Annotated in this window: 46 protein-coding genes and 2 pseudogenes (1 of these 48 only partly in view); 19 read left to right on the top strand and 29 right to left on the bottom strand. The window is 62.5% G+C overall.

The window, feature by feature from the left end; genetic code table 11:
• Positions 1-234: pseudogene (locus M5G18_RS05865) on the top strand (hypothetical protein); the annotation flags it as partial.
• A gap of 208 nt (positions 235-442) precedes the next feature.
• Here M5G18_RS05865 and M5G18_RS05860 read toward each other — a convergent pair.
• Positions 443-1399, bottom strand: coding sequence for a threonine dehydratase (locus M5G18_RS05860; protein WP_273897262.1), 957 nt, complete (start codon positions 1397-1399; stop codon positions 443-445).
• Between the two features lie 106 nt (positions 1400-1505).
• On the opposite strand from M5G18_RS05860, the gene M5G18_RS05855 reads away from it, so the two are divergent.
• Positions 1506-2342 carry a helix-turn-helix transcriptional regulator gene (locus M5G18_RS05855; RefSeq protein ID WP_273897261.1) on the top strand — a complete coding sequence of 279 codons (837 nt, stop codon included), beginning with the start codon at positions 1506-1508 and terminating at the stop codon, positions 2340-2342.
• 55 nt (positions 2343-2397) lie between these two features.
• Positions 2398-3237 (top strand): glutathione-dependent disulfide-bond oxidoreductase, encoded by an 840-nt coding sequence (gene yghU / locus M5G18_RS05850; RefSeq protein WP_273897260.1) that lies wholly within the window; start codon positions 2398-2400, stop codon positions 3235-3237.
• Between the two features lie 54 nt (positions 3238-3291).
• On the opposite strand, the gene M5G18_RS05845 is transcribed toward yghU, so the two are convergent.
• The 3 genes and pseudogenes from M5G18_RS05845 to M5G18_RS05835 form a co-directional block, all read right to left on the bottom strand.
• Positions 3292-3783, bottom strand: a complete 492-nt coding sequence (locus M5G18_RS05845; RefSeq protein WP_273897259.1) for a DUF2269 family protein — start codon at positions 3781-3783, stop codon at positions 3292-3294.
• Between the two features lie 2 nt (positions 3784-3785).
• Positions 3786-4913 (bottom strand): saccharopine dehydrogenase family protein, encoded by a 1128-nt coding sequence (locus tag M5G18_RS05840; protein WP_273897258.1) that lies wholly within the window; start codon positions 4911-4913, stop codon positions 3786-3788.
• Positions 4914-4962: 49 nt separating this feature from the next.
• Positions 4963-5055, bottom strand: a pseudogene (locus tag M5G18_RS05835) (LysE family translocator); the annotation flags it as partial.
• A gap of 139 nt (positions 5056-5194) precedes the next feature.
• On the opposite strand from M5G18_RS05835, the gene glcD reads away from it, so the two are divergent.
• The 4 genes from glcD (at position 5195) to M5G18_RS05815 (ending at position 10720) form a co-directional block, all read left to right on the top strand.
• Positions 5195-6694 carry a glycolate oxidase subunit GlcD gene (gene glcD / locus M5G18_RS05830; RefSeq protein WP_273897257.1) on the top strand — a complete coding sequence of 500 codons (1500 nt, stop codon included), beginning with the start codon at positions 5195-5197 and terminating at the stop codon, positions 6692-6694.
• Complete coding sequence (gene glcE, locus M5G18_RS05825) at positions 6694-7758, top strand: glycolate oxidase subunit GlcE (protein WP_273897256.1); 1065 nt, start codon at positions 6694-6696, stop codon at positions 7756-7758. The genes glcD and glcE overlap by 1 nt, the downstream gene beginning before the upstream one ends.
• A gap of 3 nt (positions 7759-7761) precedes the next feature.
• Complete coding sequence (gene glcF, locus M5G18_RS05820) at positions 7762-8994, top strand: glycolate oxidase subunit GlcF (protein ID WP_273897255.1); 1233 nt, start codon at positions 7762-7764, stop codon at positions 8992-8994.
• 955 nt (positions 8995-9949) lie between these two features.
• Positions 9950-10720: a helix-turn-helix transcriptional regulator gene (locus M5G18_RS05815; protein ID WP_273897254.1), complete on the top strand. Its 771-nt coding sequence runs from the start codon at positions 9950-9952 to the stop codon at positions 10718-10720.
• Positions 10721-10785: 65 nt separating this feature from the next.
• Here the strand turns inward: M5G18_RS05815 and M5G18_RS05810 are convergent, their stop codons facing one another.
• The 5 genes from M5G18_RS05810 to M5G18_RS05790 form a co-directional block, all read right to left on the bottom strand.
• A complete protein-coding gene (locus M5G18_RS05810) occupies positions 10786-12741 on the bottom strand; it encodes a MacB family efflux pump subunit (RefSeq protein WP_273897253.1) in 1956 nt (651 codons plus the stop codon).
• A 2-nt stretch (positions 12742-12743) separates the two neighbouring features.
• Positions 12744-13892: a macrolide transporter subunit MacA gene (gene macA / locus M5G18_RS05805; protein ID WP_207985827.1), complete on the bottom strand. Its 1149-nt coding sequence runs from the start codon at positions 13890-13892 to the stop codon at positions 12744-12746.
• 66 nt (positions 13893-13958) lie between these two features.
• Entirely contained in the window at positions 13959-28607 is a 14649-nt protein-coding gene (locus M5G18_RS05800) for a non-ribosomal peptide synthetase (protein WP_273897252.1), read from the bottom strand.
• On the bottom strand, positions 28604-44872 hold the full coding sequence (locus tag M5G18_RS05795; protein ID WP_273897251.1) for a non-ribosomal peptide synthetase: 16269 nt from the start codon (positions 44870-44872) through the stop codon (positions 28604-28606). The genes M5G18_RS05800 and M5G18_RS05795 overlap by 4 nt, the downstream gene beginning before the upstream one ends.
• Positions 44873-45057: 185 nt before the next feature.
• Positions 45058-51468 (bottom strand): non-ribosomal peptide synthetase, encoded by a 6411-nt coding sequence (locus M5G18_RS05790; protein ID WP_273897250.1) that lies wholly within the window; start codon positions 51466-51468, stop codon positions 45058-45060.
• Positions 51469-51960: 492 nt separating this feature from the next.
• Here M5G18_RS05790 and M5G18_RS05785 point away from each other — a divergent pair, with 492 nt between their 5' ends.
• The 4 genes from M5G18_RS05785 to M5G18_RS05770 all read left to right on the top strand — a co-directional run bounded on the left by M5G18_RS05785 (position 51961) and on the right by M5G18_RS05770 (position 55469).
• The gene (locus tag M5G18_RS05785) at positions 51961-52755 is read left to right on the top strand and encodes a helix-turn-helix transcriptional regulator (protein ID WP_273897249.1); all 795 of its coding nucleotides are present in this window, start codon (positions 51961-51963) and stop codon (positions 52753-52755) included.
• Positions 52756-52817: 62 nt separating this feature from the next.
• Positions 52818-54236, top strand: coding sequence for an AdeC/AdeK/OprM family multidrug efflux complex outer membrane factor (adeC, locus tag M5G18_RS05780; protein WP_273897248.1), 1419 nt, complete (start codon positions 52818-52820; stop codon positions 54234-54236).
• Between the two features lie 151 nt (positions 54237-54387).
• Positions 54388-54993, top strand: a complete 606-nt coding sequence (locus M5G18_RS05775; protein ID WP_007956879.1) for an SCO family protein — start codon at positions 54388-54390, stop codon at positions 54991-54993.
• Complete coding sequence (locus tag M5G18_RS05770; protein ID WP_007956880.1) at positions 54993-55469, top strand: copper chaperone PCu(A)C; 477 nt, start codon at positions 54993-54995, stop codon at positions 55467-55469. The genes M5G18_RS05775 and M5G18_RS05770 overlap by 1 nt, the downstream gene beginning before the upstream one ends.
• Positions 55470-55552: 83 nt before the next feature.
• Here M5G18_RS05770 and M5G18_RS05765 read toward each other — a convergent pair whose 3' ends face one another.
• A complete protein-coding gene (locus tag M5G18_RS05765; protein ID WP_007956881.1) occupies positions 55553-55969 on the bottom strand; it encodes an organic hydroperoxide resistance protein in 417 nt (138 codons plus the stop codon).
• A gap of 274 nt (positions 55970-56243) precedes the next feature.
• Here M5G18_RS05765 and M5G18_RS05760 point away from each other — a divergent pair, with 274 nt between their 5' ends.
• Together M5G18_RS05760 and M5G18_RS05755 are read left to right on the top strand one after the other, a co-directional pair.
• On the top strand, positions 56244-56618 hold the full coding sequence (locus M5G18_RS05760; RefSeq protein ID WP_273897247.1) for a hypothetical protein: 375 nt from the start codon (positions 56244-56246) through the stop codon (positions 56616-56618).
• Positions 56615-56812: a helix-turn-helix transcriptional regulator gene (locus M5G18_RS05755; protein WP_273897246.1), complete on the top strand. Its 198-nt coding sequence runs from the start codon at positions 56615-56617 to the stop codon at positions 56810-56812. Before M5G18_RS05760 ends, M5G18_RS05755 begins: the two co-directional genes overlap by 4 nt.
• A gap of 60 nt (positions 56813-56872) precedes the next feature.
• On the opposite strand, the gene M5G18_RS05750 is transcribed toward M5G18_RS05755, so the two are convergent.
• The gene (locus tag M5G18_RS05750) at positions 56873-57886 is read right to left on the bottom strand and encodes an ABC transporter substrate-binding protein (protein ID WP_273897245.1); all 1014 of its coding nucleotides are present in this window, start codon (positions 57884-57886) and stop codon (positions 56873-56875) included.
• 103 nt (positions 57887-57989) lie between these two features.
• Positions 57990-58880, bottom strand: a complete 891-nt coding sequence (locus M5G18_RS05745; protein ID WP_273897243.1) for a LysR family transcriptional regulator — start codon at positions 58878-58880, stop codon at positions 57990-57992.
• Between the two features lie 127 nt (positions 58881-59007).
• On the opposite strand from M5G18_RS05745, the gene M5G18_RS05740 reads away from it, so the two are divergent.
• A complete protein-coding gene (locus tag M5G18_RS05740; RefSeq protein WP_273897242.1) occupies positions 59008-59451 on the top strand; it encodes a GFA family protein in 444 nt (147 codons plus the stop codon).
• Here the strand turns inward: M5G18_RS05740 and M5G18_RS05735 are convergent.
• Positions 59432-60463: a sterol desaturase family protein gene (locus M5G18_RS05735; RefSeq protein ID WP_273897241.1), complete on the bottom strand. Its 1032-nt coding sequence runs from the start codon at positions 60461-60463 to the stop codon at positions 59432-59434. The two genes, M5G18_RS05740 and M5G18_RS05735, sit on opposite strands and share 20 nt — an antisense overlap.
• Positions 60464-60749: 286 nt before the next feature.
• On the opposite strand from M5G18_RS05735, the gene M5G18_RS05730 reads away from it, so the two are divergent.
• Complete coding sequence (locus tag M5G18_RS05730; protein ID WP_273897240.1) at positions 60750-62960, top strand: LTA synthase family protein; 2211 nt, start codon at positions 60750-60752, stop codon at positions 62958-62960.
• 50 nt (positions 62961-63010) lie between these two features.
• On the opposite strand, the gene M5G18_RS05725 is transcribed toward M5G18_RS05730, so the two are convergent.
• Positions 63011-65047 (bottom strand): TonB-dependent receptor, encoded by a 2037-nt coding sequence (locus tag M5G18_RS05725; protein WP_273897239.1) that lies wholly within the window; start codon positions 65045-65047, stop codon positions 63011-63013.
• 325 nt (positions 65048-65372) lie between these two features.
• On the opposite strand from M5G18_RS05725, the gene katG reads away from it, so the two are divergent.
• Positions 65373-67640, top strand: coding sequence for a catalase/peroxidase HPI (gene katG, locus M5G18_RS05720; protein WP_273897238.1), 2268 nt, complete (start codon positions 65373-65375; stop codon positions 67638-67640).
• Between the two features lie 303 nt (positions 67641-67943).
• Here the strand turns inward: katG and pepN are convergent, their stop codons facing one another.
• The 8 genes from pepN to M5G18_RS05680 all read right to left on the bottom strand — a co-directional run bounded on the left by pepN (position 67944) and on the right by M5G18_RS05680 (position 76482).
• Positions 67944-70601, bottom strand: a complete 2658-nt coding sequence (gene pepN / locus M5G18_RS05715) for an aminopeptidase N (RefSeq protein ID WP_273897237.1) — start codon at positions 70599-70601, stop codon at positions 67944-67946.
• 10 nt (positions 70602-70611) lie between these two features.
• Positions 70612-71442: a DUF2797 domain-containing protein gene (locus M5G18_RS05710; protein WP_273897236.1), complete on the bottom strand. Its 831-nt coding sequence runs from the start codon at positions 71440-71442 to the stop codon at positions 70612-70614.
• Entirely contained in the window at positions 71439-71699 is a 261-nt protein-coding gene (locus M5G18_RS05705) for a YeaC family protein (RefSeq protein WP_273897235.1), read from the bottom strand. Before M5G18_RS05705 ends, M5G18_RS05710 begins: the two co-directional genes overlap by 4 nt.
• Positions 71700-71805: 106 nt before the next feature.
• On the bottom strand, positions 71806-72729 hold the full coding sequence (locus M5G18_RS05700) for a tetratricopeptide repeat protein (protein ID WP_273897234.1): 924 nt from the start codon (positions 72727-72729) through the stop codon (positions 71806-71808).
• The gene (locus M5G18_RS05695; RefSeq protein ID WP_114882296.1) at positions 72729-73214 is read right to left on the bottom strand and encodes a hypothetical protein; all 486 of its coding nucleotides are present in this window, start codon (positions 73212-73214) and stop codon (positions 72729-72731) included. Before M5G18_RS05695 ends, M5G18_RS05700 begins: the two co-directional genes overlap by 1 nt.
• Positions 73214-74563, bottom strand: coding sequence for an AAA family ATPase (locus M5G18_RS05690; RefSeq protein WP_273897233.1), 1350 nt, complete (start codon positions 74561-74563; stop codon positions 73214-73216). The genes M5G18_RS05695 and M5G18_RS05690 overlap by 1 nt, the downstream gene beginning before the upstream one ends.
• 57 nt (positions 74564-74620) lie before the next feature.
• Entirely contained in the window at positions 74621-75595 is a 975-nt protein-coding gene (locus M5G18_RS05685; protein WP_420793306.1) for a metallophosphoesterase, read from the bottom strand.
• Positions 75592-76482 (bottom strand): NAD(+) kinase, encoded by an 891-nt coding sequence (locus M5G18_RS05680; protein ID WP_007956919.1) that lies wholly within the window; start codon positions 76480-76482, stop codon positions 75592-75594. Before M5G18_RS05680 ends, M5G18_RS05685 begins: the two co-directional genes overlap by 4 nt.
• A gap of 115 nt (positions 76483-76597) precedes the next feature.
• Here M5G18_RS05680 and M5G18_RS05675 point away from each other — a divergent pair, with 115 nt between their 5' ends.
• Positions 76598-77548 carry a DUF1853 family protein gene (locus M5G18_RS05675; RefSeq protein ID WP_273897231.1) on the top strand — a complete coding sequence of 317 codons (951 nt, stop codon included), beginning with the start codon at positions 76598-76600 and terminating at the stop codon, positions 77546-77548.
• Here M5G18_RS05675 and M5G18_RS05670 read toward each other — a convergent pair.
• Together M5G18_RS05670 and M5G18_RS05665 are read right to left on the bottom strand one after the other, a co-directional pair.
• On the bottom strand, positions 77545-78828 hold the full coding sequence (locus tag M5G18_RS05670) for an arsenic transporter (RefSeq protein ID WP_273897230.1): 1284 nt from the start codon (positions 78826-78828) through the stop codon (positions 77545-77547). The genes M5G18_RS05675 and M5G18_RS05670 overlap by 4 nt on opposite strands.
• A gap of 102 nt (positions 78829-78930) precedes the next feature.
• Positions 78931-79488, bottom strand: coding sequence for an NADPH-dependent FMN reductase (locus tag M5G18_RS05665; protein ID WP_007956924.1), 558 nt, complete (start codon positions 79486-79488; stop codon positions 78931-78933).
• Positions 79489-79673: 185 nt separating this feature from the next.
• On the opposite strand from M5G18_RS05665, the gene M5G18_RS05660 reads away from it, so the two are divergent.
• A complete protein-coding gene (locus tag M5G18_RS05660) occupies positions 79674-79910 on the top strand; it encodes a hypothetical protein (protein ID WP_007956926.1) in 237 nt (78 codons plus the stop codon).
• Between the two features lie 85 nt (positions 79911-79995).
• Positions 79996-80889, top strand: a complete 894-nt coding sequence (locus M5G18_RS05655; RefSeq protein ID WP_273897229.1) for a LysR family transcriptional regulator — start codon at positions 79996-79998, stop codon at positions 80887-80889.
• Here the strand turns inward: M5G18_RS05655 and M5G18_RS05650 are convergent.
• From M5G18_RS05650 to M5G18_RS05630, 5 genes are all read right to left on the bottom strand, one after another.
• On the bottom strand, positions 80855-81469 hold the full coding sequence (locus M5G18_RS05650) for a GNAT family N-acetyltransferase (protein WP_273897228.1): 615 nt from the start codon (positions 81467-81469) through the stop codon (positions 80855-80857). The two genes, M5G18_RS05655 and M5G18_RS05650, sit on opposite strands and share 35 nt — an antisense overlap.
• A 14-nt stretch (positions 81470-81483) precedes the next feature.
• Complete coding sequence (locus M5G18_RS05645) at positions 81484-83739, bottom strand: Orn/Lys/Arg family decarboxylase (protein ID WP_273897227.1); 2256 nt, start codon at positions 83737-83739, stop codon at positions 81484-81486.
• A gap of 154 nt (positions 83740-83893) precedes the next feature.
• Entirely contained in the window at positions 83894-84652 is a 759-nt protein-coding gene (gene dnaQ, locus M5G18_RS05640; RefSeq protein WP_115077416.1) for a DNA polymerase III subunit epsilon, read from the bottom strand.
• Between the two features lie 83 nt (positions 84653-84735).
• Positions 84736-85197, bottom strand: coding sequence for a ribonuclease HI (gene rnhA, locus M5G18_RS05635; RefSeq protein ID WP_003224162.1), 462 nt, complete (start codon positions 85195-85197; stop codon positions 84736-84738).
• 91 nt (positions 85198-85288) lie between these two features.
• Positions 85289-85439 carry the final stretch of a methyltransferase domain-containing protein gene (locus M5G18_RS05630; RefSeq protein WP_007956935.1) on the bottom strand. Its footprint extends 608 nt past the window's final position, so 151 of the gene's 759 nt are visible here — the last part of the coding sequence; the start codon falls outside the window, past its right edge; the stop codon is at positions 85289-85291.

The following is an 85439-nucleotide window of genomic DNA, read 5'->3' as shown; positions in this document are numbered from 1 at the left end:
ATTCTACAGCAGCCTCATTTGCTGTCAAGTGATTATTTTCAGAAGTTTTCGAAGATTTCTTCAACAACTTCAACCACTTGCGCTTCCGATCTCTCGTTAGCGGGAGGCGAATTCTACAGCGTTACACGCTGCTGTCAACACCTCTTTTTCTCCGCTTTCGACCGAGAAGATCGAACCGTTGAAAGCGCCAGACAAACCGGCATTTCCAACCCCTTCCAGGCTTCGATGAACTGAAGCGACCCGCCTTCGAAACCTACTTAACTCATTGAATCTCAAGGAGTTTTCCGTTTCGACTGCGCCGGAAGTGGGGCGAATTATAGAGACTCAGAATCTGCCGTCAACCCTTAATTTGCGTTTTCTATCAAGAGAGGGAAAAAGGCAGCTTCTATATAGACGCGAACCTATCACTGTCACTGAATGCCCCCCGCCAACACAGCCGCAATCAACCAATCACCTTCGCATACACCGACCGGTCAATATTCCCCCCGGACAAAATCACCCCGACCTTCTTCCCCTCCATCCTTCCACGCTCCTGCATCAACGCCGCCAGCGCTGACGCACCCGCGCCTTCCGCAAGGTTGTGGGTATCGGTGTAATACACACGCATGGCTTCGGCAATCTCGCCTTCGCTGACAGAGACGATCCTCGCTGCCCCTTCCTTATAGATGTCGAACGCCTGCGCAATCGGCTTGCGTACGGCCAAGCCATCGGCAAAGGTATTCGCCGACGCGGTTTCGCAGATTGTGTTTGCGTCGAACGACAGCTTGGCAGCCGCGGCCTCCGTCGACACCACCCCCACCACTTCAGTATTCAGTCCTAGTGCGTCGCGAGCAGCGATCACCCCACAGATCCCCGATCCGCAGCCGATGGGCACGTAAACCGTATCCAGATCCGGCGCCGCATCGAACAGCTCCAGCGCATAGGTCGCCACGCCCTTGACCAGTTCAACGTGAAACGGCGGCACCAGAAAAAGGTCATGCTCCTGCGCCAGGCGCGCCGCCTCTTCACGCGCCTCGTCAAAATCGCGCCCGTACTCGACCACTTCACCACCAAAGCCACGCATGGCGTTGTTCTTTTCCAGCGAATTGCCCTGCGGCACCACGATCGATGCTTTCAGCCCTACCGCCCGCGCTGCGAGCGCCAGACTTTGACCGTGATTGCCACGCGTCGCGGAGACGATGCCTTTGACAGCCGGATGTTCACGACGCAGCCAGTGCATGAAGGTAATACCGCCACGCACCTTGAAGGCGCCGGTCGGTGTGTGGTTTTCATGCTTGACCCAAACGGTGCAGCCCAACCGCTCGGCCAGCAACGGCCAACGGTACTGGGCGGTGGCTGGCATCACCTGGTAAACCTGGCGGGCAGCGTTTTCGATATCGTCGCGAGTGAATGCGTGCATATAAGTGGCTCCTTGGACGTTAGCCCAGTCTAGGGACGCGAGCGTCACGTCGGCTTTCAAAAAACTGACCTGACTTTTACCCGCCCCTTTCACTACTATTGCGTGCATGAGCCATCGAAACCGTCGCCATCCCATAACCGTTGATGAACCGATACGTCGTATCGAAGCCGGCCCATGGGCGATCGAGTTGCTGCCAGGCGCAGCCTACTCGGCACGGTACGTGGCGACCCAGTCAGCGATCGGCTTTGCCTTCGACAGCCAGCGCGGCGTGCACGCCATCGGCAGTGACCGGATACGCCCCTTCGATGCGATGCCCAATGGCCTGGCGTTTGTTCCGGCTGGATGTGACGTACTGTCCGAGTCGCCCATGGGCGGCGAGTATCTGCGGGTGATACGCACCGACGGCAAGACATTGGCCGGTGACCATGCGTTCAACAATCGCATCGACCCTCAGGCCATTCACCTCGCGTCGCGAATGCGCAGTGCACTGCTGCAAGCCTCTCTGGAGGATGACTGGGAAAGCTGGGCGCTTGGTCTGGCGGAACGGGTGGAAGGTCATGAAGCCTTCACTCATCAAGGCTCGATCACCGGCAGCAGAATGCGCCTGCTGGATGAATTCATCGACGCAGGCCTTGATAGCCCCCTCGGTGTCCCGGCGATGGCCCAACTGCTGGGTTTGTCCGAGGGTTACTTCATGCGTGCCTTCAAGCTGGCAACCGGCAAGAGCCCCCACAGTTACCTGATCGACAGACGACTGGCCAAAGCCCGAGCGTCAATGCGCGATACAACGGACAGTCTTTCGCAGATCGCCCTCGCCTGTGGCTTCAACTCACAGGCGCATATGACCACAGCCTTCAAACAGCGCCTCGGCGTGAGCCCGGCACAACTGCGCACAGATTCGCGCCATAGCTCTGCTACCGACAAACAACATTCTTCTATATAGAAGAAGCGACCACTTGCCCCCGTCATTCCGGCAAACAACCGATGAGGTCCGTTTAATGAGCAAGGCGCCCTACGCTCCACCCAAGGTCTGGAAACACATCGCTCCGTCCGGCGGCCAGTTCGCCAGCATCAATCGCCCGATTGCCGGGCCGACGCACGACAAGACGCTGCCGATCGGCAAACATCCGTTGCAGCTGTACTCGCTGGCCACGCCGAACGGCGTAAAAGTGACCATCCTGCTTGAGGAGTTGCTGGCGCTCGGATACACCGGTGCCGAGTACGATGCCTGGCTGATCCGCATCAACGAGGGCGACCAGTTCTCCAGCGGCTTTGTCGAGATCAACCCCAATTCGAAAATTCCGGCGTTGCTGGATCGCAGCGTAGAACCGGCCATTCGCGTATTCGAATCCGGCTCGATCCTGCTTTATCTGGCGGAAAAATTCGGCGCCTTCCTGCCCGCCGATCTGGCGGGGCGCACCGAAACCCTGAACTGGCTGTTCTGGCAGATGGGCTCGGCACCTTACCTGGGCGGTGGTTTCGGGCATTTCTATGCGTATGCGCCGGAAAAGCTCGAATACCCGATCAACCGGTTCACCATGGAAACCAAGCGGCAGCTGGACGTGCTCGATCGCCGCCTGAGCGAAAGCCCCTACCTTGCCGGCAACGACTACACCATCGCCGACATCGCGGTCTGGCCTTGGTACGGGCAATTGGTGCGCAACAACGTCTACTCCGCCGCCGAGTTCCTTTCCGCTCACGAATACACCCACGTGCAACGCTGGGCGCAAGAGATTGCCGAACGGCCTGCGGTGATTCGTGGCCAGCGCGTCAACCGGACGTGGGGCGATGAGAACAGCCAGGTTCCGGAGCGGCATCAGGCGAGCGATCTGGATTGAGCTTCGCCTGATACAACGCGACGTCCGGTGCGGGTGTATCGGGCGTTGCGTTCACTACACCAACAGGTCGGCCCACTGCCCCGGCGTCATCTTCGTCACCATCAGCAGCACGATCACGAACATCCCCAGAAAACCGGCAATACCCATCCAGAACCATTTTCGGTACACGCAGCTGTACTCATCAGGGAGCCCTGCCCCGGTCTCGACTGCGCTCGAAGCCATCACGTGCAAACGCTTCTGAAGCACCAGTACCGGCAACCAGAGCGAGCCGACGCACAGGAAAATGATCAAGGAAGTCAGCACCCATTCCGTGGTCAGGGGCAGTCCGGCAAGCCTGGTCAACCCGTAACCCGTCGCGATCTGGATAAAGCCCGCCGGCGTGGTGATCCAGGCGTCGAACCGTACGACCATTCTCGCTACATGCGCGATCACCAGAGGGTTGGCCGTACGGCTCGCGGCAATAAGGTAGAGGTAGGAGCCCATGCCGAATCCGAACAGGAAAACCGCGGCGATGATGTGAATGTATTTGAGGCACAGATAAAGCACGGTCAGTTCTGCCCGTCAGAGAAATGCATCGACAGGCTCAGATTCTGCGGATCGTTGATGGCCGCCATGTATTCGGCGACGGTTATCTCGCCCACGCAGGGACGCGCGCCAGCCTCGGGCTGATATCCCCGGGCGATTTTCGCAGCCAGGGCAACGGCTGCGCAGCTTGGAATTTCCGGCCCCTTGTCATTCCGAGCGGTGAGCTGCACCGTCATGGCCAGCGGTTTTCTGTCGATACCGAGTCCTGTCACGTCGATATACATCGCGCTTTTGCCATCACCGAATCGCTCGAACCAGGTACCCCAACGGTGAAGCCGCGCCGCCCAGGGAACATGATCACGAAACGCACCAAACCTGCGGGCCAGCGCGAACAGACCGTTGGCCACGCCACCCAGCTTGAGGCCCGCGCCGGCCTTGAAGCTCAAGGTTCGCGCGCCATAGCGGCTGGCAAAGATGTCCATGTCCGGCACGTCGACATTCGCCAACACCCGAACGCCCAGGTGAGGCATCTTGCGCAACGTCAGGTCCAGCCAGCCTGCCACCTCATGAACCTGGCCATTCCTGAGTTGCCTGATCGGCTTGCCAGCGTAGGCCAGAACACCTTCAACCGTCGACAGGCCCGGCATTTTCGCCGAAGAGGAAATGCCATGTTCGATCGAATCGATACGGGAGAAGCGATGCCGCTGTTCATCGATAAGGGCCGATGAAAGTGTCGGCACCGAACTGCAACCGCTGAGAATCGCCACGCCGACCTGTTTCGCGCGGGCATCGAGGGCTTCGATACCGTTGACGAAAGTTCTGCAGTCGGACAAGTCGCAATAATGCACACCCGCGTCGATGCAGCGCTCGGCGACCGCATAGGATTGCCCTTGAAACGGGCCGCCGGTGTGGATGACCAGTTGAATGCCCATCGATTTCAGAGCCGCTTCAAACCCGTCCCCCATCGCGTTGCCGCACCAACTCTCGCAGACAACGCCCGACCGGGCTTTCAGCTCGTCGACTTTGTGCGCCAATTTCTGCGGGTCGCGGCCGGAGATCACCAGCTCGATGTCAGGCATCTCAATCAAATGCCGGCTGACAATGCTGCCAAAATTTCCATAGCCGCCGACCACTAAAACCCTGAGTGCCACGCAATGCTTCCTTGAAATGGATGACTGGTTTCAGTCGGACAGCTTTTACTTACGCGGACTGCCGACGCATCGTCAGAATCGCAGCCCCGAGACCGATAAACGTAGTCCCCACTACGCGACTGACCCAACGGGACACCGTTGGGGTGAAGTGGTCGCATATTACAGGAGCACGCGGGACAACGCGCCACCGGCCGTTACGCTTTACTTCTCGGGGTCAGCGGCCCAATGATGGGAAACGGCACCGACCTCGAATAACGACAACGGAGGGTCGTCCAGCGATCATGAACATTCTTTACGACGAACAGGTCGACGGTGCTTTGCCCGACGTCGACAAAGCCGCGTTGTTGCAAGCCCTGCATCGCCAGTGGCCGGATCTTGAAGTCCTGCATCAGCTTGAAGAACTCAAGCCGTATGAATGCGATGGCCTCTCCGCCTATCGCACCACGCCGCTGCTGGTGGTACTGCCACGGCACATCGATGAAGTTCAAGGTGTGTTGCGGATTTGCCACGAACGGCGGGTACCGGTGGTGGCCCGGGGCGCCGGAACCGGTTTGTCCGGCGGTGCCCTGCCGCTGGAAAAAGGCGTGTTGCTGGTAATGTCACGCTTCAACAATATCCTGCAGATCGATCCTGAAGCTCGCACCGCACGGGTTCAACCCGGTGTGCGCAACCTGGCGATTTCCCAGGCTGCTGCGCCGTTCGGGCTGTATTACGCGCCTGATCCTTCCTCGCAAATCGCCTGCTCCATCGGCGGCAACGTGGCGGAAAACGCCGGCGGCGTGCACTGCCTCAAGTACGGTCTGACCGTGCACAATCTGCTCAAGGTCGAGATTCTTACAGTCGATGGCGAACGCCTTACGCTGGGTTCGGAGGCACTGGACTCTCCCGGCTTCGACCTGTTGGCACTGTTCACCGGCTCCGAAGGCCTGCTCGGCGTCATCACCGAAGTCACGGTCAAACTCTTGCCCAAACCCCAGACTGCCAAAGTGCTGCTGGCAGCATTCGACTCCGTGGAAAAGGCCGGCCGCGCCGTGGCCGACATCATCGCGGCCGGCATCATTCCCGGTGGCCTGGAGATGATGGACAACCTGGCGATCCGCGCTGCCGAAGACTTCATCCACGCCGGTTATCCGGTGGATGCCGAAGCCATTCTGCTTTGCGAACTCGATGGCGTTGAAGCTGATGTCCACGATGACTGCGCGCGGGTCCGACAGGTGCTCGAACACGCCGGCGCCACCGAACTGCGTCAGGCCCGGGACGAAGCCGAGCGCGTGCGATTCTGGGCCGGACGCAAGAATGCCTTCCCCGCCGTAGGACGGTTATCTCCGGACTATTACTGCATGGACGGCACCATCCCCCGCCGCGAGTTGCCCGGCGTACTGCACGCGATTGCGCAGCTTTCAGCCGAATATGGCTTGCGGGTCGCCAACGTATTCCATGCCGGCGACGGCAACATGCATCCACTGATTCTGTTCGATGCCAACCAGCCCGGTGAACTGGAACGTGCCGAAGCGCTGGGCGGCAAGATCCTCGAATTGTGCGTAAAGGTTGGCGGCAGCATCACCGGCGAACACGGCGTGGGCCGGGAAAAAATCAACCAGATGTGCGCGCAGTTCAATCGTGACGAGCTGACCCTGTTCCACGCCGTAAAAGCAGCCTTCGACCCCGGCGGCCTGCTCAATCCCGGCAAAAACATTCCGACCCTGCATCGCTGCGCCGAATTCGGTGCCCTGCACGTACACCACGGGCAATTGCCCTTCCCTGAACTGGAGCGGTTCTGATGGGTGACACCAAGGATTTCGATGACAGCGCCGCGCTGCTCGAACAGGTCAATCGGGCACTGGAAAACGCTACGCCGTTACGCATCCAGGGGGCTAACAGCAAGGCGTTTCTCGGACGCATCGTCGGTGGCGAGATTCTCGACACCCGCGCCCATCGCGGCATCGTCAGCTACGACCCGACCGAACTGGTGATCACCGCACGCTGCGGTACTCCGCTAACAGAATTGCTGACCGTGCTGGACGCCTCGCAACAGATGCTGGCATGCGAACCACCCGCCTTCGCCGACGACGCCACGGTCGGCGGCATGATCGCCACGGGCCTGTCCGGGCCGCGTCGACCGTGGTCGGGATCGGTGCGCGATTTCGTGTTGGGCACGCGGATCATCACGGGACATGGCAAGCATCTGCGCTTCGGCGGCGAAGTCATGAAAAACGTCGCCGGCTACGACCTGTCGCGCCTGATGACCGGCAGTTACGGCTCGCTGGGGGTTATCACGGAAGTCTCGCTCAAGGTGCTGCCCAAACCGCGAGCGTGCTTGAGCATCAGTCTGGAAATGAGCAGCGAACAAGCTTTGCTGCGTCTGGCGGAATGGGGCCAGCAGCCGTTGCCGATCAGCGCCGCGTGTCACGACGGCCGGCAATTGCGCTTGCGTCTGGAGGGTGGCGAAGGTTCAGTGGCGGCCGCCCATGATCGCCTTGGTGGCGAGTTGATCGACAGTTCGTTCTGGGCCGACCTCAACGAACAACGCCTGAGCTTCTTCGATGAAGACCAACCGCTCTGGCGCCTGTCCGTGCCGCTCAACACGCCGCCGCTGAACCTGCCCGGCGAGCAGTGGCTCGACTGGGGCGGCGCGCAACGCTGGCTCAAATCCACGGCCGAAGCGGCGATCATTCGCAAAGTGGTCGGCGACGTCGGCGGGCATGCGACCTGCTACAGCCACGGTCTGATCGATGAACCATTCCATCCTCTGACGCCCGCCCTGCTGCACTATCATCGCCAACTCAAACGACAACTCGACCCCCGGGGCATTTTCAATCCCGGGCGTCAGTACGCGGAGCTTTGAGCCATGCAGACCACCCTCAGCCCGCAAGCCCGACAACTGCCCCGCGCCGAAGAGGCCGAAAGCATCCTGCGCACCTGCGTTCATTGCGGATTCTGCAACGCGACCTGCCCGACTTATCAATTGCTAGGCGATGAACTGGACGGCCCGCGCGGGCGCATTTACTTGATCAAGCAAGTGCTCGAAGGCAACGAAGTCACGGCGAAAACCCAGCAACACCTGGATCGCTGCCTGTCGTGCCGTAACTGTGAAACTACCTGCCCTTCCGGCGTGGATTATCACAACCTGCTCGACATCGGTCGGGCAGTGGTCGACGCCGCCGTCCCGCGGCCGCTCGGGCAACGCCTGTTGCGTGAAGGGTTGCGACACATCGTGCCCAATCCACGGTTGTTCAAAGGGTTGGTCAACGGTGGGCAGATGTTCCGGGCGCTACTGCCCGATGCCCTGCAAGACAAACTGCCACGCAACGCGGTGATGCCTGCAACACGTCCCGTCATCCGCCATGCACGGCAAGTGCTGATGCTGGAGGGTTGCGTGCAGCCGGGTTTGTCACCCAATACCAATGCAGCAGCGGCACGGGTGCTGGATCGTCTGGGCATCAGCGTGATCCCGGCCCGCGAGGCTGGTTGTTGCGGCGCGGTGGATTATCACCTCGACGCCCAGGCCACCGGCCTTGACCGCGCCCGTCACAATATTGATGCGTGGTGGCCGGCCATCGAGCGGGGTGCCGAGGCGATCGTGCAGACCGCCAGCGGTTGCGGTGCGTTCATCAAGGATTACGGGCATTTGCTCGGCGCCGATCCGGTCTACGCCGAGAAGGCAAGACGTGTCAGCACGCTGGCCCGGGATCTGGTGGAAGTGCTAAGAGACGAACCGCTCGAATCCCTCGGCATCCACGCTGATCAGCGCCTGGCCTTTCACTGTCCCTGTACTTTGCAGCACGCGCAGAAACTTGGCGGTGCGGTGGAGTCGGTGCTGACTCGACTGGGCTTCAACCTCACGGCTGTGCCGGACGCACATCTGTGCTGTGGCTCGGCGGGCACCTACTCGCTGACCCAGCCAACACTGGCCCGGCAGTTACGCGAGCAAAAACTCAACGCTCTGGAAAGCGGCCATCCGGAAGTCATCGTCACCGCCAATATCGGCTGCCAGGCGCACCTCGACGGTGCGGGGCGCACGCCGGTCCGGCACTGGATCGAGTTGGTGGATGCCGCGTTGCCGTCAATGACCGAGGCGTAGGATCGCTGGCGAGGGCAAAACGATGGGCGAAAAAAAACCGCCTTTGCGGGGCGGTTTTTTCGACAAGCCTCAGTTTGCGGCTGGGGCTTGATGGCTCACGGACAACACTGACGTGCGGGAATACTATTAATCTTTGGTTTTCGTTGCAACGTTATTTTGCGTGTATTTAACGACGATCTGCTCATACAAGGGCAGACCTGTCGGGCCTTTAACACACCAGATCATGCTGACAGAAATAACGAATTACAAAACACACGGAGTCTTTTTCCAGGAACCTCAGAATCACGCCATGAGACGGGTTAATATGCCCGCGCTCACTCGACAGTGCATCTGTGAGGTTTGGCTGGAACCATAACGGTTTCATGCCCTTCGACACGGTTTTGCACCCGTGCCGGAATGATGGCTCGGAGGGATCACAACCGGCCGCCTCATGGATAACACTGACGTGCTTGTCCGAAGGCACACATGATCCGGTAAGTGCGCTGGAGGTTTGGCCCCCGACCTGGAGGCCAAAACGTATGAAGCTGTTGCTGCGTACGCTGAGCCTCGTATGGAGATCGTTTCAAGCGTTCCGCTTCTACGAATTCCTGCGAGACCATTTCAACGACCTGAAATAACCGGTCGTTGATGCGGGAAAAGCCCGTTTCAGTTTCGGCTGAAACGGGCTTTTTTATGCGCGCTAATAGCTGTCATAAGTAGGACTTCTCTGAAAGTCTCTGTAGGACATTTCATTAATCACTTCGAAGACCTACGAACTTATTACCGCGACACGGGCAGCACCCTTCGCGCCACGCCACTCAGGCTGGTTATGAGCTAATAGCCCCTTCATTAAACCGTCGCTCAAACGTTGTACTAGGATAGGATCCAATTTCCCGATTTGTAGTTGCCGGCCAAGGACATCCGCCGGTAAGTCGGGAAAGCGCAATTCCCCCATTGCTACTCATGGATGAAACACATGAACTCACATCTGTTCCCTCACATCGGCAAGGTCATTGCCAGCACCGGCAGCCGGCATTTTCCGCGGATGCTGCATGACCTGATCCTCACCCAACTGGCCGTGGATGCCACGCATATCCGGCAGATGCGCGTGGAGCCGGTCGGACGTGCGCAGCCACGCACCGAGCCTGAATGCCCCAAAGAGGCGGCACTGACGGCCGAGACGGTGTATTCCGAACTGAGCACCGATCCCGGCAGCAGCGACATGCCCGCCCCCGAACCCTCCACGGGCACCGATGCTTCGCAGTTGCACCTGACCCGGCGCAAGGACGGTTACCGTTATGTGATTTCCGTGTACCGCTGCGGCCCGTCGAAGCGGTTTTCCGCCCGGGAGCGCAGTCTGTTGCAGGACATCTCCCCGGTATTGCTGCCGATGGTGGAAAAGCACATCCACGCCCTGCAACCGGCGAATGCGGATCCCGAGGCGCAAGCCGCAGCGACCGAAGCCTCGCTGCTAGGCCTGGAAACCCTGCGATTGCGTTTTTGCGAGCGCGTGCAGCAACTGGGCCTGAGCCTGTCGAACCGTGAAATGGAAGTGTGCGTCGGCCTCCTCGCCGGCCGCACCGCGCCTGAACTGGCCGAGCAGTTGCAACTGAAGGTCAATACCGTCGAGAGCTACCTCAAACGTGCCGCCATCAAACTGGGGATCAGCGGTCGTCATTCGCTGATGCGCTGGATGTATTCACCTGAAGACTGCCCGGCCGCCTGCGATCCGTCCAACGCGGCCTGAGCGTTCGCACGCCTGTAAAAAAACCGCCGCCCTGCCAGGGACGGCGGTTTTTTCATGCCCGCCTTTCAGTCCCGCGCCAACGCCTCGATCGGGTCGAGCCGCGACGCATTGCGTGCCGGCACAAAGCCGAACACGATGCCGATCAGCGTCGAGCAGATCACCGCCGTGAGCACCGAGGTCAGCGAGAACACCATTTCCCACTCCTTGATGAACAACGAGAACAGATGGCCGATGGCGTAACTCAGCGAAATACCGATGGCCCCGCCGAGCAGACAGACCATCACCGCCTCCACCAGAAACTGCTGACGGATGTCCGACTGCCGCGCCCCCACCGCCATGCGAATGCCGATTTCACGGGTACGCTCGGTGACCGACACCAGCATGATGTTCATCACCCCGATGCCACCCACTACCAGCGAAATCACCGCAATCAGCGACAGCAACAGCGCCAGTGAGCGACTGGTTTTCTGCACGGTCTGCATCACGCTGTCGAGGTTGTTGGTGAAGAAGTCCTTGGTACCGTGGCGCTGCAGCATCAGTTTGTTGACGTTGTCTTCCACCACTTTGCTCGGCTGGCCGTCCTTGATCCGCACACTGATACTGTCCAGATAACGCTGGCCCAACAGCCGTCCGGCTGCGGTTTCATAAGGCACCCATACGTTCAGCGACTTGCTCGACGAGAAGATGTTCTTGTTCTCCGCCGCCACGCCAATCACGGTGCACGGCAGGTTGCCGATCAGGATCACCTGCCCCAGCGGATCGACGCCTTCGCCGAACAATCGATGGCGGGTGTTGTGATCGATCACCACCACCTGCGCCTGGCGCCGGGCATCGCTTTCGCTGAATGCAATGCCCGATTCCATCTTGATTCCGCGCACCTGAAAGTACAGATCGCTGACGCCGTTGACCTGCGCATCGAGGTCGATGTTGCGATAGCGCAGCAACAGATTGCGCCCGACCACCGGCGTGGCACTGTCGACGTAGTAGAGCTGATTGAGCGCCGTCACGTCCGCCGGCACCAGGGTTTCGATGGCCGCCGAACGGCTGTCGCCGAAACTGGTGCCGGAATAGATATCGATGGTGTTGCTGCCGATGGCTTGAATATCTTTGAGCACATAGCGCTTGGCCCCTTCGCCGATGGCGGAGATCGACACCACCGAGGTGATGCCGATAACGATCCCTAGCATGGTCAGCAAGGTGCGCATCCGATGGGAAATCAGCGCGATCCAGGCCATGTTGAAGGCCTCCTTGAACAACCCGAGGCTTGCCACCAGACGCCGCGCCGCCGTGGACTTGGGCACCGCGTCCTCATTGCTCAATGCCGTGGTGTCGCGCTCGTTGCGCCGATCGCTGAGGATTTCGCCGTCGCTGACTTCGATGATGCGCTCGGCGTTGGCCGCGACCTTGGGGTCGTGAGTCACCAGAATCACCGTGTGCCCGGCCGCGTGCAGCTCCAGCAGGATCCGCATCACCTCCTTGCCGCTGGTGGTGTCGAGGGCGCCGGTCGGCTCATCCGCGAGGATCACTTCGCCGCCGTTCATCAGCGCACGGGCGATACTCACCCGCTGCTGCTGACCGCCCGATAGCTGGCTCGGGCGATGGGTCAGGTGCCCTTCCAGCCCAAGGCGAGCCAACAACTCACGGGCCCGCGCATGCCGTTGTGGCTCCGGCGTGCCGGCGTAGATCGCCGGCATCTCGACGTTGTGCATCGCGCTCAGATGCGGCAGCAAGTGATAGCGCTGGAAGATGAAGCCGAAATAGTCACGACGCAGTTCGGCCAGCGCCTGATTGTCCAGATCCCGGGTTTCCCGGCCATTGATCTTGTAGCTGCCGGCCGTGGCGTAATCGAGGCAGCCGAGGATGTTCATCAAGGTCGATTTGCCGGAGCCCGAGGCGCCGATGATCGCCACCATTTCCCCGGCATGGATCGTCAGGTTGATGTTCTTCAGCGCGAGAAATTCACGGTCGCCGGCAGTGAAACTGCGGCTGATGCCGGTCAGTTGCAGCAGAGGTTCGCTCATGCTCATGCCCCTGCCACTTTCGTCACCGGATCACCGATCACCACCCGGTCACCTTCGGCCAGACCGTCGTTGACCTGCACCTTGACGTTGTTGTTGATCCCGGTCTGCACATTGCGCGATTGCGCCTGGCCCTTGGCGTCCAGCACCCGCACCGGGAAACTGCCGTCGTTGTTGCGTGGACCCAGCGCCGCCACCGGAATCGTCAGCACCGATTTGGCGGTATCGAGCACCACCCTCACCTGAGCCGTCATGGAAATGCGCAAACGGTGATCGGGGTTGGGCACCTCGAACAGCGCGTTGTAGAACACCGCCGTGTTCTGCTTCGGCGTGCCGGCGGGCGGGGTTTCGAGGAAGTTTTGCGGTGCAGGCTCGGTGCCGCGCAGCTTGCCGTAATAACGCTTGTCCTCGCCGAGAATGGTGAAGTACACCTCCTGCCCCGGCGCGATGTGAATGACGTCGGCCTCCGACACTTGAGCCTTGACGGTCATGGTGTCCAGGTCCGCCAGTTTGAGCAGGATCGGCGCCAGCTGGTTGGCGATCACGGTCTGGCCTTCCTGAGTGACGATGCCCACTACGTCGCCGTCGATGGGCGCGACGATCCGCGTGTAGGCCAGGTTGACCTTGGCCGTGTCGATCTGGATATGTGCGCTCTTGATCTGCGCATCCAGCGACAACAGGTTGGCCTGCTGAACTTCGTAGTTCGATTGCGCGGTTTCGAAATCCTGCCGCGAGATCGATGCGTCCTCCTGCAGGTTCTGATAGCGCTCGTAGATCGCCTTGGTCTGCCTGACCTGAGCCTGAGTCGCCCGGCGCTGGGCTTGCAGATTCTCCTCATCGACCTGTGCCTGACGCAGGGTGTTCTGCAGCACCAGAGGGTCGATTTCCGCCAGCCACTGGCCCTTCTTGACCTTGTCGCCAACCTTGACCTTGAGCGACTTCAACTGCCCCGAGACCTGGGCACCGACGTCCACCTGCTTGATGCCCTCCAGCAAACCGGTGGCCAGCACTGCGTTTTCAATGTCACCACGTTCGACCGTGGCGGTCAGGTATTGCGGTGCCTCGGCGGGCGCCTGCACCGTGTAGAACACCAACCCGGCCACCAGCGTCAACGCGATACCCAGACCGACTTTGCGCAACTTCGACTGTTCCATAAATGACCACAATTCCGTTCAGGGTTGAGCCCGGCCAGCGGCCGGGTTCCAGGATAAAAACTTCAATCAGGACAACACTTGGCCCGCCGCCACCGTCAGCCCGTCATGCCACCACGCCGCGAGACTGAAGACGTTGGGTGCCTTGAGAATCGTGAAGTGGTTGCCGGGGCCGTACCACACCGCCAGATCCCTGGCCTCGCGCTGCCAGCCTTCGAGCATTGCAACCTGTTCGCGCTGGTTGCCTGATGCGTCCAGCGTCGGGTCGTCCACCAACGCCAGGCGCACCGGTCCGGTGTAGGCCAGAGCCGGTCGATAGACCGTGCGCAGCGCGGTGGCAAACGTGCGCACCGGGCCCTGCATCGCATCGGTTGACACACGTTCAGACAGCACACCCGCGTGCATCATCCCGTCATGCAGCAGGCGCATTTGCGTGGTGTCGTCGGCTTCGGCGAAGGCCAGCGCATCGATGCCCAGAGACTTGCCGCTGGACAGCTGCAGCGACTCGATCAGTCGCAACAACGCCGCCGTCGTGGTGTAAGGCTTGCCCACGACGCTGTTGCCGCCCGGTGATTCACTGTCGATCAGGGTCAAGGACGCCACCTCGCGCCCCGCTGCCTGCAACTGCGCCGCCATGGCATAAGCCACCCAGCCACCGAACGAATGCCCGATCAGATGCACCGGCCCTTGCGGATACAACTGCTCAAGTGCCCGCAGGTAGAACGTGGCTGCGCTTTCGACCCGGCTGTGCGGCACCGTCGCGCCGTCGAGGCCCCGGGGTTGCAGCCCGTAAATCGGCCACTCCGGCCCTAGCGCCTCGGTCAGATGGATGAACCCGGTAACACTGTCCCCGGCCCCAGGCACGCAGAAAATCGGCGCATGCCCGGCGTGACCGGTCTGGATCGTCAGCAGTGGCTGATAGGCTCGGGATTCGATGGCTGTTGAAGCCTGCAATGCCTGGCTGAGCGCCTGACCGAGCACGTGCACATGCGGCGCCTGCATCATGCTCTGGTGATCGCCCGGCACATCGATGCAGCGCAGCAGCGTGGCCGGAATCTCGTCCGACCAGCCCAGAGTCGGGTGACGACGAGACAACTCCGTCGGATGCTCCTGCGCCCGGAACAGGTGCAGCGGCAAGCCCAATGGATTGATCCGGTAGTGCGCCAGCGCATGCCCGTGGGCGACCTCGCGGTCAAGGTAATGCCACAGATCCTCCGGTGTTGCGGCCGCCATGTCCGGGTGCAGCAGTTGTTCTTCCCGGCAACGGCTCAACAACGGCTGGAAGTCGATCTGTTCCAGCTCGGTCTGCAACAGCGCCAGATGCGCCAGTTCGGCTTGCCCCGCGTCGCCAAGAGAGGCCTGGTACATCGTGCAGTGCTGCAACAACTGGCGCTTGTGCGCATGCTCGTCGCTCCAGCGCGCCTTGCCCTGATCGGTCAGGCGCGGCACGAAACTGTCGATCAGACCGACGAACGCCACCGTCTCATCCATGCCGAGCAACTGCATCGCCACTTCATAGGCCAGCACCCCGCCGAACGACCAGCCGGCAAGGCGATAAGGCCCTTGCGGCTGCACCGAACGAATGATTTCCACCATGCGTGCGGCGAGACATTCCATGGTGCGCAGCGGTGCCTTGCCGAACGGAATGCCCGGCAGGCCGTAGATCGGGAAATCGCCGTCGATGTGCAAACCCAGCGCCGGGAAGTAGGCGTCCAGCCCGCTGAATTCATGGACCAGGAACAACGGCACACCGGTGCCACCTGCACGCACCACGACCAGCCCGTCATCCTGTTGCTCTGCGCCTGTGCGCTGGCTGAGCAAGGTGCCGAGCGACTCGATGCTGGCGTACTGGAACAGCTCGGCCAACGTCACTTCCAGCCCGTTCTGCTGCATCAGATTGACCAGACGAATTGCCAGCAGCGAGTGCCCGCCCAATTCGAAGAAGTTGTCGTGACGACCGACCTGTTCGACCTGCAATACCTCGGCCCACAGCTGCGCCAGGGTTTCCTCCAGCGGATTGGCCGGGGCTTCGTAGACGCGGCTGAGCAGTGCGTCTTGCGCCGGGATCGGCAAGGCTTTGCGGTCGACCTTGCCGTTGTTGTTCAGCGGCAAGACGTCGAGCTGCACCCAGGCCGAGGGCACCATGTATTCCGGCAGGCGTGCTTGCAACTGACTGCGCAGGCTCGCGCTGTCGACGCCCTCTTCGGCCGTGAAATACGCCACGAGGCGCAGCGGCTCCTGGCCGTCCTGACGGGCCAGCACGATGGCTTCCCTGACCCCTTCGCAGTTCAGCAGACGGTTTTCGATTTCTCCGAGTTCGATGCGGAAACCGCGGATTTTCACCTGATCGTCGTTGCGGCCGATGCATTCCAGTTGGCCCGGTGCGAGCCAGCGGGCCAAGTCGCCGGTGCGGTACAGCAGCGCACCCGGTTGGTCACTGAAAGGATCTTGCAGGAATTTTTCGGCGGTCAGATCCGGGCGATTCAGATAACCCAGTGCAACACCTTGCCCGCCAATGTACAGCTCGCCGGTCACCCCCATCGGCACCGGTTGCTGACGGGCGTCGAGCACGTAGACCTGGGTGTTGGAGATTGGCCCGCCAATCGGCACGCTGTCGGCATCGTCCGCCACTTCGCGCACTTCAAACGTCGTGGCGTAGGTGGTGGTTTCGGTCGGGCCGTAGCAGTGGACGATGCGCAGGTCTGGCGCCTCGGCCAGCAAGCGGCGGAAGGCGGCCGGATCGGCGCGTTCGCCGCCGCAGAGCACGATGCGCAGGCCCTTCAGCGCTTCGGGAATCAGCTGCACGTACTGGTTGAACAGCGCGGTGGTGACGAACAGGATTGTGGCGCCGGTGTTGGCCAGTTCACGTCCGAAGGCCTGCGGATCAAGCAAGGTCGCATGATCGATCACTACCACTCGCCCTCCGTTGAGCAGCGGCCCCCAGACATCCATGGTGCTCGCGTCGAACGCCGGGTTAGAGGCAAACGCCACGCGATCCTGCGAGTTGAAATCCGCATAGCCGTTGTTGATCACCAGCCGGCTGATCGCCCGGTGCGGCACCATCACGCCCTTAGGCGTGCCAGTGGAACCGGAGGTGTACATGATGTAGGCGAGGGATTCGGAAGACTGCGGCAGATCCGGGTTGTGGACCGGTTGTGCGTCCAACGACAGCAAATCCAGATCAATCCGGCGCACCGCGTAATCAACCGCTTCAGTGCTCAAGGTCAGCAGCGCTCTCGCCCCGCAATCCTCAACCATGAACGCCTGCCGCTCGGCCGGCGCGTTGATGTCCAGCGGCACATAAGCCGCCGCGCACTTGCTGATGGCCAGTTGCGCGATCAACAGATCCAGCGAACGCGGCAACAGGATCGCCACATGTTCGCCCGGCTGTACGCCCTGCCCGATCAGATAGTGGGCCAGTCGGTTGGCCCGTTGATTCAGCTCGTCAAAGGTCAACGTCGCGCGGCCATGCACCGCCGCCAGATGTTGCGGATGCAGTTTCACTTGCTGTTCAAACAGTCCATGAACCGTCGACCCCGACGGGTATTCGCGCTGGGTGGCATTGAACCCGACCAGCAACTTCTGACGTTCATCCGGCGGCAAAATCGACAACTGATCGACGCCCAATTGCGGCGTCTGTTCCATAGCCTGCAACAGGTTGCCAACCGCTAGGTGCATGTAGTCACAGATTCGCCCGGCATCAATCCCGGCCGTGGTCAACGCGGTCAGGCTGAAGTCTTCGCCCAGGTCATCGACACTCAGGCTCAGGCGGTAGTTGCTGCGTTCTTCGGCATCGAGCAACTGCATGCCCTGCCATGCAGCCAGGACCTCAGCGGATGGCGTGCCTCCGCCGCCACTGTGGCGGTAGTTGAACAACGCATTGAACAGCAACGCCCCCGGCGCCATGGCGCTGCAACGCTGCACCAGCGCCAGCGGCGCGTGTTCGTGATGCAACAAACGGTTCAAGCGCTGATGGGTCGCCAGCACGGCCTCCCTCACCGATTGCCCGCCCAGATCGATGCGCAGCGGCAAGGTGTTGATGAACACCCCCAGCGCCCGTTCGGCCCCTTCACCGCCGTGCAAGCGGCCAAGCAGCACCGTGCCGAACACCACGTTTTCACGCCCCGACAGTTGCCCCAGCACGTTGGCCCAGGCCAGGTGCATCAGGCTCGCGGCGCTGACGCCCAGACGTCTGGCCTTGGCCCTGACCCGCTGGCTCAACGTGGTGTCCAGCAACCGCTGCGCATGCCCGTTGCCGCTGTCCGCGACAGAGCCCTGGCCATACGGCAGGGTCGGTTCGTCGATATCGCCGAGCATGTCGCGGAAGAACGTTTCATGTTCCTCTTCACTCAGCCCCGAGCGCGTGCGGGCAACGTAAGTGCGATACGGCACCGGTTCGGCCAGTTGCCGAACCTGACCTAGCAGGACTGCCTGCATCTCGTGGCGCAGCACTTCCAGCGCAATGTGATCCATGACCAGGTGATGGAACAGCAGCAGCGCCACCACGCGCCGATTGACCGCATCCCAGCCGTGCACCACGCGCATCAGCGGCGCCTGCGTGACAGCCATGCGGTACTGCCGGGCATCGAAGCGGCTGCGCAATTGGCTCAGCGCATCCACATCAGCGGTGTCCAGTTCGACCGTTTCACACACCAGCGATGCCTGGCGCCAGACCACTTGCACCGGCTCTTGCAGACCGTCCCAGAACAGCGACGTACGCAGGATGTCATGGCGTTCGATCACGGCCTGCAAGGCCTCGGCGAACACCCGCAGACGTGATTCATCGGCAAACGCGAACTGCGCTTGCAAAACATACGGATCGCCCTGGGGTGCCGACAAGTGATGGAACAGAATGCCGGCCTGCAACGGCGCCAACGGATAAATGTCCTGCACGTTCGCTGCGCCGCCGGGAATGCTGGCGACGATGCGGTCGATGGCGGGCTGGTCCAGCGCAACCAGTGGCAGCATGTCCGGGGTGATGTGTTTGCAGTCCGGCGCGATGCGGTTGGCCGGGACTTCGGTCTCCGTCTCATCGCCGACCGCGGCGGCCAGTGCGGCGAGCGTCGGTTGATTGAAAAGCACGCGCACGTCGGCGGCCAGACCGACATGGCGCATCCGCGCTACCAGGTTGACGGCCATCAGCGAATGCCCGCCCAACTCGAAGAAGTTGTCGTGACGCCCTACCCGTTCCACGTTGAGCAATTCGGCCCAGAGTCCGGCGAGGAGGATTTCCACCTCGCCGACTGGTGCTTCGTATTCGCGGGTGATGACCGAGGCCTGATCCGGTGCTGGCAGGGCCTTGCGGTCGAGCTTGCCGTTGGGGCTCAGCGGCAGTGCATCGAGATGCACGAACACTGCGGGCACCATGTAATCCGGCAGGTGTTCCAGCAGATGGCTGCGCAGTACGTCGATTTCCAGTTGGGCGCCGGTGTAATAGGCGACCAGACGCTTGTCTCCCGGCACATCTTCGCGAGCCAGCACGGCCGCTTCCTGCACGCCTCCGATGTCGGTAAGGCGGGACTGGATTTCACCGAGTTCGATACGCAGGCCTCGGATCTTCACCTGATCGTCGTTGCGGCCCAGGTATTCGATGTTGCCGTCGGCTAGATAGCGGGCGACGTCGCCGGTGCGGTACATGCGGCCATTGGACTGGAATGAATCCTGAAGGAAACGCTCGGCGCTCAGTTCTGGACGATTCAGGTAACCTCGCGCCACTTGCACACCGCCGATGTACAGCTCGCCGACCACGCCTTGCGGTACCGGTTGCTGCTGGGCGTCGAGGATGTACATGCGGGTGTTGGCGATCGGTTTGCCGATCGGTGTGTTGTCCGGGGTGGTGTCGATTGGCCCTGCGCAATCCCACGCCGTTACGTCCACTGCCGCTTCGGTCGGGCCATAGAGATTGTGCAATCCGCTGCCCGGCAATTGCTGCTTGAAGCGCCGCACCAGACTGCCCGGCAACGCTTCGCCGCTGCACATCACTTGGCGCAAACCGTTGCAACGCGCGGTGTCGCCATGGGCAAGGAAGACGTCGAGCATCGATGGTACGAAGTGCAGCGTGGTGATGCGTTCTTGCTCGATCACTTCGCTCAAATACAGCGGATCCTTGTGACCGCCCGGACGGGCCATCACCAGTCTCGCGCCGGTCATCAACGGCCAGAAGAATTCCCACACCGAAACGTCGAAGCTGAACGGCGTCTTTTGCAGCACTGAATCTTCAGAAGTCAGGCGATAAGCGTCCTGCATCCACAGCAAGCGGTTGACGACCCCGGAGTGCTCGTTGATCACGCCCTTCGGCTGGCCAGTGGAGCCCGAGGTATAGATCACGTAAGCCGTGTGCTGCGGAGTCAATCCATCGACCGACGGGTTGTCGACCGACAACGATTGCCAGGTGTCGCGATCCAGATCGACCACCGGCACCGAAACCTCACCCAACAAACCGCGAGTCGAACCCTGCACCAGCACCGCCGACGGCGCGCTGTCCTCCAGCATGTACGCCAGACGCTCCAGCGGATACGCCGGATCCAGCGGCACATAACCACCGCCGGCCTTCAAAATGGCCAGCAACCCGACCACCATCTCCAGCCCCCGCTCGACGCAAATCGCCACTCGCGCATCCGGGCCAACGCCCAAGCCGCGCAAGTGATGAGCCAAACGGTTGGCCCGAACGTTCAGCTCGGCATAGCTCAGCCGCTGTTCGCCTGAGAGCACCGCCACAGCCTGCGGCGTGCGCAAGACCCGCGCCTCGAACAGACCGTGGATGCTCTGCTGAAGGTCGTAATCAACGTCAGTGGCATTGAAGCCATGCAACAAGTGCCGACGCTCATCCTCCGCCAGCACATCCACCTGTTCCAGCAGCGCCTGATCGTTGCCGACCATGGCCTGCAACAGCTGCTGCAAGTAACCGGCATAACGCTGAACCGTCGATTCATCGAACAGCGCCGTGGCGTATTCCAGCGAACCCCGGATCACGCCTTGCGCCTCGCCCAACGTCAGCGACAGATCGAACTTGGCGAAATGGCTCGGCTCGGCCACCCCTTCCAGCGTCAGGTCACCGAGGGCCAGCGTCGCACCGCTGCCGCTGTCCCAGCTCAGCAGCGTCTGGAACAACGGGCTGTGGGACAGGCTGCGCACCGGCCGGGTGATTTCCACCACCTGCTCGAACGGCAGATCCTGATGGGCCTGCGCTTCCAGCGTGCACGCCTTGACCCGCGCCAGCAGCGCCTCGACGCTCAGCGCGCCCGAGGTGTCGATGCGAACAGCGAGCGTATTGACGAACAGCCCGATCAGCCCTTCGATTTCCGCCCGGTTACGGTTGGCGACCGGCGAGCCGATCACCACATCCGACTGCCCGGACAAGCGACCGAGCAACATCGCCCAGGCACTCATCACCGCCATGTACGGCGTCACGCCGTGCCGCTGACACAGCGCCTTGAGGCCTGCGCTCAAACGTTCATCCAGCCGGATGTCGACACTGCTGCCCGCATAATCCTGCTGGGCCGGGCGTGGACGGTCGGTGGGCAACATCAACAGTGCCGGCGCACCGGCCAGGGTCTGCTGCCAGTAATCGCTCTGACGCTGCAAGACTTCGCCGCTCAGCCAGCGGCGCTGCCACACGGCGTAATCGGTGTACTGCAACGTCAGCGGCGGCAGCGGATCGGCCGCGCCATGGCTGAACGCCTGATACAGCGCCATCAGCTCGCGGGTCAGCACACCCATCGACCAGCCATCGGAGACGATGTGGTGCAGGGTCAGCAACAGCACATGGTGATCATCGGCGAGTCGCACCAGACGCCCGCGAATCAGCGGATCGTCCTGCAAGTCGAACGGCCCCGACGCTTCGCCCTGAATCAGCGCCTGCAAGGCTTCGTCGGCCTGCGGGTGCTGGCGCAAGTCTTCGACCCGCAACAGCACACCACTGTCGAGCGGTGCGATCAGCACTTGGGCTTCCTCGTTGAACTGGGCAAAACGGCTGCGCAGGGTTTCGTGACGCTCGACGATCCGCGCCAGCGCCCGTTGCAGGGCCGCTTCATCGAGGCGACCGCGCAGGCGCAGGCCGAGGGGAATGTTGTAAGCGGTGTTGGCGCCTTCCAGCTGGGACATGAACCACAGGCGTTGCTGGGCGAACGACAACGGCAGCGCGCCCTTGCGTGGCGCCGGCCTGATCGCCGGTTGCGTGCAGCGCCCGGCCTCGGCCAGCACCTCGGCCACAGCGGCAAGTTCGGCGTTGGCGAACAGCTCGGCGAGGGTCAGTTCCACCCCCAGTCGCTGACGCACCTGAGACAGCATGCGCATCGCCAGCAACGAGTGGCCGCCCAGTTCGAAAAAGTGGTCCTGACGTCCGACCTGCTCGACCTGCAGCACCTCGGCCCAGATCTGCGCCAGGGTGGTTTCCAGTTCACCTTGCGGCGCCTGATAGTCGCGGGTGAACAAGGCGCTGCGATCCGGCGCCGGCAGTGCCTTGCGATCGACCTTGCCGTTGGCGGTCAGCGGCAGCGCGTCGAGTCTGACGAAGGCTGCCGGCACCATGTATTCAGGCAACTGAGTCAGCAGGTGCGCCCGCAACTCGGCCACAGCCAACGGCTCGACCTGTACCTGCTCGGTGAAGTACGCCACCAGTCGCACCTGACCGGGTTCGTCTTCGCGAGCCACCAGCACCGCTTCCTGGATGCCGAGCAACTGATTGAGGCGAGTTTCGATTTCGCCGAGTTCGATACGCACGCCACGGATCTTCACCTGATCGTCGTTGCGCCCCAGGTACTCGATGGAACCGTCGGCGCGCCAGCGGGCCAGGTCACCTGTGCGGTACATCCGGCCGTGGTTGAACGGGTCGTTTACGAAACGTTCTTCAGTCAGGTCCGGACGATTCAGGTAACCCCGGGCCACACCGGCGCCGCCCACATAAAGCTCCCCGGCCACGCCGACCGGCACCGGGCAGAGCTGTTCATCGAGCAGGTACACCGTCGCGTTGGCAATCGGTTTGCCGATGTGCAGCGCCTGCCCCGCCTCGACAATGCCCGAGGTGGCAACCACCGTGGCCTCGGTCGGACCGTAGTTGTTGACCACATCGAACGACTGCTGACGGTTGAACTGACGCAGACGGTCGCCGCCAATCAGCAGCGTGCGCAAGGTCGGGTGTTCGAGGTTCTGGCTGAAGGCGTATTCGGCCACCGGTGTCGGCAGGAAGCTCACGTCCAGTGGTTGCACGCTCCACCAGCCGAGCAGCGCGTCTACGTCTTCGCTGCCGTCACGGGCCGGGGCCAGATGCAGGGTCGCGCCGGCGCACAGGGCCGGCCAGACTTCCCAGGCCATGGCGTCGAAACCGAAACCGGCAAGGCTTGAAGTGTGGCGACCGGCGCACAGATCAAACGCCTTGCAGTGCCAGTCGACGAGGTTGCTCAAGGTGTGGTGTTCGACCATCACGCCCTTGGGCAAACCGGTGGAGCCCGAGGTGTAGATGACATAGGCCAGTTGTTCGCTGGTCATGTCAGGCACTTGCGGATTGCCGGTCTCGGAGTCCGGCCAGCCCTGCAAATCGAGGTCGATCACCGGTACATCAAGCGCCGGCAGTCGTTCACGCAAATCACTCAGGCACAGCACCGCCACGGGAGCACTGTCGCTCAGCAGATAGTGCAAACGCTCCGCCGGGTGCGCCGGATCCACCGGCACATAACCGGCGCCGGCCTTGAGAATGGCCACCAGCCCGACCAACGTGTCGAGCCCGCGCCGGGCAACGATGGCCACCCGATCATCGGGACGAACACCCAGCCCGATCAGATGATGGGCCAAGGTGTTGGCCTGTCGGTTCAATTCGGCAAAGGTCAACGCCTGCCCCTGGCAGACCGCCGCAACCGCCTCGGGCCGCTCGATCACTTGCGCCTCGAATCGCTGCGCAATCGTCAGCCCCGACACAAACTCAGCGTGCGTGTCGTTGAACGCAACCAGCAATTGTTCACGCTCGTGGGCCTGAACCATGTCGAGCTGTTCCAACGCGGCCTGATCGTTGGCAACCATCCCTCGCAGCAACTGCTCGAAGTAGCCGGCGTAACGCTGGATGGTCGACTCATCGAACAACGCCGTGGCGTATTCCAGCACGCCGCGCAAGCCCTCGCGGGTTTCGCCCAGGGTCAGCGACAGGTCGAACTTGGCGAAACGGGTCGGGCCGGCCACGCTTTCCAGCGCCAGCTCACCCAGTTCCAGCGCCGGTCCGACGCTGTTTTCCCAGCTCAAGGTGTTCTGGAACAACGGACTGTGGGAAAGACTGCGCGCCGGCCGGGTGGCTTCCACCACCTGCTCGAAGGGCAGGTCCTGATGGGCCTGAGCCTGTAACGTCAGCGCTTTGACCCGAGCCAACAGCGCTTCGACGCTGAGCTCGCCGGAGATGTCGATGCGCAGGGCCAGGGTATTGATGAACAACCCGATCAACCCTTCGATTTCCGCTCGGCCACGGTTGGCAATCGGCGAACCCACCACCACGTCGGACTGCCCGGACAAGCGACCGAGCAACAGCGCCCAGGCGCTCACCATCGTCATGTACATCGTCACGCCATGGCGCTGGCTCAGGGCCTTGAGCCCGGCGCTCAGCGGTTCATCGAGCCGGAACTCGACGCTGCTGCCGGTGTAATCCTGTTGCGCCGGACGCGGACGATCGGTCGGCAGCACCAGCAAGGTCGGGGCCCCGGCCAGATTCTGCTGCCAGTAATCGCTCTGCCGTTGCAGCACTTCACCGCTCAACCAGCGCCGTTGCCAGATCGCGTAGTCGGCGTATTGCAGCGCCAGTGGCGGCAGCGGATCAGCTTCGCCCTGGCTGAACGCCTGATACAGCGCCATCAGTTCACGGGTCAGCACGCCCATCGACCAGCCATCGGAGATGATGTGGTGCAGGGTCAGCAGCAAAACATGGTGGTCGTCAGCCAACCGGACCAGTCGCCCGCGAATCAACGGATCGCTCTGCAAATCGAACGGGGTCGAAGCCTGTTCACGGATCAACGCCTGCAAGGCTTCGTCGGCGTGTGGATGCTGACGCAGATCTTCGACCCGCAGCAGCACCGCGTCGTCGAGCGCCGCGATCGTCACCTGCACGTCGTCGTTGTGCGGGATAAAACGGCTGCGCAGGGTTTCGTGACGCTCGACGATCCGCGCCAATGCCTGTTGCAACGCCGACTCGTCGAGATGACCGCGCAGGCGCAGGCCCAGCGGAATGTTGTAGGCGGTGTTGACCCCTTCCATCCGCGCCAGAAACCACAGCCGTTGCTGGGAGAACGACAGTGGCAGCGCGCCGTCGCGAGGCACCGGCACCATCGCCGGTTGCGAGCTGCGCCCGGCCTGGGCCAGCACCTCGGCGACCGCCGCCAGTTCGGCATTGGCGAACAGCTCACTGAGGGCCAGCTCGACGCCCAGGCGTTGGCGAACCTGGGACACCATGCGCATCGCCAGCAGCGAATGCCCCCCCAGTTCGAAAAAGTGATCCCGGCGCCCGACTCGCTCGACTTGCAGCACTTCGCCCCAGATCCGCGCCAGCGCGGTTTCCAGTTCGCCTTGCGGTGCTTCGTACTCGCGAGTGAACAGCGCCGCGCGATCCGGCGCCGGCAGGGCCTTGCGGTCGACCTTGCCGTTGGCGGTCAGCGGCAACGCGTCCAGTCGCACGAACGCCGTCGGCACCATGTACTCGGGCAACTGCGCCAGCAGGCAGGCGCGCAGCTCGGCCACCGGTTGCGGTTCGACCTGAGCCTGTTCGGTGTAATAGGCGACGAGGCGCGGCTGGCCGGGTTCGTCTTCACGGGCCAGCAATACCGCTTCCTGAATGCCGGGGAGCTGGTTGAGCCGGGTTTCAATCTCGCCCAACTCGATGCGCACGCCGCGAATCTTCACCTGATCGTCGTTGCGTCCCAGGTATTCGAGGGTGCCGTCGCTTTGCCAACGTGCGAGGTCACCGGTGCGGTACATGCGCCCGCTGTTGAACGGATCGTCGAGAAACCGTTCGGCCGTCAGCTCGGGACGGTTCAGATAACCCCGGGCAACCCCGGCACCACCGACATACAACTCCCCCGCCACCCCGATGGGCACCGGATGTTGCTGCTCATCCAGCAAATAGACCGTGGCATTGCTCACCGGCCGACCGATGTGCAGCACCTGCCCGGCGTCGACCTTGCCCGAGGTCGCCACCACCGTGGCTTCGGTCGGGCCGTAGTTGTTGATCACATCGAAATGCTGGTGACGGCTGAACTGCCGCAGGCGATCCCCGCCGATCAGCAGCGTGCGCAAGGTCGGGTGTTCGAGGTTCTGACTGAAGGCGTATTCGGCCACCGGCGTGGGCAGGAAGCTCACGTCCAGCGGCTGCGCGCGCCACCAGTCGAGCAAGGCGTCGATGTCTTCGTTGCCGTCGCGGGTCGGCGCCAGGTGCAGGGTCGCACCGGCACACAGGGCCGGCCAGACTTCCCAGGCCATGGCGTCGAAGCCGAAGCCGGCAAGGCTTGAAGTGTGACGGCCGGCGCACAGGTCGAACGCGCCACAGTGCCAGTCGACGAGGTTGGACAGGGTGCGGTGTTCGACCATCACGCCCTTGGGCAGACCGGTCGAGCCCGAGGTGTAGATCACGTAGGCCAGATGCTCGTTGGTCAGCCCCGGCACCTGCGGGTCAAGGGCCGGGCTCAGTGGCCAGGTGCGGCGGTCGAGGTCGATGACCGGGACGTCCAGCGTCGGCAACCGATCACGCAGATCGCTCTGGGTCAGCACCACTACCGGGGCGCTGTCGCTGAGCAGGTAGCTCAAACGCTCGGCCGGATGCGCCGGGTCGACCGGCACGTAACCGGCCCCGGCCTTGAGAATCGCCAGCAGCCCCGCCAGCGTATCCAGCCCTCGGCGGGCGACGATGGCCACGCGATCATCGGGACGAACGCCCAGGCTGATCAGATGATGGGCCAGGGCGTTGGCGTGCAGGTTCAGTTCGGCGTAGGTGACCTGTTCACCGAGGAACACCGCCGCCACCGCTTCCGGCCGTTCGATGACTTGCGCCTCGAAACGCTGATGGATTGTCAGCCCTTGCGGGTAGTCGGCCTGGGTCGCATTGAAGCCGCACAGGATCTGCTCGCGCTCCGCGTCCGGCAGGATCGGCACCTGGCTGATTGGCGAATCCGGCGCCTGTTCCAGCGCGGACACCAGACCGCTCAGGGCACCGAGCATGTAATCGCACACCCGCTGCGGATCGACGTCGGTGGTGGCGAGCAAGGTCAGGCTGAAGGCATCGCCCAGGTCATCGATACTCAGGGTCAGCGGATAATTGGTGCGTTCTTCCGAATGCAGGGTGGTGATGCCTTCCCACGCGGAGAGGGTTTGTGCGCTGGCCGACCCGGCGCCATGGCTGTGACGATAATTGAGCAAAGCACTGAACAGCGGCGTCGGTGCAGCCACGCTGCTGCAGCGCTGGGCCAGCGCCAGCGGCGCGTGTTCATGGCGCATCAAGGTGGTCAGGCGCGCGTGGGTCGCCTGCACGGCGCTGCGCACACTCTGGATGTCGACATCCACCCGCACAGGCAAGGTGTTGATGAAGATACCCAGCGCCCGGTCAGTCGCTTCGGCACCTTGCAGACGCCCCATCAGAACCGTGCCGAAAACCACACGCTGCTTGCCGGAAAGCGTGGCCAGCACCTGTGCCCAGGCCAGGTGGAACAGACTGGCCGCGCTCACCCCGAGCTGCCGTGCCTGCCCCCGCAGGCGTTGGCCCAATGCGGCTTCCACTGGCACGCTCAGTTCGGTGATGCCGTGCCCGTCACCTTGCACATCCTGCAAGCCGAACGGCAAGGTCGGCTCGTCGATATCGCCGAGCATGTCGCGGAAGAACGCCTCGTGCTCGCTCTCGCTGACACCCGACCGCGCCTGCGCCACGTAATCACGAAACGCGACCGGCCGGCCCAGCAGATTGCCCTGCCCTGTAAGGAACGCGCGCATCTCATGGCGCACCACATCGAGCGCCGAGTGATCCAGCGCCATGTGATGGAACAGCAGCGTCGCGACGACTCGTTGCCCGGCTTCGTCCCAGGCATGGGCCAGACGCATCATCGGCGCCCGACCCACGTCCATGCGGAATTCCCGGGCATCGAAACGTTCATGCAAATACGCCAGCGCATCGCCTTCGGCATCGATCTCTTCCACCGGCAATTCGGCCTCACGCCAGACCACTTGCTGAGGCGTATCCAGCCCATCCCACACCACCGCCGTACGGAGGATGTCGTGGCGATCGATCACGGCCTGCAAAGCCTGAACGAAGTCGTTCAAGCGCCCGCGATCGGCAAAGGCGAAATGCGCCTGCATCACGTACGGATCACCCTGCGTGGCGCTGACATGGTGGTAAAGAATGCCTTCCTGCAACGGCGCCAGCGGGTAGATGTCCTGCACATTGGCGGCACCGCCCGGCACGTCGGCGACCAGACGGTCGATGGTTGTTTGATCGAGTTCGGCCAAGGTCAGCATCGCCGGGGTGATGCGCGTGGTGCCGGGGGCAATGCCATTGGCCGGCACGTCGATCTGGCCGCTCTTGGTCGCTGAATATTGTCCGGCCTTGATCAGCTCGATCAGCGCCGGTTTGTGCTCGCGCAACAGCGCCAGCACCGCCGGATCGCTCAGCGCCTGTTTATTGCCCTGTACGCGCAACTGGTCGTCGGTGACTGCCAACTGGATGTCTTTAGCCTTGAGTGTTGCCAACAGTTCGATCACGTTCACAGGACGATCTCCATTCTTTCCGTAATTGCGGCGTAACCGGCCAGGGTCGGTTGTTCGAACAACGCCCTCACCTCCGCTTCCATGCCTTCCTGACGTAACCGGCCGATCAGACTGACCGCCAGCAATGAGTGCCCGCCCAGTTCAAAAAAGTTGTCGTGGCGCCCTACCCGTTCCACGTTGAGCAGTTCGGCCCAGAGGCCTGCGAGGAGAATTTCCACCTCGCCGACCGGGGCTTCGTATTCGCGGGTAGTGACCGAGGCCTGATCCGGCGCCGGCAAGGTCTTGCGGTCGAGCTTGCCGTTGGGGCTCAGCGGCAGTGCATCGAGGTGCACGAACACTGCGGGCACCATGTAATCCGGCAGGTGTTCCAGCAGATGACCGCGCAGCACGTCGATTTCCAGCCGTGCGCCGGTGTAATAGGCGACCAGACGTTTGTCTCCCGGCACATCTTCGCGGGCCAACACCGCCGCTTCCTGCACGCCTCCGATGTCGGTAAGGCGGGACTGGATTTCACCGAGTTCGATACGCAGGCCTCGGACCTTCACCTGATCGTCGTTGCGGCCCAGGTATTCGATGTTGCCGTCGGCTAGATAGCGGGCGACGTCGCCGGTGCGGTACATGCGGCCATTGGACTGGAATGAATCCTGAAGGAAACGCTCGGCGCTCAGTTCTGGACGATTCAGGTAACCTCGCGCCACTTGCACACCGCCGATGTACAGCTCGCCGACCACGCCTTGCGGTACCGGTTGCTGCTGGGCGTCGAGGATGTACATGCGGGTGTTGGCGATTGGTTTGCCGATTGGTGTGTTGTCCGGAGTGGTGTCAATTGGTCCGGCGCAATCCCAGGCCGTAACGTCCACGGCTGCTTCGGTCGGGCCGTACAGGTTATGCAAGCCGCTACCCGGCAATTGCTGCTTGAAGCGTCGCACCAGACTGCCCGGCAAGGCCTCACCGCTGCACATCACCTGCCGCAAACCATGGCAACGCGCGGTGTCGCCATGCGCGAGGAACACGTCGAGCATCGATGGTACGAAGTGCAGCGTGGTGATGCGTTCGCGCTCGATCACTTCGCTCAGGTACAGCGGATCCTTGTGTCCGCCGGGGCGAGCCATGACCAGTCGCGCGCCGGTCATCAGCGGCCAGAAGAACTCCCAGACCGAGACATCGAAACTGAACGGGGTTTTCTGAAGCACTGAATCTTCAGCAGTCAGGCGATAGGCGTCCTGCATCCACAGCAGACGGTTGACGACACCACTGTGCTCGTTGATCACGCCTTTCGGCTGTCCGGTCGAACCTGAGGTGTAGATCACGTAAGCCGTGTGTTGCGGAGTCAGTCCATCGACCGAAGGATTATCAGCCGACAACGATTGCCAAGTGTCGTGATCCAGATCGACCACCGGCACCGAAACCTCACCCAACAACCCGCGAGTCGAACCCTGCACCAACACCGCCGACGGCGCGCTGTCCTCCAGCATGTAGGCCAGACGCTCCAGCGGATACGCCGGATCCAGCGGCACATAACCACCGCCGGCCTTCAGGATCGCCAGCAACCCGACCACCATTTCCAACCCACGTTCGACGCAGATCGCCACCCGCGCATCCGGGCCAACACCCAAGCCGCGCAAGTGATGAGCCAGTCGGTTGGCCCGAGCGTTCAGCTCGGCATAATTCAGTCGCTGTTCGCCTGAGAGCACCGCCACAGCCTGCGGCGTACGCATGACTTGCGCCTCGAACAAACCCTGAATGCTTTGCTGAAGGTCGTAGTCGACGTCAGTGGCATTGAAATCGAACAACAGCCGCTGCCGCTCAGCCCCCTCAAGAATCGGCAAACGATTGATCGCCTGCGTCGGCGCCTGCTCCAGCGCCTCCACCAACACCATCAACGCCGTTTGCATGTAACCGCAAATCCGCTGCGCGCCAATGTCCGCCGGCACCATCGCAATCAACGAGAAACCGTTGCCCAGGTCATCGACGTTCAGGCTCAGCGGGTAGTTGGTGCGTTCTTCACTGCTCAGGGTCTCGATGCCTTGCCAGGCCTGAACCACGCTGTCCGAATGCTCGGCGCCGTGGCTGTGTCGATAGTTGAGCATCGCACTGAACAACGGCGACGGCGCCGCAATCCCGCTGCAACGCTGGGCCAATGCCAGCGAAGCGTGCTCATGCCCCAGCAGCGCGGTGAGACGCTGATGCGTCGCCTTGACCGCTTCCCGCACCGGGGTTTCCCCCAGATCGACCCGCAACGGCAAGGTATTGATGAACATGCCCAGCGCACGGTCGGCGCCCTGGCCGCCCTGCATCCGGCCCATCAACACCGTGCCGAACACCACATTGTCTTGCCCGGAAGTCGCCGCCAACACCTGGGCCCACGCGAGGTGAAACAGACTGGCCACGCTGGTGCCCATCTGCCGCGCCTGACTGCGCAGGCGCAGGTTCAGGCCGTTGTCGAGCGCCTGCTGCACTTCCTCGATGCCGCTTCCGTCGCCGCGCACATCGCGCAGGCTGAATGGCAAGGTCGGCTCGTCGATGTCGCCGAGCATGTCGCGGAAGAACGCTTCATGTTCCTGCTCCGTGACGCCCAGCCGCGCCTGCGCCACGTAATTGCGGTACGGCACCGCCGCCGGCAACGGCTCGTCGGCCCCGCGCAGGTACGCCTGCATTTCATGGCGCACCACTTCCAGCGCAGTGTGGTCGAGCACGATGTGATGGAACAGCAGCATCGCCACCACCCGGCCATGAGCTGGATCCCGGGCATACACGAGACGCAGCAACGGCGCCTGGGCGATGTCGAGGCGGTAATGCCGCGCATCGAATCGGGCATGCAGTTGTTCAAGAATGTCGCCGGCCGCAGCTTCGAGCATGACCTCCTGCACCACCAGTTCAGCCCGACGCCACACGACCTGCACCGGCACGCTCAAACCTTCCCACACCACGCCGGTGCGCAGCACATCATGGCGGTCGATGACGTGTTGCAACGCCGCACTGAATCGCTGCACACGTTCAAGGCTGTCGAACGCGATACGCGATTGCAGCAGGTAGGGATCGCCCTCTCCCGCGCTCAAGTGGTGGTAAAGAATGCCTTCCTGCAACGGCGCCAACGGATAAATATCCTGCACGTTCGCGGCGCCGCCCGGCACGCTGGACACCACGCGCTCGATAGAGGTCTGATCCAGCGTCACCAGCGTCAACATCTCCGGAGTGATGCGAGTGCAATCGGCTGAGATGCGATTGGCCGGCACCTCGATTTCCCGCCCGCTGCCCACGGCCGCAGCCAACGCGGCCAGTGTCGGCTGACTGAACAGCACGCGCACGTCGGTGCTCAGGCCGATCTGGCGCATGCGCTCGATCAGGCTCACCGCCAGCAGCGAGTGCCCGCCCAGTTCAAAGAAGTGATCGTGACGCCCGACCCGCTCGACTTTCAACACCTCGGCCCACAACCGGGCCAAGGCGATTTCGGTCTCGCCGACGGGAGCCTCGTATTCACGCACCAGCACCGACTCCGCGCCGGGAGCCGGCAGCGCCTTGCGATCCACCTTGCCGTTCGGGCTCAGCGGCAGACTCTCGAGCGCGACGAATGCCGACGGCACCATGTAATCGGGCAAGCATGCGAGCAAGTGTTCGCGCAACGCCTCGATCCCCGGTTGCCCGACTTCGGCGTGCCAGGTGAAGTACGCCACCAGACGTTCCTCACGCACCAGCACCACAGCTTCGCGCAGCGCCGGATGACTCAACAATTGCGCTTCGATTTCACCCGGTTCCAGGCGCAGGCCACGCAGCTTGACCTGGAAGTCGTTGCGCCCGATGAATTCGAGCTGGCCATCGGCGCGGTAACGCACAAGGTCTCCCGTGGCGTACAACCGATCGCCGGCCACGAACGGGCTCGGGATAAACCGTTCGGCCATCAACTGCGGCAGGCCCAGATAGCCCCGTGCAACCCCGGCACCGCCAATGAACAACTGACCGATCACACCCATCGGCACTGGTCGCTCGGCGGCGTCGAGTACATACAGACGAGTGTTGTTGATCGGCCGTCCGATCGGCAACGCGCTTTCCGGCACCGGCATCGACGGTTCCAGGGTCCAGACCGTGCTGTCGACCGTGGCTTCGGTCGGGCCGTAAACGTTGTGCAAGCGCACCTGCGGCAAGCGCTCGCGTACCAGACGAGCCAGCGCCGGGGTCAGGTCGCCACCGCCACAGAAAACGTCGGTGAGACTGGTGCATTGGCTGACATCGTCCTGCTCGAGGAACTGTTGCAGCAGCACCGGCACAAACTGGATTACGCTGATCCGTTGTTCGCGAATCACCTGCGCCAGATAAGCCGGTTCGCGATGCCCGTCAGGACGCGCCAGCACCAGACGCAAACCGGCGCTCAACGGCCAGAACAGCTCCCAGACCGAGGCATCGAAACTGAACGGGGTTTTCTGCAACAGAGCGCCGTCCGTCACGGCGGGACACAGCTGCGAACTCCAGTGCAGCAAATTGCCGACGCCGCGATGCTCGACCATCACGCCTTTCGGCGCACCGGTCGAACCGGAGGTGTAGATCACGTAGGCCAGGTTCGAAGCACTCAGGCCCGGCACTTGTGGGTTGTCCTCCGGGTTGAATGTCCAGTGAGCCTGATCCAGATCGATCACCAGTGCAGTGCTCTCGCCCAGCAACTCACGCGTCGCCCCGTGCACCAGCACCGCCACCGGCGCGCTGTCCTTGAGCATGTAATCCAGACGCTCCGCGGGATACGCCGGATCCAACGGCACATAGGCACCGCCGGCCTTGAGAATGCCAAGCAGACCGACCATCAGCTCCAGCCCGCGCTCGACACAGATCGCCACCCGCGAATCCGGCCCCACACCCAGTTCGCGCAGGTGATGGGCCAGATGGTTGGCCTGTGCATTGAGTTCGGCGTAGGTCAGCCGCTGTTCACCGGCCTGCAACGCAACGGCTTGCGGCGTGCGTTGTACCTGCGCCTCGAACAGCCCGTGAACGGTTTGCTCCAGATTGTCTGCGGTGCCAGTGACATTGAGGTCGTACAGCACCTGCTGACGTTCTGCGCCGTCAAGGATCGGCAAGCGGTTCACTGGCTGATCCGGTGCCTGTTCCAGGGCATCCGCGAGTTTCTCCAGCGCGGTCTGCATGTAGTCGCAGATGCGCTGCGAACCAATGCCCGCCGGGGTCATGGCGGTGAGCACAAAACCGCTGCCCAGATCATCGACGCCCAGGCTCAGCGGATAGTTGGTGCGCTCTTCGCTGCTCAGGGTCTCGATGCCTTGCCAGGCCTGACGCACGCTTTTCTGTTGCGCCTCGTTGGCGCTGTGCCGGTAGTTGAGCATCGAACTGAACAGCGGCGACGGCGCGGCCACACCGCTGCAACGCTGGGCCAGAGCCAGCGAAGCGTGTTCATGGCCGAGCAGCGCACTGAGCCGCGCATGCGTCGCCCGAGCCCCGTCGCGCACCGGGGTTTCACCGAGATCGACCCGCAGCGGCAAGGTGTTGATGAACATCCCCAACGCCCGGTCGGCCCCCTCGCCGCCCTGCATCCGGCCCATCAATACCGTTCCGAACACCACGCGTTCCTGCCCGGACGTCGCCGCCAGCACCTGCGCCCACGCGAGGTGGAACAGGCTGGCCACGCTGATGCCCAGCTGCCGCGCGAGGCTGCGCAGACGCTGGCCGGTTGCAGTGGTCAGGGCCTGTCGCGTTTCCTCGATATCGCTACCGTCACCTTGTACATCCTGCAAGCCGAACGGCAGGGTCGGCTCGTCGATGTCGCCGAGCATTTCCCGGAAGAACGTTTCGTGCTCCTGCTCGCTGACACCCAGCCGCGCCTGCGCCACGTAGTTGCGGTAAGGCACGGCGGCACCCAGCGAAGCTTCATGCCCTTGCAGGCAGGCAAGCATTTCGTGCTGCACCACGTCCAGCGCGGTGTGATCGAGCACCACATGATGGAACAGCAACATCGCAACCACCCGGTCGTGGCCCGGATCACGGGCATACACCAGACGCAGCAACGGCGCCTGACTGATGTCGAGGCGGTAGTGACGGGCATCGAAACGCCCGTGCAACTGCTCGAGGACATCGACATCCGCCGGATCCAGCACGATCTCCTGCACCGGCAGCTCAACGTGACGCCACACCACTTGCATCGGCTCGGCCAGTTCCTGCCAGATCACCGCCGTGCGCAGGATGTCGTGACGGGCAACGACCTGACGCAGCGCTGCCGCGAACGCTTCCACACGCTCGATGTTGTCGAAGGCCAGCCGCGATTGCAGCAGATACGGATCGCCCTGCTCCGCGCTCAAGTGGTGATAAAGGATGCCTTCCTGCAACGGCGCCAGCGGATAAATGTCCTGCACGTTGGTGGCGCCGCCCGGCACCGTAGCAACGATCCGGTCGATGCTTGCCTGATCCAGGTCGGTCAGGCTCAGCAGGTCCGAGGTGATATGGGTACAGCCATCGGGAATGCGATTGGCCGGCACATCGATTTCGCGACCGCTGCCCACCGCTTCGGCCAGTGCAGCCAGAGTTGGCTGGCTGAACAGCACACGTACGTCGGTGTTCAGGCCGATCTGGCGAAGGCGTTCGATCAGGCTCACGGCCAGCAGCGAGTGGCCGCCCAGTTCGAAGAAATTGTCGTGACGACCGACCTTTTCCAGTTTCAGGACATCGGCCCAGATCTGCGCCAGCGCAGTTTCCACCGGGCCTTGCGGGGCTTCGTATTCACGACTGAGCCAAGCGTTCTGATCCGGTTCCGGCAAGGCCTTGCGGTCGAGTTTGCCGTTGGCGGTCAGCGGCAAGGCGTCGAGGCGCACGTAAGCCGCCGGGATCAACGCTTGCGGCAAACGGGTTTGCAGATGACCGCGCAGGGCTTGGATGTCGGTCGGCGCCCGCTCGGTGAACCACACCAGCAACTGCCCGTCGCGCACCAGCGCCACCGCGTCCTGCACCGCCGGATGGCTGGCCAGCGCCGCTTCGATTTCCCCCAGTTCGACCCGCACGCCGCGCAATTTCACCTGATCGTCGTTGCGGCCCAGGTACTCGATATTGCCGTCCGCCAGCCAGCGTGCGAGGTCGCCGGTGCGGTACATCCGCGCCTGCGGCTGATCGCTGAACGGGTCGGTGAGGAAGCGTTCGGCGGTCAGATCGGGACGGTTCAGATAGCCCCGCGCCACGCCAGCGCCGGCGACGTACAACTCGCCCGTCACACCCACGGGCACCGGACGTTGCTGATCGTCAAGCAGATAGATTCGGGCGTTGGCCATCGGCCGGCCGATGTGCAGCGTTTGCCCGACTTCCATCGGCCCGGATGTGGCGACCACCGTGGCTTCGGTCGGGCCATAGTTGTTGATCACCGCGAAAGTCTGCTCACGGTTGAACTGACGCAGCTTGTCGCCGCCGATCAGCAAGGTGCGCAGGGTCGGGTGTTGCAGCTCGCAGCTGAAGGCGTATTCGGCAACCGGAGTTGGCAGAAAACTGACTTGCAACGGCTGCGCCCGCCACCAGTCGAGCAGTTCGTCCAGATGCTCGTTGCTCACCGATTCCGGCGGCAGGTGCAACGTCGCGCCGACGCACAGCGCCGGCCAGACTTCCCAGGCCATCGCATCGAAGCCGAAACCGGCGACGCTGGCGGTGTGGCTGCCGGCGTGCAGGTCAAAGGCTTCGGCGTGCCAGTGCACGAGGTTTTCCAAAGTCGCATGTTCGACCATTACGCCTTTCGGCTGGCCAGTGGAGCCCGAGGTGTAGATCACATACGCCAGGTGCGCCGGAGTCAGGTACGGCAGTTGTGGATTGCTGTCGGGCAGGTGTCGCCAGGCGTCACTGTCCAGATCGATCACCGGCATCATGCCCAGCAGATCCCGGGTCGAAGCCTGTGCGAGCACGGCCACCGGATCGCTGTCCTGCAACAGGTAGGCAATGCGTTCCACCGGATGCGCCGGATCCACCGGTACATAACCGGCGCCGGCCTTGAGAATTGCCAGCAGGCCGACCAGCATCTGCGGGCCACGGCGCACGCAGAGCGCGACGCGGTCGTCCGGTTGCACGCCGAGGCCGATCAGGTGATGGGCCAGTCGGTTGGCGCGCTGATTGAGCTGACCATAGGTCAGCTGTTGCGCGCCTTGAATCACAGCAAGAGCATGCGGATTGCGCTCGGCCTGTGCCTCGACCAGTGCGTGAATCGTCGCGCCACGGGGATAGGCCATGACCGGTGGATTGAAGCCCTCGACCAAACGCTCCAGCTCCGCAGTCGAAAGGATCGGTAAACGGTTCAGTGGTTTTTGCGGCGTCTGTTCCAGCGCCTGCACCAGTTGCTCCAGTGCGGTGTGCATGTAACTGCAAATCCGCTGCGCGCCGATCTGGCTGACCGCCAGAACCGACAAGGCAAAGCCTTCGCCCAGATCGTCCACGCTCAGGGTCAGCGGATAGTTGGTGCGTTCTTCACCCCCGAGTTTCTGCACGCCCTCCCAGATACCCTGGCCGTTCTGCGCCGACTGCGCAGGCGCACTGTGACGGTAGTTGAACAAGGCACTGAACAATGGCGACGACGCGGCGACACCACTGCAACGCTGGGCCAGCGCCAGCGAGGCATGTTCATGCCCGAGCAGCGCGGTCAGCCGTGCGTGGGTCGCCTTGACTCCTTCCCGCGCGCGGGCGCCGACATCGATGCGCAGCGGCAAGGTGTTGATGAACACCCCCAGCGCCCGGTCGGCACCATCGCCCCCTTGCATCCGCCCCATCATCACCGTGCCGAACACCACATCACGGCGGTTCGACAGCACGCCCAGCACTTGGGCCCAGGCCAGGTGCATCAGGCTGGCCGCGCTCACGCCCAGTTGCCGCGCCTGTTCACGCAGGCGCCCGTTGAGCTCCGCGGCCACCGGTTGCAGCGCTTCCTCGACGCCGTGACCATCGCCCTGCACGTCCCGCAGGCCGAGTGGCAGGGTCGGCTCGTCGATGTCGCCGAGCATTTCGCGGAAGAACGTTTCGTGTTCCTGCTCGCTGAGCCCCAGGCGTGCCTGAGCCACGTAATTGCGATAGGGAATCGGCGCCGAAAGCTGGTTGACCTCACCGAACATCACGCCGCGCATTTCCTCAACGATCACTTCCAGCGCGGTGTGATCGAGGATCAGGTGATGGGACAGCAGGATCGCCACCACGCGCTGCTGTTTCGGGTCTTCGGCATACACCATGCGCAGCAGCGGCGCCTGACTGATGTCGAGGCGGTAGTGACGGGCGTCGAAACGCTCGTGCAACTGTTCAAGGATGTCGCCCTGTGCAGAGTCCAGCGTTACGTGCTGCACCACCAGTTCGGCGTGGCGCCACACCACTTGATGAGGGTTCGCCAGGCCTTCGTGGACAACGCTGGTGCGCAGGATGTCGTGGCGTGCGATGACCTGCTGCAAGGTGTCGGTGAAGGTGCGCAGACGCTCGACACTGTCGAAGGCAAGTCGTGATTGCAGCAGGTACGGATCGCCCTGTTCCGCGCTCAAGTGGTGATAAAGGATGCCTTCCTGCAACGGCGCCAGCGGATAGATTTCCTGCACGTTGGCGCCGCCGCCCGGCACGCTGGCAACGATCCGGTCGATGCTGGCCTGATCCAGTTCGGTCAGGCTCAGCAGGTCCGGGGTGATGTGGGTGCAATCAGCCGGAATGCGGTTGGCCGGCACTTCGATTTCGCGTCCGCTACCCACCGCCGCTGCCAATGCTGCCAGGGTTGGTTGACTGAAGAGCACGCGCACGTCGGTACTCAGGCCGATCCGGCGCAGGCGTTCGATCAGGCTCACCGCCAGCAACGAATGGCCGCCCAGTTCGAAGAAGTTGTCGTGGCGACCAACTTTTTCCAGTTTCAGGACATCTGCCCAGATCTGCGCCAGCGCGGTTTCCACCGGGCCTTGCGGGGCTTCGTATGCCTGACTGAGCCAGGCGCTCGGGTCCGGCAGCGGCAAGGCCTTGCGGTCGACCTTGCCGTTGTTGTTCAGCGGCAACGCTTCAAGCTGTACCCAAGCCGAGGGCACCATGTATTCCGGCAGGCGTGCTTGCAATTGTTCGCGCAGGCTGGCGCTGTCGACGCCCTCTTCGGCGGTGAAATACGCCACCAGACGCAGCGGCTCCTGACCGTCCTGACGGGCCAGCACGATGGCTTCCCTGACCCCTTCGCAATTCAGCAGGCGGTTTTCGATTTCCCCCAATTCGATGCGGAAGCCGCGAATCTTCACCTGATCGTCGTTACGGCCGATGCATTCCAGTTGGCCCGGTGCGAGCCAGCGCGCGAGGTCGCCGGTGCGATACAGCAGCGCGCCCGGTTGCTCGCTGAACGGATCTTGCAGGAATTTTTCGGCAGTCAGGTCCGGGCGATTCAGATACCCCAGCGCCACGCCTTGGCCGCCGATGTACAGCTCGCCTGTCACGCCCATCGGTACGGGTTGCTGATGGGCGTCGAGCACGTACACCTGAGTGTTGGAGATCGGGCCGCCGATTGGCACGCTGTCGGCGTCCTCCGCCACTTCACGCACTTCGAAGGTTGTGGCGTAGGTGGTGGTTTCGGTCGGGCCGTAGCAGTGGACGATGCGCAGGTTTGGCGCCTCGGCCAGCAAGCGGCGGAAGGCGGCAGGGTCGGCGCGTTCGCCGCCGCACAGCACAATGCGCAGGCCCTTCAGCGCTTCGGGAATTAGTTGCACATACTGGTTGAACAGCGCGGTGGTGACGAACAGGATCGTGGCGCCAGAAGCCGCCAACTCCTGTCCGAAAGCGTGTGGATCGAGCAAGGTCGCATGGTCGATGACCACCACTCGCCCGCCGTTCAGCAGCGGCCCCCAGACGTCCATGGAGCTGGCGTCGAACGCCGGGTTGGAGGCAAACGCCACGCGATCCTGCGGGTTGAAATCGGCATAGCCGCTGTTGATCACCAATCGGCCGATGGCCCGGTGCGGCACCATCACACCCTTCGGCGTGCCGGTGGAACCGGAGGTGTACATGATGTAGGCCACGGATTCGGACGACTGCGGCAAGTCCGGGTTGTGGACCGGTTGTGCGTCCAATGACAGCAAATCCAGATCGATCCGGCGCACCGAGTAATCAACCGTCTCAGTGCTCAAGGTCAGCAGCGCTTTCGCCGAGCTGTCCTTAACCATGAACGCCTGACGCTCGGCCGGGGCGTTGATATCCAGCGGCACATAAGCCGCCGCACACTTGCCGATGGCCAGTTGCGCGACCAGCAGATCCAGCGAACGCGGCAGCAGAACCGCCACATGATCACCCGGCTGCACGCCCTGCCCGATCAGATAATGGGCCAGTCGGTTGGCCCGTTGATTCAGCTCGTCATAGGTCAACGCCGCATTGCCATGCACCGCCGCCACGGCTTGCGGATGCAGTTTCACTTGCTGTTCAAACAGACCATGAACCGTCGAACCCGACGGATAATCCCGCTGGGTAGCATTGAACCCGACCAGCAATTCCCGCCGCTCATCCGGCGGCAAAATCGACAACTGATCGACGCCCAGTTGCGGCGTCTGCTCCAGCGCCTGCACCAGACTGTCGAAGGCAACATTGATGTACTCGCAGACCCGCGCACCGTCGATGCCCGGCACCGCTTGCACACTCAGACGCAAACCTTCGCCAAGGTCATCGACGCTGACCACCAGCGGATAGTTGCTGCGCTCGCGGGAGCTGAGCAACTCAATGCCATCCAGCGTCAGCCCCGCAGCCTGCGGCGCGCTATGGCGATAGTTGAGCAACGTGCCGAACAGCGGCAGCGAGCCGGAAACCCCACTGCAACGCTGGGCCAATGCCAGTGACGCTTGCTCATGCGCGAGCAACTGCGCCAGCCGTTCATGGGTGGCGAGCATGCTGTCGCGCACCGCTGTGGCGGTCACGCTGACCCGCAGCGGCAAGGTGTTGATGAACAGGCCCATCGCCCGGTCGGCGCCCTCGCCGCCCTGCATCCGGCCCAGCAGCACCGTGCCGAACACCACCTCGTCCCGGCCACTGATCTGCGCCAGCACCTGCGCCCAGGCCTGGTGCGCCAGACTTGCCACGCTGATGCCGAGCCGCCGCGCCTGCTCGCGCAGACGCAAAGCCAGCGCGGTGTCCAGGGTGAGTTGGCTATCGACCACCGCGCTGCCGTCGCCGTGCACGTCCTGCACGCCGAACGCCAGGGTCGGCTCGTCGATGTCGCCGAGCATGTCGCGGAAAAATCCTTCGTGTGCTTCGGCATCCGCGCCAAGCCGAGCCTGCGCGACATAGTTGCGATACTGCACCGGCGTCGCCAGTTCGGCGGCGTGGCCGTGGAGCACGCTGTTCATCTCGCTCACCAGCACTTCCAGCGCGGTGTGATCGAGCATCAAGTGGTGCATCAACAGGATGCCGACCCAGCGTTGTTGCTGCGGATCCTCGGTGTAGGCAAAGCGCATCATCGGTGCGCGGCCCAGATTCAGACGGTAGTGACGCGGGTCGAAACGCGCCTGCATCTGTTGCAGCACATCACCTTCCAGTGCCTCGTGATCTACTCGTTCAAGCGCCAGCGGCGCCGCACGCCAGACCACTTGCACCGGTTCTTCGAGGCCTTCCCAGACCACGCTGGAACGCAGGATGTCGTGGCGCGCGATCACCACATTGACGGCGCGCACAAAAGCCTTGATCGACTTGATCCCGTCAAACACGAACTGCGCCTGCAACACGTAAGGGTCGCCCGCAGTCGCCGCCATGTGGTGATACAGAATCCCCGCCTGCAACGGCGCCAGCGCATAGATGTCCTGCACATTGGCGACGCCGCCGGGGACGCTTTCCACCACCCGGTCGATGCCGGCCTGATCCAGCGAAGCCAGGGGCAGCATGTCCGGCGTGATGTATTGGCAGTCAGGGGTGATGCGATTGACCGGCACTTGAACACTGGACAACGCGCCCAGGGTCGCCGCCAGTTCTGCCACGGTTGGCCGCCCGAACAGAACCCGCACATCGCAGCTCAATTCCTGCTGGCGCATGCGCTCGACCAGTTTCACCGCTAGCAAGGAATGACCGCCCAGTTCGAAGAAATTGTCATGCCGCCCGACCTGCTCGACGTTCAGCAAGGTTTGCCAGATCTCTGCGATGCGGCATTCCACATCACCGACCGGTGCCTCATAGCCGCGCAGCAACTGACCGCTTTGATCCGGCGCCGGCAAGGCCTTGCGATCGAGCTTGCCGTTGGGGCTCAGGGGCATGGCGTCGAGATGGACGAACGCCGTCGGCACCATGTAATCCGGCAACTGCTCCAGCAGATGGCTGCGCAGTTCGCCGATGTCCAGCGGTTCGCCGGTGTAGTACGCCACCAGCCGTGGATCGCCAACCACGTCTTCGCGCACCAGCACTTCGGCCGCAAGCACGCTGGCGAGTTGAATCAGGCGCGTTTGGATTTCCCCGAGTTCGATGCGCAAGCCGCGAATCTTTACCTGATCGTCATTGCGACCGAGGTATTCAAGGTTGCCGTCGGCACGGTAGCGGCAAAGGTCGCCCGTGCGGTAAAGCCGCGCGTTCGGCTGATCGCTGAATGGATCGTCAAGGAAGCGCTCGGCGGTGAGCGACGCAAGGTTCAGGTATCCGCGCGCCACCTGCACCCCACCGATGTACAACTCACCGGCCACGCCCAGCGGCAGCGGCTGCAACTGATCGTCGAGAATATACAAACGGGTGTTGCTGACTGGCCGGCCGATGGGCAACAGCGCCTCTGGCACCGGCATCGATGGCTCCAGCGTCCACACCGCGCTGTCGACGGTGGTTTCGGTCGGGCCGTAGACGTTGTGCAAGCGAACCTGCGGCAGACGCTCGCGCACCTGGCGGGCCAGCTCTGGCGTCAGCTCGCCGCCGCCACAGAAAACATCCGTGAGGCTGGTGCATTGGCTGACGTCTTCCACGTCGAGGAACTGCTGCAACAGCGCCGGGACGAACTGGATCACGCTGATGCGCTGCTCGCGCACCACTTGCGTCAGATACGCCGGTTCGAAGTGCGCATCGGGGCGCGCCAGCACCAGACGCAGGCCGGCCGTCAGCGGCCAGAACAGCTCCCAGACCGAGGCGTCGAAACTGTAAGGGGTTTTCTGCAACAGGGCGCCGTCCGCCACGGGCGGGCAAACCTGCGAGCTCCAATGAAGCAAATTGCACAGGCCACGGTGCTCGACCATCACCCCTTTCGGCGTGCCGGTGGAGCCGGAGGTGTAGATCACGTAGGCCAGGCTCGAAGCGTTCAGGCCCGGCACCTGAGGATTGTGCTCGGGATAGTCCTGCCAGTGGTCCTGATCGAAATCGAGCAGCGGCACGCCGCCCGCCTCGAACATCGCCCGGGTCGCGCCATGCGCCAGTACCGCCATCGGCGCGCTGTCCTTGAGCATGTAGTTCAGGCGCTCCGCCGGGTAGGCCGGATCCAGCGGCACGTAAGCGCCGCCCGCCTTGAGAATGCCCAGCAGACCAATCACCAGTTCAGGCCCGCGTTCCACGCAGATCGCCACCGGCGTATCCGGCCCGACACCCAACTCGCGCAACCGATGAGCCAGGCGATTGGCCCGCACATTGAGCTCAACATACGTCAGTGACTGCGCGCCGGACTGCAACGCGACGGCCTGCGGCGTGCGCTCGCCCTGAGCCTCGAACAGACTGTGAACGGTCTGCTCCAGGTCGAGATCGACGCGACTGTCATTGAAGCCCACCAGCAATTGCTGCCGCTCGTGCGCCGGCAAAATCGGCAACTGGTTGATCAGCGTCTCGGGCAACTGCTCAAGGGCATCGAGCAAGGCGTCGAGAGCGGTTTGCACGTAACCGCAAACCCGTTCGGCGCCAATGCCGCTCGGGGCGATGGCGGACAGTCGGAAACCACTGCCCAGATCATCGACGCTCAGGGTCAGTGGATAGCTGGTCGGCTCCTTGCCACTCAAGACCTGGACGCCGGGCGCCAGTTCGATCACCGCGGCAACGTCACCGACAGCACTGTGACGGTAATTGAGCATGGCGCTGAACAACGGCGTCTGCGCGCTCAACGCGCTGCAACGCTGGGCCAGTGCCAGCGAGGCCTGTTCATGGGCGAGCAAGGCGCTCAGCCGCCGGTGCGTGGCGAGCACGCCGTCGTAGACGCTTTGCGCACCGACATCGACCCGCAGCGGCAAGGTGTTGATGAACATGCCCAACGCCTGCTCGCCGCCGTCGCCCGCCTCCATCCGACCCAGTAACACCGTGCCGAACACCACCGAGGTGCGCCCGGACAGCTGGCCCAATACCCGGGCCAGCGCCAGGTGCATCAGGCTCGCCACGCTCACACCGAGTTGCCGCGCTTGGGTGCGCAGTCGCAGGTTCAGTGCGTCGCTGAGCGTCAGCTGCGCGTCTTCGAAGTCCTGTCCGCCGCCGTGAACATCCTGCAAGCCCCACGGCAACGTCGGCTCGTCGATATCGCCCAGCATCTCACGGAAGAACGCTTCATGGGCCTGCTCGTCGAGGGCCATGCGCGCCCGCGCCAGGTGATTGCGAAACGGCACCGCTGGCGCGACCTGTTCGGTCTGCCCTTGCAGCCAAGCCTGGATTTCCCGGCGCACCACGTCCAGCGCGACGTGGTCGATGATCATGTGATGGAACAGCAGCAACGCGACGATCCGGCCCTGCGCCGGATCCCGGGCGTACACCAGCCGCAGCAGCGGTGCCTGTTGCAGATCGAGGCGCAGGTGACGGGCGTCGTAACGCGCCTGCAACTGACTGAACACGTCCTTGGACGTGTCGGCTTCCACCTCTTCGCAGACCAGCGGCGCCTGACGCCAGACCACTTGCACCGGCTCATCCAGACGCTCCCAGACAAACGAAGTGCGCAGAATGTCGTGACGGTCGATCACCCATTGCAACGCCTGGGCAAACGCGTCGAGGCGCGGGTGATTGTCGAAGGTGAACTGCGCCTGTTGCACATACAGATCGCCTTCGCCGGCCGCGAGGTGCAGATACAGCATGCCTTCCTGCAACGGCGCCAGCGGATAGATGTCCTGCACGTTCGCCACGCCGCCCGGCACAGTGGCGACGATGCGGTCGATGGCCGGCTGATCCAGTTGCACCAGCGGCAGCATGTCCGGGGTGATGCGCAGCGCCGGGCTCGACCAGTCACCGCCGTGGCTCGCCACCAGCTCCAGCAACTGCGCCTTGTGTTTGGCGAGGCTGTCCCACAACGCGTCGTCCAGCGCGTCGTCGTTGCCCAGAATGACCAGGTCTTCATCGTCCTGTTGAAGGCGGATCGCATGGGTGGAAATAACAGCCATCAGCTCGCGAAATTGCATGGGGGTAACCTGCTGTAAATTCGGGAAAAAGGAGCGCGCAGTGGCGAGTCCGTGCGGCCGCGCGCAGCCCGGAAAAGCTAAAACATCGGGGCCTGGGTGTCTGACATGGGAAGCGGGGACAAGCCCCGTGACCGGACAGTCATGGCGTCGATCCGCGGGAACCGAGAATCGACGCCGATGTCGCCTCAGAGCCGACGTTTGCGGTTGAGCGTCGGTATGGTGGTTTGCGGGACTTCTACCTGTTTGGCCTGGTCCGAAGTCTGAGCCGCCAGCGCGGCCAGGGTCGGCTGGCTAAACAGCGTCCGCGCATCGACGTGCAGCCCGGCCTGACGCATGCGCGCCACCAGACTGACCGCCAGCAACGAATGCCCGCCGAGTTCGAAGAAGTGATCGTTGCGTCCGACCTGCTCCAGTTGCAGCACTTCGGCCCAGATCTGCGCCAGCCGGATTTCGACTTCGCCCTCGGGCGCCTCGTAGCGGCGACTGAGCACCGCCTCTGCCCCCGGTGCCGGCAAGGCTTTGCGGTCGACCTTGTCGTTGGGGGTCAGGGGCAATGCGTCGAGTTTCACGTAAGCACCCGGCGCCATGTACTCCGGCAAACGCTCGAGCACATGGGCACGCAAGGTTTCGATAGGAGGCGCGTCGAAGCCTTCACGCACGGTGAAATACGCCACCAGCCGCTCGTCCCGCACCAGCACCACCGCTTCACGCACCGCCGGGTGCTCGATCAACCGCGCTTCGATTTCCCCCGGTTCCAGACGCAGGCCGCGCAGCTTGATCTGGAAGTCGTTGCGACCGAGGAATTCGAGGTTGCCGTCCGCCTGGTAGCGCACCAGATCACCAGTGCGGTACAGGCGATCACCGGCCACAAACGGGCTGTCGATGAAACGCTCGGCCTGCATGTCCGGCAACCCCAGATAACCCCGCGCGACCCCGACCCCGCCGATATGCAAGTGACCGCTGACACCGAACGGCACCGGTTGATCGTGGGCATCCAGTACATAGAGCCGGGTGTTGCTCAGGGCCTCGCCGATCGGCACCAGGGTTTCCGGCACCGGTTGATCAGGTTCCAGCGTCCAGCCAGTGCTGTCGACCGTGGTTTCGGTCGGGCCGTAGACGTTGTGCAGACGCACCCACGGCAGGCGTTCGCGGACGCGCCGGGCCAGTGCGGCAGTCAGTTCACCGCCACCGTTGAGCACGTCGGTCAGGCTGGTGCACTGGCTGACATCGTCCTGTTCGATGAACTGTTGCAGCAGCGCCGGCACGAACTTGACCACGGTGATCTGCCGTTCACGAATCACCTGAGTCACATAGGCCGAATCGCGGTTGCCGTCGGGACGCGCCAGCACCAGCCGCAGGCCGGAACACAGTGGCCAGAAAATCTCCCACACCGAACTGTCGAAGCTGAACGGCGCCTTCTGCAACAGCGCGCCGTGCTCGGTCGGCGGGCTGATCTGCGAGCCCCAGTGAACCATGTTGCAGGCGCTTCGATGCTCGATCATCACGCCCTTCGGCGTGCCGGTGGAGCCCGAGGTGTAGATCATGTAGGCCAGGTTTGAAGCGCTCAGACCCGGTACTTGCAGGTTTTCAGTCGATGCGCCCTGCCAAGTGCAACGGTCGAAATCGATGACCGGCACACCCGGATCGCCCAACAGATTTCGGGTAGTTTCGTGTACCAGCACCGCCACCGGGGCGCTGTCCTGCAACATGTAATGCAATCGATCCAGCGGATAGTCGGGATCCAGCGGCACATACGCGCCGCCGGCCTTAAGAATGCCGAGCAGGCCGACCACCAGATCCAGACTGCGCTCGACGCAGATCGCCACCCGAGAATCGGGCTGCACACCGTGCTCGCGTAGATGATGCGCCAGACGGTTGGCCTGTTCGTTCAGCTGGCGATAGGTCAGTTGATGCTCGCCAGCCTGCAACGCGATGGCGTCGGGCTTGCGTTGCACTTGTTGCTCGAACAACACCTGAAGCGGCTGATCGAGCGGGCAATCGACTTCGCTGGCATTGAATTCGACCAGCAGTTGCTCAAGCTCCGTCGCCGGCAGGATCGGCAAGCGATTCAGCGGCTGTTGCGGGGTTTGCTCCAGCGCATCCACCAGTGCCTGCAACGCGGTTTGCACGTAGTCGCCGATGCGCTGGGCACCGATGCTCATCAGGGTGCGCGTGGTGATCTGCAAGGCGCTGCCCAGATCATCAACGCTCAGGGTCAGCGGGTAGTTGGTGCGCTCTTCATTTTCCAGGGTCTGGATACCTTGCCAGGCTTGGTCCGACGCCGACTCCTGCGCCTCAAGGTCGGTGTGCCGATAGTTGAGCAACGCACTGAACAGCGGCGCCGGTGACGCAACGCCGCTGCAACGCTGGGCCAGCGCCAGTGACGCATGTTCGTGCCCGAGCAAGTCGGTCAGTCGGGCGTGGGTGAGCAGCACCGCATCGCGCACGCCTCGATCCATATCTACTCGCAGTGGCAAGGTGTTGATGAACACCCCCAGCGCCCGGTCTGCGCCCTCGCCGCCTTGCATCCGGCCCATAAAAACGCTGCCGAACACCACGTGTTCCTGCCCCGACGTCGCCGCCAGTACCTGCGCCCAGGCCAGGTGAATCAGGCTGGCCACGCTGACGCCCGCCTGCCGCGCCTGAAGGCGCAAGCGGCGATCCAGTTCCGGTGCAAGAGTTCGCACGGCTTCGTCGATACCGCGTCCGTCGCCCTGCACATCCTGCAAACCGAACGGCAAGGTCGGCTCGTCGATGTCGGCGAGCATTTCGCGGAAGAACGCTTCATGTTCCTGTTCGCTGACACCGAGCCGGGTCTGGGCCACGTAATTGCGATACGGCACCGCTGGCGGCAGCGGTTCATCGAGCCCCAGCAGGTTGGCGCGCATTTCATGGCGCAAGACTTCAAGCGCGATGTGATCCAGCGCCAGGTGATGGAACAACAGAATCGCCACGATCCGCCCGTGAGCCGGGTCGCGGGCATACATCAGCCGGATCAGCGGCGCCTGACTGACGTCGATGCGATAACGCCGGGCATCGAAGCGCGCGTGCAGTTGCGCAAGAACATCGCCCTCCGCCGGATCGAGCATGATTTCCTGCACCGGTAGTTGGGCTTCGCGCCAGACCACCTGCACCGGAGTGGTCAAGCCCTCCCAGACCACCGCAGTGCGCAGGATATCGTGCCGCACCATGACCTGACGCAACGCCGCCGCATAGGCCTCGACCCGCTCGACGCTGTCGAACGCCAACTGCGACTGCAGCAGGTACGGATCGCCCTGCGCGGCGGTGATGTGGTGATAAAGGATGCCTTCCTGCAACGGCGCCAGCGGATAGGTGTCCTGCACGTTGGCCGCTCCGCCCGGCACGGTGGCGATGATCCGGTCGAGGGTGGCCTGATCCAGTTCTACCAACGGCAACAGGTCCGGAGTGATCCACGTGCAACCTGGCGGAATACGGTTGGCCGGCACTTCGACCTCGCGGCCACTGCCCACCGACGCGGCCAGTGCCGCCAATGTCGGCTGGCCGAACAGCACGCGCACATCGCTGCTCATGCCGAGCTGCCGCATGCGTTCGATCAGATTGACCGCCAGCAACGAGTGCCCGCCCAGTTCAAAGAAGTGATCGTGACGCCCGACCTTTTCGACTTGCAGCACCTCCGCCCAGATCTGCGCCAGGAGGATTTCGACGTCGCCTTGCGGGGCTTCATATTCACGGCGGATCAACGCTTCCGGCCCCGGCGCCGGCAGCGCATGACGATCCAGTTTGCCGTTGGCCGTCAGGGGCAACGCCGTCAAACGCACGTAGGCCGATGGCAGCATCGCGCTGGGCAGACGGGTCTTGAGGTGAGCATGCAGCTGCGTGATATCCAGCGGCTGGCGTTCGGTGAACCAGGCCAGCAACTGCCCGTCGCGCACCTGCACCACCGCATCGCGCACGGATTCATGGCTGCTCAACGCCGCTTCGATTTCACCGGGCTCGATGCGCACGCCACGGATTTTCACCTGATCGTCGTTGCGCCCCAGGTACTCGAGGGTGCCGTCCGGGCGCCAGCGTGCGAGGTCGCCAGTGCGGTACATCCGCGCGTTGGGCTGGCGGCTGAATGGATCGTCGAGGAAACGTTCGGCGGTCAGCTTTGGGCGGTTGAAGTAACCCCGCGCCACACCGGCGCCACCGACGTACAACTCGCCGGGAACGCCAATCGGCACCGGACGCTGTCGGTCATCCAGCAGATAGGCCGTGGCATTGCTCACGGGTTTGCCGATGTGCAGCGTCCGGCCCGGTTCGATTCGGCCCGAGGTGGCGACGACTGTGGCTTCGGTCGGGCCGTAGTTGTTGATCACCGCGAACGTCTGCTCGCGATTGAACTGGCGCAGGCGATCGCCGCCGATCAGCAGTGTGCGCAGGGTCGGGTGTTCGAGGTGGCGGCTGAAGGCGTACTCGGCAATCGGGGTCGGCAGGAAACTCACGTCCAGCGGTTGCGTACGCCACCAGTCGAGCAGCGCGTCGATGTCTTCGCCGCCGTCACGAGACGGCGCCAGGTGCAGGGTCGCGCCGGCACACAGCGCGGGCCAGACTTCCCAGGCCATGGCGTCGAAGCCGAAGCCGGCGAGGCTTGAGGTGTGGCGACCGGCACACAGATCGAAGGCCGAGCAGTGCCAGTCGACCAGATTCGATAACGTGTGATGCTCGACCATCACGCCTTTGGGCTGACCGGTGGAGCCGGAGGTGTAGATCACGTAGGCCAGGTGCGCGGTGGTCAGTCCCGAGACGTCGGGGTTGAGATCGTTGATCGGCCAGCCGCGCGAATCGATTTCGATCAGCGGCACGTCCAGCACCGGCAAGCGTTCGCGCAGATCGCGCTGGGTCAGGACCACGACCGGAGCGCTGTCGCTCAACAAATAGCTCAAACGTTCCGCAGGATGGGCCGGATCGACCGGCACATAAGCGGCGCCGGACTTGAGGATCGCCAGCAGCGCGACCAGTGTGTCCAGCCCTCGGCGGGCGACCAGCGCCACGCGGTCGTCGGGTCGTACACCGAGCCCGATCAAATGATGGGCCAGGGCGTTGGCCTGTCGGTTCAGCTCGGCATAGGTCAGCCGCTGCCCCTGGGATTCTGCCGCCACCGCATCCGGTCGCGTCGCCGCTTGCGCTTCGATGCGTTGGTGAATGGTCAGGTCTTTAGGGAATTCAATGCGTGTGTCATTCCACTGCTGCAACAGCGCCGATTCGGCCGGCAGGCTCAGGTTGAAATCGTCCAGCACCAGATCGACATGTTCCAGGCCCTGTTCCAGCACAAGCAACAGACGCCCCGACAACGCTTCGATCTCATCGGCGCCGAAATAGGCTTCGTTGTACACCATGTACAAACTGTCTTTGTCGTTGTTGAGGGTGCTGAGCAAATGCACTGAAAGCGGCGTGCCCTCCTCGTGGTTCGAGACCTTGATGACCCGTGCCTGAGCGTCACCGTAGCGGTACTCGTGAACATCCTGCTCGTAAGACACCGTCAGTTCGAACAGTTGGGAGCGATCCTCGCGCAGCAGGCCCAACGCGCGATTCATTTCGCTCAGGGGGAAACGCTGATGGCGGAAATCACGCTTCAGCTCATCGCGAATCGCCGTGATCAATTGACCGAACGACAGGTCACGACCAAAGCCCATGCGCACTGCACTGACCTGGGTGAACAGACCGAGCGTGGACTTGAATCGCGCGCCGGAGCGGTTGAGCAGCGGCACGCCCACCACCCATTCGTCACGCTGGGCGGTTCGACTGAAATACACGTGCAAGGCCGCCAGCAACACATGAAACGCCGACCCGCCGTATACGCGAGCCACGTGCTTCATGCGCTCGTGCAACCGTGCGGGAAAGGCCCGGGAGACGATCCGGGTCGGGGCCGCGTTGCCGGCAAAGCGCTCTTGATAACGGGGCAGCAATAACGGCTCGGGAAGGTTGCGGTACTTGTCCAGCCAATAGGCCCGGTCGTGGGCATAACGTGCGGACTGGTAATACCGCGCATCGTCGTGGATGAAATCGATATAGGACGGCGCCGAATCGGGCAGCTGTTGCCCAAGCGCCAGCGCGTTATAGAGCTCGTCGAGCGACTTGAGCATCTCGCCAAAACCCCAGCCGTCAACGATCAAGTGATGGGCGAGGATCGAGAGCCAGTGATGGTCGGCATCGAGGCGGATCAGGAGAAACCGGAACAACGGCCCGCCGTCCAGTGTGAACGGCTGCTCGATGCGTTCCTGAATCAGCCGGCGTGCCGCGGACTGTGGATCGGGTTGCGTGCAAACGTCATGGATCGGCATCGGAGCCGGCAAGGATCGCGCAAAGCGCTGGAGGGGCAACCCGTGTTGGCCGGCCCCCGGCAACAGAATCGTGCGCATGGCGTCATGCCGGGCCACGAGCCCTTCAAGCGCTGCCTGCATCAACGCCGGATCCAGCGGCCCGGTCAGTTCGACATAACCACCGATGTTGTACATCGGCGAATTTCCCTGGCGCAGTTGATCGAGCCAGATGTCGCGCTGGGCAGCCGTCAGCGGGAAGGCCTCGGAAATCGCGGACAGACCGTCCGCCGCGTCGGCAGCAAATTGGTTCATAAGATCCATCTCACGTGATTTGGCGCGTATTCAAGCATCGGCCCCGAAACCGGCGTGACACGTGAAACCCGGACAACCCTGTCCACTTCGTACCGGCCTGCGAGCCATCAGGGCCGGATAAGTCAGCGATCCCCCTAAAAGTTCGGAAAGAAATGGCTGAAAATCCTGTAGGACAATCGCCACTCGCTGCTACCGACTAGCGCCTCGCAATTGTGGGACGCGGCGGCTCAAGCCCCGGATTTCGGGGTTCGCACTAGACCGTACAGTCATGGACTACGTGACCTTACACATTGATCTGACAGAAACGTGACGCCATTTTTTCGGAAATGGTGGCACTTTGTGTCCCTGTTTTCCCCTACAGACGTAGGACAAATGCATGGGCTTAAATCCCGCTCCAGATCGATTTCAAGGAGAAAGGACTGGGTGGGCGTTTCACGGGTGCATGCACGGCAGACGATTCGGCAATGGCTCTAAATCAAGGATGACAAGGATATGAATCTGACCGGCAGTCTTCGCAACATGGAAAATCCGCACTTTTATTGGCAGTTGGGGGAGTTGATCGCCAGCACCGGCAACGAGCGTTTTGCCACCAACATGTTCCAGCTGGTCGACAACCTCGTGCCGGTCAATCGCGTCCATCTCAGTGAGTGGACCCTGGATGAACGGGAGTCCAGCGTGGTCGAGATCAAGGCGTTGGGCAGTGCCGGTTTGCCCGACACCTTCCCGCCCCCGGATCCGTTGCAGCACCCGGACGACCACCCGCTGCTGCAACAGATGATCGAGATGAACGACTCGCTACTGATTCAACTGAAAGCCTCGCTCCAGCATCGACACCCGCACCACAGCGTTCACCAATGCAATCTGGTGTCCCGCACGTCCAACCGCCGTTGCGTCATCTCGTTCTACCGCCCCCACACGCATCGGGTGTTTTCCCTGCCGGAGCTGTCGTTCCTCAAGCGCCTGTCCGACACCCTGTTGCCCTTGATCGAGCGCCACGCGCACATCAGTCGACAAGCCATCGCCCGCCAACCCCGCGCACCACAAGCCGATAAACCCCAGACGCCGTTGCAACAGGTGTTCGACGAACGCCTGGCGTTGGGCGACATCACCTTGTCGGTGCGCGAGAAAGAAGTCTGCCTGGGTCTGCTGACCGGCGGCACCGTGCCGCAGATGGCAGAAAAGCTGCGGGTCAAGAACAGCTCGATCGAGACCTACCTCAAGCGCGCAGCCGCCAAACTTGGGGTCAGCGGGCGACACGGTCTGGCGAAATGGATGGCCGGGGCCTGATCCGGCGTTTTTCTCATCATGGGCGCCCGGCGTCCGCTCTCATTCGTGAACGAGGCTGTTTGATGTCCAGGTTGCCGATTTCCCTGCTGTCCGCCGCGCTGCTGCTGGGCGGTTGCTCGTTGATTCCCGATTACCAGCGACCGGCATCGCCGAGCGCGGCGCAGTATCCGCAAGGTCCGGCGTATGCCGCGCAATCCCCGGCCACACCCAGCGTCGAGGACTGGCGCGCGCTGTTCAATGACCCGGCATTGCAGCAATTGATCGAAAGCGCGTTGGTCAACAACCGTGATCTGCGGGTGGCCGCGCTGAACGTCGAGGCGTTTCAGGCGCAGTACCGCATCCAGCGCGCCGATCTGCTGCCGGCGGTGTCGGCCAACGCCAACGAACTGCGTCAGCGGGTGCCGTCCAGCGTGACCCGCACCAAGGCGGCGATCACCTCGACCTATTCAGTGAACCTGGGCATCAGCGCCTATGAACTGGACTTCTTCGGCCGGGTGCGCAGCCTCAGCGAGCAGGCGCTGCTGACCTGGCTGTCCACCGAAGAGGCCCGGCGCAGTGCGCAATTGAGTCTGGTGGCCAACGTCGCCAACGCCTACCTGACCTGGCGTGCCGATCAGGAGTTGCTGGCGCTGGCCCGGGAAACACTGGCCGCCGACGAACGAAGCCTGCACCTGACCACCCGCAACCGCGAGGCCGGCAAGTCTTCGGCGCTGGATCAGATTCAGGCGCAGACCAGTGTCGACAGCACCCGCGCGAGCCTGGCCCGTTATCAGCGTCAGGTCGCCCAGGACTTGAACAGCCTGACGCTGCTGGTGGGCGCGCCGGTGCCCGAGCACCTGCCGGCGCGTCCGCTGGACAGTGATCTGGTGGCAACCGTGCCGGCCGGTTTGCCCTCGGATCTGCTGCAACGCCGGCCGGACATTCTCCAGGCCGAATACAAACTGCGCGCCGCCAATGCCAACATCGGCGCGGCGCGGGCGGCGTTTTTTCCGAGTGTCAGCCTGACCGCCAATGCCGGGACATCCAGCCGCGATCTGTCCGGGCTGTTCAAGGGCGGCTCCGGGGCCTGGACGTTCCAGCCGCAGATCAACCTGCCGATCTTCAACGCCGGCAGTCTGCGCGCCAGCCTGGATTACGCGAAGCTGCAAAAAGACATCACCGTCGCCGAGTACGAAAAGACCATTCAGACGGCATTCCAGGAAGTGTCCGACGGACTCGCGGCGCGCCAGACCTACGAACAGCAACTCCAGGCCCAGCGTGATCTGGTGCAGGCGACCCAGGATTACTACGACATGGCGCAGCATCGTTATAGAAGCGGCGTCGACAGCAGCCTGACGTTCCTCGATGCCCAGCGTTCGCTGTTCAGTTCCCAGCAAGGACTGATTACCGACCGGTTGGCGCAACTGGTGGCGCAAGTGAACCTGTACACCGCGCTGGGCGGTGGCTGGAGCCCGGTCGAGCCGCTTCCGCCAGCACCTTGAGTCATTTTTTCTTACACCTTTTGTCGCCAGATCCCACATTGCCCGGCGATCCAAAACCGGCGCAGCGGATCATTTTGGTATCATGCGCCGCTTTTACGGTTAACCCGCCCGCCTGTCCTGCCGACTGGCGGGCTCCAAAGGGCGGTATGAAATGACGGCTTTGTTGACTCGCCGCAAGGTGCTTGCGGGAATGGGCGTACTCGGTCTCGGCCTGCTCGCCGGCTGCGACACCCGCGGCGAACTGTCGTACAAGTACGGCAAGGATCTGAGCGACAAGATCCTCGGACGCACCTTCAAGCTCAAGGACACCGAAGGCAACACCGTGTCGCTGTCGAGCTTTCGCGGCCTGATGCCGATGATCTTCTTCGGTTTCACCCAGTGCCCGGCGATCTGCCCGACGACGCTGGCCCGCGCCGCGAAAATCAAGAAGCTGATGGGCAAGGACGGCGACATCCTGCAAGTGGTGTTCATCACCCTCGACCCGGAACGCGACACCCCGGAAATCCTCGACGCCTACGTCAAGACCTTCGATCCAAGCTTCGTCGCGCTGTACGGCACCCTCGAAGAAACCAAGGCCACCGCCAAGGAATTCGACGTGTTCTACGAAAAAGTCCCTGCCGGCGACACCTATACCCTCTCCCACACCGCCACCAGTTATGTCTACGACACCCGGGGCAACTTGCGTGTGGGCCTGTCTCAATCGCTTTCTGCACAAGAGTGCACGGAAGATTTGCTTACCGTCATGGAGGTCTGCTGATGAACCCTTTTCTGAACAACATCAAACGTGCCGCACTGGGCCTGTCCCTGCTGGGCCTGGCTTTCCAGGTATCGGCGCAGACAAAGGTCGACGACGCCTGGGTGCGTGCGACCGTGCCGAACCAGTCGGCCAGCGGCGCGTTCATGACCGTCACCGCCGACAGCGACAGCAAGCTGCTCAGCGTTGCCTCGCCAGCGGCCAAGGACGTGCAGATTCATGAGATGACCATGAAGAACGACGTGATGAGCATGGGCCCGGTGAAATCGGTCGACCTGCCGGCGGGCAAAGCCGTCAACTTCGACCCGAATGGCTACCACGTGATGCTGATGGGCCTGACCGCTCAATTGAAGGAAGGCGACAGCGTGCCGCTGACCCTGACCGTGGAAAACGCCAAGGGCGAAAAGGAAACCGTGGAAGTCAAAGCGCCGGTCAAGGCGCTGACCATGGAAGGCCACGATCACAGCAAGATGCATTGATCGCTGACTGACAGATACACGGCTTCAAAAAACAACAGGGGCGGCATGATCGATGATCATGCCGCCCCTTTTGCATATGGATGTCAGACCAGTTTCAATTCGACCTCGATATTGTTGCGCGTGGCCTTGGAGTACGGGCACACCTGATGCGCCGCATCCACCAGCTGCTGCGCCGCGCCGCGCTCCATACCCGGCAGGCTTACATTCAGTCGCGCCTGCAGGAGATACCCTCCCGAATTAGTGCCCAGGTCCACTTCGGCATCCACCGCCAGGTCCGCTGGCAGGCTGATTTTCTGCTGCCCCGCCACCGCTTTCATCGCGCCGATGAAACACGCCGACCAGCCTGCGGCGAACAGTTGTTCCGGATTGGTCCCGCCGCCACTGGAGCCGGGCGACGACAGTTTTACATCGAGGATCCCGTCGGAACTGCGCGATGCGCCGTCACGTCCGCCGGTGGTGTGGGTTTTCGCGGTGTAGAGGACTTTTTCGATCTGACTCATGGCGATCTCCTGAATGAAAAACAGCAGATTGTTCACTCGGCGCCTCCCGTCGCATCCTTGAGGTGCGCCACCCGTTTCACACAGCCCTCTCACTATAGACGCGGGTTTGCCACCCACTCGGCCGGCGGACGTGCGGGCGCACAGACCGTCGACGACCTCGGCAAAAAAAATTCCTGGAGTCCAGCCTCCTCACCTCGACTTCATGGAAAGCGTGCTTTACATCAGCAAAAGCTTCGACGACTATGTAAAGCGTCTTTTACATAGGAGTTTGGACATGAACCGATTCAACCGAGAGATGGCCGCGGCCATGGTCCTGTACGCAGTGGTGCTGCTGGCATCGCAATTCGCGCTGATTTATCTGGCGGATGCCAACGTTTACCTGCGCGGCGTCATCGTGCTGATACCCATGATTCCGGTCGGTTTGTTCTGCTGGACGGTCGTACGTGACATGCGACGTCTCGACGAAATGTATCTGCGTATCCAGTTCGAAGCCCTCGGCTTCGCATTCGCCGCCTCGGCCCTGCTGACCTTCACTTACGGTTTTCTGGAAACGGTGGGCGCCCCGCACATCCCGTGGCTTTGGGTCTGGCCGGTGATGGGCGCGATGTGGATGGTCGGCCTGCGCATCGCGCGGCGCCGCTACCAATGAAGAACCGGCTCAAGGAACTGCGCGCCGAGCGCAAGTGGTCACAGGTGGATCTGGCCGAACGACTGAACGTTTCGCGCCAGACCATCAATGCGATTGAAAACGAACGCTACGACCCGAGCCTGCCTCTGGCATTCCAGATTGCCCGGGCGTTCGAGATGCCGATTGAGAGCATCTTTGATGACTCGGTGAATTGATACGAATAGCCCGCCCGTCAGCGCGTGCTGCCGGGCGGACTGTTCAGAAAAAACGAGTGTTCAACTCCCCGCCCCGCCATGGGCCTCTTCAAAGAAATAATCCTTCCAGCTGTCCGCCTTGTTTTTCAGCACGCCCAGCTCCTGCAATTTCTCTGCATAGATAAAGGTGCGTTGCGGCACCACGGTGAAATCGATTTCCGGGTCGGTGACGATTTTCTCCACCAGCGTCAGCGGCAGTTTCGACTGCTCGACACGAATGTAGGCTTGGGCCGCCGCAGGTTTGTCGGCTTTGATAATTTTCTCGGCCTCAGCCAGGGCGTCGTAGAACGCCTTGTAGGTTTTCGGGTTTTCGTCGTGGAATTTTTCAGTGGTGTAGAGCACGTTGAACGTGGCCTGGCCGCCGAGCACGTCGTAGGAACTGAGCACTTTATGCACGTTGGGATTCTGCAGCGCCTGATACTGGAACGGCGGGCTGGAGAAATGCGCATTGATTTCCGAGCCGCCGGCGATCAACGCGGCCGTGGCATCCGGGTGCGGCAGGCTGACGGAGATGTCGTCGAATTTCTTGTACTGGTCATTGCCGAATTCCTTGGCCGTTTCGATCTGCAGCGTGCGTGACTGGAAGCCCACGCCCGCTGCCGGTACGGCGATGCGATCCTTGTCGCTGAAGTCCTTGAGGGTTTTCACGTTCGGGTTATTGGTCAGCAGATAATTGGGCATCGAACCCAGCGAAGCGATGGCCTTGACGTTCTGCTTGCCCTTGGTGCGATCCCACACGGTGAGCATCGGCGGCACGCCGGCCGAGACCACGTCCAGCGATCCGGTCAGCAACGCTTCATTCATGGCGGTGGCGCCGGAAATGCTGTTCCAGTCGACCTTAATGTCCAGGCCCTGGGCCTTGCCGTGCTTCTCGATCAAGTGCTGATCGCGCACCACATCCAGAATCAGATAACCGATGCCGAATTGCTGGGCGATGCTGATCTTGCCTTCGGCTTGAGCGGTGTTGCCGAGTAGCGAACCAGCCAGCGAAGCCGCCAGCAGCGTCAGTGCAGAACGTTTGAACGGTAGGGCCATGACAACCTCGCAGTGATTTACCGGGAAATCTGTGAGGCGGGACTCTATCGCTATAAAAAACGAAATTTAAATACCGTTATCGCATATTGATATCACCTGAACGTCAGCCTTCCAGAAACGCCTGCAAGTCCGCGCCCAACCCATCGAACACCGCTGATACCCGCTGCACCCGGCGCATGTCCTGATGCATGGCGATCCACACATCCACCGTAAAATCCACGTCTCCAGGCAGAACTCGCACCAGTCCATGGCGCTCGGCCAGTTGCCGGGAACATACGCCAATCCCCAGCCCCGCACGCAACGCCGCCCATTGCGCCAGATGATCATCGGTGCGAATGGCCGTGTGCTCGGCTGAACAATCGAAGCCACGCTCGCGCAGGAACTCGATCTCGCCCGCATTGCGATCCGGGCCGATCAGCGAAAAACGGCGCAAATCCTCAGGCGTTTCAGGCACGCCCTGCTCCGCCAGCAATTCGGGTGTGGCGTACAGGCCGACGTGCAGATCGCCGACCTTGCGCGCCACCACCGAGGTTTCGGTCGGGCGGCGGATGCGCACGGCGACGTCGGCCTCTTGCTGTGAGAGGGTTTGCAGACGATTCGACACGTTCAGTTCCAGCGCCAATTGCGGGTGTTGCTGACGCAGGCGGCGCAACATCGGTGGCAGGATCTCGACGCCCAATAGCTTGCCGGCCGTCAGGCGCACGGTGCCGCCGGTTTGCGCCACGTCGGCGGAAGCGGCGCGGTTGAAGGCATTGGCGGCCAGGGCCATGGCTTCGACGTGGCCGATCAATTCCCTGGCGGTCTCGGTCGGCAACAGCCCCGAGGGCGAGCGGATGAACAGGCTGACGCCGACGCTCTGCTCCAGCGCCTCGATCCGCCGCCGCGCCGTGGCCTGGGCGATTCCCAGCAAGCGCGCGGCGCCCGACAGACTGCCGGTGCGCAGTACCGCAAGAAAGGCACGCTGGGTTTCCCATTGAAGTTGTGGAGCGTTCATACATTTCCTGTGAACGGTTGGGCAGTTTTGGCCGATGTTCATTCACCGGGGTCTGCGGCATGCTGCGCGAGCATACCGCACGGGCCTTGCGCCCGGCATCGAACCCGCAGTTGAAGGAGCCTTGCCCATGACACTCACCGGCCAATGTCGCTGCAGTGCCGTCCGATATCAGTTGAACACCGACGTGCCGCCGGCGATCTACGCCTGCCATTGCACGGATTGCCAGACCTGGAGCGGCAGCGCCTTTGCCCTGCATGCGCTGCTGCCCGCCGACGCCCTGACGTTGAGCGGACCGTTGACCACTTATGCCTACGATCTCGATGGGCAGCGCTCCGAACATCAGCTGTGCAGCGTCTGCCACACGCGATTGTTCAACACCACAACGGCCGCGCCGGGGATGAAAGTGCTGCGCGCCGGCACGCTCGATGAAAGTCGCTCACTGCAACCGATGGCGCACATCTGGGTCAGTCACAAACAACCCTGGCTGACATTGCCCGAGGAGTTGCCGAGCTGGCCGCAGAGCCCGACCCCGCAAGCCTTCGGCGAAGCCCTCATGGCGTACGCTGGTTGAACCGGGTTCTGAGCCCGTCGGCGTTCGACGACAAGCGTTTGGCAGTGTCCACGAACGGGGTGATGATCAGGCTGTACAACGTCAGATAACGCGTGCGGTCCTGCTCGCCCGTGCCGAAGCGCAAGACTTCGGGCTTTGAAGTGGTGACGTAAAGTGTGCCGAACAGCCAGTCCCACAGTGACAGATTGATCGCGAAGTTCTTGTTGAAATGTCGCGGGGCGTCGCTGTGGTGGATCTGGTGCTGGGCCGGGCTGTTGAGCACATGTTCGACCGCCGGCCCGAACGACAGCCAGACATGGCTGTGGCGCAGATTGGAACCCAGGCTGTTGATGATCAGCACCAGCCAGGTCACGCCGAACAACGTATAGCGGCTGACCTCGCCGCCGCTGGCGTACCAGACCACCCCGGCAAACGCGCCGAGGCCGGCGGTGATGACGATTCGTTCAACGATCGATTCGACGATGTGAATCCGGCTGGCCGTGGCCGGCACCAGCACCGGCGCCGAATGGTGAACCTTGTGAAATTCCCACAGATAGCGGGAGTGGAAGGCGCGGTGAATCCAGTAATGCAGAAAATCCCTGAACAGGAACACACCCAGTCCGTAGAACAGCGCGATCAACGGGTGATCCGGCACCTGCTCACGCGCGCCCCACAGCTGAGTGAAAAACTGCGCGTAGTCGCCCGAACGCAGAAGGTGCGGATCGACGAGGCCGACCACGGGCAACACCAGCGTCACCCGAAGAATCGCCTTGATGAAGTAATAACGGTAATCCAGCCAGGCCGAACGATGCCCGTGGACACGACCGCCGCCGACAAATTGCCAGAAGGATCGGGCCTGCGTCAGATGTCGGGATTTTCGGTGGCGATAAAGGCCGTAAGCCACGCCATAGGACGTAAGCAGAAACACCACACCCAGGCGACCGTTCAAATCGAACAGGCCAAGGAACTGCTCGGTGACCGGATCGATCACCCAGCGGCTGAGCTGCACATGAAGTTGCGTGAGTAAATCCACGACGACCGACTCCATCAGAGGTCGCGCATTGTAAATCGCACTGGTTCGCAAATGCAGCACGAACGGATCAAAGGCCGGTTAAACAGCCTGAAACAATAAAACCGCCGCCGCGCTCAGGCCGGAAAACCGCCAGGACGGTCGCCGATCAAGGCCCCAGCTCATCCGGGTGGCTAACAGCGCCTTCCGGGACCGGATCACCCAGCCGTTTAAAAAGGCGATCAGACAGCCCACCCTTGGTATCATCGCCCACACTTTTATGACGATTTGATGGCTGGAAGGTCTTTTTGTGAGCGCTCTTTTTCAACGGCTGCGGCGCCTGGATGCCCGTCTTCTTTCTCTGGTTTTCCTGGTACTGATCGTGCCGGTGTGCCTGCGGGCGGCACTTGGCTGGTCGAGCCTGTTCGGTTACCTGTCGGATCTGGCCATCGGCAGTCTGTTGGTGGTGCTGTTGCATCGCCGCCCCTGGTGGCTGGCGCTGCCGGTGCTGCTGTTCTGGGGACTGCTGGCCGTAGCAACCGCCGAGCTGGTCAGCGCGGTCGGTCGCCTGCCGACCGTGGCGGACCTGCATTACCTGATCGACCCGCAGTTCGTGGAAAACTCCACCGGCGGCGGCTTCGCCCATCCCGGTGTAGCGGTTGCGCTGCTGGTGGCTCTGGCCCTGTGGTTGCTGAGTCACTGGACTCGACGCGCGACAACCGCCCCCGCTCTGCCCCGCGCAGCCTGGGCGACGCCGGTGCTGTTGTTCTCCGCCTACTGGGGCGCGCAACACCTGGATCCGAGCGATGCCGACCCGTGGCGCCTGTACAACCTGCCGCACCAGTTGCTGGCCGCGCAGGTCGCCGACGTACAGATGCAGGCCGAAGAATGGCTGGACGGCGATACACAAGTCGCTCCCCCGCCCATGGCCGGGCTCACCGATGTCGATCTGAACGGTCACCCGTTGCTGGCGGCCAAGGGCCAGGCGCGCAATGTGCTGATCGTTGCCCTCGAAGGCATTCCCGGCGCCTACATCGGCGCCAATCGCCGGGCCATCGGCAGCCATTATCAGGAAGACCTGATGCCCAACCTCAGCCGCTGGGCCGAGCGCGGCATGAACACCCCGGATTACGTGCTGCACACCCACCAGACCATTCGCGGTCTGTACGCCATGCTCTGCGGCGATTACGACAAACTCGACAACGGCACGCCCAAAGGCGTGGAAATGCTGACCCAGCACGAGCGCAATCAGGCCTGTCTGCCGGCGCAATTGCGTCAGCACGGTTTCGCCACGCATTACCTGCAAGGCGCAGGGCTGCGGTTCATGGCCAAAGACAAGATCATGCCGCACATCGGTTTCGATGCGACCCATGGCCTGGAGTGGTTCACCAACGCCAACTACCTGGAATTTCCGTGGGGCAAGGATGACAAGGCATTCTTTGAAGGCGCACTGAAATACGTCGGCGACCTGAAAAAGCAGAAACAGCCGTGGATGCTCACGCTGCTGACCGTCGGCACTCACCAGCCCTACTCCGCGCCCGAGGACTACCTGCAACGCTATGACACGCCGAAGCAGGCCGCCGTCGGTTATCTGGACGATGCGCTGGAACAGTTTCTCAGCGGCCTCGAACGCCAGGGCGTGCTGAAAGACACGCTGGTGGTGATCACCTCGGACGAATCCCACGGCATCGACGGTGTCCGCCTCGCGTCGTCCTGGGGCTTCAACCTGACCCTGGCGCCGGAGCAGGCGCAACTGCCGCGCCTGAACGCCGGGGTCTACGGTCACGTCGACCTGAGCGCGTCGATTCTGGATTACTTCGACTTTCCGGTGCCCTCCGCCCTCAGCGGTCGCTCGCTGTTTCGCGATTACGATTCGGGCCGCGAAATCATGTCGTTCACCAACGGCAAGCTGCGCTATCACGACGGTCGCGGCCTGCTGACTGAATGCGACATGCCGCGCCGTTGCCGCAATTACGCCAGTGAAGGATTCATCGCCGAAAGCGCCGCGTTCAAGGGCAACGCCAGCGGCCAGAATGCCCGGGACATCGCCGCCCGCGCCTCCGCCCTGGACCTGTCGCTGCTGCGCACCCCGCTCAACCAGCGCTATCAGTTCGGCAGCGCCAACGTCATCCCGCTGCAAGCACAGATCAAGGATGACTGGGCCGACAACCTGATCGGCGCGCAATACCTGGAGATGCCAAAAGGCTCCCACACCCGCGTGCGCCTGACCGTGCGTTCGGTCGATCCGCAGCAGGCGGCGTACATTCAGCTCAAGGCCAAGGAGTTCGAGCAGGACGTGCAATTGGGCCTGCCGACCGAGATGGTCGCCACGGCGGATCAGCCGCTGGAGATGGATTTCAGCTTCGACAACCCGCAACCGCGCAAGGCGTTTTCGTTTCACTTGTTGGGGTATGGCCTGGGCGCCGTGGAAGTCAGTGATTTCAGCGTGATCACCGAACTGCCGGGGCAACAGGATCTGCTGGACGAGATCCCGGAAGAAGACACCGCTCAATCGAGTTGAGGTCGACGCCAGCGTCGCAACGACGCTGGCGCCCTATCCGGTGTGAACGATCAGAACGTGGTGCGCAGACCGACCTGAATGCTGCGCCCTTCTGCCGGCGCAATGTCGCGCAGGATCGAGCTGGCGTAACGCACGGTCTGGTTGGTCAGGTTCTCGGCATTGACGAAGGCCAGCCATTTGCTCTGGCCAACATCAAAGTGATAACCCACATTCGCCCCCAGCGTGGTGTAGCCGTCGGTGCTGCTTTCATTGACCGGCACCCGGTGCTGGGAACTCGCGTGTTCCACATCGATGCGCGCCTGCCAGCGATCCAGCTCCCACAGCAAACCGGTGTTCAACCGCAGCGGTGCGATGCGCGGCAGGTCCTGGCCGTTGTCGAGGTTCTTGGCGCGGGTGTAATCCCCCGACAGCTCCAGCGCAAACTTGCCGTAGGTGTTTTCGCCGAGGGTCCAGCGATCCTGCGCTTCGATGCCGCTGAAGCGCGCCCGCACGCCGGAGTAGGTGTATTCGGGGATGCCATCGGCGTCCTCCTCCCCTTCGTCATTCAGCGTGCGCCCTGTCCCGAGCAGGCCGATGTAGTTGGAGAAATGGCTATAGAACACGCCAACGCTGCCCTTGTGCGTACCGTTGTCGAAACGCAGGGCAAGGTCGCTGGAGACCGCTTTCTCTTTCGACAGCCCCGCATCCCCGACCTCATAAGTGCCAGTAGCGACGTGGGCACCGTTGGCGTAAAGCTCATAGAACGTTGGCGCGCGTTCGGTGTAACCCAGCGTGGCGGCGACCGACCAGATCGGCGTCAGCGTGTACACCCCACCGGATGACAGGCTGCCGGCGGTGAAGCTGCTTGAGCGATCGGCATTGGCGAAACGCTCGTTGCCTTTGGCGTCCGGGTCGACCGTGGTGTGCTCAAGGCGTCCGCCGAGGGTGAACAGCAGACGATCCGTGGCTTGCACCTCTTCGAGAATGAACAGTGCACCGGCGTCGGTATCGGTGTGCGGCACGAAGGCTTCTTCGCCCAGCGCCGAAAATTCGTTGCGGCTGACTTGCGCGCCAATCACGCCGTTGAACGGCCCCAGCGGCTGATGCCGGGCCTCGACCCGCGCCTCGTAGCCCTTGTTCTTGAACGTCGTGCCAACCTCGCCGCCCTCGATCTCGCGGTGCTGGTAATCGGTGTAGCCGGCGTCGAGTTTCACCGAGCTGAACGGGCCGTCGAGGTTGCGGATTTCCGAGGCGAACGCGTAGTGCTCCTGCTCCATACGGATGCGCACATCGTCTTCGGCCGGCGAGCCGTAGTTGGAGTCGTAATTGCTGTACGACAGCCCCGCGTAACCGTCATCCCAGGTGTACGACCCGCCCACTGCACCGCCGTCCTGACGACCATCGCTGTTGGCCAGCCGATGCTTCTTCGAATCGCCATCGTCGTTCGCCCGTTCACGACTGGTCTTGGCGTAGCCGGGAATCTTCAGGTCATTGAACTCGCGGGCGCTGGCGTCCAGGTGCAAGGCGAACTGGCCATTACCGGCTTCGAGTTTGCCAGCGCTGCTGCGGGTGGTGTCGGCGCCGCCGTAGCGCAACTCGCCGGCACCGTGAATGCCTTCGATGGCTTCGGTCGGGATGCGGTTATCGAAGGTGTTGACCACCCCGCCGATGGCGCTGCCGCCGTACAGCAAGGCCGCCGGGCCACGGACGATTTCGATGCGCTCGACGTTGACCGGGTCCAGCGGCACCGCGTGATCGTAGGACAGCGACGAAGCGTCCAGCGCGCCGACGCCGTTGCGCAGGATGCGGATGCGATCGCCGTCCTGCCCGCGAATGATCGGGCGACTCGCACCCGGGCCGAAGTAGGACGACGACACACCCGGCTGCTTGTTCAGGGTTTCGCCGAGGCTGCCCTTTTGCTGCAGCGTCAGGCTGTCGCCGCTCAACACGGTCGAAGGCGAGGCCAGGGTCTGACTGCCCAGCGGATTGCCGGTGATGACTTGTGGTTGCAGCTCCAGCGGGTCGGCGGCGAATGCGGGCGAAGCGATCAGCAGCGCCGAGGCCATGAGCGTCAGGCGGGGTTGGAAGGTGTGGAAACGGGAAGGCATTTCAGGATCCGTCAGGCAGAAAGGTGAGGATCAATGCCGGCGCTATAGCGGGTGTGTAGCCGGCATCGATCAGATGAAATCATTTTTATGTTATACAATAACATTTCCAATGGCCATCACGTTTCTTCCACAGATTTGCAAACCATCGCTCAAGCACGGGTGTTTCAGCGCCCTGCCCGGCATACGCTCCCGACACGTTGCGTAAGAGACTGCGCCTATCACGCACCAATAGTCGGCCTATTAGCTGACTCGCCGAGTCGGGTCTAGCCTTACTACTCCGAAGTCGGCACGAGCCGGCCGCAGAAGACCTGATAAGGACCCGAACATGGCAAATGAATCGAAATGCCCGTTCAATCACGCCGCCGGCGGTGGCACGACGAACCGCGATTGGTGGCCGAATCAACTGAACCTGAAAATCCTGAGTCAGCACTCGCCCGCATCCGATCCGCTGGGCAAGGACTTCGACTACGCCAAGGCTTTCAAAAGCCTGGATTTCCAGGCCCTCAAACGCGATCTGACGGCGCTGATGACCGACTCCCAGGAGTGGTGGCCAGCGGACTTCGGCCACTACGGCCCGCTCTTCATCCGCATGGCCTGGCACAGCGCCGGCACCTATCGCACCGCTGACGGCCGTGCTGGCGCCGGCTCCGGCCAGCAACGCTTCGCTCCGCTCAACAGCTGGCCGGACAACGTCAGCCTCGACAAGGCCCGCCGCCTGCTGTGGCCGATCAAGCAGAAATACGGCCGCAACATTTCCTGGGCTGACCTGATCGTTCTCACCGGCAACGTCGCGCTGGAATCCATGGGCTTCAAGACCTTCGGTTTCTCAGGTGGTCGCGCGGATGTCTGGGAACCCGATGAAGACGTGTACTGGGGTTCGGAAAACAAATGGCTGGGCGGCGACAACCGCTACGGCAAGGACCCGGAATCCATGCAGCCGCCGGGCGAAGGCACACTGGTGGCGGAACCCGCCGAACACGGCAATGAGGAAAGCCGCACCAACCAGGGCGAACGCAACCTCGAGAATCCGCTCGCCGCCGTGCAGATGGGCCTGATCTACGTGAACCCGGAAGGCCCGGAAGGCAATCCCGACCCGGTGGCCTCAGCCAAGGACATCCGCGAAACCTTCGGTCGCATGGCCATGAACGACGAGGAAACCGTCGCCCTGATCGCCGGCGGCCACGCCTTCGGCAAGACCCACGGCGCAGGTCCCGCCGATAACGTCGGCCCGGAACCGGAAGCCGCCGGCCTCGAAGAACAAGGCCTCGGCTGGAAAAGCACGTTCGGCACCGGCAAGGGCGCCGACACCATCACCAGCGGCCTGGAAGTCACCTGGACCACCACCCCGACGAAGTGGAGCAACAACTACCTGGAAAACCTGTTCGGCTTCGAGTGGGAACTGACCAAGAGCCCGGCCGGCGCCCATCAGTGGAAACCGAAAAACGGCGCCGGGGCCGGCACCATTCCCCACGCTCACGACCCGAACAAACGCATCGACCCGACCATGCTCACCTCCGACCTGGCCCTGCGTTTCGATCCAGCCTACGAGAAGATTTCGCGGCGCTTCCTGGCCAATCCCGATCAACTGGCCGACGCCTTCGCCCGCGCCTGGTACAAGCTGATTCACCGCGACATGGGCCCGCTGTCACGTTATCTCGGCCCGGAATTGCCTCAGGAAGAACTGCTGTGGCAAGACCCGATTCCCGAGGCCAAGCATCCACTGGTGGACGACAGCGATATCAGGGCACTGAAAGGCAAAGTACTGGCGTCGGGGCTGTCCGTTTCGGAACTGGTCTCCACCGCCTGGGCGGCCGCATCGACCTTCCGGGGTTCGGACAAACGCGGCGGCGCCAATGGCGGGCGCTTGCGTCTGGCACCGCAGAAATTCTGGCAGGCCAACCAGCCGGAGCAACTGGACAAGGTGCTGAAAGTCCTCGAAAGCATTCAGAACGAGTTCAACGCCGGGGCGGCAGGCAAGCAAGTCTCGCTGGCGGACCTGATCGTGCTGGCCGGTAATGCCGGTGTCGAACAAGCGGCGAAAAACGCCGGGCACACGGTGACCGTGCCGTTCAATCCGGGGCGCACGGATGCCACTCAGGAGCAGACCGACGTCGAATCGTTCGGTTTCCTTGAACCGCACACCGACGGTTTCCGCAACTACGCCGCCAGCACCTATCGCGTGCCGGCCGAAGCGCTGCTGATCGACAAGGCGCAACTGCTGACCCTTTCGGCGCCAGAGCTCACCGTGCTGATCGGCGGCCTGAGGGTGCTGGACACCAACGTCGGTAAAACCAAACACGGCGTGTTCACCGACAAACCCGGTTCACTGACCAACGACTTCTTCCGCAACCTGCTGGACATGGGCGTGGAATGGAAACCGACGTCGAAAACCGAGTTCGAAGGCCGTGACCGTAAAACCGGCAGCGTGAAATGGACGGCGACCCGGGTCGATCTGGTGTTCGGTTCCAACGCGATACTGCGGGCGCTGGCGGAGGTGTATGCCAGTTCCGATGCGAAGGAACAGTTCGTCACGGACTTCGTTGCGGCTTGGGCGAAGGTGATGGATCTGGATCGGTTTGATTTGCGGCAATAAGCCTTTTTCATCCAGCCACAAAAAACGCCGCTCGTTGAGCGGCGTTTTGTTTTTCTGTTCGGCGAGAGTGATGCGGTGTGGCTTAAACCCAACCCCCTCACCCCAGCCCTCTCCCCGAGGGGGCGAGGGGGAAAGGGAGCCGATCTCCATGGTGGTCAAGACCTGAGTTCGCCTCGATAGATCAGGTCGATGTAGCTCGACAGAATACCTCGGTCAGTCCCCTCTCCCTCCGGGAGAGGGTTAGGGTGAGGGCTGGATCTAAAGTTGAAACATAACTTCAAGACCACCCCCAACCAACTAGCCTCAAGCCAAACTCTTGCTCACAACCTCATAAACATCACTGGACAACTGCCCCGAAGCCAGAATCCGCTCCAGCTCCGCCTTCATCAGCGCCTGACGAGCACCGTCATACTTGCGCCAGCGGGTCAGCGGCGCCAGTTGGCGCGAAGCGATCTGCGGGTTGAAGCCGTTCAACTCGATCACCAGATCCGCAAGGAAGCGATAACCCGAACCATCCGCCGCGTGGAAGTTGATCAGGTTCTGCCCGGCGAACGCACCGACCAGCGCACGCACCTTGTTCGGGTTCTTGATGTTGAACGCCGGGTGTTGCATCAGCGCTTTCACGCGCTCCAGACCGCCCGGCAATGTGCTGCCGGCCTGCACGCTGAACCACTGATCCATGACCAGCGGATTGTCCTTGAAGTGCTCGGCGAAACTGGCCAGGGCTTTGGCTTTTTGCTCATCAAATGGCGAGTTGACCAGCACCGCCAGCGCGGTCAGGCGCTCGGTCATGTTGTCGCAGCTGTCGAACTGTTCCAGGGTTGCCGCCAGCACTTCCGGCTTGCCGCTGAGCATCAGGTACGAAAGCGCGATGTTCTGCAACGCGCGACGGGCGAAGTGCTCGGCCTCGGCCACGTACGGGGTTTGCTTCGACAGGTCGCGGTTGGCCTGATAACGCAGCCACAGCGCCTCGAACAAGTTGTCCGCCAATTGCTGACGGGCGAATTCGCGGGCGGTGTGGATCGCGTCGACATCGGCGATTTCACTGATTTCGGTCAGGTACGCTTCGCTTGGCAGCGAGAGCATTTCCGCGACCATCGCCTGATCCAGCGACTCGTCCGACAGCACGGTGCGCAGCGCGGAAACCAGACGTGGGTCGAGCACCAGGCTTTCGCCCTTCTGCTGCTGGCTGATCAACTCTTGCAGCACCTGCACCGACAGTTGCTGGCCGGCATCCCAGCGGTTGAAACCGTCGCTGTCGTGCTGCATCAGGAACATCAACTGATCGCGGTTGTATGGGAAGTTCAGTTTCACCGGCGCCGAGAAGCCACGCAGCAAGGACGGCAGCGGCTGTTCGGCGATGTCGACGAAGGTGAAGGTCTGCTCGGCTTCGGTCACCGAGATCACTCGGCTAGTACCTTGGGCCGAGGCTTCGCCAGCCAGACGCAGGGCAATCTCGTTGCCCTGGCTGTCGAGCAGGCCCAGCTCGACCGGAATCACGAACGGCAGCTTTTCAACCTTGTCCGGGGTTTCCGGGCAGCTCTGACGGAAGGTCAGGCTGTAGGTTTTCGCGGCGGCATCGTAAGACTCGCTCACCGCCAGACGCGGTGTGCCGGCCTGGCTGTACCAGCGCTTGAACTGGGTCAGGTCGACGCCGTTGGCATCTTCCATGGCCTTGATGAAGTCATCGCAGGTCACGGCCTGGCCGTCATGGCGTTCGAAGTACAGGTCGCTGCCCTTGCGGAAGCCTTCGGCGCCCAGCAGGGTGTGGATCATGCCGACCACTTCCGAGCCCTTTTCGTACACGGTCAGGGTGTAGAAGTTGGAAATCTCGATGAAGCTGTCCGGGCGAACGGCGTGGGCCATCGGGCCGGCATCTTCGGCGAACTGGTGGGTACGGAGGTACGCCACGTCCTGAATGCGCTTGACCGTGGCCGAGTTCATGTCGGCGGAGAAGCCGGAATCACGGAATACGGTGAAGCCTTCTTTCAGCGACAGCTGGAACCAGTCGCGGCAGGTCACGCGGTTGCCCGACCAGTTGTGGAAGTATTCGTGGGCGACGATCGCCTCGACCCGCTGGTGCGCGGCGTCTGTGGCGGTTTCGGCGCGGGCCAGCACGGCGCTGGAGTTGAAGATGTTGAGGCCCTTGTTCTCCATCGCGCCCATGTTGAAGTCGTTCACGGCGACGATCATGAAGATGTCCAGATCGTACTCGCGACCGTAGACCTCTTCGTCCCAGCGCATCGACTTCTTCAGGCTGTTCATGGCGTGCTGGCACTTGTCGATGTTTTCCGGCTCGACGTAGATGCGCAGTGCCACGTTGCGGTTGGTCATGGTGGTGAAGCTGTCTTCAACGCACCACAGGTCACCGGCCACCAGCGCGAACAGGTACGCCGGTTTCATGAACGGGTCTTCCCAGGTCGCCCAGTGCCGGCCGTCTTCGCCGGGGCCGCTGGCGATCGGGTTGCCGTTGGACAGCAACACCGGATAGCTGTGCTGCTCGGCGACCACGGTGGTGGTGAATTTGCTCATCACGTCCGGGCGGTCGAGGTAATAGGTGATCTTGCGGAAGCCTTCGGCCTCGCACTGGGTGCAGAACATCGTGCCGGACTTGTACAGGCCTTCCAGCGCGGTGTTGGTTTCCGGGTGGATCTTGACGCTGGTGTCGACCGTGAAGGTTTCGCTGGCCGGTTGCAGGGTCAGGTGGTTCTCGGTCAGCTGGTAGTCGTCGGCGCTCAGTTCCTGGTCTGCCAGGGTCACCGAGAGCAGTTCCAGCTGCTGGCCATCGAGCACCAGCGGCGGCAGGCCCGGGCCACGGGCCGGGTTGCGGCGCATCACCAGTTGCGCGTGGACCAGACTGTGGTCCTCGAACAACTCGAAGGTCAGGTGTGTTTCATCGATCAGGTACTCGGGCGCCTGATAGTCCTTCAGGTAAATCATCTTCGGTTGTTCGGTGCGCATGCTGAAGTCCTTATTGATGCACGGCGAGCTGATAGGCCGTGTACTTGCGAATGTTGATCACGCCGGTGTCGAAGATCAGGTACTGGCCCTTGATCCCCAGCAGCGTGCCTTCGGCAATCGGGTTCTTGTCCAGGTTGAAGCTGACGATCTTGGCCGGGTACTGCTCGACCGGGTAACGGATTTCCAGCGGCTCGACGTCGGTGACCGGCTGAATCGCCTGCAGGCCGAAACGTTCCTGCAAGCCTTGCAGGCCTTCGGCGCAGCTGGCGAACAACTGATCGCGCACCTCGGCAAGATCCACCGCCGCCGCGTCGCCCTTGAGCAAGGCGCGCCAGTTGGTCTTGTCCGCCACCTGACTGCGGAACAGGTCTTCGACGAAACCCGACTGCTGCCGCGTGGAAACGCGCATGATCGGCAACGCCTGACTGGCGCCCTGATCGAGCCAGCGGGTCGGCAACTGGGTGGCGCGGGTGATGCCGACCTTGATTCCTGACGAATTGGCCAGGTAGACGACGTGGTCGGTCATGCAGAACTTCTCGCCCCACTCAGGCTCCCGGCAGGTGCCGGCCTCGAAGTGGCAGCGCTCCGGGCTCATGATGCAGAGGTCGCACTGGGCCAGTTTGGTCATGCACGGGTAGCAGTAACCCTGACTGAAACTGGTCTTAGTCTTGCGCCCGCAATGGGTGCAGTGGATCGCCCCCAGGTATTCCAGACGCACCGTGCTGCCGATCAACGGGTTGACCGGCACCTCGACGTCATCCAGACGAAACGCGTACTGCACGTTGGGCCCGTCCAGGCGCGCCGACATTTTGCTGATTGCACCGCGGCCGATCTCGATCAATGGATGGCGTCCGACTTGAACAGGATGTTCGGCACTTCGATCGACTTCGACGCACATTCCTGCGGGCCCATGTAACCGGTGCGCTCTTCCTCGGGCAGGTTCTGCATTTCCCAGGCGATCATCGCCTGCAATGACAGTTCACGCTGTTCGGCGGTGAGCTTGCCACCGTCCGACCATTTGCCGATCTCTACGGCCAGTTTCAGGCTCTGGTAGATGTCGGGGGTGATGTTTTTGATCAATTCGGCAAAAGACGACATGTTGAACACTCTCCAGAAAGTGTCGCTAGTTTAACGGTGCCGATGCCCCGGCACACTGCCGGGCATCAGATGGGCGAGCGGATCGACGGGCGTCACGCCCGTGGCCCTAGAACTCCCTCGAAAGTTTTACCTGAGTCAGTTCCTTCTCCAGCGCCCGTCGGAAGATCTGCGGCGCGGTGAAGGTATAGAGGGCAAAGCCCAGCCAGACCCAGTCGATGACCTCGGCGGCAGCGGGATAACCCTGCGCCGTGACGGTGATGACCGTGACCCGGTAGACCACGAACATGGCCAGCAACAGCACGATGGCCCGGGTGTTGCTGCGCTCGGTCATCCAGCTGTTGAAGCGCCACCACAGCCCCATGAACGGGTTGCTGCGCGCCTTCACGGCAGTCAGCAGGCTCAGCGCCGCCACGTCGTTGGCGTTTTCCTGCAAGGCCCAGATCGCGTGTTCGCGCGCGCCATTGATATTGCCCTGGCGCAACAGCAAGTGACCCAGCACGATCACTGCCGCTGCATGCCCAGGATCGGCCTGCAAGGCCTGCCGGGCAAAGCCTTCGGCCTGTTCCCAGTGACCACAGGCCTTGTGGTATTCGGCCATGGCCACCAGATTGGCCGCGCTGTCCGGGTCGAGTTCCAGGGCCTTTTCCAGCAGCGCCTGGCTCTGGCTCAGGCGCCCGGTGAGCTGGAACAGGTCGGCGAGGCTGCGGTAGTAACTTGGCTCGTCCGGCTCCAGTTCGAGCAGTTGCAACAGGTGTTGTTCGGCGCTCTTGAACCGGCGTGCGCCCAGGTCGGCCATCGCGGCGGCGTAATGCGCCAGCGGCAGCATCGCATCGAGTGCCAGCGCCATCGAGGCTTCATGCCGCGCCGCGTGCAGTCGCCGCAGGCTGATCAGGCACAGCGCCAGCAACGCGTGCGCTTCCGCACACTCGGGGTCGTCGGCGAGCAATTGCCGCAGGCTGTCGACGGCGCCGTCATAGTGATGGGCGTGCAGACGCTGGTAAGCCACTTCCAACAGTTGGGACGTATTCATCAGCTCACCACCAGATACCAAAGGGTTGCAGGCACCAGCTTGACCACCACGCCCTTGAGCACAAAGGCGCCGCCAAGGGCCACCAGCGGTGCAAAACGGTTGAGCTCGCCGCCGTAGTACTGATACAGCTCGATGGTGGAATTCTGCAGGGTGTACAGCACGTAACCGATGGTGAGTTTCCACACCACCAGAACCAGCAGCGCGTACTGAATCTCGGCCTGGGTGGTCAGGTAGCCATTGTTCAGCAGGCTGATCAGGAGCAGGCCGATGATCACGCTGCCGACCGTGCCGACGCCGACCCAGATCCATTCACGGACCCGCGTCGGGCTGCCCACCGCAATCGAATTCAGCACAAACCACGGCAGTCCCAGCCACAGCCCGCCCATCATCAGCGCCAGCAACGGCCAGAACGGCGCCACGGCAAACCTGGCGAGGCCACCCGGACGGGGTTCGTCCTCGATCCGGTACACACTCTTGGTTCCCATCAGCGCCCCTTGCCGTGCTTGTCGAGAAAGGCCAGCACTTCGTCGTACTGATTGCCTTCGTTGGCGTAGCGCGCGTAATTGCGTGCCGTGGTCAGCCATTCCAGCGTGGTCGCGCGCACGTCTTTCAAGGCCTGCTTGAAATGGCGGTCACAGATCGGCTGCTCGGCGCCTTCACTGATCGACTCTTCGATGGCTTCATCGGCGGCGGTATCCACCAGTTCGCCGAGATCGGCCCCGGAGAATCCCGAGGTGTGTTTGGCCAGGAATGCGAAATCGATATCCGCTGCCAGCGGACGGCCCTTGACCATCAGTTGCAGCATGTTTTCCCGGGCCGCGCGATCCGGTGGCGGCACGAACAGCACCCGGTCAAACCGGCCGGGGCGACGGAACGCCGAATCCACCGACCACGGCACGTTGGTCGCGGCCAGGATCAGCACACCATGGTTATTCTTGGCGAAGCCGTCCATTTCCGAGAGGAAGGTGCTGACCAGCTTCGACGAGGTCGACTCGCGGGTATTGGAGCGTTTGCCACCCAACGCCTCGACTTCATCGAAGAACATCACCGCCGGCGCCTGGGCCCGGGCCTGTTCGAACAGGGCATGAAGCTTGCGCTCGGACTCGCCGATGTACATGTCCAGCACATCGGAAATCGCCACGTTGAAAAACTTCGCCTTGCACTCCCCGGCCGTGGCCCGGGCCAGCAAGGTCTTGCCGCAGCCCGGCGGACCGTACAACAGGACACCGCCGCCGACACGTTTGCGAAAACGCTCGAACAGCCCGGGTTTCTGATACGGCAGGATGATTTTCTTGTGGATGGTCTTCTTCAGATCGTCCAGGCCACCGATGTCGTCGAAGGTCACGGTGTCGTTGTCTGGCACCAGCAGGCGCCGGACTTCGGTCTGGTCAGTGTCGTCGTTGGAAATCACCCGCAGTTTCGGACGCCCTTCGCCGGCCTTGAAATCGGTGACGGAGACGTTCAGGCGACGCCACAGCGCCATGTCTTCCAGCGACGGATTGGCGTTGATGGCCGCCCGGTATTCCACCTGGGCTTCCTTGAAACGATCCAGATCCGCCAGGGCCCGCGCCCGCAGCAATTGCGCTGCGGGATCATCGCCCGTAGCCAGGGACAGGGCCTTCTGCGCCTGCCCGGCCGCCAGATACAGTTGCGCGGCAACCGGTTTGAGCGATTCGAAGTCGGCCCGTTGTTCGAGGTCTTCGGGAATCAGTTTGAGCCCGCGCTCGACGTCACCGCGCTCCAGGCACGCCTTGAGCAGCAAGGTGATCAGCGCGACGTTTCCCGGCGAGGCGCTTAATGCCGCCTCCAGTTGATCCAGCGTCGTGTCATCCATGGTGAATCCTTGTGACAGCCAGTTGCGGATTGAAAAAACAGAGTGTGCGGGCCGAGGTCATCGCAGCGCTTCCGGCCGCTCGACATCGACCCAGACAAATTTATGCGGATCGAGGCGGGTTTCCTGATCCAGACGATAGGCCACCAGTTTGCCGTAGAGCACGGCGCTGTAATCCAGGCACGCGAGGTTCGGGCGGATCGGCGCCGGTTTGCCGCTGCGCCAGTAATGGCCGACGAACAGCAATGGCTCATCGACGCCGTAGCGCAGCAGGGAATTCTTTTCGCTGGAGGTCAGCGGCTTTTGTGCCACCGGTTCCGGCAGTGCATCGGGCTGGAACACGATGTCGCCGTAGGTTTGCGGATCGTCCTCCCAAAACTTGGTGCGGAAAAACGAACGCACCAGGCCGTCGCCACTAGTCATGGTCAGCCCATCCGGCAGACGCATGTCGGTGCCGCGCAGCAGGCGATCGAACACGGTGCAGGCGAAGCTGCCCGGCACGGCCGAGGCCTGGAGGAAGTGTTCGTCGATGCAGCCATCGGGGAACAGCGCGCGCAGCGGCTCGATCAGGCCAGCATCCCAGCAGGCATGCACCACGCGGAAACGTCCGGCGTCGACGAACAACGGCAGCTTGTAGAACCACTGCTGGAAGTCGTGCCAGTCGCCGGGATGGTTTTCGAATTGAGTCAGGGTTTCATGCAGCAAACGGGCGTGACGCGGCGTGTGTTCACGGACGAACTGCTTGCCGCTGCCCGGAGGCGCCGGAGTGCTCCAGCCGAGGGCGTTGAATTCGTGGTTGCCCATGATGCACAACGCCTGACCGGCCTCGACCATGTCGTGAACGATGTGCAGCGCCTCGCGAATCCGCGGGCCGCGGTCGATGATGTCGCCGACAAACACGGCCATGCGCGATGGATGTCGCCAGACCCCGCCCTGCTTGTGGTAACCGAGACGGTCCAGCAGGTGTTCCAGGGTCAGGGCGCATCCGTGCACGTCACCAATCAGGTCATAACTGCGCGCGGGATCGAGCATCAGTCGCCTCCACCACCCAACTTGCTGCCCCAGCCGAGCTTGGTGCGGCAGACTTCGTAGTAGTTGTGGTCGAGCGGATGGATCAGCCGCAGCTTCTGCGCTTTCTTGCTGACGGTGATGGTGTCGCCCGGCGCGCAGGTGAAGTGGTTCTGCCCGTCGCAGGAGACCTGCGGGTAGATCTGCATATCTTTGGACACGACGATTTTCAGCTCACTGTTGCCATCGACCACAATCGGCCTGCCCGACAAGGTATGGGGGTACATCGGCACAATCACAATAGCGTCAAGCTTGGGATGCATGATCGGGCCGCCGGCGGACAGTGCGTACGCGGTGGAACCGGTCGGGGTCGACACGATCAGGCCGTCGGCCTTCTGGCTGCAGACGAACTGGCCGTCGATGTACAGCTCGAACTCGATCATCCGCGTCGATTTGCCCGGGTGCAGCACCACGTCGTTCAGCGCATCGCCCTGGCCGATGGCCTCGGCGTGACGACGGACTTCGGCTTGCAGCAGGAAGCGGTTTTCCACCAGATAATGGCCGTCGAGCACTTCGGCGACCTTGATTTCCAGCTCGTCGGGGCGGATGTCGGTGAGAAAACCGAGGCTGCCACGGTTGATCCCGAGCACCGGAATATTGTGTTTGGCCAGGGCCCGCGCCGCGCCGAGCAGGCTGCCGTCACCGCCGACCACGATGACCATGTCGCAGACTTCGCCGAGCATCTTGCGCGACGAGGTTTGCAGGCCGTGGCCCGGCAGGACTTCGGCGATGGTGTCTTCGAGAATCACATGCAGGTGACGATCGAGCAGGAAGCGTTTCAGTCGGCGGACGGTATCCAGCACCTGGGAGCTGCCCAGGCGACCGATGATGCCGATATTACGAAATTGCTCCATGGGACTCCTGCGGGGGACTGAGACGGCGAAAAGCACGATTATGGGCGAAAGCGCCGGATAGACAAAATCCTTTCAGCCCCGAGGATGCACCGGTGTTTGAGGCTATGCTCGCAAGATGATCCTATTTCCCGATTTGCTGCAGCTGCCCCACCAGTTACGCCACCCCGAGGTGCGTGATCTGGCGTGGGTGATCCTCGCCCCGCCGATGCTCGCCGCTACCCCGTGGCCGCAGCGCCATCCGCTGGCGGGCAGCGACTGGGTCAGCGACCCCGAGCGTCTGGAACACTGGCTGCGCCAGCTCGACCGCGACAGTTACGGCCTGCTGCACTGGCTGTCCCAGGCCCGCACCCGGCGCCTGGGCCTGTATTACGAGCGGTTGTGGCAATTTGCGGTGGAACACGCGCCGGGTATCGAACTGATCGCCGCCAACCTGCCGATCCGCCGCGAAGGCCACACCCTCGGCGAACTGGACATGCTGCTGCGCGACCGCGACGGCGTGCATCACCTGGAACTGGCGATCAAACTCTACCTCGGCCCGCAGAACGGCGACGGCCATGATCCGGCGTCGTGGCTGGGGCCGGGTTGTCATGACCGACTGGATCGCAAACTGGCGCACTTGAGCGAGCATCAGCTGCCGATCTCCGCGCGCCCGGAAAGCCGCGAAGTGCTGGCGGCGCTGGATGTCGGGTCGTTCAGTGCGCAACTGTGGCTTGGCGGGTACTTGCTGTATCCGTGGCCCGGTCAGTCCGTACCGCCCAGCGGCGCCCACCCGCAGCATTTGCGCGGCAGCTGGCTGCATCAGAAAGACTGGCCGGCATTTGCCGCCCAGCGCCCGGACGGACGCTGGCAACCCCTGCCCCGCCACGCCTGGCTCGCGCCGGCCCACTACCCGGCGGACCAGACCTGGAGCAACGGCCACTTGCAGGCCTGGCTCGATGAACTCGAACCGCTGGCCCCGGCGCAACTGATGGTGCGCCTGACCGAAAACGTCCGGGGCGAGTGGGAAGAAGCCGAGCGGCTGTTTCTGGTGTCGGATCTGTGGCCGAACGTGCCGGGGCAGAATTAAACCGACAACCGCACCGCCAGTGCGGCCAGCGTCACCAGCAACACCGGCACCGTCAGCACGATCCCGACCTTGAAGTAATAACCCCAGCCGATCCGGATGTTCTTGCGCTCCAGCACATGCAGCCAGAGCAAGGTCGCGAGACTGCCGATCGGGGTGATTTTCGGCCCCAGGTCGCTGCCGATCACGTTGGCGTAAATCATCGCTTCCTTCACCACACCCGTGGCCTGGCTGGCATCGATCGACAGCAGGCCAACCAGCACCGTCGGCAGGTTGTTCATGATCGATGACAACAACGCCGTCAGCACCCCGGTGCCCATCGCCGCGCCCCACACACCGTGAACTGCAAACACATCGAGCCACCCGGCCAGATAGTCGGTGAGCCCGGCATTGCGCAGTCCGTAGACCACCAGGTACATGCCCAGCGAGAAAATCACGATCTGCCACGGCGCCTCTTTCATCACCTTGCGCGTGGAGATCTTGTGTCCGCGCGCGGCAATCGCCAGCAACAGCGCCGCGCACACCGCCGAGATCGCGCTGATCGGAATCCCCAGCGGTTCCAGCGCGAAACAGCCGATCAACAGAATCAGCAACACCGCCCAACCGGCGTAGAACGTTGCCTTGTCGTGAATGGCGGTTTCCGGGTGCTCAAGCTGTTCCGGGTCGTAACTCTTGGGAATGTCACGGCGGAAGAACCACAGCAGCATGCCCAGCGTGGCCGCGACGCTGACGAAGTTGACCGGCACCATCACCGCCGCATAGCGGTTGAATCCGATGTGGAAGAAGTCGGCCGAGACGATATTCACCAGGTTCGACACCACCAGCGGCAGGCTCGCGGTGTCGGCAATGAACCCCGCGCCCATGACGAACGCCAGGGTCGCCGCCGGTGAAAAACGCAGGGCCAGCAGCATGGAAATTACGATCGGCGTGAGGATCAACGCTGCGCCGTCATTGGCGAACAGCGCCGACACCAGCGCGCCGAGCAGCACCATGAAGGCAAACAGCTTGCGCCCGCTGCCTCGCCCCCAACGCGCCACGTGCAGCGCGGCCCAGGCGAAGAATCCCGCTTCGTCGAGCAACAGGCTGATGATGATCAGCGCCACGAACGTGCCGGTGGCGTTCCAGATGATTTGCCACACCAGCGGGATGTCGCTCAGGTGCACCACACCGAAAATCAGCGCGATGATGGCGCCGAACGTTGCACTCCAGCCGACCCCGAGGCCTTTGGGTTGCCAGATCACCAGGGTAATGGTCAGCAGGAAAATCAGTGACGCAGCGAGCATTCGCGACAGCCTTCAATAAAAGGGGAAAGAATCAGATCACACAAAAAAACCTGTGGAAGCCAGCCCCCACAGGTTCGATATCGTGTCAGAAATATTGCCAGATCACTTCTTGTGCTGCGCCACCCACTCACCAAAAGCATTGATGAAACTTTGCAGGAACGGCTTCACCGATTCGTTCAGTTTGCCTGCCTCGTCGAACGCCGTGCCCGCGCCGCCCAGGTAGGCTTCCGGCTGCTGCATGCATGGCACGTTGAGGAAAACAAAGGACTGACGCAGATGCTGGTTGGCGCCAAAACCGCCGATGGCACCCGGCGAAACGCTGATCACCGCACCCGGTTTGCCGCTCCAGACACTCTTGCCATACGGCCGCGAACCGACGTCGATCGCGTTCTTCAAAGGCGCCGGCACCGAGCGGTTGTACTCCGGGGTGACAAACAGCAGAGCGTCGGATGAACCCACTTTTTGCCGGAAAGTGCTGTAGGCTGCCGGCGGTGAATCGCCGTCGATGTCTTCGTTGTAGAGTGGCAGATCGCCAATTTCGACAATGTTCAGCTTGAGATTGGCCGGTGCCAGTTCCGCCAGCGCCAGCGCGACCTTGCGGTTGATGGACGCCTTGCGCAGGCTGCCGACCACTACTGCGACGTTATAGACATTGCTCATTGAAAGACTCTCGACTGTCCGTGGGAGGAGCCAGTAGTTATAGATGATCCGACGACGATTCCACCAGACGCCGAAGGTTATTTCCCGCGTCTGGAATATTTTTTTCCTGTAGGAAAACTTACCAAGCTTGATGAAGGTCTACCAAGCCGCAAATCAAGCGTTTTATCTCCAGAGGTTCTAAGCAGATGGCAGCAGTACTCGTCGGTCAGTTCCATGCAAGAGATGCGGAAGGCCGCGTTTATTCCGTGCATGAGTTCCAGGAATCCAACCCGTCCGCAGACGGTTTCACCGGCACGGAGCCCGTTACCACCTACAAACTGGCGATTGGCGACCGCGTCAACAAGATCGATGACAACGAGTTTTTGCTGGTTCAGTCGGGCATCACCCTGATCCGCGAACCCGAGCCATCGGTCGCTTCATAACCGATCGTTATGAGCAGAAGTCATCCGCGCCGAGTTGGGGTAGGATTCAGCCACTGACCCCAACGGCCGGACATGGACTTCACGCATGCGTTTACGTCATATCGAAGTGATTCAGGCGCTTTTGCAGACCGGTCACGTGGGCACCGCCGCCGAATGGCTGCAACTAGCGGCGCCCGAGGTCGAGGAGCGTTTGCGCGAGGCCGAGAGTCAGCTCGGTTTCATGCTGTTCGCCAGCGTACGCGGACGACTTCAGCCAACCCCGGAGGCCCGCGCGCTGCAAGTCGAGATCGGCCACATCTATGAAGCACTGGAGCCGGTGCAACGGCTGGCCAGCAGTCTCAAGCAATACCTCGCCCCACCCTTGCGGATCATCGGCACCCCGCCGCTGGCCCAGCAACTGCTGCCGCAAAGTCTCGCCGCCCTGCGCCGGCGCCTGCCCGACGTGCCCTGCACCCTGCTCAGCGAACCGACCCGCGACATCGTCCGCCACCTGCTGCTGCGCGACAGCGATCTGGGCCTGAGCCTGCACGATCCACAACATCCCGACATTGATTGCCGGCCGCTGGCCCAGGGCAAGTTGCAATTGCTCGCGCCCCACGGCTGGCTGCAACCGAAGCAGAAGTACATTTCCCTGCAGGATCTGGCCGGTCAGGCGATGGTCGGCCTCGAAGGTCAGGACCCGTTGAGCCCGGCCCTGGAAAACAAGCTTCAGGCCCTGCGCCCGGCGCCGACCATCCAGACCCGGGTGCAAACCCACCAGATGATGCGCAGCATGGTCGAGGCCGGCGAAGGGCTGGCGATCGTCGACCCGTTCACCGCCCTCGGTGCGCGGGCGGGCGGTCTCGACGTCTGCCCGCTGTCGCCCGCGGTGCCGATCAGCCTCTATGCCCTGACCTTCAAACACGCCACGCCGTCAGCAGCGATTCAGACGCTGCTCGGGATCGTCACGGAACAAGCCGAGGCGATGCTGGCGAACTGATCGGATTTTCCAGCGGGTTATCGAACAATCGATACCAGAACAGCGCCACTTCGGCGGTGTTCGGATCGATGCCGCGATAACGCAGGTGGTCGATGCCGCCGATCACATACCCGCAACGCTCATACAGGCGACAGGCGCCGAGGTTGTTGTTCTGGGTTTCCAGCATGATTCCCGGCAGCTTTTTCTTGCGGCTCCAGAACTGCGCCACGTCGAGCAAGGCCTTGGCCACACCATGGCGCCGCGCCGGGGCGTGCACCGCCAGTTCATCGATATGGGCGAAGCCGTTCCAGTTGGTGCTGATCACCAGATGACCGACCGGTTCGTCCTCCAGATACGCCATGAAGATCGCGCTGTCGGCGGCATCGCGAAAGCTGCTGAACTCCTCCGGATCGATGCCGTAGCACTTGCGATACGGCACGATGGGCGTCACGGCCCATTGCGCCACGGGTTTGCCGATTTCGGCCGCGCCGTAGGCGGCCACCTCGAAACTGAAATCGCTGCCCCAGATATATTCGGCAAAACCCTCGTCGGCGACCCGCACCGACAACCCTGGGTATTTCGGATTCATGACCGGTTGCATACTCGGAAAAGCCCTCATTCCTTGACGCAATCGACGGTGTAGTGCCGCCCATTGCCCTCATCTTCGTGTTGCAGCCCGTGCACATCGACCACGAACCCCGGAAACGTTGCGTCGAACGTGCGGGCAAACCTGAGGTATTCGATGATCGAGCGCGTGGATTCGGTAAAACGTTCGCCGGGCATGATCAGCGGAATGCCCGGCGGGTACGGCACCAGCATCACCGCTGCCACCCGGCCTTCCAGCTCGTCGATCGGCACCGCCTCGACTTCGCCGCGCACCAGTTGGTCGTAAGCATGGGCCGGTTTCATGGCGATTTCCGGTAGCACGGTGTACATGCGCTTGAGGTGTTTGGCGGTGGCGTTGCTGCGATAGCAGGCGTGAAGCTGATCGCACAGATCGCGCAGACCCATGCCGCGATAGCGCACAGGATCTTCCTGGGCGACACACTTCAGGCAGGTGTCGAGGCTGACGTTGGCGTCGTAGCTGCGCTTGAACTCCAGCAGTTCGGTCAGCAGCGTGCTCCACTTGCCCTTGGTGATGCCCATGGAGAACAGCACCAGAAATGAATACAGGCCGGTTTTCTCCACCACCAGCCCGCGCTCCCAGAGGAAGCGGCTGACGACTGCCGCCGGGATGCCCTTGTCGCTCAAAGCGCCGCCAGCGGTCAGGCCCGGCATGACCAGGGTGACCTTGATCGGGTCGAGCAAAACATAATCGTCGCTGACCTCGCCGAAACCGTGCCAGTCCGCGTCGGGCTGCAGCAGCCAGTCCTCGGTCTGCACCCGGTCGATGCCCTCGACACCCGGCGGCTGCCAGATCGAGAACCACCAGTCATCGGCGGCAATGTGCTGGCGCAGATTGGCCAGCGCCCTGCGAAAGCTCAGGGCTTCGTCGAAGGTTTCCTGCAACAGCGAGCGGCCGGCCGGGCCTTCCATCATCGCCGACGCCACGTCCAGCGAGGCGATGATGCTGTACTGCGGCGACGTCGAGATGTGCATCATGAATGCTTCGTTGAACCGGTCGCGATCCAGTTGCCGCGCGCCGCCGTCCTGCACATGAATCATCGAAGCCTGACTGAACGCCGCCAGCAGTTTGTGGGTGGAATGGGTGGTGAACACCAGCGGACTGTCCTCGCTGCGCGAGGTGGCCATGCCGTAACGGCCGGCAAAGAATTCGTGAAACGCCGCGTAGGCATACCAGGCCTCGTCGAAATGCAGGACTTCGACGCTATTGCCCAGGCTCTGTTTTATCAGCTCGGCGTTGTAGCAGAGGCCGTCGTAGGTCGAGTTGGTGATCACCGCCAGTTTGACTTTCGGCTCGCGGCCCTTGGTCAGCGGGCTGGCATCGATCTTGGCCTGGATCGATTCGCGGCTGAATTCACTCAACGGGATCGGGCCGATGATCCCCAGCTCATTGCGCTCCGGGCACAGGTACAGCGGAATCGCACCGGTCATGATGATCGCGTGCAACACCGACTTGTGGCAGTTGCGATCCACCAGCACCAGATCATCGCGCCCGACCATCGAGTGCCAGACGATCTTGTTGGCGGTCGAGGTGCCATTGATCACGAAAAAGGTGTGATCAGCGCCGAAATTGCGCGCAGCCCTTGCTTCTGCCTCGGCCAGCGGCCCGGTGTGGTCGAGCAAGGAACCCAGCTCCGGCACCGACACCGACAGATCCGAGCGCAAGGTGTTTTCCCCGAAGAACTGATGAAACGCCTGCCCTACCGGACTTTTGTGATACGCCACGCCACCGCCATGGCCCGGGGTGTGCCAGGAATAATTGGAATCGGCCGTGTGCTGCACCAGCGCCTTGAAGAATGGCGGCAACAGCCCGTCCAGGTATTTGCGCGCCGCCCGCGCCACTTGCCGGGCGAGAAACGGCACGGTGTCTTCGAACAGGTAGAGAATGCCGCGCAACTGGTTTAGCTCGGCCATGGCATCGGCCGGGGCGTTTTCCAGGGTGACTTGCTCGCCAAGGGCAAAGATCGGCAGATCCGGCGCCCGCACCCGGGCCAGACCGATCAGTTCGGCCATGTTCTGCAACAGATGGGAGTTGGTGCTGGCGTCTTCGGCGGCGATCAGCATGCACGCCAGACCATGATGGGTCGACGCCACCAGCCGGCCTTCGGTGTAGTCCGTGGCCGAAACAATACTGAAACCTTCCAGCTCCAGCTCTCGGGCGATTCCGCGAATGCGGTCACCGGCAACCGTGTCGGCCTTGATGTCGCGGTGGACGATCAATACCGGGAACTTCAGATCTTTGTACATGGGGCTCAGTGTCCTGAGGCGGCGGAGAGTGATCTGCCAATGTCCTCAGGGTAGAGGGTCGGAGCGGATGTGGCGAGGGTGGCCAGTTGTCAGTACTGCCAAAAACAAAGGATCGTCCGGACACGGCTTGGGTGTCCGGACGATCCTTTTTGCTTTACGCCTGAGCTTCGGCTTCCAGCAACTGAGTCCACAGCGCCGGGGCGCCGGCCGACTTGGCGATGATTTCCAGACGCACCTGGTGTTCGGCCAGTTCGGCTTCGGTGGCGCGAATGATTCGCCCCGGCTGACGATCTGCCGGCAGACGACGGATTTCGGTGGCGGAGTTGTCCGCGCCCTCGCCCGTGCCATTGCCGTCGGAGGCGTTGCCGGCCAGCGACAGGCTGGTCTGGCCACCGGTCATGGTCAGGTAGACGTCGGCGAGAATCTCCGAGTCAAGCAATGCGCCGTGCAGCTCACGGCCGGAGTTGTCGACGCCGTAGCGTTTGCACAAGGCATCGAGGCTGTTGCGCTGACCCGGGTGACGCTCCCGGGCCATCATCAGGGTATCGAGGATCGTGCAGTGCTGCGTGATGTCCGCGCGATCCTGCTGGCCCATCAGGGCGAATTCGTTGTTGATGAAGCCAACGTCGAACGCCGCGTTATGGATGATCAGTTGCGCGCCGTTGATGAACTCGAAGAACTCATCGGCCACCTCAGCGAAACGCGGTTTGCCGACGAGGAACTCGTTGGTGATGCCGTGGACGCCGATCGCGCCTTCGTCACTTTCACGGTCCGGTTGCAGGTAGACGTGAAAGTGCCGCCCCGTCAGGCGCCGACCGATCAGCTCGACGCAACCGATTTCAATGATCCGGTGACCATCGGTCACCGGCATGCCGGTGGTTTCGGTATCGAGTACAACGGATCTGGTGGCCATCAGTGTTCAGCTCTCAACGGGGGTCAATCGTACAAAAGCGGCGATGTTAACACGCTCGCCGGGAGGGTTTCAGTGGTAAGGGCTCAGCTCTGCTTGTAACCGCGAACCTCATCCACCCCACGGTTGGCCAACTGGTCGGCGCGTTCGTTGCCGTGGTGGCCGATGTGGCCGCGGACCCATTTCCAGGTGACCTTGTGGCGGTTGACCTGCTCGTCGAGCTCCTTCCACAGGTCGGCGTTTTTCACTGGCTCCTTGGCGGCGGTTTTCCAGCCGCGCTTCTTCCAGTTGGCCATCCACTCGTTGATGCCTTTCATCACGTATTGCGAGTCGGTCACCAGCAGCACTTCGCACGGACGCTTGAGAGCTTCCAGGCCGCGAATTGCACCGAGCAGCTCCATGCGGTTGTTGGTGGTGTTGGCTTCGCCGCCCCACAGTTCCTTTTCGACACCCTTGCACACCAGCAAGGCGCCCCAGCCGCCCGGGCCGGGGTTGCCCTTGCAGGCGCCGTCGGTGAACAGTTCTACGCTATCGACGCTTTCGCTCATGCCAGTCTATCCAGAAAAATGCGTGGCCTCGCCGATCACGGATCGACGATGGCCGAGGCCGGGATTGACCCGGCCATAAATAAAAGAAGGTTTACGGTTCGATGCGCCGGCGGTTGACCTTGGCCATCGGCAACGGAATCAGCTTGCCCATCGGCTCGCGGCGTTCCTGACGCACCGGACGCAGGCCGACCACGATCTTGCGCGCGACCAGTAAATAGAAGCCGCCGCCCGACAGTTGCCAG

It is taken from the genome of Pseudomonas aphyarum, assembly GCF_028657055.1.
Taxonomy (GTDB): Bacteria; Pseudomonadota; Gammaproteobacteria; order Pseudomonadales; family Pseudomonadaceae; genus Aquipseudomonas; species Aquipseudomonas aphyarum.
Note: the sequence above shows the minus strand (reverse complement) of the source record. Positions and strands in the feature narration are given on the sequence as shown.

What these genes read in the sequence shown, in the direction of transcription:
- M5G18_RS05860 (WP_273897262.1), bottom strand. Translation starts at nt 1,399, where the DNA reads ATGCACGCATTCACTCGCGACGATATCGAAAACGCTGCCCGCCAGGTT.
- M5G18_RS05855 (WP_273897261.1), top strand. Translation starts at nt 1,506, where the DNA reads ATGAGCCATCGAAACCGTCGCCATCCCATAACCGTTGATGAACCGATA.
- yghU (WP_273897260.1), top strand. Translation starts at nt 2,398, where the DNA reads ATGAGCAAGGCGCCCTACGCTCCACCCAAGGTCTGGAAACACATCGCT.
- glcD (WP_273897257.1), top strand. Translation starts at nt 5,195, where the DNA reads ATGAACATTCTTTACGACGAACAGGTCGACGGTGCTTTGCCCGACGTC.
- glcE (WP_273897256.1), top strand. Translation starts at nt 6,694, where the DNA reads ATGGGTGACACCAAGGATTTCGATGACAGCGCCGCGCTGCTCGAACAG.
- glcF (WP_273897255.1), top strand. Translation starts at nt 7,762, where the DNA reads ATGCAGACCACCCTCAGCCCGCAAGCCCGACAACTGCCCCGCGCCGAA.
- M5G18_RS05815 (WP_273897254.1), top strand. Translation starts at nt 9,950, where the DNA reads ATGAACTCACATCTGTTCCCTCACATCGGCAAGGTCATTGCCAGCACC.
- M5G18_RS05810 (WP_273897253.1), bottom strand. Translation starts at nt 12,741, where the DNA reads ATGAGCGAACCTCTGCTGCAACTGACCGGCATCAGCCGCAGTTTCACT.
- macA (WP_207985827.1), bottom strand. Translation starts at nt 13,892, where the DNA reads ATGGAACAGTCGAAGTTGCGCAAAGTCGGTCTGGGTATCGCGTTGACG.
- M5G18_RS05795 (WP_273897251.1), bottom strand. Translation starts at nt 44,872, where the DNA reads ATGCAATTTCGCGAGCTGATGGCTGTTATTTCCACCCATGCGATCCGC.
- M5G18_RS05790 (WP_273897250.1), bottom strand. Translation starts at nt 51,468, where the DNA reads ATGAACCAATTTGCTGCCGACGCGGCGGACGGTCTGTCCGCGATTTCC.
- M5G18_RS05785 (WP_273897249.1), top strand. Translation starts at nt 51,961, where the DNA reads ATGAATCTGACCGGCAGTCTTCGCAACATGGAAAATCCGCACTTTTAT.
- adeC (WP_273897248.1), top strand. Translation starts at nt 52,818, where the DNA reads ATGTCCAGGTTGCCGATTTCCCTGCTGTCCGCCGCGCTGCTGCTGGGC.
- M5G18_RS05775 (WP_007956879.1), top strand. Translation starts at nt 54,388, where the DNA reads ATGACGGCTTTGTTGACTCGCCGCAAGGTGCTTGCGGGAATGGGCGTA.
- M5G18_RS05770 (WP_007956880.1), top strand. Translation starts at nt 54,993, where the DNA reads ATGAACCCTTTTCTGAACAACATCAAACGTGCCGCACTGGGCCTGTCC.
- M5G18_RS05765 (WP_007956881.1), bottom strand. Translation starts at nt 55,969, where the DNA reads ATGAGTCAGATCGAAAAAGTCCTCTACACCGCGAAAACCCACACCACC.
- M5G18_RS05760 (WP_273897247.1), top strand. Translation starts at nt 56,244, where the DNA reads ATGAACCGATTCAACCGAGAGATGGCCGCGGCCATGGTCCTGTACGCA.
- M5G18_RS05755 (WP_273897246.1), top strand. Translation starts at nt 56,615, where the DNA reads ATGAAGAACCGGCTCAAGGAACTGCGCGCCGAGCGCAAGTGGTCACAG.
- M5G18_RS05750 (WP_273897245.1), bottom strand. Translation starts at nt 57,886, where the DNA reads ATGGCCCTACCGTTCAAACGTTCTGCACTGACGCTGCTGGCGGCTTCG.
- M5G18_RS05745 (WP_273897243.1), bottom strand. Translation starts at nt 58,880, where the DNA reads ATGAACGCTCCACAACTTCAATGGGAAACCCAGCGTGCCTTTCTTGCG.
- M5G18_RS05740 (WP_273897242.1), top strand. Translation starts at nt 59,008, where the DNA reads ATGACACTCACCGGCCAATGTCGCTGCAGTGCCGTCCGATATCAGTTG.
- M5G18_RS05725 (WP_273897239.1), bottom strand. Translation starts at nt 65,047, where the DNA reads ATGCCTTCCCGTTTCCACACCTTCCAACCCCGCCTGACGCTCATGGCC.
- katG (WP_273897238.1), top strand. Translation starts at nt 65,373, where the DNA reads ATGGCAAATGAATCGAAATGCCCGTTCAATCACGCCGCCGGCGGTGGC.
- pepN (WP_273897237.1), bottom strand. Translation starts at nt 70,601, where the DNA reads ATGCGCACCGAACAACCGAAGATGATTTACCTGAAGGACTATCAGGCG.
- M5G18_RS05705 (WP_273897235.1), bottom strand. Translation starts at nt 71,699, where the DNA reads ATGTCGTCTTTTGCCGAATTGATCAAAAACATCACCCCCGACATCTAC.
- M5G18_RS05700 (WP_273897234.1), bottom strand. Translation starts at nt 72,729, where the DNA reads ATGAATACGTCCCAACTGTTGGAAGTGGCTTACCAGCGTCTGCACGCC.
- M5G18_RS05695 (WP_114882296.1), bottom strand. Translation starts at nt 73,214, where the DNA reads ATGGGAACCAAGAGTGTGTACCGGATCGAGGACGAACCCCGTCCGGGT.
- M5G18_RS05690 (WP_273897233.1), bottom strand. Translation starts at nt 74,563, where the DNA reads ATGGATGACACGACGCTGGATCAACTGGAGGCGGCATTAAGCGCCTCG.
- M5G18_RS05680 (WP_007956919.1), bottom strand. Translation starts at nt 76,482, where the DNA reads ATGGAGCAATTTCGTAATATCGGCATCATCGGTCGCCTGGGCAGCTCC.
- M5G18_RS05675 (WP_273897231.1), top strand. Translation starts at nt 76,598, where the DNA reads ATGATCCTATTTCCCGATTTGCTGCAGCTGCCCCACCAGTTACGCCAC.
- M5G18_RS05670 (WP_273897230.1), bottom strand. Translation starts at nt 78,828, where the DNA reads ATGCTCGCTGCGTCACTGATTTTCCTGCTGACCATTACCCTGGTGATC.
- M5G18_RS05665 (WP_007956924.1), bottom strand. Translation starts at nt 79,488, where the DNA reads ATGAGCAATGTCTATAACGTCGCAGTAGTGGTCGGCAGCCTGCGCAAG.
- M5G18_RS05660 (WP_007956926.1), top strand. Translation starts at nt 79,674, where the DNA reads ATGGCAGCAGTACTCGTCGGTCAGTTCCATGCAAGAGATGCGGAAGGC.
- M5G18_RS05655 (WP_273897229.1), top strand. Translation starts at nt 79,996, where the DNA reads ATGCGTTTACGTCATATCGAAGTGATTCAGGCGCTTTTGCAGACCGGT.
- M5G18_RS05650 (WP_273897228.1), bottom strand. Translation starts at nt 81,469, where the DNA reads ATGCAACCGGTCATGAATCCGAAATACCCAGGGTTGTCGGTGCGGGTC.
- M5G18_RS05645 (WP_273897227.1), bottom strand. Translation starts at nt 83,739, where the DNA reads ATGTACAAAGATCTGAAGTTCCCGGTATTGATCGTCCACCGCGACATC.
- dnaQ (WP_115077416.1), bottom strand. Translation starts at nt 84,652, where the DNA reads ATGGCCACCAGATCCGTTGTACTCGATACCGAAACCACCGGCATGCCG.
- rnhA (WP_003224162.1), bottom strand. Translation starts at nt 85,197, where the DNA reads ATGAGCGAAAGCGTCGATAGCGTAGAACTGTTCACCGACGGCGCCTGC.